Source organism: Frankia sp. Hr75.2, assembly GCF_949319125.1.
Lineage (GTDB): Bacteria > Actinomycetota > Actinomycetes > Frankiales > Frankiaceae > Parafrankia > Parafrankia soli.
In genome coordinates this window covers 1-85,026 of sequence record NZ_CASGGV010000221.1, presented here as the reverse complement: position 1 = coordinate 85,026, position 85,026 = coordinate 1, and the positions used below count along the sequence as shown (strand labels likewise).

At 70.4% G+C, this 85,026-nt stretch carries 67 protein-coding genes and 3 pseudogenes; 41 read left to right on the top strand and 29 right to left on the bottom strand.

The window, feature by feature from the left end; genetic code table 11:
- From AC559T_RS15740 to AC559T_RS15725, 4 genes are all read right to left on the bottom strand, one after another.
- The coding region (locus AC559T_RS15740; RefSeq protein ID WP_498869225.1) for a DUF6079 family protein at positions 1-594 on the bottom strand (594 nt) is incomplete at its 3' end.
- An 85-nt stretch (positions 595-679) separates the two neighbouring features.
- The gene (gene pglX / locus AC559T_RS15735) at positions 680-4,213 is read right to left on the bottom strand and encodes a BREX-2 system adenine-specific DNA-methyltransferase PglX (RefSeq protein ID WP_498869230.1); all 3,534 of its coding nucleotides are present in this window, start codon (positions 4,211-4,213) and stop codon (positions 680-682) included.
- 152 nt (positions 4,214-4,365) lie between these two features.
- A complete protein-coding gene (gene pglW / locus AC559T_RS15730) occupies positions 4,366-9,225 on the bottom strand; it encodes a BREX system serine/threonine kinase PglW (RefSeq protein WP_498869224.1) in 4,860 nt (1,619 codons plus the stop codon).
- A 347-nt stretch (positions 9,226-9,572) separates the two neighbouring features.
- A complete protein-coding gene (locus AC559T_RS15725; RefSeq protein WP_498869223.1) occupies positions 9,573-10,175 on the bottom strand; it encodes a TetR/AcrR family transcriptional regulator in 603 nt (200 codons plus the stop codon).
- A gap of 219 nt (positions 10,176-10,394) precedes the next feature.
- On the opposite strand from AC559T_RS15725, the gene AC559T_RS15720 reads away from it, so the two are divergent.
- Positions 10,395-10,610: a hypothetical protein gene (locus AC559T_RS15720; RefSeq protein ID WP_020462278.1), complete on the top strand. Its 216-nt coding sequence runs from the start codon at positions 10,395-10,397 to the stop codon at positions 10,608-10,610.
- Positions 10,611-10,630: 20 nt separating this feature from the next.
- On the opposite strand, the gene AC559T_RS15715 is transcribed toward AC559T_RS15720, so the two are convergent.
- Together AC559T_RS15715 and AC559T_RS15710 are read right to left on the bottom strand one after the other, a co-directional pair.
- Positions 10,631-10,756 carry a hypothetical protein gene (locus AC559T_RS15715; protein WP_255565777.1) on the bottom strand — a complete coding sequence of 42 codons (126 nt, stop codon included), beginning with the start codon at positions 10,754-10,756 and terminating at the stop codon, positions 10,631-10,633.
- A 377-nt stretch (positions 10,757-11,133) separates the two neighbouring features.
- Positions 11,134-11,397 (bottom strand): PASTA domain-containing protein, encoded by a 264-nt coding sequence (locus AC559T_RS15710; RefSeq protein ID WP_498869222.1) that lies wholly within the window; start codon positions 11,395-11,397, stop codon positions 11,134-11,136.
- 68 nt (positions 11,398-11,465) lie between these two features.
- Here AC559T_RS15710 and AC559T_RS15705 point away from each other — a divergent pair, with 68 nt between their 5' ends.
- Positions 11,466-11,837 (top strand): ClpX C4-type zinc finger protein, encoded by a 372-nt coding sequence (locus tag AC559T_RS15705; RefSeq protein ID WP_498869221.1) that lies wholly within the window; start codon positions 11,466-11,468, stop codon positions 11,835-11,837.
- A pseudogene (locus AC559T_RS15700) lies at positions 11,824-12,132 on the top strand (transposase); the annotation flags it as partial. The gene AC559T_RS15705 and the pseudogene AC559T_RS15700, both read left to right, overlap by 14 nt.
- A gap of 251 nt (positions 12,133-12,383) precedes the next feature.
- Here AC559T_RS15700 and AC559T_RS15695 read toward each other — a convergent pair.
- On the bottom strand, positions 12,384-13,040 hold the full coding sequence (locus AC559T_RS15695; protein ID WP_498869220.1) for an FMN-binding negative transcriptional regulator: 657 nt from the start codon (positions 13,038-13,040) through the stop codon (positions 12,384-12,386).
- Between the two features lie 335 nt (positions 13,041-13,375).
- Between AC559T_RS15695 and AC559T_RS15690 the strand changes: the two genes are divergently transcribed.
- Together AC559T_RS15690 and AC559T_RS15685 are read left to right on the top strand one after the other, a co-directional pair.
- Entirely contained in the window at positions 13,376-14,569 is a 1,194-nt protein-coding gene (locus AC559T_RS15690) for a cytochrome P450 (RefSeq protein ID WP_498869219.1), read from the top strand.
- 68 nt (positions 14,570-14,637) lie between these two features.
- Positions 14,638-15,453: a mycofactocin-coupled SDR family oxidoreductase gene (locus AC559T_RS15685; protein ID WP_498869218.1), complete on the top strand. Its 816-nt coding sequence runs from the start codon at positions 14,638-14,640 to the stop codon at positions 15,451-15,453.
- A 59-nt stretch (positions 15,454-15,512) separates the two neighbouring features.
- Here the strand turns inward: AC559T_RS15685 and AC559T_RS15680 are convergent, their stop codons facing one another.
- The 3 genes from AC559T_RS15680 to AC559T_RS15670 all read right to left on the bottom strand — a co-directional run bounded on the left by AC559T_RS15680 (position 15,513) and on the right by AC559T_RS15670 (position 18,830).
- Positions 15,513-16,610, bottom strand: a complete 1,098-nt coding sequence (locus AC559T_RS15680; RefSeq protein WP_498869217.1) for a phosphotransferase — start codon at positions 16,608-16,610, stop codon at positions 15,513-15,515.
- A gap of 43 nt (positions 16,611-16,653) precedes the next feature.
- Positions 16,654-17,871, bottom strand: a complete 1,218-nt coding sequence (locus AC559T_RS15675; protein ID WP_498869216.1) for a cytochrome P450 — start codon at positions 17,869-17,871, stop codon at positions 16,654-16,656.
- A 164-nt stretch (positions 17,872-18,035) separates the two neighbouring features.
- Positions 18,036-18,830 carry a PaaI family thioesterase gene (locus AC559T_RS15670; protein ID WP_498869215.1) on the bottom strand — a complete coding sequence of 265 codons (795 nt, stop codon included), beginning with the start codon at positions 18,828-18,830 and terminating at the stop codon, positions 18,036-18,038.
- A gap of 481 nt (positions 18,831-19,311) precedes the next feature.
- On the opposite strand from AC559T_RS15670, the gene AC559T_RS15665 reads away from it, so the two are divergent.
- On the top strand, positions 19,312-20,130 hold the full coding sequence (locus AC559T_RS15665; RefSeq protein ID WP_498869214.1) for an enoyl-CoA hydratase/isomerase family protein: 819 nt from the start codon (positions 19,312-19,314) through the stop codon (positions 20,128-20,130).
- A 39-nt stretch (positions 20,131-20,169) separates the two neighbouring features.
- On the opposite strand, the gene AC559T_RS15660 is transcribed toward AC559T_RS15665, so the two are convergent.
- Together AC559T_RS15660 and AC559T_RS15655 are read right to left on the bottom strand one after the other, a co-directional pair.
- Entirely contained in the window at positions 20,170-20,949 is a 780-nt protein-coding gene (locus AC559T_RS15660) for a FadR/GntR family transcriptional regulator (protein ID WP_071060734.1), read from the bottom strand.
- Positions 20,950-21,443: 494 nt separating this feature from the next.
- Positions 21,444-22,139 carry a carboxymuconolactone decarboxylase family protein gene (locus tag AC559T_RS15655; RefSeq protein ID WP_498869213.1) on the bottom strand — a complete coding sequence of 232 codons (696 nt, stop codon included), beginning with the start codon at positions 22,137-22,139 and terminating at the stop codon, positions 21,444-21,446.
- 489 nt (positions 22,140-22,628) lie between these two features.
- On the opposite strand from AC559T_RS15655, the gene AC559T_RS15650 reads away from it, so the two are divergent.
- The gene (locus AC559T_RS15650; protein WP_255565770.1) at positions 22,629-23,657 is read left to right on the top strand and encodes an LLM class flavin-dependent oxidoreductase; all 1,029 of its coding nucleotides are present in this window, start codon (positions 22,629-22,631) and stop codon (positions 23,655-23,657) included.
- Between the two features lie 13 nt (positions 23,658-23,670).
- On the opposite strand, the gene AC559T_RS15645 is transcribed toward AC559T_RS15650, so the two are convergent.
- The 4 genes from AC559T_RS15645 to AC559T_RS15630 all read right to left on the bottom strand — a co-directional run bounded on the left by AC559T_RS15645 (position 23,671) and on the right by AC559T_RS15630 (position 29,380).
- Positions 23,671-24,399, bottom strand: a complete 729-nt coding sequence (locus tag AC559T_RS15645; RefSeq protein WP_498869212.1) for a GntR family transcriptional regulator — start codon at positions 24,397-24,399, stop codon at positions 23,671-23,673.
- Between the two features lie 260 nt (positions 24,400-24,659).
- Complete coding sequence (locus AC559T_RS15640; RefSeq protein ID WP_498869211.1) at positions 24,660-26,333, bottom strand: diguanylate cyclase domain-containing protein; 1,674 nt, start codon at positions 26,331-26,333, stop codon at positions 24,660-24,662.
- An 83-nt stretch (positions 26,334-26,416) separates the two neighbouring features.
- Complete coding sequence (gene shc / locus AC559T_RS15635) at positions 26,417-28,450, bottom strand: squalene--hopene cyclase (RefSeq protein ID WP_498869210.1); 2,034 nt, start codon at positions 28,448-28,450, stop codon at positions 26,417-26,419.
- Between the two features lie 216 nt (positions 28,451-28,666).
- On the bottom strand, positions 28,667-29,380 hold the full coding sequence (locus tag AC559T_RS15630; RefSeq protein WP_498869209.1) for a TetR/AcrR family transcriptional regulator: 714 nt from the start codon (positions 29,378-29,380) through the stop codon (positions 28,667-28,669).
- Between the two features lie 272 nt (positions 29,381-29,652).
- Between AC559T_RS15630 and AC559T_RS15625 the strand changes: the two genes are divergently transcribed.
- Positions 29,653-30,534: an LLM class F420-dependent oxidoreductase gene (locus AC559T_RS15625; RefSeq protein WP_498869208.1), complete on the top strand. Its 882-nt coding sequence runs from the start codon at positions 29,653-29,655 to the stop codon at positions 30,532-30,534.
- 122 nt (positions 30,535-30,656) lie between these two features.
- Positions 30,657-33,518, top strand: a pseudogene (locus tag AC559T_RS15620) (Tn3 family transposase); the annotation flags it as partial.
- A gap of 195 nt (positions 33,519-33,713) precedes the next feature.
- Here AC559T_RS15620 and AC559T_RS15615 read toward each other — a convergent pair.
- Positions 33,714-34,391 carry an ArsR/SmtB family transcription factor gene (locus tag AC559T_RS15615; RefSeq protein ID WP_498869229.1) on the bottom strand — a complete coding sequence of 226 codons (678 nt, stop codon included), beginning with the start codon at positions 34,389-34,391 and terminating at the stop codon, positions 33,714-33,716.
- Between the two features lie 85 nt (positions 34,392-34,476).
- Between AC559T_RS15615 and AC559T_RS15610 the strand changes: the two genes are divergently transcribed.
- Both AC559T_RS15610 and AC559T_RS15605 read left to right on the top strand, forming a co-directional pair.
- The gene (locus AC559T_RS15610) at positions 34,477-35,841 is read left to right on the top strand and encodes an MBL fold metallo-hydrolase (protein ID WP_498869207.1); all 1,365 of its coding nucleotides are present in this window, start codon (positions 34,477-34,479) and stop codon (positions 35,839-35,841) included.
- Positions 35,838-37,112 (top strand): MFS transporter, encoded by a 1,275-nt coding sequence (locus AC559T_RS15605; RefSeq protein WP_498869206.1) that lies wholly within the window; start codon positions 35,838-35,840, stop codon positions 37,110-37,112. The genes AC559T_RS15610 and AC559T_RS15605 overlap by 4 nt, the downstream gene beginning before the upstream one ends.
- Before the next feature lie 144 nt (positions 37,113-37,256).
- Here the strand turns inward: AC559T_RS15605 and AC559T_RS15600 are convergent, their stop codons facing one another.
- Genes AC559T_RS15600 through AC559T_RS15590 form a run of 3 tightly spaced genes read right to left on the bottom strand, consistent with a single transcriptional unit; the run spans position 37,257 to position 38,331 of the window.
- Positions 37,257-37,673 (bottom strand): spore germination protein GerW family protein, encoded by a 417-nt coding sequence (locus AC559T_RS15600; protein ID WP_498869205.1) that lies wholly within the window; start codon positions 37,671-37,673, stop codon positions 37,257-37,259.
- Complete coding sequence (locus AC559T_RS15595; protein WP_498869204.1) at positions 37,670-38,149, bottom strand: class I SAM-dependent methyltransferase; 480 nt, start codon at positions 38,147-38,149, stop codon at positions 37,670-37,672. The genes AC559T_RS15600 and AC559T_RS15595 overlap by 4 nt, the downstream gene beginning before the upstream one ends.
- A 5-nt stretch (positions 38,150-38,154) precedes the next feature.
- On the bottom strand, positions 38,155-38,331 hold the full coding sequence (locus tag AC559T_RS15590; protein ID WP_498869203.1) for a hypothetical protein: 177 nt from the start codon (positions 38,329-38,331) through the stop codon (positions 38,155-38,157).
- 62 nt (positions 38,332-38,393) lie between these two features.
- Between AC559T_RS15590 and AC559T_RS15585 the strand changes: the two genes are divergently transcribed.
- Both AC559T_RS15585 and AC559T_RS15580 read left to right on the top strand, forming a co-directional pair.
- The gene (locus tag AC559T_RS15585; protein WP_498869202.1) at positions 38,394-38,879 is read left to right on the top strand and encodes a MarR family winged helix-turn-helix transcriptional regulator; all 486 of its coding nucleotides are present in this window, start codon (positions 38,394-38,396) and stop codon (positions 38,877-38,879) included.
- 148 nt (positions 38,880-39,027) lie between these two features.
- Entirely contained in the window at positions 39,028-40,068 is a 1,041-nt protein-coding gene (locus AC559T_RS15580) for a tyrosine-type recombinase/integrase (protein ID WP_498869201.1), read from the top strand.
- 95 nt (positions 40,069-40,163) lie between these two features.
- Here AC559T_RS15580 and AC559T_RS15575 read toward each other — a convergent pair whose 3' ends face one another.
- On the bottom strand, positions 40,164-41,885 hold the full coding sequence (locus tag AC559T_RS15575; RefSeq protein WP_498869200.1) for a class I adenylate-forming enzyme family protein: 1,722 nt from the start codon (positions 41,883-41,885) through the stop codon (positions 40,164-40,166).
- Between the two features lie 253 nt (positions 41,886-42,138).
- On the opposite strand from AC559T_RS15575, the gene AC559T_RS15570 reads away from it, so the two are divergent.
- The 12 genes from AC559T_RS15570 to AC559T_RS15515 all read left to right on the top strand — a co-directional run bounded on the left by AC559T_RS15570 (position 42,139) and on the right by AC559T_RS15515 (position 56,382).
- Complete coding sequence (locus AC559T_RS15570; protein WP_498869199.1) at positions 42,139-43,803, top strand: FAD-dependent oxidoreductase; 1,665 nt, start codon at positions 42,139-42,141, stop codon at positions 43,801-43,803.
- Positions 43,804-43,848: 45 nt separating this feature from the next.
- The gene (locus AC559T_RS15565) at positions 43,849-45,642 is read left to right on the top strand and encodes a flavin-containing monooxygenase (protein ID WP_498869198.1); all 1,794 of its coding nucleotides are present in this window, start codon (positions 43,849-43,851) and stop codon (positions 45,640-45,642) included.
- Positions 45,642-46,640 (top strand): alpha/beta hydrolase, encoded by a 999-nt coding sequence (locus AC559T_RS15560; protein ID WP_498869197.1) that lies wholly within the window; start codon positions 45,642-45,644, stop codon positions 46,638-46,640. The genes AC559T_RS15565 and AC559T_RS15560 overlap by 1 nt, the downstream gene beginning before the upstream one ends.
- Entirely contained in the window at positions 46,640-47,185 is a 546-nt protein-coding gene (locus AC559T_RS15555; RefSeq protein WP_498869196.1) for a nuclear transport factor 2 family protein, read from the top strand. Before AC559T_RS15560 ends, AC559T_RS15555 begins: the two co-directional genes overlap by 1 nt.
- A 50-nt stretch (positions 47,186-47,235) precedes the next feature.
- Positions 47,236-47,988 (top strand): IclR family transcriptional regulator, encoded by a 753-nt coding sequence (locus AC559T_RS15550; RefSeq protein ID WP_112105714.1) that lies wholly within the window; start codon positions 47,236-47,238, stop codon positions 47,986-47,988.
- An 828-nt stretch (positions 47,989-48,816) separates the two neighbouring features.
- Positions 48,817-49,680 (top strand): alpha/beta fold hydrolase, encoded by an 864-nt coding sequence (locus AC559T_RS15545; RefSeq protein ID WP_112105715.1) that lies wholly within the window; start codon positions 48,817-48,819, stop codon positions 49,678-49,680.
- A 2-nt stretch (positions 49,681-49,682) separates the two neighbouring features.
- Positions 49,683-51,413: a bifunctional 3-(3-hydroxy-phenyl)propionate/3-hydroxycinnamic acid hydroxylase gene (locus AC559T_RS15540; protein ID WP_112105716.1), complete on the top strand. Its 1,731-nt coding sequence runs from the start codon at positions 49,683-49,685 to the stop codon at positions 51,411-51,413.
- Positions 51,358-52,272: a 3-carboxyethylcatechol 2,3-dioxygenase gene (locus tag AC559T_RS15535; protein WP_498869195.1), complete on the top strand. Its 915-nt coding sequence runs from the start codon at positions 51,358-51,360 to the stop codon at positions 52,270-52,272. Before AC559T_RS15540 ends, AC559T_RS15535 begins: the two co-directional genes overlap by 56 nt.
- A gap of 50 nt (positions 52,273-52,322) precedes the next feature.
- Entirely contained in the window at positions 52,323-53,135 is an 813-nt protein-coding gene (locus AC559T_RS15530; protein WP_498869194.1) for a 2-keto-4-pentenoate hydratase, read from the top strand.
- Between the two features lie 4 nt (positions 53,136-53,139).
- Positions 53,140-54,066, top strand: a complete 927-nt coding sequence (locus AC559T_RS15525; RefSeq protein WP_248830792.1) for an acetaldehyde dehydrogenase (acetylating) — start codon at positions 53,140-53,142, stop codon at positions 54,064-54,066.
- The gene (gene dmpG / locus AC559T_RS15520; RefSeq protein ID WP_112105719.1) at positions 54,063-55,073 is read left to right on the top strand and encodes a 4-hydroxy-2-oxovalerate aldolase; all 1,011 of its coding nucleotides are present in this window, start codon (positions 54,063-54,065) and stop codon (positions 55,071-55,073) included. Before AC559T_RS15525 ends, dmpG begins: the two co-directional genes overlap by 4 nt.
- 118 nt (positions 55,074-55,191) lie before the next feature.
- Positions 55,192-56,382 (top strand): amidohydrolase family protein, encoded by a 1,191-nt coding sequence (locus tag AC559T_RS15515; protein ID WP_498869228.1) that lies wholly within the window; start codon positions 55,192-55,194, stop codon positions 56,380-56,382.
- A 146-nt stretch (positions 56,383-56,528) separates the two neighbouring features.
- Here AC559T_RS15515 and AC559T_RS15510 read toward each other — a convergent pair whose 3' ends face one another.
- Positions 56,529-57,980, bottom strand: coding sequence for a DEAD/DEAH box helicase (locus AC559T_RS15510; RefSeq protein ID WP_498869193.1), 1,452 nt, complete (start codon positions 57,978-57,980; stop codon positions 56,529-56,531).
- 10 nt (positions 57,981-57,990) lie between these two features.
- On the opposite strand from AC559T_RS15510, the gene AC559T_RS15505 reads away from it, so the two are divergent.
- Positions 57,991-58,161, top strand: a complete 171-nt coding sequence (locus AC559T_RS15505; protein WP_498869192.1) for a hypothetical protein — start codon at positions 57,991-57,993, stop codon at positions 58,159-58,161.
- A gap of 121 nt (positions 58,162-58,282) precedes the next feature.
- On the opposite strand, the gene AC559T_RS15500 is transcribed toward AC559T_RS15505, so the two are convergent.
- The 6 genes from AC559T_RS15500 to AC559T_RS15475 form a co-directional block, all read right to left on the bottom strand.
- Positions 58,283-59,140, bottom strand: coding sequence for an SDR family oxidoreductase (locus tag AC559T_RS15500; protein ID WP_498869191.1), 858 nt, complete (start codon positions 59,138-59,140; stop codon positions 58,283-58,285).
- A gap of 114 nt (positions 59,141-59,254) precedes the next feature.
- Positions 59,255-59,806 carry a VOC family protein gene (locus AC559T_RS15495; protein WP_112105722.1) on the bottom strand — a complete coding sequence of 184 codons (552 nt, stop codon included), beginning with the start codon at positions 59,804-59,806 and terminating at the stop codon, positions 59,255-59,257.
- A gap of 73 nt (positions 59,807-59,879) precedes the next feature.
- Positions 59,880-60,815, bottom strand: a complete 936-nt coding sequence (locus AC559T_RS15490) for a zinc-dependent alcohol dehydrogenase (RefSeq protein ID WP_131626043.1) — start codon at positions 60,813-60,815, stop codon at positions 59,880-59,882.
- A complete protein-coding gene (locus tag AC559T_RS15485) occupies positions 60,812-63,649 on the bottom strand; it encodes an ABC transporter permease subunit (RefSeq protein WP_498869190.1) in 2,838 nt (945 codons plus the stop codon). Before AC559T_RS15485 ends, AC559T_RS15490 begins: the two co-directional genes overlap by 4 nt.
- Before the next feature lie 34 nt (positions 63,650-63,683).
- Positions 63,684-64,484 (bottom strand): ABC transporter ATP-binding protein, encoded by an 801-nt coding sequence (locus tag AC559T_RS15480; RefSeq protein ID WP_498869189.1) that lies wholly within the window; start codon positions 64,482-64,484, stop codon positions 63,684-63,686.
- 137 nt (positions 64,485-64,621) lie between these two features.
- A complete protein-coding gene (locus AC559T_RS15475) occupies positions 64,622-65,950 on the bottom strand; it encodes an ABC transporter substrate-binding protein (RefSeq protein ID WP_498869188.1) in 1,329 nt (442 codons plus the stop codon).
- Between the two features lie 1,246 nt (positions 65,951-67,196).
- Here AC559T_RS15475 and AC559T_RS15470 point away from each other — a divergent pair.
- The 8 genes from AC559T_RS15470 (at position 67,197) to AC559T_RS15435 (ending at position 77,269) form a co-directional block, all read left to right on the top strand.
- On the top strand, positions 67,197-67,925 hold the full coding sequence (locus AC559T_RS15470; RefSeq protein WP_112105727.1) for a TetR/AcrR family transcriptional regulator: 729 nt from the start codon (positions 67,197-67,199) through the stop codon (positions 67,923-67,925).
- A 479-nt stretch (positions 67,926-68,404) separates the two neighbouring features.
- The gene (locus AC559T_RS15465; protein ID WP_498869227.1) at positions 68,405-69,847 is read left to right on the top strand and encodes an aldehyde dehydrogenase family protein; all 1,443 of its coding nucleotides are present in this window, start codon (positions 68,405-68,407) and stop codon (positions 69,845-69,847) included.
- Between the two features lie 238 nt (positions 69,848-70,085).
- Entirely contained in the window at positions 70,086-71,315 is a 1,230-nt protein-coding gene (locus AC559T_RS15460; protein ID WP_165938620.1) for a cytochrome P450, read from the top strand.
- Positions 71,316-71,377: 62 nt separating this feature from the next.
- Positions 71,378-72,679 carry an amidohydrolase family protein gene (locus AC559T_RS15455; RefSeq protein ID WP_498869187.1) on the top strand — a complete coding sequence of 434 codons (1,302 nt, stop codon included), beginning with the start codon at positions 71,378-71,380 and terminating at the stop codon, positions 72,677-72,679.
- Positions 72,676-73,890 carry a CaiB/BaiF CoA transferase family protein gene (locus AC559T_RS15450; RefSeq protein ID WP_498869186.1) on the top strand — a complete coding sequence of 405 codons (1,215 nt, stop codon included), beginning with the start codon at positions 72,676-72,678 and terminating at the stop codon, positions 73,888-73,890. The genes AC559T_RS15455 and AC559T_RS15450 overlap by 4 nt, the downstream gene beginning before the upstream one ends.
- Positions 73,891-73,948: 58 nt before the next feature.
- Positions 73,949-74,773: an SDR family oxidoreductase gene (locus tag AC559T_RS15445; RefSeq protein WP_498869185.1), complete on the top strand. Its 825-nt coding sequence runs from the start codon at positions 73,949-73,951 to the stop codon at positions 74,771-74,773.
- Between the two features lie 88 nt (positions 74,774-74,861).
- Complete coding sequence (locus AC559T_RS15440) at positions 74,862-76,001, top strand: acyl-CoA dehydrogenase family protein (RefSeq protein WP_498869184.1); 1,140 nt, start codon at positions 74,862-74,864, stop codon at positions 75,999-76,001.
- A complete protein-coding gene (locus AC559T_RS15435; protein ID WP_498869183.1) occupies positions 75,998-77,269 on the top strand; it encodes an acyl-CoA dehydrogenase family protein in 1,272 nt (423 codons plus the stop codon). The genes AC559T_RS15440 and AC559T_RS15435 overlap by 4 nt, the downstream gene beginning before the upstream one ends.
- Positions 77,270-77,491: 222 nt before the next feature.
- On the opposite strand, the gene AC559T_RS15430 is transcribed toward AC559T_RS15435, so the two are convergent.
- Positions 77,492-78,337 carry an SDR family NAD(P)-dependent oxidoreductase gene (locus AC559T_RS15430; protein WP_498869182.1) on the bottom strand — a complete coding sequence of 282 codons (846 nt, stop codon included), beginning with the start codon at positions 78,335-78,337 and terminating at the stop codon, positions 77,492-77,494.
- 930 nt (positions 78,338-79,267) lie between these two features.
- Here AC559T_RS15430 and AC559T_RS15425 point away from each other — a divergent pair.
- The 7 genes and pseudogenes from AC559T_RS15425 to AC559T_RS15395 all read left to right on the top strand — a co-directional run.
- A complete protein-coding gene (locus AC559T_RS15425; protein WP_112105826.1) occupies positions 79,268-80,167 on the top strand; it encodes a beta-keto acid cleavage family enzyme in 900 nt (299 codons plus the stop codon).
- 145 nt (positions 80,168-80,312) lie between these two features.
- Positions 80,313-81,143 (top strand): TauD/TfdA dioxygenase family protein, encoded by an 831-nt coding sequence (locus AC559T_RS15420; protein WP_112105821.1) that lies wholly within the window; start codon positions 80,313-80,315, stop codon positions 81,141-81,143.
- A 217-nt stretch (positions 81,144-81,360) separates the two neighbouring features.
- A complete protein-coding gene (locus AC559T_RS15415; RefSeq protein ID WP_498869181.1) occupies positions 81,361-82,101 on the top strand; it encodes an SDR family NAD(P)-dependent oxidoreductase in 741 nt (246 codons plus the stop codon).
- 403 nt (positions 82,102-82,504) lie between these two features.
- On the top strand, positions 82,505-83,503 hold the full coding sequence (locus AC559T_RS15410; protein ID WP_498869180.1) for a thiamine pyrophosphate-dependent dehydrogenase E1 component subunit alpha: 999 nt from the start codon (positions 82,505-82,507) through the stop codon (positions 83,501-83,503).
- A gap of 116 nt (positions 83,504-83,619) precedes the next feature.
- Positions 83,620-84,615, top strand: coding sequence for an alpha-ketoacid dehydrogenase subunit beta (locus AC559T_RS15405; protein ID WP_498869226.1), 996 nt, complete (start codon positions 83,620-83,622; stop codon positions 84,613-84,615).
- Positions 84,608-84,850 carry a lipoyl domain-containing protein gene (locus AC559T_RS15400; protein WP_498869179.1) on the top strand — a complete coding sequence of 81 codons (243 nt, stop codon included), beginning with the start codon at positions 84,608-84,610 and terminating at the stop codon, positions 84,848-84,850. Before AC559T_RS15405 ends, AC559T_RS15400 begins: the two co-directional genes overlap by 8 nt.
- Positions 84,851-84,888: 38 nt before the next feature.
- A pseudogene (locus AC559T_RS15395) lies at positions 84,889-85,026 on the top strand (aromatic ring-hydroxylating dioxygenase subunit alpha); the annotation flags it as partial.

Sequence of the window (85,026 nt, the reverse complement as noted above, 5' to 3'; positions counted from 1 at the left end):
GGGGGCGCGGGCGGGGGGGGGGGGGGCGGCGCCGGCCCGGTTCAGCTCGGCGAGGAAGGTCGCGTCGCCGACCTTGGCCCGCACGCTGCGGGCCTCGTCCAGCAGCGCCTCGGCCCGGTGCACCGCCGGGATGGGCGCGCCGGGGTGCAGCGCACGGAGATGGTCGGCGTAGCCGCCGAGTACGCGCTGCTCGATCGACTTCGCACCCAGCATGTGGAACGGGACGAGCAGGAACTTCTTGCCGGCCAGCTCCGCGTCGTGCTTGCCGATGACGTCCGTCAGCCGGTCGTCCAGCGTCCGGGCCGCCGGCTCGCCGCGCAGCAGCGCGTGCAGCACCGCCATGAAGTGCGACTTGCCGGAACCGAACGAGCCGTGCAGGTAGACACCCTTGGACGTCCCGGTGCTCGCCGCCTGCGCGATCAGGCCGAGCGCCTCGTCGAAGTTCCCGACGAGCCGGTCGGTCACCACGTAGCTGCGCAGGGTCGCGGCGTCGCTGATGCCCTCGGTGAGCTTGAGGACGAAGTCGCTGTCGGACGTCCGCACCGGGATGTCGATGACCTCGCGCAGCAGCGGCTGGGACGACGGGCTGGTCATGCGGCACCTCGGGTCAGGTCGTGCGTGTGCGGGGGCGCGGGTGGCCCGGCCGCCATCCGTGTCCGGATCGTAACTTTCGGGCCCGTCACTTTGTGGCCCGTCGTCCGCGGGTGACCGTTTGCGGGCGCCAGCCGGTCAGGGCGTCGGCGGTCAGGGCGTGCCGGCCCATCGCCTCGGCGAGGAAGGCGTCGTAGACCTCGGCGGGGGAGCCGTCGTAGAGCGGGTCCACCTCGTTGTGCCACTGGCGGACCCAGGGCATCACCTCGCGCAGACCGGCGAGCAGCGGGGTGAGCCGGTCGGCGCCCCACCCGTCGTTGTCCTGTCGCTCGACGATCAGCGTGGCCAGCGCCTGAGCCTGCTCGCGGTGATCCCAGCCCGCCCAGCCGATCAGCAGCGTCGGGTCGTTGTCCGGCCCGGCCGGCTGGTAAGAGATGAACCGCTCCTTGGGGACGTCGAGCTTCCCACGGGCCCGCCAGTAGGACGGCTTGCGGAAATCCGCCTGCGCGTACTTCGGCGGGACGGGGATCCTGTCGCGGATCCTCTTCGCGGCCTCCTCGTCGGGGGCGGCGTCCTCGGCGCGCTGCTGATCCCACACCGACTCCCAGTCGGCCCGCTTCACCAGGCCGGAGTCCTTGTAGCGCAGCGCGGCGAGGAACGGCACGTGCTCGTTCTCGACGAGGCCGGCGACGACCTTCGTCAGCTCCTCACCGGGGCGGTAGATCTCGGCGACGGCCACGAAGTCCGCGTCCGCTGCCAGTTCGTCGGCGAGGCGCCCGGTGGTCCACAGCCGCGGCTGGACCATGCCGTCGACGTCGGCGAACCACAGCTCACGCACCTCCATCCGATCAAGCAGCCAGTCACGCAGGGCCGCGTCCTGCAGCTTGTCCCAGCCCTCGGTCGCCCACCGCCGCTTGTACTCGGGCCGCTCGATCAGCCCGATGTTCCGATCCGCCTCGATGGCGGCGATCCGCTTCTCCACCAACGCCCGATACTCGGTCGGCCAGCGCGCGGGCAACTCTGTGATCGGGGTGGAGCCGTGCCGCGTGAACCACTCGGACGTCTCATCGCCGGCAGCGATCTTCCGCGCCAACACGATCTCAAACGCCCGCTCACCCAGCCTGATCTCGGGAACCTCAGCCGTCGGCAGGATCAGCTCGTCGGAGAGTAGCCCGTACTGCCGGTACACCTGCCAGTCCAGCTCCTCCTGCAACGCGATCATCCGTGCACGGGTGGACGCCCACTCGGCCTGCGCCGCCGCCAGCCGGGGCCGCGTCGGTATGCTCTCCGCGGCCACGGCAGTCGGGCTTACCGCCGTGAGCCGCTGCGCCAGCCCATCCAGCTTCCGTGCCAGCTCCAACGGATACCCCGCCGGCAACGGGAACTCCTGCAGCTTGGTCCCGGTGAACTCGTAACGATCCGACCATGCTTCAGCGCTGACCCGGGCCCCATCTTGGCCGATCGGATCCCCCCCTTTGGGGTAGCTGACCTGCCGGAGCCAGAAGCCCGCCGTTGAGCTGTTCAACACCCCCAACAGCCGCAGATGCTTCTCCTGTGACGCTTCCATCGGAAGCTTGATCACCGGTGCCGACCGGTTGAACACTTTCCCGCCGCGATCCAGGACGAAGTGGTTGTGTGTAGAAACGAAGGCGAAGGTGATCGAGGAGGGGGTGGTATAGGCGGACGCTGTGTGTTGCATGTATTCCCACCAGGTGAGGCCGGCGTCGGCCATGATCCCCTGAAACGTGCGACGTTCTTCTAGAAGATGACGCAGCGGCCACAGTAGCGTCGGCAGCGTCGCGGCAGCGTTCTTGGCGTAGGGGTAGAAGATAACTTCGTTCGGATTCGACGCCCAGTCACGGACGACCTCGCCGATCATGAGGGGCTTGAGGATCTCTGCGTCGTGCCGTGGCCAGCCAGTCAGTCTCGCTGGGCGGACGAACGCTTCGTCTGCGCCAGCACGGATCGCCCGTCCGACTGGTGGTGAGATCATCTCGGCGAGTTTTCTGGTGCCTTCTTCGAGTATCTCGACTAGGTCTGACGTACCGCCGCCGCCGAGCACCCACGGGTAGACCGCGAAGTCCTTGCGCGGGCGATCAACGGCACTTAGCCATTCACTCTGGGATCCTGGCGCGTCCAACTGAGCGACGATGGCTTGCCATACGCGTCCTTTTCTAGCTTCTTCGGGTACACCTGGTTCGCCGCGGATGCCGAGAATCGCTCGAACGGTATCAGTCCGCTTCCACTGGTTGCACCGGCCAGCAAGGATCACGGTCGGTGTGCCGTGGCCCGGAATATATGCGCCCGAAGTGTCGATGACATGAGTCAACTCGGTTTGGAACGGAAAGAATCTCTCGATGAGCTTCTTGCCGAACTCGCGCTTCACGAAGCCGTTGCCAACGATCTCGCCGACGCGACCGGCGCCTCGGCCGTCCGTGCCTGCGGTCCTTGCTAGCTCGAAGAAGCGCTGGGTAAAAGGGACCGTCAACTGGTATGTTCCCGTACAAGCGCTGTACAGATCCCGGTACAGCGCGTTAAGTTGTTTGTCCTTGACGGTGATGTAGGGCGGGTTGCCGACGACGGCGTGATAGCGGCCGTCTTCGAGAAGGCCGGGGTGGTCGGCGAGATCCTCGGTGGCATAGGTGAATTCGGCGAGCTCGTCGCAGTCCTGACCAAACAGGTCGAGCTGGCGGTGCTTGATCAAAGAGTCGCCTACGGCCACGTGCAGCGGGAACGTGTAGCCGGCCGCTGCATCGAGCGTGGTCAGCCCGGCTGCCCGTAGAGCCGCGATGACCAGCCGGAACTTGGCGATTGCTGCTGCGTACGGGTTGATGTCCACTCCGTGGACGGCGTCCAGCGCCAGCTTGACTCGCTCGAACACGTCCCGGTCGGGCGCATTCTTCTCCCACTCAGCCAGCAGGCGGTGGAACGCGCCCAGCAGGAAGTGGCCGGAGCCACAGGTTGGGTCGATCAGTTTGACGACGTCGTAGCCGAACTCGTCGATGGCGGGGGTCAACGTCAGGTCGAGGATGAACTCCTCGACGAACTCCGGGGTCTGGAGCAGGGCGTACTTCTTGCGGATGTCCTCCGACAGGTCCTGGTACAGGTCGCCGAGGAAGCGGGTGTCCCAGGCATCGCCCATGAAGTCGTGGACCAGCGTGCCGGCCTCGGTGCGGCGGCGCCAGAAGCTGATCAGATTCTTGGCTGCGTCGTGGGTGAGCGGGATCTGGAACAGGGCATTATGCCGCTGGTCGAACAGGCCGGCGCCGACGGGCACCTTCGCGATCTCGCCGAAGCCCGCCAGCAGCCAATCGCGGGCCGTCTTGGCGGGGTTCCGCCGGTAGAAGTCCTCGGTCCGCTCCTCGGCGAGGGTGAGGCGGGCGGTTGTCGGGCCGGCCAGGAACGGGTCGTTGATCAGTCCGTTGTCCTCGCAGAAGCGGACGAACACGGTTCCCAGCACCCAGGCGGCCGCCGCCTGGGTGACGCGCTCGCCGAGCCACGCCGACCAGGTCGCCGCCGTCCGGCCGACCTCGAAGGCCCGGTCGTACTCGGCCCGCAGCCGGGTTCCGACCTCGGGGAGCTCGTCGACCTGGGCGCGCAGGTCTTTCTCCAGCGCCTTCACCTGCCGCTGCGCGTCCTTGAGCAGCGCCACCCGATCGATCACAAACGTTCCCCCACCCACTCAGCGAAAATTCGGGCCCAGTCCGGCCCTCGGTCGACGGACATCCGGCAACGGCGAAGCCCCGCGCGCCCCGGGGCGCGTCCAGCCATCGGTCAGGACGCCTTTCCGGCGGTGCCGGTCTCCCCGTCGGCGGCGCGGTGCCGGTTGGTGACCCAGGCGTCCGGCAGGGCCACCCACTCGCTCTCGGTCACGAGCTGGACGAGGGCGCCGTCGAGCCGCGGCGGCCGGGTCGGCTCGGTCGTCGGGCACAGGACCCAGACCGGCCGGCCGCCGGCGCGGGCCCGTTCGGCGAGCGCGAACAGGACGTCGAGCCCACGGCCGTCGTAGCGGCCGAACACGCCGGCGTCGTGCAGCAGCAGTGGCGCCGGCCGGGCGCCGGGCTCGTCTGCGCGGCCAGCGGGTGCGGCGGTCCCGCCGGTACGTCCGGCGTGGGCGTCGACCAGGTCGGCGAGCCGTGGCGCGGCGCGGTCCCAGGCTGCCCGGACGTATTCGGCGAGGTTGGTGGCCGCGCGGCTGCCGGGTTCGGCGGCGTCGGCGCGCAGGATCGTCGCCCAGGTCGGCCTGGGTCGCGGGTCGACCTCGGCGTGCAGGGCGTCGAGGAACACGGCCGCGACGTCCACCGGCTCGGCGGCGAACCGGTGCGGCCTGGTCAGCTCCGCGCGGGCGGCCAGGTAGTGGTTGCGCCGGACGGTGAGCGCCCGGAAGCCACCGGCCTCGGCTGCGGCGTCGAGTCGCTGTTCGGCGAGTGCCGCGGCCGCCTGGTCGGGGCGGTCGAACACCGTGCGTGCCGACGGGCCGCTCAGGCCGGTGGGCCGGCGGACGACCGGTGTCGCCCGGGAGCCGAGTCCGGTGGAGGAGAGCAGGCCGTGCGGCGGCACATAGCCTTCGCGGGCCGCGTCCCATTCGAGGGGGAACCCGGCGGCGGTGAGGGCGCGGTCGAGCGCCGGGTGCGTCGGCAGCTCGGTGGCGAGGCCGGGGAAGCGGGTCTGCACCCGCTCGTGGATGGCCGGGATTTCCAGCAGCGGACGGTCGGGCCGCTCGTCGGTCCCGCCGAGCGGTCCGGGGACGGCGGTCGGCAGGGCGGGCAGCACGCCGGCCTGGGCCAGGCGCAGTGCCCGGACGAGGTCCAGGTCGCGCGGGTAGATCTCCAGGCGGGCGTTGGCGGCGGCGGTGCGCGACCCGGCGGCGGCCAGCCGGACGAGGCGCTGCTGGTCGAGCGCCGGCAGCCCGGCCAGCCCGTCGACGGTCGCGGCGGTGGCGGGCTCGGCGCCGGCGTCCGCCGGGCCCTCGGCGTCGGCGTCGGCGGCGGTGGCGGTGGGTGCGGAGCGGACGGCGGCCAGCTCCCGCAGCACGGTCGCCGGGGCGGGCAGCTCCTCGGCCCGCGCGAGCCGGTCGGCTGCCTTGCCCAGGGCGATGGCGTAGTCGAAGAGGGCGGGTGCGGCCGGGGTGAGCGGGCCGTCGTCCTCGACGGCCTCCAGCGCGACCAGCGTCCGCTCGTAGTACTTGCGGCGGGCCAGGCGCGGCTCGGAGTCGAGGTCGACGGTCTCCAGCGCGGCGCGGACCGCGGCGCCGGCGAACGCGCGGCGCTCGGCCGGGGACCGGCGGCCGTCGCTGCCGCGGCGGGCGAGCACCGCGGTGACCAGCTCGTCGAAGCCCAGCACCCGGCCGGCGTCGCCGAGGATCTCGACCAGCTCGTCGTGCACCGAGCGGACGGCGCCGTCGGCGTGCCAGGCCCTGCGCCGCGCGGTCAGCACCTGCGCGATCCGGCCCGCCGTCACCCCGACCCGTTCGGCGATCTGCTGCTGCGGCGCCCACAGGAGCACGTCCGGCAGCGCGCCCGCGGCGTCGGGCAGGCCGAGCAGCAGGCGGGTCGCCTCGCGTTCGGTCGCGTTGCGCTCGGTGGCACCCCGGTCGGTGGCACCCCGGTCGGCGGCGCCACGCTCGGCGGCACCGCGTTCGGCGGCGCGGCGCCCGCCGGACAGGGCGCGGGGGAGTAGCCGGCCCGCGATGACCTCGACCGGCATGCGGGCGTAATCCGCCGCCGCGCCGTCCGCCTGCTGCCCGGCCGGCGCCGGCTCGGCCGGCATGACGGCGGGTGCGGCGAGGGCGGCGGCCGGGGCCGCGGCGAGGGCGCGGCGCCACTGCCGGATCCGGGACTGCAGCTCCTGGCGGGTCTTCGCGCCGGTTCCCGGCAGGCCGATGATCTCCTTGGAACCGAGCGCCAGCAGCTCGCCGACGGTCGTCGCGTTCAGGCGGTGCGCGGCCGATACGGCCCGCGGTGACAGGCCCGCCGCCTCCAGCGGCGTGTCTGCGGTGGCCGCCGCCGCGGCCAGGTCGCGGGCCCGCTGGGCGGCCGCCTCGTCGACAGCGCCCGCGGGGCTGTCCGGACGCGGCCCCGCCGGGCCGGCCGTCACCGGCTGGCCACCGGTCGCCGGACGGCTGTCCGGCGTCGGATGGATGCTCGGGGCCGGCGGGGTGGAGTCGGCGGCGCGGAAGACGGCCTGCCAGGCGTCGCGCATGTCCTTCAGCGACGCGAACCGGCGCCCGGCGTCCCGGTCGAGCGCGCGCAGGAAGAAAGAGGTGAGCCCGGAGCGGATCGCCGGGTCGAACGCCTCGGTGGCCAGCTTCGGCGGTCCCTCGGTGAACCACTCGTCGGAACCCCCGTTGCCCCAGCGCGGCAGCTCGCCGGAGGCCATCTCGTGCAGGGTGACCGCCAGGGCGTAGCGCTCGGCGTGGTCGTCGTAGGCGGTGCGGGTGCCGGCGCCGAGGAACGGGTCCAGGTAGCGGGGCGTGCCGGCGCCGATGTCGCGCACGGAGATGTTGGCCAGCGAGAAGTCGATGAGGACCAGCTGGTAGGTGCGGTTCGGCCGGCGGCGGATGACGATGTTGTCCGGCTTGAGGTCACGGTGGACGACGCCCTCGCCGTCCAGGTAGTCGACCGCGCCGAACAGGTAGTCGCTGTAGGTCTCCAGCTCGTCGACGGAGAGCCGGCCCTCGCGCAGCTTGCGGGCGACGGTCTGCTCGCCGGCGTGGTCGAGGACGAGCACCGTGCGCCCGCCGACGACCAGCGTGTCCGGGCGCGCCAGGCGGATCACCCGGGAGTCGTTCAGCTGACCCAGTACCGACGCCTCGTGTCCCAGGCGGGCGGCCCGCTCGTCGGAGAGGGCGACCTTGAGGACCTCGTCGCGGTTGGTCTTCTCGTTGTGGGCCAGGAAGGCGCGGCTCGTCGAACCGGTGCCGAGCCGTTCCCGGATCCGCCACTCGCCGCCGACCAGGTCGCCGCGCTGGGCATCCAGCGGATCCGCCTCGGGCTCCCGTTCGGCCTGCTCCGTCGCGGACGGGCCCGTCGCGGACGGGTCCGCCGGTCCGCCCTCCCCGTCGCGGGCGCCGCTGTCGCCGGGGGTGGCCGCCGGGACGTCCTGCCGGGTGAGCTCCTTCTCGACCTCCAGCAGCCAGTCGAGCAGCTCGCGGACGCTTTCGAAGCGCTTCTCGGGCAGCGGGCGGGTCGCATCCGCCACCAGCTCGTTCGCCGCCTCGGACAGCGAGTCGACGACCTCCGCCGGGTACAGGCCGCCCGACTGTTCCAGCCGCGCCTTCAGCGCGTTCGGGCTGTCCGCGGGCGGCTGGCCGGTGAGGATCAGGTAGGCCAGCGCGCCGAGGCCGAAGACGTCGATGCCGACCGGGTCCGGGTAGGGGGCGCCGATCTCGGGCGCCAGATAGCCGGCCGTGGCCAGCTCCAGATGCGGCAGCAGCCGGGCCGCGGGCTCCACCGCCAGCGCGCGGGACGTCGTCGTCAGCCCGCTCGTCGGCGCGCCGCTACCGGAGCCGGCGTCGCGGGCCGCCGCCTGCCAGTCGCTGATCATCAGCCTGGGCGAGAGCCAGCCCCGGCCGGCGCGCGGCACCACCAGGACGCTGCGGGCGGCCAGCGCCCGGTGGTAGAGATGCCGGCCGTGGGCGTAGGCGACCGTCTCCGCCAGCTCGCGGATCATGGCCAGCCGGGTGCCGGCGTCGAGGCGGTCGCCGTACTGGTCGAGATAGTGGTCGAGGCGCATCTCGTCCGGGCGGTGCCGGAAGATCAGCGCCGGGCCGGCCTCGTGGTTCTCCAGCCCGTCGACCTGGACGATCCCGGGGTGGTTGATCCCGTGCAGGACGAGGAACTCGCGGCGGGCGACCGCCTCCCGGCTCGCCCGCTCGGCCTCGCCGGCGGCCCGCTCGACGAGGTAGATCCGCACCCGCCGCCGCTCGGAGGCGACCTGCGTGTGGGCGGCGTGGTGGTCCTGCCAGGTCGGGCCGGAGTCGAACGCGGGGAACTCCAGCTGCCAGGAGCCCACCTGCTGGTGACGCCGGCTGCGGTCGATCCCGACCGCCGGCAGCAGCTTGGCCAGTTCCTTCGACAGCGCGGGGGTGATCCGCTGCTTCTCGTCGCGCAGCGGCGCGTCCAGCAGACCGGACCAGATCGACGGCAGTGCCGTGCGGCCGGGCGTGTCCCGCTCGGGGCCGAAGACCCAGGGGAGCTGGTGGTCGGGGAGCTCGACCCGCAGCGTCGGGTTCGACAGGAAGACGGCCGGCTGAATGAACGGGATCTTCGTCCTGCTCGCGCTGCCGGCGTTCTGGAGCCGGGACCGCAGTTCCTTGGACTTCTGGTTCGCCAGGTACAGCGGGTTGTCGAAGATCCGGGTGGACCCGGAGGCGCGGTGCTGTGTCCAGTTGGACCCGGACGCGGTCAGCCGGCCGACCAGGCTCTTGATCTCGATGAGGTAGACGCCGCCGCGGGCGACGACCAGCAGGTCGACCTCGCGGATGTGCCCGGTGGCCGCGGTGAAGGTGAAGTTCGACCAGGCGCGGTACGGCTCGGCGTCCGGCAGCAGGAGCCGGACGTGCTCCAGCGCCTCCCGCTCGTGCGGGAACTGTGACGGCGTGACCGTCACCCACCGGCCCTGCTCCTCGCGCACGCCGCCGCCCCCGCCGTGTCCGCGGCCCCGCCCCCGACTGTCGAGCCCGCTAGGTCACCACTCGCGACAATAGCCATGCTCTCAGTAAAAAAGCAGCGAAAACTGACGATTTTTTCTTTGCTCCGTAGCTGGTTTGCTGTGCGGAGTGGCCGAGTTGGATCAGCAGTGACTCTGCCTGTCGCGGCGGTTGCTCCTGCGGCCACGGTCTGGCGCCGCGGCCGTGCGGAGCGTGGGGCGCGGGTGCGAGCCGCGGCACGCCATCGACTACGTGGTGGCGCACCAGGCCGGCGTGGGGGGCACCGTCACCCCGACGGGCTGGTCGCTGCGGACCAGACAGCCACCCGTTGCTACCGACCCGGGCGACGTGCCCGCTTCTCCTCGAGGCGGGTCACCAGGCGTGTCATGGCGACCGCGGCCTCCTCGTGCGCCGTGTCGTAGCCCGTCGACTTGTCCGCCACCACCGCGAACGCGAGGCCCTGGATCGTGGCGGCGACGAGCGCGGGTGGGTACTCGTCCGCGTCGAGGCCGTACTCGTCGAGAATCGTGGCCAGTTTCTCGATCTGCATCCGCCTGAGCTCGCGGGCCACCTTGCCGACTTCCGCCCGCAGCGCCGGACGGTGGTTCGCCGCCGCCACGAACTCCACGATCAGGGCTGTTCCGCGTGGATCCGAGACGAGCTCCCACCAGGCGCGCAACGGCTCCGCGGATGCCAGCGCCACGGCCATCTGCTCCACTGTGCGCTGCGCGCGCCGCCGCAGGACCGCCACGAACAGGTCGTCGATCGTCGGGAAGTAGTAGTGCACGAGAGGGGCGTTGATGGCGACGCGGGCGGCCACGCTCCGGGAGCTGACTGCCGCGTAGCCCTCCCGGAGGATGATCTCCTCGGTCGCGTCGAGAAGACGAGTGGCCTTCTCGACGGTCGCCGCTCGGCGCCGACGGGGCGCGGTCATGCACCTTCCTCCAGAGCGCGGAGTCCCAGCCTCGGATGGAAGCCGGCCTTCCATCTTCGCGGATGATCGCGACCGGATCGAGCCCGCGGCTCCGGACGCGCCTGGTCGTTCAGTGCCGCTGGCCACCTTTCCCGACGTCATCGTGGGCTTCCCACGTAGCGTTGTCATGACCCCCTCGGTACAGGGGGCGATCAGATTCGCGACGAAGGGCATGTGACGATGGCGGACGTATCGGTGCGGTTGCAGGCGGATGCCGGCACCGAGATCGTTCTGAATCTGTCTGTCCTTCAGGCGATCCGGCTGGTCGAGGCCATCGCGAGCGGGGCGGCGAACGTGATGCCCGAGCCCGGACGGGCACAGGCCGACTCACCTTGGCTGGTGCCGCACACCGGCCCGCAGACGTCAGCCGCGATGCCGCTCCGGCCGGGCCGGTGAGGCGGCAAGTCCTGCGATGGTCAGCGAGGGCCGTCCGTCGGCGGCGCGAACAGGCGTAGCAGGCGTGCTTGTTCCGGCTCGACCGTCAGCAGCTCGCTGTTCGCCCGTGGGAAGATCTCGGCTGCCTCCCAGTGCGCGGCGCGCACGCTCGCCGCGGTTCCCGTCCTGACGCCTCGGGCGCGGAGCTCGTCGAGCAGCCGCTGCGCGTCGAACAGGTAGACCGCTGCGATGGTCCACGGGCGGGTCCCACCGCGCGAGGACGCCGCTGCCGATGCGGGGCCGGTGAACAGTTCACGGTTCGTCCCCGCAGCGGGCCGGATGCGAAGCGGCCGTCGATGGCGGCGGCCACCGCCGACTGCTCGAGCTCCACGTGGAAGATGTGCGCCGCGATCCACTCACCGAGGTGCCCGGCCGTCATCGGCCGGTCGATGACGGCGGCGATCCGCTCGTCAAGGGCGTTGCGCTGCCGTAGCAGCCCGGCGATCCGCTCCAGGTCCACACTCACACGGACGATCTTTTCGTGTCACCACGACCATGACTGACCGTCGCTGGGTCTCGGTCGAGGAGCGGGCGCTCCGGACGAGACGGTGAGCGTAACCGTCGAGCCAACCGCTACGCGCTGGCCGGCGCCGGGCCTGCTTCTGATGACCTGGCCTGCGGGGACTCGCCGGCCATCGGGCGGATCCTGGGCAACCACCTGACCAGCGGCGACCACGTCGCTGGTCACTGCCTCGGCTCGCACCGGGCGCAGCCCGAGAGCCCGCAGCGCTTCCTCATGGACACGCACACCAGTTGTCAGGGTGCCCCTGACAACCCTAAGGTGTCAGGGACGCCCTGACATCTTAGGAGTGCGCTGTGGCAACGCCTGACACCCTGATCGAACTCGCTCAGTGTTCCTTCTGTAGCAAGCCGAACACCAAGGTCGACAAGCTGGTCGCTGGTCCTGGTGTGTACATCTGCAACGAGTGCGTGGCTCTCGCCACGTCGATCATCGACGGGAGCCTCGCCGGTCCCGCGGAACCGCGCGTGCCCTTCTGGGAGTCGATGACAGACGGGGAGATGCTGAGCCACATTCCGCGCGTCGCCGCGCACATCGACCAGGCCGAGGCCGACCTGCGCTCGTGGGTACGGGAACTGCGCCGACGCGGCGTCACCTGGATCAAGATCGGCGAAACTCTCGGGATCACGCGCCAGTCCGCATGGGAGCGGTTCTCTGGCGAGGAGTGACACGACCCGGGGCAACCCGCCCGTACTGGACGACTGGCTGCCCGAGGACCACCTGGCCCGGTTCGTCGCGGACCTGGTCGACGAGGTGCTGGACCTGAGGCCGGTCTTTGTGGACTACACCGAGAAGCGTGGCCACCCGCCCTACGCCCCGCGGCTGATGGTGCGCCTGCTGATCTACGGCTACACCACCGGCGTCCGATCCTCGCACAAGGACATGAGCTACGGGCGTCTGGTCGACAAGGAGGAACAGGTCGAGGCCGAGATCGCCGAACTGGAGACCAAGGCCGCCGCCCTGACCGGTTAACGAACCGGACCGCCCCGGCCAGACATCGCCCGCCGGCACCAACACCAGGCCGGCTGAACCCGAGCACCACCTCACTGCCACCAGCAGCGACGCCCGACCCGATCACACGGAATGTTGTGCAAGGGGTGCTCCCGCGACACGAGGGGCTCGACAACCTGGCCAGCGGGAACGCGGCCGCTTCCTGTACGGCGTCCGACATGCCGCCAACCCTGCTTGCGAGCAGGCCACGGACCAACCCGGGGTCAGGTCTGCCCAGGTGGCCGGGGTTGCATGAGGTCTGCGATGGCGGCAGACCCTGCGTCGGGTTCCCCGCGCAGCCCCGCGATGACCCCGGCATGGTCGGCGGGGGAGCGGTTCTGGCTGAGTTTCTCCTTCCCCGTCACCGACGCGACGGCGAGTTCGAAGCCGACTATCGCCCGCAGCAGACCGGCCACGAAGTCGGGCGGGGCGTCGTCCACAGCCCAGGGCTGTTCCCGGTGCTGTTCGTGCCGGTCGGTGAGTCGGGTGACGATGCCACGGAGCTGTTCGGGGTCGTGGTGGAACGTGACGGGTCCGCTGAAGTGGATCGCGGTGTAGTTCCAGGTCGGGACGACCCGTCCGTGTTCGGTCTTGGCGGCGTACCAGGACGGTGAGATGTACGCCTGCGGCCCGTGCACGATCGCCAGCGCTGCGCAGCCCGGGGACGCGGTCCGCCACTGCGGGTTCGCGTGGGCGAGATGCCCCAGCAGCCGTCCGTGCGGCGCATCAGGTCTGCTCGGGGTGCGATCCCAGATGATCGGGACGAGGGTGGCCACCGGCTGGGTGCCGCTGACGGTGACGAGGTCGGCTGCTCCCGCGGCCGCAACGCAGCCAGCGACCTGGTCGAGGTCGGTGAGGGCGAAGGCGCGGGGCACATACACAGAGCCCAGGCTACGAGCCGGATCCCGCCGATGGGCCTGGGCTGTTGGCGCCGCGACCCGGCGGTCCGCGTCCGGAGAAGTGAAACAGCAGCGCCCCGTCCTGCCAGACGCCGTCGTCGTCGGCGGCGAACCGGCGGTAGTCGCCCGGGTTCACCTACCCTGCCGGCGAGTAGTCGGGTGATCGCCATCCGTGTCGCGAGTTCGTGGGTTCTTCTCCCGGTGAGCTGGGCGTATTGACAGCGGCGTCCCATCAAGTTAGAACGACCGTTAAAATTTCGTTTTCGGGTCGTGGCTGACCGGCCGCGGCGCGGCGCCGATCGAAGGAGGCTCGCCAGATGAGTCGTAGCGGTCCGGTCTACTGGGATCCCTTCGACCGCGATATCGCCGGCGACCCCTACCCGGTCTACCAACGGCTGCGCGCGGAGGCGCCGCTCTACTACAATGACCGGCACGACTTCTACGCCCTCAGCCGCCACGAGGACATCGACCGCTGCCTGACCGACTGGAAGACGTTCTCGTCGGCCCGCGGGCCGATCCTGGAAATCATCAAGGCGAACGTCGAAATTCCGCCGGGCACGTTGCTGATGGAGGACCCGCCGGCTCACGACATCCACCGCGCTCTTCTCGCGCGCGTTTTCACCCCGCGGCGGGTCACCTCGCTCGAGCCGCAGGTCCGGGAGTTCTGCCGGCGCAGCCTCGACAGACTCGTCGACGTCGACAGCTTCGACCTCATGGCGGAGTTCGCCAACGAGGTGCCGATGCGCGTGATCGGGATGCTGCTCGGCATCCCGGAGTCGGACCAGCCGGCGATCCGCGAGCGCGCGGACGCGAAACTGCGCACCGAGCCGGGGCAGCAGATGAAGGTGCCCCAGCAGGCACTCATGGACTCGGACCTGTTCGCGGAGTACATCGACTGGCGGGCCGAGCATCCGTCGGACGACCTGATGACGGAGCTGCTGCGCGCCGAGTTCGAGGACGAGGCCGGCGAGACGCGGACGTTGACCCGTGAGGAGATCCTGACCTACGTCACCGTCCTGGCCGGCGCCGGCAACGAGACGACGGCCCGCCTGATCGGCTGGCTGACCGTGCTGCTGGCCCGGTACCCCGACCAGCGCGCGCAGCTGGTGGGCGATCCGCGGCTCATCCCGAACGCGATCGAGGAGACGCTGCGGTTCGAGCCGACCGGTCACGCGATCGCCCGCTACGTCACGACCGACGTCGAGTTACATGACCGCACGGTGCCTGCCGGCAGCGCGATGATGCTCCTCATCGCCTCGGCGAACCGGGACGAGAACAGCTGGTCGGACCCTGACCGGTTCGACGTCCACCGCAGAACCGGTCACCTCCGGACCTTCGGCCTCGGAACCCATTACTGCCTCGGAGCCGCGCTGGCCCGGCTTGAAGCCAGGGTGGCGCTCGAGGAGATCCTGAAACGCTTCCCGCGATGGAACGTCGACTGGGAGAACTCCGCGCTTTCGTCGACGTCGACGATGCGCGGCTGGGAGACGCTGCCGATCACCGTCGGTTAGCTCGAGTTACGCCGATCCGCACGGCATGGCTCGCCCACACCACCGCACCACGACTCAGGGAGAAACAGATGGGAAAGCTCGACGGCAAGGTCGCGTTCATCACCGGTGCTGCCCGAGGTCAGGGTCGCAGTCACGCGGTTCGGTTAGCGCAGGAGGGTGCTGACATCATCGCGGTGGACCTCTGCGCCCAGATGGAGTCGGTGCCTTACCCGATGGCGACTCCGGAGGACCTCGAGCTGACCGTGAAGGCGGTCGAGGAGACGGGACGGCGGATCGTCGCCCGGCAGGCTGACGTCCGCGACGTGGCGGCGCTGGGGAAGGCGTTCCAGGACGGCGTCGCCGAGCTGGGTCCGGTCGACATCGTGCTGGCGAACGCCGGTATCGGGCCGGGTGGAGCGGCGTCGGAGGACGAGCAGTGGGCGGACGTCGTCGGGGTCAACCTCACGGGGGTGTGGAACACCGGTCGGGTGTCGATTCCGTCGATGGTCGAGCGGGGGCAGGGTGGGGCGATCGTGCTGACCAGCTCCACGGGTGGCCTGGTCGGGGTGGGTATCCCGACGGCGGGTTTCCTGGGTTACACCGCGGCCAAGCACGGGGTCGTCGGGCTGATGCGGTCGTGGGCGAACTACCTGGCGCCGCACAGCATCCGGGTGAACAGTGTCGCGCCGACCACGGTGAAGACGCCGATGGCCGCGAACGGGGACCTGTCGGTCATCACGGCGGGGTCCCCGGAGCTCGCGCGGGTGCTGGCCAACGCGATGCCCGTCGACGCGGTGGACCCGCTGGACGTCTCGAACGCCATCGCCTGGCTGGTGTCGGATGACGCCCGGTACGTGACCGGCACCGTCGTCCCGGTCGACGCCGGCCAGCTGAACAAGCGGTAACACACGGAGTGCGCGAAGCGGGTGCGGCGGGTTCGCCGCACCCGCCCGGTCCGAGGGTGCTACGGCGTGAGCAGGTCCAGGGTGCCGAGGTCGCGGATGGCGGCGCACGCGTTTGTGATCATGGAGAGGAACATTCGGTCGGAGTTCTCGGTGGGTTCGTTGGTCGCGTAGGCGGAGCCGAGCACGGTGAGTAGTGGTGCCTGTGGGGTTCCGAGGCGGTAGTCGTGGAAGCAGTCGTCGAGTGGGTAGTCGTCGACGCCCATCTGGGTGAGTTGTTCGTGGTAGGCGCGGACCAGGTTCTTTTCCTGGGCGCGTCGGAGTGTGGGTGGTAGGGCGGTGGCGAGGAAGTAGGCGACGTCGCGGCCGGGGAAGCCGATCTCGAGGGACTGCCAGTCGATGGTTGTCACCTCGTGGGATTCGGTGAACAGGAGGTTGTCGAGGCGGTAGTCGCCGTGGATGAGGGTGTGGCGGCCGTGGATCTGTCGGCCCCACTGGGTGAAGTGGTCGGTGGTGCGGTGCAGTGTGTCTGTGTCGGTGGGGGAGAGGCGGTCCTGGAACCGGTCGAGGAACGGTTCGGTGGCCGCGGTGAGGATTTCGCCGAGGAAGCTGAGGCTGGCTTCGTCGGTGTGGCGTAGCCAGTCGGCGCCGTCGGTGAGGCCGGGTTTGTTCCAGAACGGGCCGTGTAGGCCGGCGAGGTTGCGTAGTGCGGCTTCGGCCTGGGGGGTGTCGCAGCCGTTGGCCTGGATGCCGGGCTGTGCTGGGTGTGCGTCCTGGAGTACCAGGGTGAAGCTGCGGCCGTCGGTGTTGATGGCGGCGCTCCAGCAGTGTGGTACCCGGATCTGGGCGTGGGGGGCGAACCGGGTGTAGTAGCCGACCTCGCTGCGGTAGCCGGGGGCGATCTGGGCGCGGCCTTCGGGGGTGCCGGCGGCCAGTTTGAGGACCACGGAGGAGGGTGCCGGGTCGGTGCTGTCGGGATGGGTGTCGAGGTGGAAGCGGTGGCTGGAGCTGAGTTGGCCGCCCCCGACGGGTTCGTGGTGTAGTCCGACGATCTCGGTGTCGGTGCCGCCTCGGCGTAGCGCGGCGGTCATCCACTCGGGGGTGACCGCGTTGGGGTCGTCGACGATCCACGCCGGTTGTCCACCCGCCGGTTCGGTCATCCTGGCCTCCGAAGGCGTTCGGGTCGGTGTCCGTGGCGGCGGGTTAGGTGATCGTGTAGCGGATGGGGAGGTGTTTGGGTCCGCCGACGAACAGGGTCTGCATGTATTCGGGTGTGCCGGCCAGCTCGATCTCGTGTAGCCGGGGGACCAGTTCGGCGTAGAGGGCGCGTCCCTCTAGTCGGGCGAGGTGGGTGCCCAGGCAGTAGTGGGCGCCGAAGCCGAAGCCGACGTGCTTGTTCGGGGTTCGACCGACGTCGAAGGCGTTGGGGTCGGTGAAGACGTCCTCGTCCCGGTTGGCTGATGGGTAGGACAGCAGCACCGACTCCCCGGCCGAGATCCGGACACCCCGGAGGGCGGTGTCCTCGGTGGCGGTGCGCATGAAGTGCTTGACGGGGGATACCCAGCGGATCATCTCGTCGACCGCGGTGGGCACCAGGCCCGGGTCCGCGGCGAGGCGCCGCCACTGGTCCGGGTGTTCGAGTAGGGCGTGCAGCCCGCCGGAGATCGCCGCGCTCGTCGTGTCGTGACCGGCGGTGGCGATCAGGACGTAGTACCCGACCGCCTCCAGTTCGCCGATCGGTTCGCCGCCGACCGCGGCGTTGGCGATCACTGAGCCGAGGTCGTCGGTCGGTGTCGCGCGGCGGTCCGCGATCACTGTCTGGAAGTACTGGAAGAAGTCCAGCAGGGTGTCCAGGGCGGCGGTGCCGCCCGGGTTGCGGGCGAGGTCGACGTCGTCGGAGCCGAACAGTTCCTGGGTGAGTGTGAGCATCCTCGGGAAGTCCTCCTCGGGCAGCCCGAGCAGGGAGAGGATGACGTAGAGGGGATAGTGCGCGGCGATGTCGGTGACGAAGTCGCATTCGCCGCCGAGCTCCGCCATGTGGTCGACGTAGCGCCTGGCGAGCTGGGTGATGCGGTCGGATAGTCGCCGGACCCCGGCTGGCTTGAACCAGTCGGCGCTGATGTGCCGGTAGACCGGGTGGTCCGGCGCGTCCATCTGTACCAGCGAACGTATCGGCGGCGCGGGTGCGGCCGGGTCCTGGCTGACGGCTGTCCGTGGCGCGTTGTGCCACAGCTGCGCGTCCCGGGAGATCGTCATGACGTCCTCGTGCCGGGTGACCGCCCAGAACGGCGCGAAGCCCGCCGTCTCGACCCGGTGCACCGGCGAGTGGCGGCGCAGCAGCGCGGTGGCGGTGTGCCACCGTTTCTCGTCCGCGTACGCCGTCGGGTCGGTGAAGACGCTGCCCGCTTCGTCAAGATCCATGACCAGTCCTTCCGGTGGCACGACCGGCAGAGTAGCAAAATATCTAGTTCTTTTGCGGGTTGTTGGATTTGTTCGCAGGTCAGGGGCCCGCCGCCGGTCAGCCGCGCCGGGTGTCGGTCAGGCCTGTCGTCGTTGGTCGGACCTGTTGTCGCCGGTCGGGACGGCTACCGCGGTTTGGCGTCGGCGAGCCGGGCCGTCGCGACGGCGCCCAGCTTCCCGCTCCCGGCGTCGGTGAGGTGCACCAGGCACACCTCGCCGTGCCGGTCGGCCACCGCGCGTGCCGGTCCGACCGAGAACGGCCGTAGGTAACGGATGCCGAGCGAGGTCAGCACCGTCGGCCCCTGGGCGGATGAGGTCGCTGCCTCCTCGGCGGCGAACGCGACGAGGCCGCCCTGGATGGCGCCGCCGGCGTTGAGGCCGTCGGCCCGCCGGGGCACCTCGACGGTGCCCGGAGCCACGACGACGCTGCCGACCCGCTCGGCGAGGGGAACCGGCAGCCGGAAGGGCCCCTCGGGCAGCCCGGCCAGGGCGCCGTGGGAGAAGACGTGATCGGGGTTCGGGGAGGTGACGAACGACGTGTGACAGACGGCGGTCAGGGTCCCGGAGGTCTCGTTGCGGAACTGTGTCTCGCAGACGACGACCGTCCGGCCGGCCTTGACGGTTCTTGCCTTGAGGGAGATCGTGTCGCCGATCTCGGCTGGTTCGACGACCTGCACGTCGAGGTCGAGGGTGAGGGCTGGCCGCGGTGCGGTCAGGTGCAGGGCGAGCACGCCTGCGACGACGTCGGCCCAGGTCGCCAGCACGGACGTCCGTAGGGCGGTCGCGCCGGGGACGCACAGCTCGGCGAACACGTCGGCGCGCCCGGTGGCGACGCCGTCGTCGACCGAGAAGCCCAGGCCGAGCTCCATGACGATGTGCCGCACATCGTCCACCTTGCCACCATTGCCGACGGTGCTCACGAGATCGCCCCTTCGCTGCCTTGGCCGCGCGGCCCCTTGGCCGCGCGGCCGGCGGACGTCGAGCGTCTCAGTCCTCGAGCCGGCCGCGCTGAGACGTCGCCGGTGTCAGGGCCGGCGGATCGTGCGGGAGCGTCCGCGCTCGCCCGGCTCGGTGTCACGCGCGTGCGGCCGTCGGCCGGCGGGTTCACCCCGGCCGCCTGTCGACTGATCGCGAAGTCCAGGTAATATATATAGACTTTTCTAGCCTCACATCGAGATGGTGGCCGGTAGGTGCTACCGGTGAGGGCCGGCGGCCGCGCCGGCGTGGCTTGCCGCGCGCGCCGGACGCGCACAGGAGAGGACGACCACGGCCGCTCGCTGACCACCGCGGCCCTGCGTGACGCGGCCGGCCGCGCGGCGGCGGGCCTGCGCGGGCACGGTTCCGGCCCGCGCGCGGGTTGTCCGGTTGACGTAGGCGTCCAATATCTCTAGATATATAACCATGACGCAAGAGGTTGTGCCGTCCTACCACCCGAACATCCGGGCGGCCCGCGACGGGTTCGTCGTGACCGTCACGATCGACCGGCCGGAGTCGAGGAACGCCTGCACGGGTGACATGTGGGTGGCGCTCGGGCGCATCTTCCGGGAGGTCGGGCACTCCGGTGCCCGCGCGGTGATCCTCACCGGCGCCGACGGGAACTTCTGCACGGGCGCCGACCTCGGTGGCACCCGCGGCGAGAGTTCCTCGAACGGGAGCGGGGCACCGTCACACAACCTCGACAACATGCGGGTGCTGGCCGACGTGGTGCTGGCGGTGCACGACTGTCCCGTGCCGGTCGTGGCCAAGGTCGACGGGCTCTGCGTCGGTGCCGGCCTGGGCCTCGCGCTGGCCGCCGACCTCACCTGGTGCGCGGACACGGCACGGTTCTCGCTGATCTTCGCCCGGCGCGGGCTCAGCCTCGACTTCGGCACGTCCTGGCTGCTTCGCCAGCGGATCGGCGTGCACCGGGCGAAGGAGCTCGCCTACACCGCGAGGATGCTCAGCGGGACGCAGGCGGCCGAGATCGGCTTCGTGAACGCGGTCGTGCCCGCGGCGGGGCTCGACGCCGCGGTTCACGAGATCGCCGGCACCATCGCGGCCGGGCCGCCGGTGGCCCTGTCCATGACCAAGCGTGAGCTGGCCGCCGCCGGGACGTCGTCACTGGCCCAGGCCCTCGAGGTCGAGGCGCTGGCACAGACGGTGAACGTCCACACCAGGGACATGCGGGAGGCACTTACGGCCTACGCCGAGCGCCGCCCGCCCGTCTTCGAGGGACACTGACCGCCCGGGGCTCCGGACAGCCTCAGCGCTGACGTCGTCTCAGTACTGATGCTGCATCAGATCGATGACTGTTTTGGCTCCCTGGGTGAGGATCACTTTTCCCACGACCGTCATGTGCTCTTTCCAGTGTTCCTCGGCGGCGGTGGCGTCGCCCGCCTCGACGAGTGTCGCCAGCCGGGCCTGGGAACGGAGCCCTCGCAGGCGTGTCTCGGTGGTTTCTTTCCCGCCCTCGGGCTGGCTGACCGCGGCGACGGCTCGGGCGACGATCTCATTGAGCATTTCGGCGACAATGCCCAGTGTCTGATTCCCCGCCAGTTCGACGAGCCGGGCGTGAAAGCGCGAGTTGGCGTTCCCGAACGCCTCGGGGTCGTCGATCACCTCGAGCTGCTCGGCGGTGAGCCGCCGCAGCTCGGCGGCCGCCGAGCGGTGATCCCCTGACGCGGCGACGAGCCGTACGGCGACCGGTTCGAGCAGGCTGCGGGCGGCGTGGACATCCGCGAGCGGCACATTGCGGGCCTGGAGCACGAGCGCCGCGGTGCGGGCCGTCATCCGCTGGTCCGGCCGGTGGACGACGACGCCGCCGAGAACGCCGCGCTTGACCGAGATCAGGCCCTCGGTCTCGAGTATGCGCAGGGCTTCGCGCAGGGACGGGCGGGAGACCCCGAACCGCTCGACCAGATCCGGCTCGTGGCCGAGTGACTCGCCCTCGGAAAGATCGCCCTCGACGATGAGCTGCCGAATCTCGTCGGCGATGCGCTGGGGCTTTTCGCGCAGTGTGGCCCGGTCGCGATTCCGTGCTTTCCCCGGCTCGGCCACCATGATCGACCTTCTCTGAGTGTTTGCGGTCTGTCCAGCCTACCGGGGCGCGACGATATGGCGCTGAAAGCTGCGCGCGGTCACTCGACTGTGGCCCATGATCAGTCTAGATATTTCGGAGTGCTCGGCTGGCCCGTCCTGCCGGCCGCGACGCGACGCGACGTGGCGACGACGCGACGCGACGACGGTGCCTGGTCGGTCCATCCATACTCAAGATAGTCAACGATGTTGACGAGCTGTGACGCCGTAATGATCATGACTCGCCGATGACCCGGTTCTGATGGAGAGACGCACCGGGAGGTTGACGAGCGCGGTCGAGGTCGATGACGGGCGACGCCCGCCAGGCACGCCGCCGTGTGAGGCTCGGACGGAACAGACCCCGGGGCGTTTCGAGGCACTCGCTGTCATGGGCCGCCCCGGATTCATGCCCGGGCTCGGACCGTCACACGAGTCGCTCGTTCGCGGCGCGTACGGGATGTCCTACGATTTCGCCGCTGTCAGGCGGACGGGTCACGCTCTGCGGGGAGCGCCGGTGCGTCGACCGGTTCGGTCGGCGGGTCCGGCTGCAGGCCGACGCTGTTGAGGACCGCCGCGAGACAGAGGTAGCCGCCGACGACGAAGGACAGCTCGAGCAGCTGCCCCGCATCGAAATGGGAGGCCAGCAGCTGCCAGGTGTCGTCGCCGACGCGCGACTGGTCGATCATCTGGTCGGTCGCAGCCAGCAGTGCACGCTCGACCGGCGTCCACACCTCGGCCTCGGCTCCGTGCGGGATGGCGTAGAGCTGCTCGGTGGTGAGACCGGCCTGCATCCCGATCCGGGTGTGCTGGGCCCACTCGTAGCCGGAGCGGGTGCGCCACGCTACCCGCAGGATGAGAAGCTCGCGGTGCCGAGGGTCGAGCGTGGCGTGCTCGCCGGCGAACAGATCGGTGAACGCGAGGAAGGTCTCGCTCAGCTGGACGTGGTGGGCGAACAGCCCGAGCGCCTTCGGCATCGGGGGGGCGTCCGGGGCGCCCGACAGGTAGAGCTCGGGCCGCCGCAGGTAGCGCAGGAGGATGGACCTGGTCTCGTCGTCCCACTTCTCGAACGGCAGTGGTGCCAGCCTGGGCGCCTGCGCCTGCGCCTGCGCCTGCGCCTGCGCTGCCGAGGACGAGTCGCGTGGTTCCGGGTGCTCGGCTCCTGGTCCGGTCGCCATCGGGGCTCCTCAGGGCTAGGCGTTTGCGAGGGGCAACGTCCGTTATCGCTTCCGCAGCTAACAGCGCGGGTTCGGGGACGTCCATAGCTCGGCATTACCAGAGACGCACTGTCTGCCTGCGACTACTATCGTTTCACCGGCCGATTAGCATATTGGATGGCTTGGAGTCAAGCGGAGCGGCGGTCGCGCCGCAATTCGGGCGGCCCGGCCTGGCGCCCGCGAACGAGCGTGACCAGGGGACTCGCCCGGGTGGTGACCATGTCCGTCCTGTGCCGCCAGCCAGTTGGCGGGACCTTGGTCGACTGATGAATTGCGAGTCCACGGAAACCGGGGGAGGGCCTGACCGACGGCACCTGCGCGCCCGGTCCGGAGGCGAGTTCGCGATGGCGGCCTTGACGCTCGAATGATTCAGTGAGAATGTCGAAACAGGGGTTTGCGTCGATGTTGATACCAGGGGGTCGGTTCCGATTGCGGTGCCGCCACGCTTGATTGCCTGGTAGAAACGGTTCCATGACCGACGCGAACGAGTTTGAGTTATCGTGCGGGCTCCCGCCGGGCCCGGACTTCGCCGACCTCGCCGTGCTCGCCGAAGAGCTCGGGTACGCGCGGGTGTGGATCTTCGATTCGGCGCCGTTGTGGGAGGACCCGTTCGCGCACCTGGCGCTCGCCGCCACCCGGACGACCCGGATCGGTCTCGCCACCGCCGTCCTGATCCCGACCCAGCGGTCCGTCATGACGATGGCGTCCGGCATCGCCACCATCGCCCGGCTGTCCGGCGGCCGCTTCCGGGCCTGCTTCGGTACCGGCTACACGGCGCGCATGACGATCGGGCAGCGTGCGATGCCGCTGGACGCGCTGTTCGACTATGCCGCGTCGGTCCGCAAGCTGCTCGCCGGTGAGACGATCGTGCTCGACGGCGAGGCGGCCCGGATGCTGCACTGGCCCGGCCTGACCGCCGCCCGGCCGGTCCAGGTGCCGCTGTGGCTCAGCGTCCTCGGCCCGCGCGGCAACAAACGCGCCCCCGAGGTGGCTGACGGCACGATCGGGCCGCCCCACCCGACGCTGCCGACCGCGACGATGGTCTCGGGCACCGTGCTGGACCCCGGCGAGGACCCGAGCTCCAGCCGCGTACGGGAGGCGATCGGCCCGTGGCAGGTCGTCGGCTGGCACACCACCTATGCCGTCCGTGGGGCGGCCGGGGTGGACGCCCTGCCCGGTGGCTCGCAGTGGCGGAAGGCCCTCGAGGGCCTGGCCTCCGAGGAGGAGCGCCACCTGCTCACCTTCGAGGGCCATGTCACCCACCTCTCCGAGCGTGACCGGCCCCTGCTGGAGCACATCGACGTCGACACCATGGCCGGCGATGTCTACGTCGGCACCCTGGTCGGTGATTCCGTCAGCGTCGGACGGAAGCTCGGCCGGCTCGCCGAGGCGGGGTTCCGCGAGGTCATGTACACGCCCGCCGGCCCGGACGTCGCCCGAGAGCTGCGCGCCTTCGCCGCCGCCCGCCCTTCGGGATAGCCGTACGGCAAGGTCAGGGGCTGGCGGCGGGCGAAGCTGGCGGTGCTGGTGGCAGGTAGCCGCGGGACCGCAGGTGCTCTATGGTCACGGCGGCGCAGGAGCGCACGTGCTCCTCACTGGTCCGCGTCGCCGTCACGACATCATCCGCCTGGATCGCGTCGAGCAGCCGTTCCCGGTACTTCGCCTCGTTGTCCACCCACGCGGGCGCGTCGTAGTAGAAGCTGCCCTGGAGCACGCCGCCGAGGAACTCCAGGATCGCGTCGAGCCGCGGTGACTTTCCGGCGGTGGCGATGATCTGGAAGAACCGGCGGTCGAGGCTCCTGCGGCGGGCCTCGTCCTCGGTCGTGGCGATCTCACGGTGCAGCCGGGCCAGTTCCTCGGTCTCCAGCGGCGTGAGCTTGCGGACCGCACGCCGGGTCGTCATCCCGGACACCAGCGCGACGACCTCGTAGTGGTCCTCGATGTCCTCGACGGTCACCTCGGCGACGAACGCGCCGCGCCGGGGCACGGCGTCCACGAAGCCCTTCTGCGCGAGTTCGATGAGGGCCTCGCGGACCGGGGCACGGCTGATCCCGAGCGCGTCGGCGACCTCGTCCTGATCGATCTTGCTGCGTGGCGGCAGCGCACGAGAGACGATCGCCTCCCGGATGAAGCTGGCCGCCTCGTCCTTGAGGTTGCCGTAGCGCCGCCGACCCGAGGCGAGCAGACGGATCGCGCTCGGGTCGGCGTCCCGTGTGGTCACTGAACCGCCGGACAGTCGCTCGATTCGGCGGTCTCGGCCGCCTCCCGCATGTACCTGACCACGTAGCCTCCGAAGTCCTCAAAGACGGCCGGATCGAGCAGACCTCCGACGGATCAATCCCCATCTTCTCCGAGCCGTGGCCGCCACCCTGCACGACTCCGGGCGTCGAAAGTCGACTCGGGCCGGCGGATGACGGAACTCGCGTTCGTGGTCCAGGGAAGCGGGTCGTTCCACACGTCGAAGGGGACGCCGCCGCCCGGTCAGCCGGGCGGCGGCGTGGCGATCGGAGGGCTCATGTCCGGCCGGTAGACCTTCAGCCTGCCGGTCCGTTCGCGTTTGGCCGCGTACATCGCAAGATCGGCCTGGTGGAGCAGGACGTCGGGGTCGGCCGGGCGGGCGGGCGAGTCGAGGGTGACCAGTCCGAGGCTGGCTCGCGGGGTGTAAGGCCGTCCCGCCAGCAGACACGGTGCCTGTATCGCTGCCGCGAGCCGTTCCCCGACGCGGCGGGGATTGCGGAGTCCGTCGCCGTCGAGGATGACGGCGAACTCGTCGCCGCCGAGCCGGGCGACGGTGTCCACGGTCCGCGTTCCCGCCCGCAGCCGCTCCGCGCTGATCCGGAGGAGCTCGTCCCCGGCGGCATGCCCGAAGGTGTCGTTGACGTGCTTGAACTCGTCAAGGTCCAGAAACAGCACGGACAGCGACGTGCCGCCACCGGCGTCTCCGGCGTGGCTGGCGTCGTCGGTGTCGCGCGTGAGTGCCCGCTGTAGTCGGCGGGTGAACAGGGCCCGGTTCGCCAGGCCGGTCAGCGGGTCGTGGAAGGCCTGGTGGTGCAGCTCCCGTTCCTGGTCCCGGATTCCGGCGAGTAGCCGGGCGTTCTCGACCAGCGTGACCATCTGGCGGACCAGCGCGACCAGCAGCAGCCCGGCGATGCCGTACGTCTCGAACCGGTCGACCTGCGTACCGATCGACAGCTTGCCGACCACCAGCAGGCCCGCCGCACCGAGCACCGCGTAGGGCAGCACCACGTACGCCCACGTCGCCTGCGGGCCGGCCGGCGTCGGGCCGTCCGGCGCCGGGCCGTCCGGCGGTGCGCGAGCCGGGAACGGCAGCAGCGCGGCAAGGAAGACCAGCAGGAAGGCGAGGCCGAATGTGACCACGCTCAACGGCGGCATGTCGAGCTGGTGCTGCGCGACGCGGTAGACGAAGACGTTGCTGGTGAGACCGTAGGCGAGCAGGCCCGTGCCGAGCAGCGCCAACGTCGCCGGGGAGCGCGGCCGGCGGAAGCTCGCGATCAGCACCACCGCCGTGACCAGGATCAGTACGGAGACCGCGTGGACCAGGGAGAGCAGGAACTCTCTGAGGTCGGGCGCACCTGTCCGGACGACCGCGGCGAGCATCGTCCCCCATTCCAGCAGGACGATCGAACCGACGATCAGTACACAGTCCAGCATGGTGATCACGTACCAGCGGGACGAGCCGCGGCCCTGCCTCCCCGCCCGGCCGTCCACCGGGTCGGTGGGCAGCGACAGCAGCCCGGCCAGGGCCACACCGTGGAAAACGAACAGGACGGCGTACCACCCCGAGGACACCCGGGGAGATTCACCACCCAGCACGGCTGCCGCCGTCGCGACGCTGGCGAGCGCCGAGCTGCCCGCCATGACGCCGATGAGCCGCCGCCAGCGCCGGTCACCGGGGCGGGTGCGCCGAGCGGTCCAGAAGCAGGCCGCCGCGGCGGCCACCTGGGCGGCGGCGTTGAGCGACATCGTGGCGACGACGCCCGGCCGCGGGCCCAACAGCACCGCGAGGGCGACCTCCAGCGCGAAAAGCACCACGGCGGCGACGGCCGCGCACCACAACAACTGCGGCGTACGGCCCGAAACGGTCGAACGCCGCAAATCGTGTGTGGCGTCCGTGACGCCACGGAGTTCGGACATCGTCCACATCCCTCGGGGGAAGCGTATCGAGGTCGAACCGATTCGGATAGTTACGATGTTGGCGCCTGGCTGGGTCGGCTGCCCTACCCGCGGAGGTAGCGGCCGAGGGCCATGATCGGCCACAGCAGCCGGTAGCCGTGGTAGTTGATGTAGAAGTCGCCGGGGAACCCGGTACCGGTGAACTGGTCCTCGTCCCAGGAGCCGTCCGGCCGCTGGTGATCGGCCAGCCACCGGGCACCCCTCGCGAGGGCCCCGCTCACCTCGGGCTGGTCGCCCACCGTCAGCAGGGCCAGCATCGCCCACGCCGTCTGGGACGCGGTGGACTCACCACGGCCCGACCACTCGGGATCGGTGTAGGAGCGCAGGTCCTCCCCCCAGCCGCCGTCGGCGTTCTGGTGGGTGAGCAGCCAGTCCGCTCCCGCCCGCATGGCCGGATGGGACGGCTCCACCCCCGCGGCGCGCAGCGCGGGCATCACGCTGCCGGTGCCGTAGACGTAGTTGACGCCCCACCTGCCGAACCACGACCCGTCGGCCTCCTGGTGGTCCAGCAGCCAGTCCACCCCGCGCCGCGTGCGGTCGTCGCCGCCGAGGCCGGCCTCGGCGAGCAGCTCGACGACATGCGCGGTGACGTCCGCGGAGGGCGGATCGGTGAGGGCTCCGAAGTCGGCGAACGGGATCTGGTACGGGATGGTGCTGGTGTTGTCCGCGTCGTACGCGCCCCATCCGCCGTCGCTGGACTGCAGCCCGAACAGCCAGGCCACCGCCCGGCGCTCGGCGGCGTCCAGCTCGTCGCGCGCCGGGTGGCGCACCCGGCGCAGCGCGAGCAGAACCTCCGCCGTGTCGTCGGTGTCGGGGTAGGTGTCGTTCTCGAACTCGAACGCCCAGCCGCTCGCCGGGACGTCGGGATGGTTGACCGCCCAGTCGCCACGCCGGTGCCGGACCTCCTGGCCGAGCAGCCAGTCGGCGGCGCGGACCAGCGCCGGGTGGTCGGGCGCGATCGCGGCCGTGGCACCCGCGTCCGCGAGGGCGTTCACCGCCAGCGCGGTGTCCCAGACCGGCGACTGCGACGCCTCGACCATGCGGGAGCCGTCGGCGAGGGTGACGCTGTAGTCGTCGAGGGCCCGCAGCGCGGCCTTCAGTACCGGATGGTCGAGCTCGTACCCGAGCAGCCGCAGCGCGATTATCGAATAGACCGCGGGTGGCTGAATCCCGCCGAAGCATCCGTCCGCCTCCTGGCGGGCGATTATCCACCGCTCCGCGGCCCGCAGCGCATGGTTGCGCATGGATCGAACGGGGCGCCGGTGATAGACGTGCAGCAGTCGGTCGATACCCAGGAAGATTTCTTTCGCGGTGAACCGCGTGCTGATTCTCTCGAGCACGCCGGAGGCTCCGGCGCCGGACCCGCCTCCGCCGGGCCCGGCGGAGGACCCGGCGGAGGCGGGTCCGTCCGGGTACAGCTCGTCGAGGTCGAACGGCGCCGGCCGCACCGGGCGGAGGGCGGAGACGACCGTCAGCGACACCAGGGTCTGGCGCGCCCAGGACCCGAAGGAGTAGATGTTCAGCGGTGCGCGGCGGGGGAGGAGCATGATCTCCGGGGGCAGCACCGGCAGGTCCTCCCAGCGCCACCAACCGAACAGCGCCAGCCAGATCCGGGTGAACACCCTGGTCGCGGGAACTCCGCCGTGGTCGCGGACCCAGGTCGCGGCGCTGAGCATGTGCGATGCGGAGGCGTCGTCGCCGGCGAGGCGCAGGGCGATGTACGACTCGACGGTGGTGGACAGCTCGCCCGGGCCGCCGAAGTACTGCGGCCACGATCCGTCGTCGCTCTGCCGGGAGCGGATGAACCGGGCCGAGGCCGCCGTCACCTCGGCCGTGCGGATACCGAGGTACTCGCGCAGCAGGAGGTCCTCGGCGTCCATGCTCGTGTTCGTCTCGAGATCGAACTTCCACCAGCCCGTGCCGTCCTGCAGCGCGAGCAGGTGGTCGGTGGCGAGGCGTAGCGCGTGGGCGAGCTCGCTGCCGGCAGCCGCGGTGCGGTCGCGTGCGGTGGCGTCGCCGGCGCTGGTCTGCGTGGGAATGCTTTCCCGGGTGACACTGACGGTATCGGAAACGTTCATATCCGGTCCTCGCATATCGTTCATCACCAACGTGACAGGAGGTCGGTCGGATCCCTGGAACATGGCCGACCTGGGCGCCGAACGGGCGCGCCGGAGGGGCTCTCCGAACCGCGCCGCCCGAGTAGGGGCGCTCATTCACGCTGGCGCGCTCACATTGTTCAGGGTGCCGCGACAGACCTTGCTTTCCGGTTGTGCTGTTCCTGCGGTGCGGGTGGGTCAGCCGGTGGGGGGCTGGACGCCCAGTCGACCGAGGCAGAGGTCGACCGTCATGAGGAGATCGCCGAGGTCTGTGCTGCCCGAGCTGCACCACGCGCGGGTCGCCACCTGGATGGCCCCGAGAAACGTGACGGCGGTCAGCTGGGCGCCCAGACCGGGGTCGGGCGGGCCGTTCCCGGCAGTGGTGCCTTCAGGGGTGGTGCCTTCAGCGATGGCGTGTTCAGGGGTGGCGTGTTCAGCGGTGGCGTGTTCGACCGGGCTGGGATCGGTCTCCTCCGCGAGCTCCACGGCGAGTCGGTCGCCGATGGCGACGAGACGGCTCAGGACCGCTCCCGCCAGGGGTGAGGAGCCGTCGAGGAGAAGCAGATGATCGGCGTAGTGACGGAGCGAGTCGCCGTCCGGCGACATCAGCGTCCACGCGTCGAAGGCCGCGTTGCGCAGCGCCGTCAGAGGCGGCTCGTCGGCGGGCCGGCGGCGCAGTGCGGCCACGGTGAGATCGCCCATCTCGTCCAGCGGTGCGAGGGCGATCGCCTCCTTGCTCGTGAAGTAGCGGAACACGGTGCGCACGGACACCTCGGCCTGGTCGGCGATCTCCTCCACGGTGGCCGCCTCGTAGCCCTTCAGGTGGAACAGCTCGTGCGCGGCGTCGATGATCGACTGGCGGGTGCGACGCTTCTTCCGCTCACGCAGGCCCTCCGTGCGCTGGTCAGCCACGCCCGGTTACCTCCTGTCGCGTAGCGCTTCCGTGACCCTGGTGTCTTCGGCAAGCATACGCGCAACACCGGCAAATGGCAGACTCTGACAGATTTTTGACCCGCATGGTTCGTATGCCCTGTTTGTGGGGAGTGCTGGGGCAGGTTGCCCCCGATCTGCGGGGTCGACGGCGCTGTGTGCGTTATTTGAACTGATGGTTGTAGAAAAAGAACTGCTGCTGATAGTCTGACCGACGTCCTCAGCGTGACGGGGAGAGAGACGGGCGGGGTGCGATGAGGCTCGGGGTCGTCTATCCGCAGATCGAGCTCGAGGGCGATCCGTCGGCGCTCGCCCGGTTCGCCCGGGCGGCCGAGGGGCTCGGCTACGACCATCTGGTCCTGTACGACCACGTCATCGGCGCCTCGCACGAGCGGCGTGACCCGCCGATCCGGGGTCGGTACGGGGAACGGAGCCCGTTCCACGATCCCCTCACGGCCTTCGCCTACCTGGCCGGCCTGACCGAGCGCATCGAGTTCGTGAGCGGCGTCCTCATCCTTCCGCTGCGCCAGACCGTCCTCGTCGCCCGGCAGACGGCCGACATCGACCTCATGTCCGGGGGGCGGCTGCGGCTCGGGGTGGGGGCCGGGTACAACCGGGTCGAGTTCCACGCGATGGGCGTGGACTTCGCCAGCCGGGGCCGGCGACTGACCGAGCAGATCTCCTACCTCCGCCGGCTGTGGAGCGAGGAGCTGATCAGCTTCGAGGGCGAGTTCGACCAGATCGACCGCGCCAACATCGTCCCGAGGCCGACCCGCCGGATTCCGATCTGGTGCGGCGGGTTCGCCGAGGCGGCGTTCCGCCGGGCCGTGGCCCTGGCCGACGGTTTCGTCTTCGGCTACGGCCTCGATCAGCCGGCGATGGACGGCTGGGCCCGCCTGCGGGAACTGCTGGCGATCGCGGGCCGGCCGCTCGACGGCTTCGGCGCGCAGTTCGTCCTGCACGCACCCGGCCAGCCCTACACCGATCAGGAGATCACGGACGGGCTGCTGCGGCTGCGGGCGGCAGGCGCCACACACGCCTCGCTGTTCACGATGGGGCGCGGGCTCACCGGCGTCGACCGCCACATCGACTACATCGCGGAGATCATGAAGAAGGCCGAGGTCGCGCTGCGCTGAGCGGCCCTGGCCCGCTCCCGCGGGAAGCCGGGTGCCATTAACGAACGTGTCACCAGCCCCAAACGGGGCGGATCATGGAGTGGCCGTTCCTGACCAGGGGTGCTCCAGCATGATGTGCGGCCATGAGGCGGCAGCCGGTGGGCATGGATGAGCTGGTCCAGCACTGGACGGTGCTCGATGACGAACTGGAGCTCGTGGCGGGTAAGCGGGGTGGGACGCGGCTGGGGTTCGGGCTGCTGCTGAAGTACTTCACGCGGCATGGCCGGTTCCCCCGTGGCGGGGCGGAGTTCCCGGACGAGGTGGTGGAGTTCGTCGCCCGGCAGTTGGAGGTGCCGGCGGCGGAGTTCGAGTCCTACCAGTGGATCGGTAGCACGATCGAGTACCACCGCGCCCAGATACGCGAGCATCTGGGGTTTCGGGTGTGCTCGGTGCAGGACGCGGAGAAGCTGACGGCTTGGCTGGCCACCGATGTCGCGCACGCCGAGCGGAATGCGGACCGGGTGCGGGAGGAGCTGCTAAAGCACTGCCGCGAGGAGTGCATCGAGCCCCCGGCGCCGGACCGGATCACGCGGATTGTCCGCTCCGCGCTGCACGCTGCGGAGGAGACCTGGTTCGCCACCGTCGCGGCTCGGCTGGCTCCGGAGGTACGGGCGCGGATCCTTGCTCTGGTTGCTGCTGCCGGTGACGCGGACGGTGCCGAGGATGACGGGGACGCCGACGGCGGCGAGTCGGTGCTGGCGCTGGTCAAGGCGATGCCGGGGAACGTGAGCCTGGAGTCGATGCTGCGGGAGATCCGTAAGCTGACCGCGATCCGGGCGATCGGGCTCCCGGCGTCACTGTTCGCCGATGTGGCGCCGAAGGTGTTGGCTTCCTGGCGGGCGCGGGCCGCGGTGGAGTCGCCGTCCCATCTGCGCCGGCGGTCGCAGGAGGCGGCGGTGACGTTGTTGTCCGCGCTGCTGGTGGAGCGGGAGCGGGAGGTGACCGACTCGCTGGTGGATCTGCTCATCGCCACGGTGCATCGGATCGGTGCCCGGGCCGAGCAGAAGGTGACCAACGAGATGATCAACGCCTTCAAGCGGGTGTCGGGGAAGGAGAACATCCTGTTCCGGATCGCTGAGGCGTCGCTGGCCGAGCCGGACGGTGAGGTCCGCGGGGTCGTCTTCCCGGCTGTGGGCGGGGGCGAGCAGACGCTGAAGGAGCTGGTGCACGAGTACCGGACGAAGGGGTCGGTGTACCGGCGCACGGTGCAGACCACGTTGAAGGCGTCCTACACCAACCACTACCGCAAGGGTCTGATCGAGCTGCTGGAGGTTCTGGAGTTCCGTTCCAACAACTCCGCGTACCGGCCGGTCATCGACGCGCTCGCTCTGGTCCAGCGGTACGCGAAGGCCGGGAACACCACCTACTACCCGCTCGGCGAGAGCGCGCCGGAGCACCGTGTCACCACCGGGCAGTGGGCGGACCTCGTCTACCGCGCAGACAAGCGCGGCCGGCCTCGGATCGTGCGCATGGTCTACGAGGTGGCCACCTTCCAGGCCCTGCGCGAGCAGCTGCGCTGCAAGGAGGTCTGGGTGGTCGGCGCGGGCCGTTGGCGCAACCCAGACGAGGACCTACCGGGGGACTTCGAGGCCCGCCGCGTCGAGCACTACGGCGAACTGCGCAAGCCGCTGGACCCGGCGGTGTTCATCACGTCCCTGCGTGAGGAGATGACCGAGGCCCTGGCCGACCTTGACGAGGCCCTGCCGGAACTGGACTGGGTGGAGATCAAGGAACGTAAGGCCGGGGCGATCAGGTTCACCGCGCCGGAGGCGTCCGAAGAGCCCCGCAACCTGCGCAGGGTCAAGAACGAGGTGGGCCGCCGATGGAACGCGGTGCCGCTGATCGACATGCTCAAGGAGGCCGTGCTGCGGACCGGCTGCCTGACGGCGGTCACCTCCGTTGCGGGCAGCGGGCACTTGGCGCCCGAGGTGCTGGCTGAACGGCTGATGCTCGCGATCTACGCCTACGGCACCAACGCCGGTATCCGGTCGGTGGCCGGCGGCACGCACGGCCACACCGAAGAGGAGATCCGCTACGTCCGGCGCCGCTACCTGACCTCGCAGGCGGCCCGGCAGATTGCCATTGAGATCGCCAACGCCACCTTCGCTGCCCGCGATGTCGGGTTGTGGGGTGCGGGGTCGACGGCGGTGGCCTCGGACTCCACGCACTTCCGTTCCTGGGACCAGAACCTGTTCACCGAGTGGCACTCGCGCTACGGCGGCCGGGGGATCCTGGTGTACTGGCACGTCGAGCGGGGCTCGGTGGTGGTGCACTCCCAGACCCTGCGGGCCTCGGCCTCGGAGGTCGCGGCGATGGTCGAAGGGGCGATTCGCCATGGCACCACGATGAGCGTTGAAGGTAATTATGTGGACAGTCATGGCCAGTCGGAGATCGGGTTCGGCGTCACCCGGTTACTGAACGTTGATTTGCTGCCGCGGATCAAGCAGATCAACCGGGTACGGCTGTACCGGCCGAACGCCGGCGAACCCGGCGCCTACCCGAACCTGCACGCCGCCTTGACCCGGCCGATCCGCTGGGACGTGATCGACGCCAACTACGACCAGGTCATCAAGTACGCCACCGCGATCCGCACCGGCACGGCCTCCACCGAGGCGATCCTGTCCCGCTTCACCCGGGCCGCCTCGCACCCGGCCTACCAGGCGATGCTGGAGATCGGCCGCGCCCAGCGCACCGTTTTCCTCGCCCGCTACCTGCGGGATCGTGACCTGCAACGGGAGATCGAGGAGGGGTTGAACGTCGTCGAGTCGTGGAACGCGGCCAACGCGGTGATCTACTACGGCAAGGGCGGGGAGATCTCCACGAACCGCCGCGAGGAAGCGGAGATGGCGGCGCTGTGCCTGCGGATCCTCCAGGCCTCGTTGGTGTACGTCAACACGCTCATGCTCCAGGACGTCCTCGCTGAACCCGCATGGTCCGGGCTGCTCGCCCCTGCCGACCGGCGCGGGCTGACCCGCTGTTCTGGGGTCATGTGCGCCCGTATGGCGAGGTCAAACTGGACTTGGCCTCACGGCTGCGGATCGCCGCCGCCCTCAGCTGAGATCGCTACCGGTCGCGGTGCCAGAGCATGCCGGGCCGAGTGTCGGCTGGATCGGCAGCGCAGGGAACAGGGTGGGCGCGGGTCAGGTGGTGCCGGTGGCGATGGGGCGGTGGTCGAGGCGCCATTCGAGCATGCCGTCGATCAGGCGTGCGGCGCGGTGGCCGTGGGCGGTGAGGAGGCGGACGGCGTCGTGGGCGAGGACGCAGTTGGTGCCGCGGCAGTAGGCGACGATGTTGGCGTTCTCGGGGAGTTCGGCCAGGCGGGCTGCGAGCTGGTCGAGGGGGAGGCTGAGGGCGCCGGGGATGTGGCCGGCGGTGTATTCCTCGGTGGGGCGGACGTCGATGACGGTGGCGGTTCCGGCGTGGACGCGGTCGAGGAGTTCGTCGCGGGTGATCTCGTCGGTGTTGTCAGGTCCGAGGTAGGCGGTGCGGGCGTGGTCGGCGGCGGGCTGGTGGGTGTGTGCGACGTTCAGGAGCAACCCGTAGAGCGCGGCGACGTCGTCGCCGGCGAGGCGGTAGTGGATCCGCACGCCGTCGCGGCGGGTGCTGACCAGCCCGGCCTGTTTGAGGGTCTGCAGGTGTGCCGAGGCGGTGGTCAGGCCGAGGCCGGCGGCCTGGGCGAGGGCGTCGACGCTGCGTTCGCCCTGGGCGAGCAGGTCGAGCAGCTCCAGGCGTTTGCCGTTGGCGAGGGCTTTGCCGGTGCGGGCGAGGGCGTCGTAGAGCGCGCTCTTGCGCTCGGCCTTGCGCTGCGGGTCTCCCATGAAGCATCCTCCAAATATCCATGGAATATTGTAGTAGCGGGTCGGGGGGTCCGTGACCTCACCCTGCTGGTGTCTGGAGGACGCTGTGGGTTTCACCGACGATCACCTGATACCGCTGGTCGACGCGGGGCTGGGTAACAGCGCCTACCTGGTCGATCTGGGCGAGGGCCGCGCGCTGGCGGTGGACGCCTCCCGCGACCTGCGCACCCTGCGTGCCGCGGCCGCGCGGCGCGGCCTGACCGTGGCGTACGCGGCCGACACGCACCTGCACGCGGACTTCCTGTCCGGCGCACTGCAGCTGTCCGCCGACGACGGCGCGACCGTGCTCGCCTCTGCCGCCGGGCGTCGGGCGTTCGCGCACACCGGCCTCGGCGACGGTGACGAGGTGGACCTGGGCGGGCTGACCCTGCGTGCGCTTGCCACCCCGGGACACACCGACGAACACCTGTCCTTCCTGCTGCTCGACGGGACACGCGAGCTCGGGGTGTTCTCCGGCGGATCGCTCATCGTCGGCTCGGCCGCCCGCACCGATCTGCTGGGCGCGGACCGTGCGGAGGAACTGGCCCGCGCGCAGTACCGGTCGGTGCGCCGGATAGCGCAGCTGCCACAGGAGACGGCACTGTGGCCCACCCACGGGGCCGGGTCGTTCTGCTCGGCACCTCCCGGCGCGGAACGGACCAGCACCGTCGGTGCGCAGAAGCGGACGAACAACCTGCTCGCGGCCGCCGGCGAGGACGCTTTCGTCGCCGCGCTGCTCGGTTCGCTCGGCTCGTACCCGGCGTACTTCGACCGCCTCGCCGAGATCAACCGCCGTGGCCCCACACTCCTGGACGCCACCCTGTCCGTGCCTGCGCTGAGCCCCCTCGACGTGCGGCGGCTCGTCGAGGCAGGCGCGCAGGTCGTGGACGTACGGCCGGCAGCGGCCTTCGCGTCAGGCCACATCCCCGGCGCGCTGTCGAACCCGCTGCGCGAGCAGTTCGCGACCTGGCTGGGCTGGCTGGTCCCCGACGACGCGCCGCTGGTGTTCGTCGCCGATCCGGGCCAGGATCTGGCCGACGTCGCCTGGCAGGCCGCGAAGATCGGATACGAGCGGATCGCTGGGCACCTGGCAGGCGCCATGGACGCCTGGCGCGCCGACGGCGGCCCGCAGACCACCCTCGGGTTCCTCACCCCCGCGGCCATCGGCGACCGGCCGGTGCTGGATGTGCGGCAGGACGCGGAGTTCACCGCCGGGCACCTGCCCGGCGCGCTGCACACCGAACTCGGCTCCCTGCAAGGGATGGCGGATACCGCGCCGGACGGGGCGGTGGTGATGTGCGGCCACGGCGAACGGGCGATGACCGCCGCCAGCGTGCTGGCCCGCGCCGGACGCACCGGGCTCGCGGTGCTCGCCGGCGGGCCGGACGACTGGACCCGCGTCACCGGCCGGGCGCTGAAGGAAGGCGCATGAGCACCCCCACCACCATCGGGGCGCCCGCAGAGCCCACCGTGCGGCTCGGGCTGCGCGAGAACCTCCCGCAGTTCGCGCTGCTCGTCACCGTCAACGCGCTCGTCGGCGGCATGCTCGGCCAAGAACGCACCGTGCTCCCGCTGCTCGCCCGCGACGAGTTCGGCCTCGCCGGCAACACATTCATGCTCACCTACATCCTCGCGTTCGGGGCGACCAAGGCCGTCACGAACTTCTTCGCCGGGACCTGGTCCGACCGCTACGGCCGCAAACCCGTCCTGATCGCCGGATGGCTGATCGCCCTGCCTGTCCCCGCGCTGCTCGCGTGGGGCCCGTCGTGGGGCGCGATCGTGTTCGCCAACGTGCTGCTCGGGGTCAACCAGGGCCTGACCTGGTCCACCACCGTCATCATGAAGATCGACCTGGTCGGCCCGTCCCGGCGCGGCCTGGCCATGGGCTTCAACGAAGCGGCCGGATACGTCGCGGTCGCCGCGACCGCGATGGCCACCGGCGCGATCGCCGCCCACGCCGGCCTGCGACCCGAACCGTTCCTCCTCGGCGCCGCGTACGCCGCCCTCGGTCTGGGGCTCTCGGTCCTGGTCGTGCGTGAGACCCGCGGCCACGCGCGTGCCGAAGCAGCACGCCACCCCGCCCCCGCCAACCCCGAGCACCACGGCGATCTGACCACCGGGCAGATCGCCCAGCGCACCAGCCTGACCGACAAGGCGCTGTCGTCGGCGAGCTGGGCGGGCATGGTCAACAACCTCAACGACGCCCTGGCCTGGGGTGTCTTCCCGCTGCTGTTCGCCGCCCACGGCCTCACAGTCACCGAGATCGCCGTGCTTGCGGCGGTGTACCCGGCAGTCTGGGGCGCCGGCCAGATGCTGACAGGATGGTGGTCCGACCACATCGGCCGCAAACACCTCATCACCGCAGGCATGCTCCTGCAGGCCGCCGCTATCGCCCTGGTCGCCGCCGGAACATCGGTCAGCGTGTGGGCCGTCGCCCAAGTCCTGCTCGGCGCGGGCACCGCGCTGGTCTACCCAACACTGCTCGCGGTGATCGGCGACGTCGCCCACCCCGCCTGGCGCGCCCGCGCGGTCGGCGTCTACCGACTGTGGCGCGACGGCGGGTTCGCCGTCGGCGCGCTGCTCGCCGGAGCCGTCGCCGACCTGTTCAGCGTCCAAGCCGCGATCTGGACCGTCGCCGCGCTCACCGCCGGCGCCGGCCTCGTCGTCGCGGTCCGCATGTACGAGACGCACCCGTACACATGACTCCGGTGGACTCAGCCGCCCCCCGTTGCGGTGGCCTACCCCTGCCGCCGGTCAGTGACGAAGTACTTGACGAAGTAGAAGTACACCCGCGGCACGTCCACGCCCTGCGGGCCGACCCGGTAGATCCACGGTCGGATCCGGGGCTTAGCGGGGGTGCCGCCTGGACCAGGCGCGGGCGATGCCGGGCGCGGCGAGCACCGCGAGGCCGGCCAGGGGCAGGACGACGTCGGTCCACGGGTCACGGACCGGTTTGAACACCGCGCCAGCAGCGGTGATCTCGATGAAGCCCTGCGGGCGGGTGTCCGCCCCATCACCCCCACCGCCGCCCTGCCCGGCATGACTCGCGTGCAGGCCGCGTCCGGCCCCGCCACCGAAACCGAACGCCATCCGCGCCACCGGAACCACGGTGACCTTCTCGCGCACGACCGGCTCCCCGAACACCGCCGTCACCGACGCGCGCGCACCGATCCGGTCCACCACCCGCTCCAGCAGCGCCGCCGCCGCGTCGGCCGAATCCCGCACGGGGCCCGGCCGTTCGCCTTGTCTGTCGGAGACGGTCATCGCACCTCCCCGTCTTCCGCGTGCGGGCGCACGGCGGTACCGAGAATGTGAGCCGCCGCAGGCAACGGGACGCGCGTGGCCGGGAACGCGAAGCGGTCCAGCGCGGTCACGTCGAACCCCGCGCCGCGGATCGCGGCCTCGGTGACGCGGCCGGTGTGGCAACCCCCGCACAGCAGCGGCCACACCGTCGCGTCCACGGCCTTCTGCACCCGGCGCATCCGCGCGCTGTCTGCCCGCACATGCTCGAAGAACCGCACCTGCCCGCCCGGGCGCAGTACCCGGAACGCCTCCCCCAGCGCCGCGTCAGGATCGCGGACCGAGCACAGCGTCATGCAGAACACCACCGCGTCGAACGCCCCGTCCTCGAAGGGGAGGCGCCCAGCCAAACCGTCGACCACCTCGACCGGGACCGCCGCCGTGACGGCCGCCTCGACCGCCAGCATCCGCAGCCTCGGCTCCGGCTCGACCGCCACCACCCGCGCTACATCCGACGGGTAGTACCGAAAGTCGCACCGACCTCCAGCACCTGCCCCGTCAACCCCTCCAGCAGGCGCCTGCGGTGCTCGCCCGCCCCCGCCCGGTCCAGCCCAGGGCCGGCCACCCGCGCATAGAACCGCGCGAACACCGGCCTGCGCACCGCTCTCTCAGTCCTCGGCATCGCCGCCACCACGCTTCCCCGCGGCCGTTCGACCGCTATCCTCATCAAGGAGGTAATATATAGTGAAGTCACTTCACGATATCGAGGCGGAGCCGACGAACGCCAGCGCGTCCCTGAACCGGCTGTTCGAACTGGCCGAAGTCCTCGGAACGCTGATGGAGCACGGCATCGAAGCCCACGGCCTCACTCTCGCCCGCGCCAGGCTGCTATGGGTGCTGCTGCACGACGGACCCATGACCCAGCGCGCCCTCGCCGACGCGCTCGATGTCACCCCCCGCAACGTCACCGGCCTGCTCGACGCCCTCCAAGTCGACGGCTACATCCACCGCGCCCCGCACCCCACCGACCGCCGCGCCACCCTGGTCCACCTCACCGACCACGGCCGCACCGCCGTCACCAGGCTGCGGGCAGGACGCGACGACATGGCCGCCGCGCTGTTCGCCGGCATCCCTACCGCACACCTGAACGGCTTCACCGCCACCGTCGCCACCGTCACCGCGCGTCTGCGCACCGCCCGTGTACCGGGATGCGACGAGCAGACCCGCTGACACCGGCCGGTCGCACGCGACGCAACAGCCGCAGTAAATCCCGGATTTACTGCGGCAGAGCCCCTAGCGTGTCCCCCGCGACCTGCGGACCCTCCCCATACGTGGCGGGTGAGGTGTGCGCATTTACTGCGGCAGATGGGAGTTCGGGATGGACCGTCACCTCGGCGCGGTTCCGCCCCCACGCGGCCGGGTGGTCCCGCTCGCCCCGGTGCCCGCGACGTACGCCGTAGCGGTCGACCGCTACCTCACCAGCGCGGGCATCGCGGCGAGTTCGGCGCGCGTGTACCGGGTCTCCCTCACCACCTGGTGCTGGCCGCTCGCCGGACAACACCCGCCCCCCGGGCGGGCCCGGCGCGGCGCGCGGCCGCCGGCACTCGACCTGGCCGACCTCGACGATCCCGCCCTGCCCGAGCGCTTGGCGGCCGCGTACGCGGCGCGGGTGTCCGAGGTCGACGCGGACACCGTCAACCGCGAACTCGCCGTCGTACGCGCCGCGGTGGCATGGTGGCGCGGACAAGGCTGGATCGACAGCGATCCGACATTAGGCCTGGAGCGCAGACCCGCGCCGTACGACCGCACCCGCGCCCTGCCCCGCGAGCAGGTCGAGCGGCTGTTCCGGCTGGAGGCGCCGCTGCGCGAAAAGACGCTGTGGCGGCTGCTGTACGAATCCGCCGCACGCGCCGAAGAGGTCCTGTGCCTGAACATCGAGGACCTCGACCTCCCGAACAAACGCGCCCGCACTATCGCCAAAGGCGGCGCGATCGAATGGATCCACTGGCAGTCCGGCACCGCCCAACTACTCCCGCGCCTCATCGCCGGTCGCACCCGCGGGCCGCTGTTCCTGACTGACCGCAAGGCCCCGTCGCGCACCCCGATGCTCGACACCTGCCCAACCACCGGCCGCGCCCGACTGTCGTACCGACGAGCCGCCGAACTGTTCGAGTACCAAACCCGCGCCATCACCAGCCCCAACGGCCAGGCACGCGGGTTCACGCTCCACCAACTCCGGCACGCCGCGCTGACCCACGACGCCGAATCCGGAACCTCGACCCCCATGCTGCTCGCCCGCTCCCGACACGCCACCGCCCGATCCCTGGAGCGCTACGCCCGCCCCGGCGTGGACGCCGTTGCCTCCCACGTCGCCCACCTCGACCCCGCCACACGGCGAAGAGCACCAGGACCGTCCTGATTTGGGGCTGGTGACACCGCGGTTAATAGCACCCCGAAGCGGGCCAGGGCCGCCCCCGCTCCCGCGTCGGTGCGGGAGCGGGCCAGGGCCGCTCGTCAGCCGGGTTCCGCCCGCGGCGCGGCCGGGGCCACCTGTCCCGCGGGGGCCTGCTCACGCAGCACCGCCCGCTGGATCTTGCCGGTGGCGGTCTTCGGCAGCTCCGGAAGAATCGAGATCCGGCGCGGGTACTTGTACGCGGCGAGCCGCTCCCGGGCGAAGGCGGTCAGCTCCTCGGGAGTGGTGGCCGCGCCGTCGCGCAGCGACACGTAGGCCGCCACGGTCTCGCCGCGGTAGGCGTCCGGCAGGCCGACCACGGCGGCCTCGAAGACGTCGGGGTGCTCGTACAGGACGTCCTCGACCTCGCGCGGCCAGACCTTGAAGCCCGACGTGTTGATCTGGTCCTTGACCCGGTCGACGAGATAGACCCAGCCGGCGGCGTCGAGGACGGCGACATCCCCGGTGCGCAGCCGCCCGCCCGCCAGCGCGTGCGCCGACGCCTCGGGGTTGCGCCAGTAGCCGGGGATGACCTGCGGCGCGGAGATGACCAGCTCGCCCTCGACGCCCGGCGGTCGTGGCGCGCCGCTCCCGTCGGTGATCCACACGTCGACGTTCTGCATCGGCACGCCGATCGACAGGGTGCCGCTCGGGCCGTGCACGGGTGCCGCCGCGCCGGGGGGCACGGCGATGCCCCCGCCGGTCGTCTCGGTCATGCCCCAGATGTTGTGCAGGTAGGGCCCGAACCTCGACCGGAAGGCCTCCACCGTCGACGGCGGGATGGGCGCGCCGCCGGAATAGAGCCGCTTCACCGTGGCGAAATGCTCGGGGCCCGCGCCGTCCACCCGGAAAAAGGCGTTGAACGCCGTGATCGAACCGATGGTGGTCGTCACACCGTGGTCACGGAAGGCCTCGAGCGCGACCGAGGGCTCGAAGCGGCCGCTCATGCTCAGTGTCGTGTCGTTCAGCAGGGCGATGCCCGCGTTCAGGGAAAGCCCGGTGATGTGGAAGAGGGGGGCGATCGCGAACACCACGTCGCCGGGCTCGAGAAGGAGCCAGCGGCCGTAGTTCAGCACCGAGTTCAGGAAGTTCCGGTGTGTGTTCAGCGCGCCCTTGGGTGGGCCCGTGGTGCCGGAGGTGTAGGTGAGGAAGGCGGTGTCGTCCAGGGTGGTCTCGACCGGCTCGGGGTGCTGCCCCCGCCGTCGCGTCAGGATCGCAGCCAGATCGCCGTCAGGTGACGGCGCGGGATCGCCGCCGGTGCCGAACACCCGCGGGTCGTCCGCCGTCTGGAAGTCGCGAGCGGAGGCGGATAACAGCCAGCGGACGGTGCTGCCCGCGAGCGTCTCGCGGGTCTGGGCGTCGGTCCCGCGGGCCAGGATGATCCCCGTGGTGCCGGAGTCGTCGATCAGGCGCCGCAGTTCGCGTCCGCGGTACATCGGGTTGAGCGGCACCGCGATGCCGCCGGCCTTCCAGATCGCCAGCAGGCTGATCGGGTAGTACGGCACGTTCTGCAGGTAGACGCCCACGCGGTCGCCCGGCCGGACGTCCCGTTCCTGCAGCTCGGCGGCGAGGGCGTCGGTGTGGGCGTCGAGTTCGGCCGCGCTGAGGGAGCCGTCGAAGTACCGCACCGCCGTCCGGCCGGGGTTACCGGCCACCCGGTCCCGCCACGCGTCGACGATCGAGGAGTGGGCGAGGCGCGGCGACGGGTCGATCCGCGGTGGGTACGCGGCGAGCCATGGCCGGGCGGTCGAGAGGACGTCCTCGCTCGCGGAATCGGTCGGCATTGATCAGCCCCTCGGGTCTGCGCAGGGTTCGGTCGGGCTTGACACCCCTCCGGGAGCTTATTAGCTTGAGCACCTATTGAACACTATGTCGCACATAATGCACGGTGGCGGGCGCTCTACGGCGACAGGTGATCCACAGTCGAGCGGCAGAGCGGCCCAGGCGGGCGCCGCGGCCCGCGGGCGCCGTGCCGACGCGGTCCCGGTGCCGGCCAGCCGGGCGGTTCCGAACCTCTCCCAGTGACGGGGGCATGCGATGCACGAGCATGAGACGTACGACGTGGTGGTTCTCGGGTCGGGCGCGGCGGGGCTGACCGCGGCGCTCGCCGCGGCCGTGGAGGGCGCCCGCGTCGCCGTGTTCGAGAAGGCGGAGCTGCTCGGCGGCACGACCGCGCTGTCCGGCGGGACGATCTGGGTCCCCGCCAACCAGCCGGCCCGGGCGGCCGGCATCAAGGATTCCCGCGCGGACGGCCTGGCCTACCTGGCGAGTCTGTCGAACGGGATGATTCTCCCGGAGCTGGCCGAGGCGCTCGTCGACGGCGGTCCGGAGCTGGTCGACTTCGTCGAGCGGCAGACGGATCTCCGTTTCCACCTGGTCGAGGGCTATCCCGACTATCACCCGGAACGTCCCGGCGGCCTGCCCCGCGGGGGACGGTCGATCGAGGTCGGCCTTTTCTCCTTCCTCGGGTTCGAGGAATGGGAGGACCGCATCGCGGGCGACACCAGCCGGCTGCTCATCCGCGAGATGCCGCTGGGCGGGGGCACCGGCGCGCTGGAGCCGGACCTGCTCGCCGAGCGGGAGAAGAACCGCGCGGAGGGCCTCGGCCGGGCGCTGGTCGGCGGTCTGCTCCAGGCCTGCCTGCGGCGTGGGGTGCACGTCGCCACCCGGACGCGCGGCCTGCGGTTGGTCACCGGGGACGGCGCCGTCACCGGGATCGAGATCGCGACCCCCGACGGCACCCGGTCGGTGCGCACGGGCGCGGTCGTGCTCGCCACCGGCGGTTTCGAGTACGACGCCGATCTCGTCCGCGACTTCCTGCGCGGGCCGCTGACCCGGGCCATCGGCGCGCCGTCCAACACCGGCGACGGGCTGCGGATGGCGATGCGGGTCGGCGCCCAGCTCGGCAACATGCGGGAGGCCTGGTGGGCCCCGGTCGTCAGCCTTCCCGGGCATCGCCGTGACGGAGCCCGCAACGGGCTGCTGACCGCCCGGGAGCGCGCGCTGCCCGGTTCGATCATGGTCAACGGCCACGGCCGCCGTTTCGCCAACGAGGCGGCGAACTACAACGCCTTCGGCGGCGCCTACCACCAGCTCGACGCGTCGAAGTTCGAGTACCCGAACCTGCCGAGCTACATGATCTTCGACCAGTCGACCGTCGACCGGTTCGGTGTCTTCGGCGGGGCGCCCGGCGGCGCGGTGCCGGACTGGCTGGAGCGCGCGGACACCCTGGACGCGCTGGCGGGCCGGCTCGGCCTGCCCGCGGCCGAGGTCGCGGCGACCGTGCGGCGGTTCAACGAGCATGCCCGTGCCGGCACCGACCCCGACTTCGGCCGCGGCGACAACGCCTACGACCGGTTCCCCGGCGGCCGGGTGCTCGATCCCGAATCGGTCCTCTCCACGCTGGGCCCGGTCGAGACCGCGCCGTTCTACGGCGTCGAGGTCGGGTCGTCGGCGCTCGGCACCAAGGGCGGCCCCCGGACCGACCGGGAGGGCCGGGTCCTGGACGTCGACGGCGACGTGATCCGCGGGCTCTACGCCGCGGGGAACGTGATGGCGAGTCCGTCCGGCATGGTGTACGGCGGTGCCGGGGCGACACTGGCCGTCGCCGGGGTGTGGGGTCTCTACGCCGGGCGTGCGGCGGCGAGCGACCCGGCGTCCGGCGCCCGGTCGCCGGTCCTGAGCGAACGATCCGGAAGCTGACCCGAAGCCAGTAGATCACCGGGAATTGGGGCGAAGAGCGAGACAATGACTGAGACCTTAGAGAATCCGGCCGAGGCGATCACCGTGCGGGACGCCGAGGACATCTTCGCCGGATGGCTCGCCGACTTCGCGGCGGCCCTGCGGAGCGGATCCACGTCCGACCTCGCCGCGCTCTTCCTCCCGGAGGCGACCTGGCGGGACTTCATGGCCTTCCCCTGGGACTTCCACCACACGGTCGGGCGGGAGGAGACCGTCACCCGGCTCACCGAGCTGGCGAAGGCCTGGAACGCCGCCGACTTCCGGCCCAGCAGGGAGCAGCCGCCGGTCGTCACCGACGGCGCCATCAACGCGTTCTTCGACTTCACCACCACGGACCGGATCGACCGTGGCTATGTGCTGCTCGTACCGAGCGCGGGGCACTTCGTGGTGTCGATCCTGCAGACCCAGGTGATAGGACTGCAGGCCCATCCGGAACGGGTGCGTCACCATCGCCGGGACGGCAAGGTCTACGGGATCGTGCCCGACCGCACCCGGTGGTCGAGCGACCGCGAGAAGGAGATCGCCTTCGAGGACAGCGAGCCCGCGGTGCTCGTGCTCGGCGCGGGGCACAACGGGCTGGCCATCGCGGCCCGGCTCGGCGCGCTCGACGTGCCGACGCTCGTCATCGACCGCGAGGCCCGGGTCGGGGACACCTGGCGCAAGCGCTACGCGTCGCTGGCCCTGCACAGCACCGTCTTCGGGGACCATCTGCCCTACCTGTCGCTGCCGCCGTCCTGGCCGGCGCACACCCCGAAGGACAAGTTCGCCGACTGGCTGGAGTCGTACGCGAACCTGCTCGACCTCAACGTGTGGACGTCCACCACGTTCCTCGACGGGCACTTCGACGAGGACGCCCAGCGGTGGACGATCCGGGTCCGGCGCGGCGACGGCTCGGTCCGGGAACTGCACCCGCGGCACTTCGTCGTGGCGGGCGGCCTGTTCGGATCCCCGAAGATCCCCGCGATCAAGGGGATCGAGACCTTCCCCGGCATGACGGCGCACTCGGACGAGTTCCAGTACGGCGCCGACTTCGCGGGGAAGAAGGCGCTGGTGATCGGGGCCGGCGTGAGCGGCCACGAGATCGCGCACGACCTGTACGAGCACGGCGCGGACGTCACGATGCTGCAGCGCAGCGCGACCTACGTGGTGAGCTACGAGTCCTACCACCGGTACTGGTCGACGCTGTTCACCGAGGACATGCCCTACACCCCGGACTTCGCGGACCAGATGACCTACTCGTTGCCCAACGAGCGGGTCGACGAGCTCAACAAGAAGCTGGTGAAGCTCGCCGCGGCGGCCGACCAGGATCTGCTCGACGGTCTCACCGCGCGGGGCTTCAAGCTCGAGTGGGGCCCGGACGGCACCGGCATCATCGGCGCCCACATGTCCGGCAAGGACGCCTACCAGATCAACATCGGCGCGTCCGAACTGATCGCGGACGGCCTGGTGCACCTCAAACAGGGCGTCGAGGTGGCCGAGGTCAGGGACCGGACGGTGGTCTTCACCGACGGCTCGACCCTCGACGTCGACCTGATCGTCTTCGCCACCGGCTACCACCAGTTCTGGGGCCACATCAAGCCCACGCTGGGCTCGGCGGCGGACCGGATCGACAAGGCGTACGGCCGGGCCGCGGACGGCGAGTACGCGAACACGTGGCGTCGTTCCGCCCAGCCCGGGCTGTGGTTCGGCACCGGGTTCATCCGGATGGCCCGCTTCTACACCCGGTTCACGGCACTGCTGATCAAGGCGATCGAGGTCGGTGTCGAGCCGATGAACCCGGACCGGGCCGACGGCGACTGATGGCCGCCATCGACGTGCACAAACGGGTCGAACCCGGGACCGTGGCGCTGCTCGACCGGCTGGCGCGCTGGGACCTGACGAGCATCGCGACGATCCGGCGCTCGTACGCGGCGGTCGGCCCGCCGCCCGCCCCCGAGGATCCGCGGGTCCGGCGTCGCGACCAGGTCATCCCGGGCATGGACGGCCGTCCCGACGTGCGGGTGCGCTGGTACCGCCCCGCCGACGCCCCCGCCGGGGCGGCGCTGCCCTTCCTCCTCTGGCTGCACGGCGGCGCCTACATCATGGGGAACCTGGACGAGAACGACGACCGCCTCGACCGGATGGTCATCGAGCTCGGCTGCACCGTCGCCTCGGTCGACTGGCGGCTGGCCCCGGAGCACCCCTACCCGGCGGGCCTGGAGGACGCGGAGACCGTCTGGCGCCGGGTCAGCGCGAACCCGGCCGACTTCGGGGTCGACCCGGCCCGACTGGTCCTGGGCGGGGCGAGCGCGGGTGCCGGCCTGGCCGCCGGACTGTGCCTGCGGCTGCGGGACCTCGGCGTCCCCCAGCCGGCGCTGCAGCTGCTGATCTACCCGATGCTCGACGACCGTGAGCTGACCCCCTCGATCCGCGCGATCGAGGACCCGGGCCACTGGGGCCTGTGGCATCTGCGGGCCAACCGGTTGTGCTGGGCGGCCTATCTCGGGTCGCTCGAGGGCGGCGAGGTCCCGCCCGGCGCGGCGCCGGCGCGGGCGGAAGACCTCGCCGGGCTCGCGCCGGCCTTCCTCGGGATCGGCGACGTCGACGGGTTCGTGGACGAGAACGTCGCCTACGCGGCACGCCTGTCGGCCGCGGGCGTGCCGACCGAGCTGCACGTGTACCCCGGGGTCATCCACGGCGGGTTCGGCGCGCCGCCGCGCACCCCGCGCACCGCGCAGTTCCTGCGGGACGTCTACGCGGCGCTGGCCGCCGCGTTCGTGCCGGCGGACGGATCCCAGGAAGCCGGCGAGCGGCCCTGATGGCCGGGGAGAACCTGGCGGACGTGGCGAACCTGGCGGACGTGGCTGGCCTGGCGGAGGTGGAGAGCAGGCTCCGGCGGCTGGAGGCACGGCTGCGGGCGGCCGAGGACCAGCTGGAGATCCTCCGCCTGCTCAACAGCTACGGCCCTCTGGTCGACAGCGGGTCGGCGGAAGAGGCGGCCGACCTGTGGATCAGCGGCGGCGGCTACGAGTTCGGCGTCCCAGCCGGGAGCGCTGTCCGGGTCGAGGCGCCGCAGGGCCTGGCGGATCTCTACCGGACCGAGCCGCACACCGGGCTGGTCGCCGCCGGCGTCGCGCACCTCACCGCCCCGCCTCGCGTCACCGTCAGCGGTGACACGGCGGAGGCCGTCGGCTATTCCTTCGTGGTCCTCAGGGAGGATGACCGGTGGTTTCTGTGGCGGGCCGCGGTCAACCACTGGACGCTGCTGCGCACACCTGCCGGCTGGCGGATCCGGGACCGCCGCAACCGCGTCCTTGACGGCTCACCCGAGTCGCAGGCGATCATGCGCCTGGTGCGGGGGTGAGAGCCCGCGCCGCGCAGCCGGGCGCTGACGGGGCCGGATACCATCAGCCCATGGCCCGAGCCGACCAGACGGAGATCGTCAAAGCGCAGCCTGGGAGCCAGACGCTCGCGCGCGGTCTGCGGGCCCTCATCGCCGTCACGGAATCCGGGACGGGCCTGACCACCCAGGAAGTCGCGGAACGGCTTTCCATCCATCGGTCGATCGCCTACCGGCTGCTTCAGACATTCGTGGATTTCCGGTTTCTCACCCGTGCCGACAACGGCGTCTACCGGCCGGGCGCGAGGCTCGTGTCGCTGTCGGACGCTTACCTGCCGGGCCTGCGCGAGCTCGCCCTGCCCTCGATGCGGCGGCTGGCCGAGCGACTCGGCTCCACGATCGCGCTCTTCGTCGCCGAGGGTGAGGAAGCGGTCGCGGTCTCGCTGGTCGAACCCACCAACACAACTCATCACCTGTCGTTCCGCGCCGGCATGCGGACCCCGCTGGACCGGGGGTCAGCGGGCTACGCGCTCGCCTCGGCGCTTCCGCCGCAGCCCGGCGAGCCGGCCGGGGTGAAGCTCGCGCGCGAGCTCGGCTTCGCGGTCAGCAGCGGTGAGATAGAGGCCGGGGCGCACGGCGTCGCGGCGCTCATCCCGACCCGGCCCTCCAGCCCGCTCATGTGCCTCCACCTGGTCACCTTCCGCTCCGAGGTGGCGGCCGGCGCGGGCCCGGTGATGGTGCAGGCCGCCGGCGAGATCGGCCAGCTCTTCGACGGCGGTGACCGGTTGTCGGGCGCCCGGGTGCCCGGGCTCGGCCAGGCCGGCTAGCCGATGTCCGGTCGATCTTGCCGTGACGATGTCGTCGTCCGGCTTTCGTCGTCGTCCGGATACCGATTGTGACCTGACGGAGTGCTCGCGGACGGACGTCGTGCGTGGCGCTCGAACACGGCACGAGGCCGGGCGGGCGGGCGCGGCACGAGGCCGGGCGACGGCCGGCGGGTGCGGGGCGGGCACGGAACCACGGCGCCAAGGCTGTGGGAACAAGATCTATGCAGCCTGAATCCCGCCGCCCAGCGATGTGTGGCGGCTCAGTGAGTCCGGGCTCTCACTCAATCGCCACGGTTGCTCGACACCGCGCATAAGGCCCAGCCGACGTGAATGCCGATCGGTCCCGGCCTGCGCCCCGGACCCCAGCACGCCTGCACGCCTGCACGCCTGCCACCCGCTCGACACCACGGCCACCACGGGCCACGGGCCACGGGCCCAAGTCCAGGCCAGGCCAGGCCCAGGCGTCAGCGCCCGGCGGTCGTGTTCTCCCGCGCACCGCGTTCTCCGCCTGCCCGCGTTTCCCGTGATTCCTATGTTTGGCGCGCCCACTGCCTCGTGGCGGTGGGCGCGGCTGCGCCGCTGCGCCGTGCCCGCCAGCCGCGGGCCGGACGGGCGTGCACGCGGGCCGCCGCTTCGGTCTTGACACCTCAGAACACCGATCCTACTGTGCATATGTCGAACACTCACGTTCTATAGTTCGCACACGAGTCAGGGTGTAGCGCGAGTCGGGGCGCAAAGCGAGTCAGTGCGCAGCGTGAGGTCAGTGCGCATCCGTGGGCCAGGTCGGCGTGAGTGGGATGCGGCGTGAGAGAGGGATGGGCCAGGCGCGTGTCGGAGTACGAAAGCATCTGGAGTGATCTTCAGGGCGTCCCGTTCTCGCAGGGGTACCTGGACGTCGCGGGCGTGCGGACGAGATACCTGCACGCCGGTGATGAGAGTGGACCGGTGCTCGTCCTGTTACACGGCTCGGGCGGGCACGCCGAGGCCTACGTCCGCAACCTGGAGGCCCACGCCCAGCATTTCTCGACGTGGGCGATCGACATGCTCGGGCACGGGTACACCGGCCGGCCCGGGCACCCGTTGGAGATCGCGCACTACGTGGAGCACCTGCTGGCGGTGCTCGACACCATCGGCGCGGACCGCGCCCACATCAGCGGCGAGTCGCTCGGGGGCTGGGTGGCGGCCCGCGCGGCCGTCGACCATCCGGACCGGGTCGACCGGCTGGTGCTGAACACCGCCGGCGGGTCGCAGGCGGATCCGGTCGTCATGGCGCGCATCCGCACGCTGTCGATGGCGGCGGTGGAGGACCCGACGTGGCCGACCGTCCAGGCCCGGATCAAGTGGCTGATGGCGGACAAGACCCGGGGCTACGACGATCTCGTCGCGAGCCGACAGCGCGTCTACCGGCAGCCCGGCTTCACCGCGGCGATGAGCGACATCATGGCGCTGCAGGATCCGGCGATCAGGGCGCGTAACCTGCTCGGCCCGGCCGAGTACGGCGCCATCACCGCACCCACGCTGGTGCTGTGGACGAGCGACGACCCGACCGCAGACGTCGAGGAGGGCGGCCGGATCGCCTCGATGATCCCGGGCGCCCGCTTCGAGGTGATGCCCGGCTGCGGTCACTGGCCCCAGTACGAGGACGCGAAGACCTTCAACCGTCTGCACCTCGACTTCCTGCTGGGGCGCTGACCATGGCCGCGGACCTCCCCGGTACCGGACCAGCCGCCGGGCCCGGAGCCGTCGCCGCCGCGCCGGCCGTCGTGCTGATCGGGGCCGGCCCGGTGGGGCTGACGCTCGCGAACCTGCTCGGCGGCTACGGCGTGCGCACCCTGGTGGTCGAGGAGCGGGAGACGCTGATCGACTACCCGCGCGGGGTCGGCCTGGACGACGAGTCGCTGCGCACCTTCCAGAGCACGGGCCTGGTCGACCGGATCCTGCCGCACACGAACCCCAACCAGGTGATGCGGTTCGTCGACGCGAAGCAGCGCGTGCTCGCCGAGATCGCGCCGACCAGCCAGCCGTTCGGCTGGCCGAAGCGCAACGGCTTCGTCCAGCCACTGGCGGACGCCGAGCTGCTGGCGGGCCTGCGGCGGTACGAGCACGTCGAGGTCCGCTGGGGCCACCGGATGGAGTCGCTGGAGCAGACCGCCGACGGGGTGACGGTGGGGCTGTCCGGGCCCGCCGGCCCCTCGACCGTCACGGCCGGCCACGTCGTCGGCTGCGACGGCGGGCGCAGCGCCACCCGGCAGCTCATGGGGGTGTCGTTCGAGGGCACGACGTCGCCGACGCGCTGGCTCGTGGTCGACATCCGCCCCGACCCGCTCGGCCGGCCCAACGTGGACGTCGGCGCGGACCCGGCGCGCCCCTACGTGTCGGTGTCCATCGCGCACGGCATCCGCCGGTTCGAGTTCATGCTGCACGCGGACGAGGCCGACGAGGCGGCGGAGGACCCGGAGTTCATCGCCACGATGCTCGCCCGGTTCGTCCCGCGCCCGGACCGCGTCAACATCATCCGGCGCCGGGTGTACACGCACCACTCGCGGATCGCCGGTTCCTTCCGCGCCGGGCGGGTCCTGATCGCCGGCGACGCCGCCCACCTGATGCCGGTCTGGCAGGGCCAGGGCTACAACAGCGGCATCCGGGACGCGGCCAACCTCGGCTGGAAGCTCGCCGCGGTGGCGAACGGCCTCGCCGGCGACGCCCTGCTCGACACCTACGACGTCGAGCGCCGCCGGCACGCCCAGGCGATGATCGACCTGTCGACGACCGTCGGGCGCATCATCTCCCCGACCAACCGGCGGGTCGCCACCGTGCGGGACTGGATCGCCCGGACGGCCTCCGCCGTGCCCGCGCTCAAGCAGTACGTCGTGGAGATGCGGTTCAAACCGATGCCGCGGTACGTCGAGGGCGCGGTCGTGCACACGGAGCCGATCCGGGCGAACTCGCCGGTCGGGACCCTGTTCATCCAGCCGCGGGTCGACACCCGCGAGCGCGAGAACGTCCGGCTCGACGACGTGCTCGGGCCCTGGTTCGCCGTGCTGTGCTGGAACAACGACCCGTACGAGCTGCTCGGCCCCGAGACGTTCGCGAGGTGGAAGGCGCTCGGCGCGACCTTCGTCGCGTTGCGGCCGGTCACCCAGCTGCACTGGGCGGACCAGGACCACCCGGACGTCGTGGTGGTCGGGGACCGGACCGGCGCGCTCAAGTCCTGGTTCGACGCGCACGAGGAGTCCGTGCTCTTCCTGCGGCCCGACCGGTGTGTGTCCGGCGCCTGCGTCGCTCAGCTGACATCCGAACTGGCCGCGTCGCTCACCGGCGCGCTGTCCCTCACCCCGGGAGCCGAGGATGGCGCTCGCCCTCTGCTGCATGTCACACAGCCCGCTGCTCGGCCTGCCCGGCCCGCCGCCGTCTCTCCTGGCTGACGTCGGCACGGCGCTCGCCGCCGCCCGGGACGTGGTGCGCGAGTACGACCCGGACCTGGTCGTCCTGTTCGCCCCGGACCACTACAACGGCTTCTTCTACCGGCTCATGCCGCCGTTCTGCGTCGGCACCGCGGCGCGCGGTGTCGGCGACTACGGGACGCAGAGCGGCGAGCTCGACGTCCCCGCCGAGCTCGCCTACGGCCTCGCGGAGGCGGCCTGGGCGGCCGACGTCGACGTGGCCGTCTCGACCGGCATGGACGTCGACCACGGCACGGTGCAGCCGCTGGCGGCACTCTTCGGCGACATCGCGGCCCGTCCGGTGGTCCCGGTCTTCGTCAACTCCGTGGCGGTCCCGCTGGCGCCGCTGCGGCGGGCCCGGCTGCTGGGGGCCGCGATCGGCCGCTACCTGGCCGGCCTCGACCGGCGGGTGCTCGTGCTGGGGTCGGGCGGACTCTCGCACGACCCGCCCGTCCCGAACCTGGCCAGCCCGCCGGAGGTGCTCGAACGCATCGTGCACGGCCGGCCGCCGACCGCCGGGGAGCGGCAGGCCCGGCAGAGCGCGGTGATCGAGGCGGCGGCGAGCTTCGCCCGCGGTACGGCCGACCTGCGACCGCTCAACCCCGAGTGGGACCGGCGCGTGCTCGACGTCCTCGACCAGGGCCGGCTGGCCGAGCTGGACGGGTGGACCAACGACGGGATCACCCGGGAGGGCGGCAACTCCGCGCACGAGATCCGCACCTGGGTCGCCGCGTTCGCCGCGCTCGCCGCGGCGGGGCCGTACCGGGTGCGGACCAGCTACTACCGGCCCGCGCCCGAGCTGATCGCCGGCTTCGCCGTGCGGACGGCCTTCCCGCGATGAGGCCCGTCCACCCGCGGGCGGTGCTCGCCCCGACGATTCCGAGGTGCCGTGTGACTGGCAGCGTTGTGACTGGCGGCGTGGGCCGTGAGGCGATCGAGGCCGCCGTCGCGCGGCTCGACCGGGCGGCCGTCGAGCACGTTCCGTGCGCGCCGGTCGCCGACCTGATCGGCCCGAGCGACATCGACGCCGCCTACGCGGTGCAGTCGGCGCTCACCGCGCTGCGGGTGGCCCGCGGCGCGCGGGTCGTCGGCCGCAAGATCGGTCTCACCTCGCCGGCCGTCCAACGCCAGGTCGGCGTGGACCGGCCCGACTTCGGCGTGCTCTTCGACGACATGAGCTACGCCTCGGGCGCCACGGTGCCGTTCGGTCGGCTGCTGCAGCCCCGGGCCGAGGCCGAGATCGCCTTCATCCTCGCCGCGGACATCGTCGACCCGCAGCCCGCCGCCGTCCGGGCGGCGGTCGGCAGCGCGGTCGCGGCGATCGAGGTCGTCGACAGCCGGGTCGCGGACTGGCGGATCCGCATCACCGACACGGTGGCGGACAACGCCTCCAGCGGCGTCTTCGTGCTGGGCGACCGGCATCTCACCCTGGACGAGTTCACTCCGGCCGACGTGTCGATGCGGATGCTGCGCAACGGCGTGACGGCCAGCACCGGGACGGGGCGGGCGTGCCTCGGCGACCCGCTCAGCGCGCTGGCGTGGCTCGCGCGCACGGCACTGGACTTCGGGGATCCGCTCCGGGGCGGCGACATCGTCCTTTCCGGGGCGCTCGGTCCGCTGGCCCCCATCGAGCCCGGCGACGTGATCCAAGCCGAGGTCGGCCCCCTGGGCCCGGTGACGGCGACGTTCGAGAAGGAAGGCTGAAACCGTGCAGCAGGTGGCGATCATCGGGTCGGGGAACATCGGTACCGACCTCCTGATCAAGATCAAGCGAAGGTCCGAGTCGCTGAGCGTGGCGGCCATGGTGGGGATCGACCCGGAGTCCGACGGCCTCGCCCGCGCCAGGCGGCTGGGCGTCGCCACGACGTCCGACGGTGTGGCCGGTCTCCTGGCGATGCCCGAGTTCGAACAGGCCGGCATCGTGCTCGACGCGACGAGCGCCAACGCCCACCGCGCGAACGCGGCGGCGCTGGCCCCCTACGGCCGGCGGCTGATCGACCTCACCCCGGCGGCCCTCGGGCCGTTCGTCGTGCCGGCGGTCAACCTCGACGAGCACCTGAGCGCCCCCAACGTCAACATGACGACCTGCGGCGGGCAGGCCACCGTCCCGATCGTCGCGGCGATCTCACGCGTCACCCCGGTGGCCTACGCGGAGATCGTCGCCACGGTGGCGTCGAAATCGGCCGGGCCCGGCACCCGCGCCAACATCGACGAGTTCACCGAGACGACGGCGCACGCGCTGGAGTCGGTGGGCGGCGCGCGGCGCGGCAAGGCCATCATCATCCTGAATCCGGCCGAGCCGCCGCTCATCATGCGGGACACCGTGCTCTGCCTGGTCGGCGACGTCGACCGGGACGCGGTCACCGAATCGATCCACCGGATGATCGCGGACGTCGCCGCCTATGTGCCCGGCTACCGCCTGAAGCAGGACGTGCAGTTCACTCCCGTGGACCCGGCCGAGATGCGCATTCTCCTGCCGGACGACACGGTCGACGTCCGCTGGAAGGTGAGCGTGTTCCTCGAGGTGGAGGGCGCCGCCCACTACCTGCCGGCCTACGCCGGCAACCTGGACATCATGACGTCGGCGGCCGTACGGGTCGCCGAGCGCATCGCCGGATCCGAGGTGACGGCATGAGCGGGCCGAACATCTATCTGCAGGACGTCACCCTGCGGGACGGCATGCACGCCATCCGGCACCGGGTCGACCCGGAGCGGGTCGGCGCCATCGTGGCCGCTCTCGACAAGGCGGGCGTCCGGGCGATCGAGGTCACCCACGGTGACGGGCTGGCCGGCTCCAGTCTGACGTACGGCCCCGGCAGCCACACGAACTGGGAGTGGATCGAGGCGGCGGTCACCAACGCCTCGCAGGCGACCATCACCACGCTGCTGCTGCCGGGCGTGGGCACGATCGCCGAGCTGCGCCGCGCGCACGCGATGGGGGTCGGCTCGGTCCGCGTCGCGACGCACTGCACCGAGGCGGACGTCGCCGCCCAGCACATCGCCGCGGCGCGCGAGCTCGGCATGGACGTCTCCGGCTTCCTGATGATGAGCCACATGGCCGAGCCGGCCGAGCTGGCCGCCCAGGCCAAGCTGATGGAGTCGTACGGGGCGCACTGTGTCTACGTCACCGACTCGGGCGGCCGGCTGACCACCGACCGCGTGCGCGAGCGGGTCCGTGCCTACCGCGACGTCCTCAGCCCGGACACCCAGATCGGCATCCACGCGCACGAGAACCTCTCGCTGTCGGTCGCCAACTCGTTCGCCGCGGTCGAGGAGGGCGCCTACCGCGTCGACGCGTCGCTCGCCGGCCAGGGAGCCGGCGCCGGCAACTGCCCGATCGAGCCGTTCGTCGCGGTCGCGCTGCTGCTGGGCTGGGATCTCGACTGCGACCTGCTCGCGCTGGAGGACGCGGCCGAGGACCTGGTCCGGCCGTTGCAGGACCGTCCGGTCCGGGTCGACCGCGAGACGCTCACGCTCGGCTTCGCGGGCGTGTACTCCAGTTTCCTCCGGCACGCCGAAATAGCCGCCGAGACCTACGGCGTGGACGCCCGCAGCATCCTGATCGAGGCGGGCCGGCGAAAGCTGGTCGGCGGCCAGGAGGACATGCTCGTCGACATCGCCCTGGCGATACAGCCCAAGTAGGCCCGCGACAACGGGCGGATGCCCGCAGGGCGGGTTCGTCGCCGCGCCGCCTCCGCTCTTCCTTATCCCCTGTGTCGTGCCCCCACATGCTGCTTTTCGTGTGCCCGAGGAGGCCATGATGCCCACCAACGACATCCCGGTGTTCGACGCCGACAACCACCTGTACGAGACCAAGGACGCGCTGACGAAGTTTCTCCCGGCCCGCTACAAGGGCGCCGTCGACTACGTCGACGTCCACGGCCGGACGAAGATCGTGGTCCGGGGGCAGATCAGCGACTACATCCCGAACCCGACCTTCGACGTGGTCGCCCGCCCGGGCGCGCAGGAGGACTACTACCGGCACGGCAACCCCGAGGGCAAGTCCTACCGGGAGATCTTCGGCGCGCCGGTGCGCTGCATCGACGCCTGGCGGGAGCCGGCCGCCCGGCTGAAACTCATGGACGAGCAGGGCCTGGACCGCACCCTGATGTTCCCGACGCTGGCCAGCCTCATCGAGGAGCGGATGCGGGACGACCCGGACCTGGTCCATGCCGTCATCCACTCGCTCAACGAGTGGCTGTACGAGACCTGGCAGTTCAACTACGAGGGCCTCGACCGCATCTTCACCACCCCGGTGATCTCCCTGCCGATCGTGGAGAAGGCGATCGAGGAACTGGAGTGGGTGCTGGAGCGGGGTGCCCGGGTGATCCTCATCCGTCCGGCACCGGTGCCCGGCCTGCGCGGCGCGCGCTCGTTCGGGCTGCCGGAGTTCGACCCGTTCTGGGAGCGGGTGCAGGAGGCCGACATCCTGGTCGCGCTGCACTCGTCGGACAGCGGTTACGACCGCTACTACAGCGACTGGACGGGCACCAGCTCCGAGATGCTGCCGTTCAAGCCCAGCGCGTTCCGGATGCTGCAGGCCTGGCGCCCGGTGGAGGACGCGGTGGCGGCGCTGGTCTGCCACGGCGCGCTGTCCCGGTTCCCCCGGCTGAAGATCGCCGTGGTCGAGAACGGCAGCAGCTGGGTCGCACCGCTGCTGCTGTCCATCAGGGACCTCTACAAGAAGCTGCCGCAGGACTTCGCGGAGGACCCGATCGAGGTCATCAAGCGGAACATCAACATCAGCCCGTTCTGGGAGGAGGACCTGGGCGCGCTCGCCGAGCTCATCGGGGAGGACCGGGTGCTGTTCGGCTCCGACTACCCGCATCCCGAGGGGCTTGCGAGCCCGCTGACCTACCTCGACGAGCTCAGGCACCTGCCCGAGGCGACCACCCGCAAGATCATGGGCGGCAACCTCGCCCGGCTGATGAACATCTCGGTCCCGGCCTAGCCGGACCGGCTCCCCGGGGACGGATCACGGACCCGTCCCCGGGACACCTCGCAGGGCGGCGCGCCCACCGGGGTGGGAGCGCCGCCCTGCGAGGACGCCGCCCGAGCGGACCCGGGCTCAGGGTGTGTGGGTGTGACCGGGTCCGGTCAGCGGGCGCGGCGTGCGCTGAACGCCGCGGCGCTGTGGGTCGGTCGCGAGCTGGACCGCTTCGCGGGTGACGGGCCGGCCTCGTGCTCGGGTGAGCTGGTACGAGCCGTGACCGCGGGCGATCGGGACGCCGTGGACCGCCCGGCGCGGCGGCCGTGGTCGGCGGCGCGGCCGCCGTGGTTGCCGGCGGGGCGGCGTCCACGCCGTCTGCCCGTTCGAGGCGTCGGCTCGGTGCCGCGGTCTTCACCGACCGGCCGGCGCTGGGCTGGAGTGCTCCTGGTCTCCGCCTGTGCCGCGACCACGGGGCTGCTGAGCGACCGGGCGCCGGGGGCGAGCGTGGCGAGTATCGGGTGAGCGGCGGAGGCGACCCGGGTGGTCGTCGGCCTGATGCCGGCGGCGCGGGCCAGTTGCGTGACCTCACGGATCTGCTCCGTGGTCGCCAGGGTGATGACGGTGCCCCTGTTGCCGGCACGCGCGGTGCGCCCGGAACGGTGCAGGTATGCCTTGTGGTCGGCCGGTGGATCGGCGTGGATCACGAGTGCCACGTTGTCGACATGGATGCCGCGGGCGGCGATGTCCGTGGCGACCAGCGCCGAGGCCCGGCCGGTGTGGAAGTCGTCGAGGTTGCGGGTACGGGCGTTCTGGCTGAGGTTGCCGTGCAGCTCGACCGCGCGCACGCCGGCGCGGTTGAGCTGGCGGGCCAGAGCCTTGGCGCCGTGCTTCGTGCGGGTGAACACGACCGCGCGGCCCGGGGCGCTGGACAGGTCGACGAGCACGGGAAGCCGGCTGTCCCGCTCGACGTGCAGCAGATGGTGCGCCATCGTGCCCACCGGGGACTGGGCGGAGTCGGCCTCGTGTACCGCGGGCCTGCTGAGGTACTGGCGCACCAGGGTGTCGATGGCCTTGTCCAGGGTCGCCGAGAACAGCATGCGCTGCCCACCGGCCGCGGTCTGGCCGATCAGCCGGCGCACCGCGGGCAGGAACCCCAGATCGGCCATGTGGTCGGCCTCGTCCAACACGACGATCTTCACCTGGGCCAGCGAGCAGCGCCCCTGCGCGAGGAGATCCTCCAGCCGGCCGGGGCAGGCCACGACGATGTCGACACCCCGCCGGATCGCGGCCACCTGCGGTTCCTGACCGACGCCGCCGAACACGGTGCACGAGGTGAGGCCGGCCGCGGCGGCCAGCGGTCGCAGCGCCGTGTCGATCTGCGCGGCGAGCTCGCGGGTGGGCGCCAGAACCAGCGCGCGCGGAGCCCCGGCCCGGGCCCGGGGCCCGCCGGACAGCCGCGCGACCACGGGCAGGAGGAACGCGAGCGTCTTGCCGGACCCCGTGCGGCCGCGGCCGAGGACGTCACGTCCGGCGAGCGCGTCCGGCAGCGTCGCCCGCTGGATGGGGGTGGGGGTCTCGATGGTGAGACGGGTGAGAACATCGGTCAGGCGCGCAGGCACGCCAAGATCGGTGAACGAAGACAAGAAGAATCTCTATCTGTGCGGGTGTCCCGCCGACAACCGGGGATCCGAGGATCTCGGCCGGTTACGCGCGGAGCGGAGGCCCGATGCTGAGAAGCGGGTGCTACGACGCGCGGACAACTCGCGGCAGGAGCTCGACGAGCTGATGGAGCCAGCATAGCCGGTCCGTGCGCCGCATCGGTGCCCACCAGTGCGGTGAGGTCGTCGGCGGGCAACGGGCCGTCGCTGGTGGCCGCGCCAGCGGTGGGCCCCACCCAGGGTGCGTCGCACCCAACAAAGCCCTACTGGGTGGCGGCGGCCGTCGACCCGCTCAGCGCGGCGCAGATGCCGCCGTCCACGAGGATGTCGACGCCGGTCACGAAGCGGGCGCTGTCGGACAGCAGGAAGGCGACGACGTCGGCGACGTCCTGCGCCTGCCCGATGCGGCCGAGCGGAGTCTGGTCCACCAGGGTCTGCATGACCGTGTGGGTCTCGGCCTCCTGCCGGCCCTGCGGAGTGTCGATGATCCCCGGGGAGAGGGAGCAGACGCGCCCGCCGAGCGGACCGACCCGCACCGCCTCCTGGCGGGCGAAGCGCTGCACCCCGCGCTTGGCCCACGAGTAGGCCATGCCGGGGTCCTCGACGACGGGCCCGAGGGCCTCGTGCAGGCGGTCGAGGAAGTTCTCGTCGAGCGGGTCGTCCAGCACGGCGTCGGCGGCCGGGTCGGCCTCGCTGATCTGCAGGTACGGCGCCATGGAGGCGAAGCACACCAGCGCCGTCCCGGCGGTGGTGAGCGGGCGCAGGGCCGCCGCGAGCAGCGCCGTCCCGACGAGGTCGACGGCGAAGATGCGGCGCCAGTCGGCCATGGTCGGTGAGATGCCCGCGGCGTGCGCGACGGCGCGCAGCGTGCCGAGCTCGCCGGCCCGTGCCGCGAGCCGGTCCAGTCCCTCCCGGTCGGTGACGTCGAGGACGAACGCCTCGACGGTGGTCGTGCTCGCCGGCCACCGCTTCGCCAGCGCCGTCACCGACTCGTCCCGGTCGACGAGCAGCAACGCGTCGACCGTGCCGTCGAGGCGCTGCGCGCAGGCCAGGCCCATGCCGCGACCGGCACCGGTCACGATGCCCACCGTCCCGGCGGCCCGGGTGCCATTCCTGGTCAAGGCTTCTCCACTCCCTTGTGCGAGGTGACCGCTCGAAGCGTGGTGCGAGGACCGCCGACGGCGGGGCGCCGGCCGGGTGCTCCCGGACCGGGCCCGCGCACGTCGGCGGGCGGCCTACACGCTGAGCGTGCGGATCGGATCGCTGCCGTCCCAGTCCTGCGCGGCCTGGCGGACCAGCGTGGCGATGCCGTCCGTGGCGGCCGTGACCTCCATGATCTCGACGATGGTCGCGGGCCCGGCCGGCGGCTCGACGTAGGCGTAGCGAGCCGCGCCATCGCCGTCACCGGACCACACGACGGGCCACCCGGCGGCCGCCACGGACCGCATGGTGGCGTCGAAGTCGTCGGTCCACCAGGCCAGCTGGTGGAACCCCTCGTGCCCCGCGTGCAGGAACTCGGTGTAGATGCTCGGGGTGTCGTCCTCCTGGCAGATCAGTTCGACCTGCAGGTCACCGGTGTTGCTGAAGGCGATGGACAGCGGGGCCGAGCAGGACCGGCCCCGGTAGAGGCCGGTCTGCGTCTGTCCGCGCAGGACGTACCAGGGGCCTACTCCCAGCTCCAGCCAGCTGCGCACGGCCTGATCGATGTCGCGGACGATGTAGCCGATCTGGCGGGCGGCGCCGGGCAGGACGGCCGGCCGGGCGGCCACCTCCGAGGTCGGGGTCATCGGTGCTCCTCTGCGTAGACGGACGTGCGGGACGGGCCGTTCCCGGCGCGCCGGGGGGACCGGGCGTGCCGTCTCATGGCTCCAGCACGACCCGGATGGCGCCCGACTTCCGGTCGCTCGCCACCCGGAACGCCTCCTCGGCCTCCTCGAGCGGGAAGCGGTGGGTGATGAGGGTGCGCGCGATCTCGGGGTCCTCGGCGAGCATGGCCGCGGCGTCATCCATCTCGCGGCCGCCGCCGTGGCGGCAGTAGCCGAGGGAGGACAACAGGCGGCCCTCGCGGAGGAAGACACTGAGCCAGTCGACCTCGATGGTGCCCATGTAGACCCCGATGGCGACGACGGTGCCGCCGGGCGCCAGCAGCTCCACCGCGCGGGCGAGGCTGGCCGGGCTTCCCGCCGCCTCGATGATGACGTCGTACTCGCCCTTGGGCGGGCCGCTGGCGCCGAGGCGCTCGGCGGCCTCGATCTGGTGCGGATAGCGCGCCTCGATGGCGATGTCGGTGATGCCCTGCCGGCGGGCGGCGGCGACGGCGAGCAGGCCCAGCGCGCCCGCGCCGACGACGGCGACCCGGGCTCCGGGGGCGGCGCCGGAGATCCGGACGCCGTGCCAGGACACCGACGCCGGCTCGACGATGGAGGCGTCGCGCACGTCGAGGCCGGCCGGCAGCGGGACTAATCGGGCCGTGGGCACGCGGAACTGCTCGGCCATGCCGCCGTCGGCACTGAAGCCGAGCGCCCGCTCGCCGTGGGTGGGACAGCGGTTGTAGTTGCCGTTCAGGCACTGCTCGCATTCCATACAGCCGAAGAGCGCCTCGACGATGTAGGCGCTGCCGTCCGCGCGCACGCCCGCCAGCTCGTGGCCGAGGATGTGGCGGCTGCCCTGGCTGATGTAGATCAGGTCGGAGCTGCAGATGCTCGCCGAGCGGACCTGCAGGACCTCGCCGGTGCCGGGCGGCTCGTCGAGGTCGACGAGCTGCACGCCGCCTTCGGCTGCACGTACGGCTTTCATGAACGCTCCTTCGCGGGTTGCGGGACGGCGGGGCCGGTCGTGCTGGGGCCGGTCGTGCTGCCGGCCAGGGCTGCCGGTGACCCGGAGTGCCCGGCCGGCGTGTCACTGATCCCGAGGTAGGACTGCACCAGCAGGTCCGCGTCGACATCGGCGGTCCGCTGCGCCCAGGCCACCCGGCCGACGGCCATGAAGGCGATGGTGTCGGCGAGCGCGACCACGTCGTGGGCCTTCTCCTCGACCAGCAGGATCGCGGTCCCGGTGGCCCGCAGTTCCTCCAGGGCGGCGTAGACCTCGGCGACGACGAGGGGGGCCAGGCCGAGCGAGGGCTCGTCCACGATCAGGACGGCGGGGGGCTTCACCAGCGCCGGCGCCAGGGCCAGCATCTGCTGCTCGCCGCCGGACAGGGATCCGGCGAGCTGGCCGCGGCGTCGGCCGAGCACCGCGAAACGGCGGTAGGCGGCGTCCCGGTCATCGGCCGACGGGAGCCACAGGGAGAGGTTCTCGTCCACGGTCAGGGCCGGGAAGATGCCGCGGCCCTCGGGGATGAGGAAGGCGCCGTGCCGGACTCTGCGGTGCGGTGGCAGCCCGGTGACGTCCTGGCCGCCGAGCCGCACGGTGCCCTGCGTCACCGGGACGCCGCCGGTGACCACCCCGCAGATCGTCGACTTGCCGGCCCCGTTGGCCCCGATGAGGGCGAGCACCTCGCCGGCCCGCAGCGTCAGGCTGACCCCGTGCAGCACCTCCACGGCGCCGTAGGCGGCGTGCACGTCACGCAGCTCGAGCACGGTCGAGGCACCGTCCGAGGCCTCGGTGTCCGGCGCGCTGACCGGGGTCACGCTGTTCGGGGTGGTGCTGTTCGGGGTGGTGCTGACCGGGGTCGCCGCCGTGGCGGCGGCCTCCCGGCGCAGCGCCCGCTGCTCCCGCCTGCGGCGACGCTCGAACCGCTGCTGCGCGGTGAGCGCGAGGATGCCGTCGGAGTTCTGCGCCAGGTTGATCGCGGCCAGGCCGGAGAGCACCTGCGGCAGGTAGGACGTCTCCGCGACGTGGCTGAGGATCTCGGGGCTGACGGCGGCGCTCAGCCCGGCGATCACGGCCGCGGCCGGGCGGCGCACCCCGAACAGCACGACCGTGGCGAGCCAGAACAGGCCCGTCTCGACCGGATAGTCGAGGTGGGTGATGCGCCCGGACGAACTCGCGAGCAGCACCCCGCCGAAGCCGGCGATGGCCGCGGACAGGGCGAACACCGCGGTCTTCGTGCGGCCCGCCGAGATGCCGATGGTCACCGCGCCCGGCTCCGTGGAGCGCAGCGCGGCCATCGCCCGGCCGGAGCTCGACCGGATCAGGTTGCTGACCAGGAGAAGAGCGAGGCCCAGCACGACCGCCAGGAAAATGATCATTGAGCGGGGGTCGGCGAGGTCCACCGGTCCGAGGGCGGGCGGGCGGAGCACCCAGCCGCCGAAGTCGTTCCGGCTCACGCCGCTGAGCTGGAAGAACAGGTTCTGGCAGAGGTACGCCAGGGCCAGGGTCGCCAGCGCCAGGGGCAGTCCGCCGAGCCGCCGGGCGGGCAGCGACACCAGCACGCCCATCGCGGTGGCGACCGCCGTGCCCAGGATCAGCGCGACCGCGAACGGCCAGTGGTGGCTGACCGCCCAGCCGGCGGTGATGCCGGCGGCGGTCACGAACGCGGCCTGCGCGAGGCTGACCATCCCGCCGACTCCGGTCACGACCGTGAAGGAGAGCAGCACCAGCGACAGCGCCAGCCCGCGGATGATGAGTGACTGCCAGTACTCGTCCGCCACGAACAGCGCGAAGACGAGGACGACGACGCTCCACACCGTCCACGCGATGACCTTGCGCCGCTTCGACTCCGTCCCGTAGGACGGCTGCGGCGGGTCGTCGTCGGCGTGCGCGCCGGCCCGCCGGCTGCGGTCCACGGCGAACACGAACAGCAGGCCGAGCAGCAGGATGAACGGCACCGACGTGCTGAACCCGGAGATGTTCTGGGCGAAGTCGGCGTAGCCGACGACGAGGTTCTGTATGACGCCGATCAGCAGGCCGCCGGCGAGCGCGAGGGGCATCGAGCGGAACCGGGCGAACACGACGGCGGGCGTCGAGATGAGCACGACCGTGGTGAACACCGGGGTGTTGAGCGTGAAGATCGGGGCGACCAGTACGCCGGCGAGCCCGGCGAGGAAGCTGCCCAGCATCCACGACACGGCGGAGGTCCGGTCGGGATCGATGCCGCGCAGGGCGGCCAGGCTCCGCCGGTCCACCACGGCCCGCATCTGGAGCCCGAGCCGGGTGCGCTGCAGCAGGACCCACAGACCGACGGCGGTGAGCACCGCGGCACCGAAGACGGCGATCTGGTTGCTGTCCAGCAGCACCCCGCCGAGCGTCCACGTCTTCTTCGGGGTCGGCCCCAGACCGGGGATCAGGAACAGATCCTCGATGCCGGCGATGTCCAGGTGGAACCACAGGTTCAGCCGGCTGGAGATGAACAGGCAGAGCCCGGGCACCGCGATCAGCAGCCCGATCGGCACCACGATCTTCACGGCCACCGGGGCGTGCGCGAGCCGCCGGTAGACCAGCCTGTCCAGTAACAGGCCCAACAGCGGCGCGAAGACAAGAATGGAAATGATCGCCGCGGGGACGACCGGCACGCCGGCGGTGACATTGAGTTGTACGAACAGATAGGCGGTGGCGAAGGCGACTGCACCGTGCGCGAAGTTGAAGATGCCCGACGTCTGATAGGTCAGGACCACGCCGGCCGCCAGGATGGCGTAGAGACCGCCGGCGACGGCGCCGCCGACGATGAGATTGAGGAACTCCTCCATTGTGTGGCCCTTCGATGGAGATCCGGTCTGGCGGTCAGCCCAGGTAGGCGGCTCGGACGGCGGGGTGTGCCTGAATCTCGTCCGGTGTGCCCTCGGCCAGGACGGAGCCGAGGTTCAGAACCACGACCCGGTCCGACTGGCCCATGACGAAACCGACGTCGTGCTCGACGAGGACGACCGCCACGCCGGCCGTCCGCAGACGCTGGATCTGCTCGCCGAAGAGCTCCGTCTCGTGCGCGGACAGCCCCGACGTCGGCTCGTCGAGCAGCAGCAGCCGGGGCCGGTCGGCGATCGCCCGCGCCAGCTCCACCAGCCGGGCCTGGCCGATCGGCAGCGCACCGGCGGGCTTGTGTCGCAGGTCGGCCAGCCCGCAGGCGGCGAGCACCGACAGCGCGTGCTCCCGCCGCTCGGCCTCGCGCCGCCGCCGCCCGGGCGCGGCGAACAGGTCGGCGAGCAGCCCGCCCCCGCCGCCGCGCCATTCCATGGCGGTCAGGACGTTGTCCTCCACCGAGAGGCGGCTGTACAGCTGCGCGCGTTGGAAGGTACGACGCACGCCGGAACGCGCGCGGCGTTCCGGGAGCTGCCGGGTGACGTCCACTCCATCGAGGCGCACGGCGCCCGACGTGGGCGGCGTCAGGCCCGAGATGATGTCGAACAGGGTGGTCTTGCCGGCGCCGTTCGGGCCGATGAAGCCACAGACCTCGCCGGGGTCCACCCGCAGGGACACATCACTGATGGCGGTCAGCCCGCCGTAGCGCTTGGTGACGTGGCGGACCTCCAGTGCCGGTTCCGTGGTCACCCCGGCGACGCTGCTGTCGGTGCTGGTCGCAACCACACCCACTCCTTTCCGCCCCTGCGGGCCCGTAACGGTCCAGGAAGCGGGGGACAGACCGGCCCCCGTGCGGACTGGGACTCCCTCCGCGGGCGGAGGGATGTGGTTCCGCCCTCCGCCCGCTTCGCACGGGTGCCGGTCTAGTTGGTGTAGGGGTTGTTGCAGACGAGCGGGACGGCGAGCGAGTAGTGGCCGTCCTTCAACTGAGTGGAGGCACTGCAGGGCGCGCCGTAGAAATGATTCTCCGGCCACGTCGTCTGACCACTGAAGATGCCGTCACCGTAGTGATAGTCCGGGCTGTTCATTGTGCTCAGGAACTTGTCGACGGTGAGATCCTTGCCGGTCGCCTTGAGACCGGAGATCAGCATGTCGGCGGAGAGCCACCCCATCGCCGAGGTCAGCGACAGCTTGGCGCCCTTGCCGTACTTGTTGATGTCGTCGGTCATCTGGCGCACCGTCGGGTTGCCGGTCTCCTCGAACGGCAGCCACTGGACGGCCGTGTAGGTCTTGTCCAGAGCCTCCAGGCCGGTCAGCCGCGGGTCGTAGCCCACCGAGCTGGTCTGGATGCCCTGGTAGCCGGCGGCGGTCAGCGTCTGGGCCAGCGCGGTCACGTTCACGAAGTCGGTGACGTGGTAGACGAGCGCCGGCGGCTTGCCGTGGTTGGCGGTCATGATCTGCCGGACCAGCGAGGACGGGTCCGAGGGCGGCTGCCCGTACTGCAGGGTGGTGTTCGTCATGACGACGTCCAGCCCGGCCCGTTCCAGGGCGTCCTTGGTGTCGGCGACGCCCTGCTTGGCCGAGGCGTTGTCGACACCGAGCATGACGACGCTCTTGTCCGAGCTCTTGGACAGCAGCTCGACGTACGGGCCGACCTGGATCGAGTTGTACTTGTCCGGCAGCAGGCAGCCGGTGAAGCCGAAGGTGTTCGCCCGGCCGCAGAACCCGCTGTTGATCGACCAGCCGAACGCCGGCACCACGTTCTCGCACAGCGCGTCGACGTAGCCCGCCATCGTGGTCATCACCGGCGCCGCGGCGAAGACCTTCTCGTTCTCGGCCAGCTTCTTCCCGGCGTCGGCGTTCTGCTGGGCGTTCTGCGCGTCGTCGAGCATGCCGCTGTAGTCGATCGTGCGGCCGAACACGCCGCCCGCGGCGTTCTCCCGGGCGAACCGGGCCTGTGCGCCGAGGTCCGTCTCCTGGTAGGTGGAGGTCCCGCCGCCGCTGAGGGTGCCGATCCCGCCGACCTTGATACTGGTGGGGGTGATACCCCGGGTCGGGTCGGGCGAGGGGCCGGAGCAGGGCAGGCTGCCCGATACCGGGAGGGTCTTCCAGGTGGCGGGCTGCGTCGCGGAGGAGCGCGAGAGTGTCGCCGTCGTCCCGGCGTCCGTGCCCGGTGCCGCCGCGCTGGTGTCGCCGCCGTCCCCGCCGCTCCCGCAGGCGGCCACCAGGGCGAGCGCCGCCGCCAGCACCACAGGTAAGAGGCCTTTCCTCGGATTCATTTCTTGGACGACCTTCCTCTGGGTAGTCGCTGCGCGGGCGGCCCGGCCGTCGCGGCGCTTTCCGCGACGACGGCCTCTTCGGCGCAGCCGAAATCCGCGGCGCGCCGGACCGCGCCTGCGGAAGTGAAGTTGAACGAGCGGCTGATACTGCCCGCCGGTCGGTTGGAATCCCGGTGACGCCAAATAGAACGCACTGCGGCGAAGCGTCCCGTGGCGGCGATTGTGAATACGGCCGCCGACGGTCTGTGGTGGCTGAAGTGGCCGCGACAGGTCGGCTGCGGTCCAGTACGCGGCAGTTCCACCTGTCGGCGTCAGCCGGCAGGTGAACAATTACTGGACCGCGCCGGCGCGACTGCCTGTCGGTTCGGCCGGAACGTGTGGGAAGGCTTACATTTTCCGATCCGGAAGTCAAGGGGCCGGTGGTTGTGACTCTGGGCGGCCGATCAGTCGCCTTGCGCAGATGTGTGCGTGGCCGGTCTCCGCCTGTCGCCCGCCTTGCCGGCTTCTCCCGGAAATGCCGCTTTCGGTTGGTTATTCCGCGCATTCCCGTCCCCAGGAGAGGAGGGGGTACCGGAGGGCTCGCTGTGCGGGACCTGGCGCAGGCCGGTGCGGACGAGTCGGCTGCCCGCCTGTCGCGGGTCCGCGTCCGGGGCCGCGGTCCCCGTCCGGGGCAGCCGTCCTCGTCCGGGGAGGGCGGGTCCGGGTGGCCTGTGTCCGCGTGCTGCGGTGTGCGACCGCGTGCCGGTGCGGGGTTGATCGATCGGCGGCCCCGTGGCCCGGTCCGTCCGTCCCGCCCGCGGCCCGTCCGTCGGCAAGGCTTGCTGTTCCACGCCTGGTAGGCGGGCTGGTTGCCATCGGTCGACCGCCTGCGACCGTTCGGAAGGTGCTTGCTGTCCGCCCGGAGAGCGTCTACATTATCGTCAACTTTCCAGACATGATCGTCGATTTTTTTTCAGGATCATGTCAGTTTTGGTGCAACGGGCTCGTCGGCAGGCCGGCGAGGGGCACCGGCCCGACGACCGCGCGCAGCGGCGGCAGACCGGGACCCCGTGAACAGGTGAGTGGTGATGGAGATGCCGAAGGTGAGCGGGTGCCGGCGGGCGCCGACCGAAGCCCGCCCGCACACCCTGGCCCGAGGCGGATGCGGGCGTGGGGTTCGACTACGTCGCCGGACCTGGCACTCGCAGTGCACCAACCCGATGGCCCTGGAGGAGTACCGATGACAGCAGTTCCCCAGCCGAAGCCGGCGGCGGAACCGGTCTGGAGCTCCGGCGCCGACAGTCAGCTCAGGACACAGCGCTGGGACGACGACCTGCCGCGCTCACGCCGCGGGGCCGAGACAAGGGCCCGACTGGTGGAGGCCGCGAAGACCGTCTTTGAGGAGAAGGGCTTCCACGACGCGCGGGTCTCCGACATCGGCGAGCGTGCCGGCCTGACCCACAGCGCCTTCTACCACTACTTCGACTCGAAGGAGGACATCCTCCGGGAGGTGGTCACCGCCATAGATCATGCTCTCAATTCGGGGATGGACGTCATCCTTGATCCTTCTTCCACCGCCACACCGCGGGAGCGCCTCACGAAGGCGATCCGGATCCGTTTCGAGGCACACCGCAAAGAAGCGCGGATCATGAACGTCATCGAGCAGGTGGCGCGGTACAACGAGCCGATCAGCGCCCTCTGGACCGAGCTCTACCAGCGGCACTGCGAGGAGATGGCCGCCTCGATCACGCAGCTCCAGCGGCGCGGCCTGGCGGACGCGACCCTGGACCCGGTCATCGCGACCGACGCACTCGCCACGATGACACTGCGGTTCGCCGAACAGTCACTCATGCAGGACGGCTCCAGATACGACTTCGATGTCGCCGTCGACCAGATCACCAAGATCTTCATCAATGCGCTGCAACTTCGTGACCCCAAGAAGCGCCGCCGGCGCGACGACAGCGGCTAGTACGCCCTGTCCCGGCGCGACCGGCGTCCCGGCTGATCAGCGGACTCCAACCAACGACACCAGCGGGGGACCGTTCCCGCGATCCGATGTCGACACCGCACGCGACTCGGTGTCGAGACCAGATCACCCGCTCTCCCGCACCACCAGACGGCACCCGCCTCGCGTCCCCGGGCGGATACGGACCACAACCCACCCGCGACGTCACGCCCGCACAGGTATCTCCTCGGGCGGCGTCGCCGAGAACCTGACGTGGCGGTCTGACCAGGCGTGAGCGCTGCTCCCGGTGGCGGACAGAACGTCGTCCAGCTCCTGTTGTGAAGAGTGTGGGAGAGGCGGGGCGCGGGATGCGGACTCCACCGTCACGCCTACCACCCACCACCACTTACCGGCGTACTTCCGCTACACCAGGGCGTACTTCTGCCTGCGGGCGAGAGGAGATCACCGTGACCGCGGTGACCGATGTCAGGTCCGAGTCCAGGATGCTTGTGGACGGCGAGCTCGTCGAAGCCGACTCGGGCAAGCGATTCGACAACATCAACCCCGCGACCGAACAGTTATTAGGGCAGGTGGCGGACGCCTCCACGGCGGAGATGCGGCGGGCGATCGCGGCCGCCCGCCGCGCGTTCGACACCACCGACTGGTCGACGAACCATGCCTTCCGCAAGCGTTGCCTCGAACAGCTGCAGGACGCGCTGGAAAGCGAGCGGGAGGAGCTGCGCGAGGAGCTCATCCTCGAAGTCGGCTGCCCACGGATGGTGACCGGCGGTCCACAGCTTGATGATCCTTTGGAGAGCGCGCTTCGTTACCCGGCGAAGCTGATCGACGAGTTCCCCTGGGAGTCGGATCTCCCGGACGGCATGGCGATGGGCGTGCTCAACCGGCGGCGGGTCCGGAAGGAGCCGGCCGGTGTGGTCGGCGCCATCGTGCCGTGGAACTTCCCCTTCGAGGTGGCGCTCAACAAGCTCGGCCAGATCCTCGCCACCGGGAACACGGTGGTGCTCAAGCCCGCTCCGGACACCCCTTGGAACGCCACCCGCATCGGTCGGCTGGTGGCCGAGCGTACGGACATCCCGCCCGGCGTGGTCAATGTCGTCACCTCCTCGGACCACCTGGTGGGGGAGGAGCTGACGCTCTCTCCGCAGGTCGACCTCATCTCCTTCACCGGATCGACCACCGTCGGGCAGCGCATCATGGCGAAGGGCGCCGCGACGATGAAGCGGGTGTTCCTCGAGCTCGGCGGCAAGTCCGCGACGATCGTCCTCGACGACGCGGATCTCCCGAGCGCGCTCATGGCCGGCCTGGGGGTGTGTTACCACGCCGGTCAGGGCTGCGCCGTCCAGACCCGGATGCTGTTGCCGCGGTCGCGCTACGCCGAGGGCGTCGAGGTGCTGAAGGCCGCCTTCGCGGCAGTGCCCTACGGCGATCCGCAGCGCCCGGACGTGATGATGGGCCCGCTGATCTCGGCCAAGCAGCGGGCTCGCGTGCTCGGCTACATCGAGAAGGGGGTGGCGGAGGGCGCCACGCTCGCGCTCGGTGGCGGTCGGCCCGAGCACCTGCCCACCGGCTGGTACGTCGAGCCCACCTTGTTCACCGATGTGGACAACTCGATGACGATCGCCCGGGAAGAGATCTTCGGGCCGGTTCTCGTGGTGATCCCGTTCGACGATGACGACGATGCCGTCCGGATCGCCAACGAGAGTGTGTACGGACTCAGCGGCGGTGTCTTCTCCGGATCCCTGGAACGGTCACTCGCTGTGGCCCGCCGGGTGCGCACCGGGGGAATGTGCGTCAACGGCGGCACGCCCTACGGCGCCGACCTGCCCTTCGGGGGCTACAAGCACAGCGGGATCGGCCGGCAGAACGGCACGCTGGGATTCGAGCAGTACCTGGAGACCAAGTCCCTCGCCTGGCCGAAGGCCTAGTCGCGGCCCGCGGATCCCGCAGGTGCCGGTGCTGCTGGTGGAGTCATGACGCCGGCACCACCGGCACCCACCGGCGGCGACGGTAACCGCCGCACTCTCCTTTCCCGCTTCGGTACGCGACCTGCGGCCCACCGGCACGCTCGGCAGGGCCGGAACCGCACGGTCCGCCGCCGGCGGCGTGCCCGGACGGACACCGTGACGACGACCCCCGCGGATGACGTCGAGGCGCGAGGCATTCATGAAAGCCGTACGTCCCAGTGAAGGGGTAACCGTGTCACTCGCCAGCCATTTAGGTGACGTCTACTATGACCCTTACGACTTCCAGATCGACGCCGACCCCTACCCGGTGTGGCGGCGGATGCGCGACGAGGCGCCGCTCTACTACAACGAGAAGCACGACTTCTACGCGCTGAGCCGCTTCGAGGACGTCGAGCGCGCCCTGAGTGAATGGGGTACCTTCCTGTCCGGGCGGGGCACCCTCCTGGAGATCATCAAGGCGAACGTCCCCATACCACCCGGGAACATCCTCTTCGAGGATCCTCCCGTGCACCACGCCCACCGCGGTGTCATGGCCCGTGTGTTCACGCCGAAGAAGATGAACGCCCTCGAGTCGAAGGTCCGTGAATTCTGCGGGCGTTCCCTCGACCCGTTTGTCGGCACCGCTGGCTTCGATTTCATCGGAGACCTCGGTACGCACATGGCGATGCGCACGATCGGCTATCTCCTGGGTATTCCGGAGGAGGACCAGGAGGCGATCAGAAGCCTCTTCGACGACAATCTTCGTATCGAGGACCCGGATAACCCGAGGCCACCGGACATCGGCATCGACGGCGCGTTCGTCGACTACATCGAATGGCGGGCGGAACATCCTTCGGACGATCTCATGACGGAACTCATGAATGCGGAGTTCGAGGACGAGACCGGGACCGTCCGCACGCTGACCCGCGATGAGGTGATCGCCTACATCAACCTGCTGGCCGGTGCCGGGAACGAGACGACGGCACGGCTCGTCGGTTGGGTCGGGAAGCTCCTCGGTGAACACGCGGACCAGCGCCGCGAACTCGCCGCGGATCGATCGCTGATTCCCAACGCGGTGGAGGAGGTGCTGCGGTACGAAGCGCCCTCCCCGGTACAGGCACGGTACATCGAGCGCGAGGTGGAACTGCACGGCCGGACGATACCCGCGGGCAGTGTCGTTCTTCTTCTGAACGGCTCCGCCAACCGGGACGAGCGCCGTTTCCCCGATCCTGACCGTTTCGACATTCACCGCTCCGTGGGTCGCCATCTCGGCTTCGGCTACGGCATCCACCACTGCCTCGGTGCCGCACTGGCCCGCCTCGAGGGCCGGGTGGCGCTGGACGAGGTGCTCCAGCGCTTTCCCGACTGGGAGGTCGACTGGGACAACGCGGTCCAGGCTCGCACCTCGACCGTGCGGGGCTGGGAGAAGATGCCCGTCCGCATCGGCTGACCGACCGTTTCGGCGTCAGAGTCCTCGTACCGTTTCGCCGCCGCAGCAGGGGAGAGGGAAAAATGCAGCAGTCGGACATGATCCTGATCAGCATTGACGATCATTCGATCGAGCCCCCGGACATGTACAAGCGGCATGTTCCGGCGAAGTGGCTGGACCAGGCGCCGAAGGTCGTGCGCGGTTCGGAAGGCGCGGATCTCTGGGTGTTCCAGGGCCAGGCGACCGCGACGCCGTTCGGCATGGCGGCGACCGTCGGCTGGCCCCGGGAGGAGTGGGGATTCCATCCCGGCTCGATGTCCGAGATGCGGCCGGGCTGCTTCGACGTCCACGAGCGCGTCCGTGACATGAACGTGAACGGCGTGCTGGCCTCGATGTGCTTCCCGACGATGGCCGGCTTCAACGCCCGGACCTTCAGTGAGGCCGCCGACAAGCAGATTTCCTACATCATGCTCCAGGCGTACAACGACTGGCACATCGACGAGTGGTGCGCCACCTACCCCGGCCGGTTCATCCCGCTGGGAATCGTCCCCATGTGGGACGTCGACCTGGCGGTCGCGGAGGTCCGGAGAATCGCTCGGAAGGGGTGCCGCGCGATCAGTTTCCTGGAGGCGCCGCACGGGCAGGGCTGGCCGAGCTTCCTGTCGGGCTACTGGGATCCGATGCTGAAGGCGATCGTCGACGAGGACATGGTGCTCTGCCTGCACATCGGCGGCGCCTGGGACATCGTGCAGCTGGCTCCCGAGGCGCCCGTGGACCATTCGATCGTGATACCGTCGCAGCTGACGATGCTCACCGCGCAGGACCTGCTGTTCGGTCCCACGCTGCGCCGCTTCCCGAAGCTGCGGGTCGCTCTCTCCGAGGGTGGCATCGGCTGGATCCCGTTCTATCTCGACCGTATCGACCGGCATTTCCAGAACCAGACGTGGATCGACGGTGACTTCGGCGGGAAGCTTCCCTCCGAGGTCTTCCGCGAGCATTTCCTGGCCTGTTTCATCACCGACCCCGCCGGCCTCAAGATGCGGCACGACATCGGCGTCGACGTGATCGCCTGGGAGTGCGACTACCCGCACACCGACACGACCTGGCCGGAGTCGCCGGAGTTCGTGTGGAACGAGCTGCAGGCCGCCGGCGTCCCGGATGCCGAGATCCATCAGATCACCTGGGAGAACAGCGCCCGCTTCTTCAACTGGGACCCGTTCAGCCACGTCCCGAAGGAGCAGGCGACGGTGGGGGCGCTGCGCGCGCAGGCGGCCGACGTGGACGTGACGCGGATGTCGCGGGCGGAATGGCGCCGGCGCAACGAGGCCGCCGGAGTGGGCCGGGTGGAGGCCGACGGGCTCCAGGACGTGAGCGCGGTTCGATGACCGGTGTCATGGAGGGCGTCCGCGTCCTCGAGGTCGCCGAGCACACCTTCGTGCCGGCGGCCTCGGCCCTGCTGGCCGACTGGGGCGCGGAGGTCATCAAGATCGAGCACGTCGAGCGCGGCGACGCCATGCGCGGGCTCGCCTCGGCCGGGGTGGCCGCAGTGCCGGCGGACGTCCACGTGCTGCTGGAGCACTCCAACCGCGGGAAGCGCAGCCTGGGCCTCGACCTCACGTCCGACGAGGGCCGCGACCTGCTCTACCGGCTGGCCGCGACGTCCGACGTGTTCCTCACCAACAAGCTGCCGAAGGTGCGGGCGAAGCTGAGGATCGACGTCGAGTCGATCCGCGAGCACAACCCGCGCATCATCTACGTGCGCGGCACCGGCCAGGGCGAGCGGGGCCCCGACGCCGACCGGGGGTCCTACGACTCGCTCGCGTTCTGGGCTCGCGCCGGGATCGCGTCGGGTCTGACCCGTCCGGAGTACGGCCATGTGCCGAGCCCGCCGGCCCCGGGCTTCGGGGACTCGATCGGCGCGATGACGATCGCCGGCGGCATCATGGGCGCTCTGTTCCACCGGGAGCGGACCGGTGTCGCCAGCATCGTGGACGTGTCCCTGCTCGGCACCGGCCTGTGGGCCATGGGCCAGGCGCTCGGGCTCTCGCTGGTGCTGAACATGCCGTGGGAGCCGCTGCCACTGAACGCGATGGCCAACCCGCTCGTCGGCAACTACCTCACCAAGGACGGGCGCTGGCTGGCGTTCTCCTGCCTGCAGGCGGGCCGGTACTGGCCGCCGATGTGCGAGGTGATCGGGCGCCCGGAGCTGGCGGTCGACCCCCGGTTCGCCGACCACACGGCGCTGCGGGACAACAGCACCGAGGCGATCGCCCTGCTGCGCGGGGCCTTCGCGGAGCGCACGCTCGAGGAGTGGCGGTCGCGGCTGGCCGACTTCGTCGGCCAGTGGGCGGTCGTGCAGGACACGCAGGAGGTCGCGGTCGACCCCCAGTCCATCGCGAACGGCTACATCCAGGACCTCGAGACGGCGGCCGGCGTGCAGTTCCAGCTGGCCGCCGCGCCGGTGCAGTTCGACGAGCGGCCGCCGGCCACCCGCCGGGCGCCGCAGTTCAACGAGCACGGTGACGAGATCCTCGCGGAGCTCGGGCTCGACTGGGACACGGTCGTGGACCTCAAGGTCCGCGGCGTCGTCGCGTAGCGACCACCCGGGCCGTCCGCACACCAACCATCCGACTCGACAGGTAGGAGAAAGTGACATGACCTTGTTCGATGCCTTCCGGTACGACGGGAAACGGGTCCTCGTCGTCGGCGGGGCGACCGGCATGGGTGCGGCCGCCGCCGAGTTGGCGCAGAGCGCCGGCGCCGAGGTCGTGGTCATGGACTACGCCGAGGTCACGCTGCCCGGCGCCAAGGCCATCCACGTCAATCTCGCGGACGCGGCGTCGATCGACGCGGCCGTCGAGCAGTGCGGCGGGCCGGTGCACGCGCTGTTCTCCGCCGCCGGTGTCGCCGACGGCACGCCCGGCATCGAGCGGATCAACTTCATCGGCCACCGGTATCTGATCGACCGACTGCTGGCCGGGGGCCTGCTGCCCCATGGTTCGGCCATCGGCTTCATCTCGTCGGCGGCCGGCCTCGGTTGGGAGGGCAACCTCCCGCTGCTCAAGGAGTTCCTCGACATCACCGACTTCGACGCGGCGACGCTGTGGGTCCAGGAGCACGGCAAGGCCGACTACACGTGGAGCAAGCAGGCGATCTGCGCCTACGTGGCTCGCGAGTCGTTCACGCTGCAGAAGCAGGGCATCCGCGTCAACGCCATCTGCCCCGGCCCCACCGACACGCCCCTGGCCCAGGCCAACAAGGAGATGTGGCTCGGCTTCGGCGCCGACTACCGGGCCGAGCTCGGCATCGAGGCGGCGACGCCGCTCGAGCAGGCCTACCCGCTGCTGTTCCTCTGCAGCGACGCCGCCGCGGCCGTCAGCGGCATCACCGTCATCACCGACGCGGGCTACTGCAGCTCCGGCATCACCGGAAGCTACCCGGCCGCGACGGCGAACGTGAACTACTTCTTCGGCCGGTAGACCCGGTCCGGCCGGCCGGTCCCACCGGTCCGGCATCCGGCCGATCCGGCCCCGCCGGTGCCGTCAGCGACCTGGAGGAAAACCCGACATGCTGTTGGAACTGAGCTCCGACCAGGAGATCTTTCGGGATACCACCGCGAGATTCCTGACCAGTCGGGTGCCGATCAGCGAGGTCCGGAATCTCCGGAACCACCCCGCCGGCTTCGATCCCGACTACTGGCGCGAGGGCGCCGAGCTCGGGTGGACGTCGCTGCTGGTCAGCGAGGAACACGGCGGAGGCTCGGTCAGCGGCGGGGGGCTGGTGGACCTCACCACGATCGCCCATGAGTTCGGCGTGCACGCCGCGCCGGGACCGCTGGTCCCGACCAACGTGGTCGCCGGGACGCTGAGCACCTTCGGTGGCGAGGCGCACCGTCCCGTCCTCGAGTCGCTGCTGGCCGGCACATCGGTCGCGGCGTGGTGCTTCGGCCCGGCCGTCGACACCGACGGCCGCGGCCCCGCGGGCCCGCGCTGCCGGATCGCCGACGGCGAGGTCGTCCTCGACGGCGTCCAGCGTCCCGTCGAGGCGGCGGGCCAGGCGCACCACATCCTGGTCACGGCCCGGGCCGAGGGTGGGCTCACGCAGATCCTCGTCCCGACCGACACCGCCGGGGTGTCGATCGAGCCGATGCGCACCGCGGACCTGACCCGCCGTTTCGCGGCGGTGACGTTCGACGGCGTCCGGCTCCCGGTCGAGGCCCTCGTGGGAGAGCCGGGCGACGCCGACGAGCTCCTCGAGTACCAGCTCCAGCTCGCCGTGGTGATAGGCAACGCCGAGGCGGTGGGCGCCCTGCAGACCGCCTTCGACATGACCCTGCAGTGGGCGTTCGACCGCTACTCGTTCGGGCGCCCGCTGGCCTCCTACCAGGAGCTCAAGCACCGCTTCGCCGACCAGAAGACGTGGCTGGAAGCCTGCCACGCCGTCAACGACGCCGCCGCGGCGGCGGTCGACGACCGGTCGGCCGACGCGAAGGAGCTGGTCAGCGCCGCCAAGGCGTTCATCGGTGACTACGGCTCCGAGCTGGTCCAGGACTGCGTGCAGATCCACGGTGGGATCGGCGTGACCTTCGAGCACGACCTGCACCTCTACCTGCGCCGCGTCACCGTGAACCGGGCCCTGTACGGCACGCCGGCCGACCATCGCCAACGCATCAGCACCGTGCTCGAGAACCGGAAGGAGCGGGTATGACCGACGCCATCGAGGACGTCGACAGTTTCCGGCTGCGTGCCCGCACCTGGATCCGCGCGAACCTCCGCCCACTGGAGCCGCACGAGACACTCGCGCCCACCCTCGCGCTACCGGTCCAGACCGAGCAGGAGGAACACGCCGCGCTCGCCCGGGAGCGTGAGCTCCAGCGCATGATCTTCGACGCCGGCCTCGCCGGGATCGGCTTCCCCCGGGAGTACGGCGGGCAGGGCCTGACGACGGACCACCAGCGCGCGTTCAACGCCGAGATCGTGGGTTACGAATACCCGGCGCGGCTGCAGGCGCCGACGTTCTCACCCTGCGGTGCCGTGCTGCTGGACTTCGGCACCGAGGAGCAGAAGCGCCGGCACATCCCCGCCATCCTCAAAGGCGAGGAGATCTGGATGCAGCTGCTGTCCGAGCCCAGCGGCGGGTCGGACGTCGCGGCCGCCCTCACCAGCGCCGTCCGCGACGGCGACGACTGGATCCTGAACGGCTCGAAGGTCTGGACGACCGGCGCCTCGACCGCCGACTGGGGTCTGTGTCTGGCCCGGACGAACTGGGACGTCCCGAAGCACCGCGGCCTGACCGTGTTCATCCTGCCGATCCACCAGCCGGGCATCGAGGTGCACCGCATCGAGATGCTGAACGGCTCGACCGAGTTCTGCCAGGAGTTCCTGACCGACGTCCGGGTCCCCGACAGCGACCGCATCGGTGACGTCGACGGCGGCTGGACGGTGGGCACCCGCTGGATGTTCCACGAGCGGATGCTCTTCAACTCGCCGTTCGTCAGCATCCCGGTGGGAACCTCGCCCGGCGAGGTCGGTGCCGCCTCCATCGTCAACGTCGCCCGGGACACCGGACGATTCGACGATCGCTGCGTCCGGGACCTCCTCGGCGAGGCCCACATGCTCGAGCTCGTCGGCCAGACACTCCGGCGCCGGATCGGCCGCGGTGTCGCCGCGGGCCGGATATCCGAACAGTCCGCCGCGATCACCCGCCTGTTCGCGGGTGTCTCCTCCGCGCGGAAGGCCACCATCGCGTTCGAGATCGCGGGCCCCGCGGGGGCGGCCTGGACGGCGGACGACGGCGCGGCCGCGAACTGCGGCGATGACTTCCTGATGCGGCAGACGTCCTGCATCGGCGGCGGCACCACGGAGATGGCCCGTAACGTGATCAGTGAGCGGGTGCTCGGCATGCCCCGCGAGCGCACACCCGACCGTGACCGACCCTTCCGAGACGTACCACGTAGCGCATCGAACCGCGCCTGACCGGAATCCCGGCCGGAGCGGTTCGCCAAGCGCTCCACGCCTATGGGACTCCAAATTCGGGTTCGGCACCTCGGCTGACGGAACCGCCACGCCGCCTACAAGTAATTCCGCACGGGCCCAGTAGGTTCGACGCCTCTGCCGCGACGCGCCCGGAAGCACGCGCCACGTGCATGGATTCTACTGGGGTGCGATTCCCCCAGGTCACCCGACCAGGTCTGGCGGTCACGTCGCCGAAAAGAACGCGAAGTCCTCCAGGAGATGCTGGTGGCGGGCACGCACCATGCCCTCCATCTCCGGATGTGTGATGATGTATGTACGGTTACCACGGATGCCCCGCACGACAATCGGCCCCACGGCCTCGTCCGACATCATGCTCAGCAGCAGGTCCGACGGCAGCTCACGACCCGCCATCGGATCGGGCGCCGGTCCACCGAACCGCTCCGGGCGGTTCCGGGCAGACGTCGAGACCAAGTTGGTTGCCACCGCTCCGGGACAGAGCACCGACACCCCGATATCTTCGGACGCGAGCTCGTATCGCAGCATCTCGCCGTACCCGAGAACAGCGTGCTTCAACGTGGTGTACACGCCGGTGTCCGTGCCGCCCGTCTGCTCCGCGGGTAACGCCAGCAGGCCGGCCATTGACGATGTAAGCACGATGTGCGATTCGTCGTCGTGTCCACGTAGAAGCGGTAGAAACGCCTGGACTACGCGCACGGCTGCCATGAGGTGGAACTCGACGAACCACGCCCACAGTTGCTCGCTGGCCGTGGTGAGTGGAGCGTTGGTGTGGACGCCGACCGTGTTCACGAGCACATGCACGCCGCCCAGATCGCGTGCTGCGCCGGCCGCGAGTTCCGCTAACGAGTCGCGATCGGTCGCGTCCACGCGTGAAGCGTACGCGTCGCCACCGCGCCGCACGATCTCGTCGCGTACTGCTCCCGCGCTGCCGGAGTCGATGTCAGCAACGACGACTCGCATTCCCTCACCGGCGAGACCTAAAGCAATCCCGCGACCGATTCCGCTCCCACCGCCGACAACCACTGCGCCGCGCCCATCTAGCTTGTCCATAGCTGCCCGCCTCTTGTGTCACGCCGGCCCGGGAGGCCACACATTCATGCGGCGCCCCGGCGGCATTTTATCCAGTGTTCTGGGTAGGCCCCTCTTCTGCAGGCCCGCAGCCCCAGTCTTGCGTTCGTGCCTTTCATGGGTGTTGCGCCCGTAAGGCCGACGAAAACGTACATCCGTCCCGGCTGGATCGTGCGCGAAGTGCCTTCCTCGACTATCACAAGCCCTTGGCGAGTGAGAGGAATTTATGCGCACTGGCGGCAAGGTCGAGCGTCGACCGTTACGGCAGGCGAACAGGCATGCCTCGTCTCGCCGAACCCCCGCCTTGGTCATTGCTGCCCCGCCGCGGGGATGATCTCTCGAGGACCGCTGGCGCGATGATGTAGCCCCACCTCCACCCTGTTGTCGATCTTGGCTCTGGCGTGGCCAGCCAGACGGACATGCCCGGCTCCGCGGACGGTCCGGTGACCAAACCCACCTCTTGCGGATCTCGGACAGTTTGTATACAACCATGCCTGAGAGGTGTATACAACAGTTGGCAAGGGGGCGGGTGGGGTCGCAGGCACGCAGGTCCGTTCATCCGAAGGTCGGTCGCCCAGGAGGTACATCGGGATGATGACCCAAGCTCAAGGTGAGGCGGTCTATGAGCAGCCGCCGTGAGCTCGGCATCAACCGGTCGGTACCGCGCCGGACGCACCGGTGCGGCGGTCTCGCCAGGGCCGAGCGCCCGCACGGCCGGCGTCCGCGTCACCCGTCGGGGCCGAGATCCACGGATCAGCCGGTCGTGGATCGAGGGTCCCGTATCGGCAACTCCCAAGGGGTCGAGTGATCCCACCTGTGGGCGGCTTGCCCCGGTCCCGGGGCTCCCTCTACGGCCTCGACTACGAGGCCGACTGACTCGACGTAAGCCGGCGTGGCGAACGTGAGGTGTGTATGACGAAGCAGAAGCTCATCATCGAGGTCCGGATCAACGAGGGAACGACTAGGGACATCAGTCCACACGTTCCCTACAGCCCTGAGGAGATCGCTAGCCAGGCAGTCGAGTGCTGGCAGCAGGGCGCGTCACTCGTGCACTACCACGCCCGGGATCCCGAGACGGGTGCGCAGTCTGCTGATGTGGATCTGTACGCGGACGTGGTGCGGCGGATCAAGCAGGAGAGTGATCTCATCACGTTTCCGACGCTGGGCGCGAGCATGTTGCCGACCGCTGAGGAACGTGTGGGGCACATCGTCGAGATGGCGAAGGATCCGGCGACCAGGCCCGACTGCGTCCCAGTCGACATGCTGACCACCAACCTGGACCGGTACGACTCGCAGCGCAGAGCGTTCATCAGCAACGATCGAGTCTATTTGAACACGACGAAGATGCTCACGCATGTCTGCGAGACCGTGAGCGCTGTCGGGGTGCAGCCGGTATCCATGATATGGAACATCGCTGGGGTTCGGCTCACCGAGGCGTTCCTCGAGATGGGACTGTACAAGGAGCCGCTGTTCTGTGAGCTGACGCTGTTCGCGGACCCGTTCGTCAGTTATGGACATCCGGCAACGATCAGGGGGCTGCACGCGCTCCTCGACTTCTTTCCGGCTCAGGCGAACTGGCCCTGGTTCCTAAGTGTGATCGGCGGCAATGCGTTTCCGGCGCTCGCAGGCGCGATCGAATCCGGCGGCCACGTCGCCATCGGCGTCGCCGACCATTCATACCAGGAACTCGGCATGCCCACGAACGCCGAGCTCGTCACGCGTGTCGTCGAGATGGCTCGAAGCATGGGCCGGGAGGTCGCCACACCGGCCGAGGCCCGTGAGATGCTCGGACTGCCCGGATACGAGAGTTAGTCCTCGGCATTGTCGTCAAGTTTCGTGCACGGCGCGGCCGGGTACCGCGCGAGCCGTATCCGCTCCGAGCCCCGGCGTCAGCAGAGTCCGCTTGGCGAACGGGTGTGCGTGTTCTGACATCGTCAGTTAAAGGAGGTCGGTATCCATGGGTGTAGAAACTACGCCGGCGCAGAGACTCTCGACAGTCGGCAGTATCAGATTCGAGAAGGTGACGGGGAACATCGGTGCGATCGTCCACGGTGTCGACGTCCACGTTGCCCACGGCGACGAGGTGGCGTCGGTGCTGCTGCGATCGTTGCATGAACACGGCGTGCTGTTCTTCCATTCGGACACGGCGATCAGCAGCGAGCAGTTCTCGGGGTTTTCCTCGGTCTTTGGTGAGCCATATGTCTATCCCTATGGGAAAGGGCCTGGCCAATTCGTAACCGAGGAGGGCGCCGACGCGGTGCGACTCCGGACGAGCTACTGGCACACGGACGGGAGTCCCCAGGAGAAGCCCCCCCAAGCCGCACTCTTATGCTCGGTGGAGGTCCCGGCCTTCGGTGGTGACACCATGTGGGCAAGCATGACCGCGGCATTCGATGCCTTATCGTCCCGATACCAGCGGCTGTTCGACGGCATGGAGGCTGTGCACAGCACCGCTGCGGTGGCGCGGTACCACGACGCCTTCGGTCAGGGGGAAAGTCACGTGCATCCTGTCGTGATCACCGATCCGGTGACTCGGCGGAAGGCTCTCTACGTCAACTCGGTTTATACGGAGCGGCTCGTCGGGATGAGTGAGCGGGAGAACGAGACGCTCCTGCGGATGCTGTACGAACACGTCAATACGCCGGAGTTCCACGTCCGTCTGCGTTGGCAGCCGAACATGATCGCAGTGTGGGAAGAGCGGGTTACGCAACATCGTGCGGTCGCCGACTACGCGGAACGTCGGGTCCTGCGCCGTATCACCATCACTGGCGACCGTCCGAAGGCCTGACTGCGTTCAGAGCGCTTAGCCAGCGTCTGCGACGCCGACCCGTTTCGCGTGCCAGCCAGCCAGCGGTGCTGCCTGTGAGCCCGCCGAGGTATGGGAATTAGGTTTTGTTCATGATGGGTCAGGAAGAACGACGGGCCGTTCATGGCCGCGTACTTGAGTCGTTGTGTGCTGGTGACGAGGTTGCCGGTCCCGATGCACCGGTCTACGGAGGTGAGTAATGGGCATGCTTGACGGGAAGGTGGCGGTGATAACCGGCGCTGGATCGGGGATAGCGAAGGCTTCTACAAAGCTCTTCGTTCAGGAGGGTGCCAAGGTGGTGGCCGTCGATATAAGTGGTGCGGAGAAGGACACTGCGGCCGAAGTCGGCGAAAATGTCCTTCCCTTCCACTGCGACGTCTCCGACGAGACGGGCGTTGCTGCGATGTTCGAGGCCACTATCAAGGAGTTCGGACGCGTCGATGCCGTGCTGAACGTGGCCGGTACCCACGGTACCCGGCCACCTGAGGTCGTCGCCGTCGCCGAGTTCGAGAAGATGACCAAGGTGAATCTGCGTGGCGTGCTCATTATGACCGAACATGCGATTCCAGCGATGCTCCGCTCAGGCGGCGGCAGCATCGTCAACTTCTCCTCGATCTCGGCGGTCAACGTCCAGAGCCGGACGTCAATCATGTATGCTGCCGCGAAAGCCGGCACCCATGCCCTCACCAAGGCGGTGGCCGTCGAGTACGGTCCCATGGGCATCCGGGCAAACGTCATCGCACCTGGATTTACGCTCACCGATATCATGAAAGGGCCGCCTGAGTTGCTGCGCGAGATGAGTTCGAAGGCTGCACTCAAACGGGGCGGTCAACCGCGGGAGCTGGCCGAGGTAGCGGCTTTTCTGGCCTCGGACCGCGCCTCCTTCGTGACCGGAGTCGTCATTCCAGTCGATGGCGGCTGGTCGGCGCGACTGGCCTAGCGAACCGAGAGGAGGACTCCGTCTTCCTCTCGGTTCGAGGGTTCGGGTTTCCGGACGCTTCGGCGGAACGACCTGCTGTCAGCCGGTGGATGACAGACAAGAAGGCATGAAGGAGGTCGTACCTGAATCCGGCACGGCCTCCTGCCGCGTCTTCCGCGTCTTCGGTGTCGCCCGACAGCGCTTCGCCGGAAGGACTTGTATACGCCGGCGGGTCGATGATTGTATACGTGAATGATCGAGGGTGGAGCACCCGATGGTGGGGCGATCGCCACACGGATGCTGCGGTGCGGTCATGCCCGATGTCGCGGCTCGTCACCCCGACAGGCATGCACGAGGCTCCCGCCTCTCAGCCGCTTCGCGTGTCGCCGTCTGGCGGTGGTGCACCGGTCGCAGGAGGAGGAACATGACGACGGATCGAACGGCGGGCATCTCGGGACAGGTGCGGCGCCGGTTATACGAGCTGATGACGCTCATGAAGGCGGCCGACGACCGGCTGAGCAAGGGGATCGCGTCGGGCGAGCTGCAGTGCGTGTACTGGCCTCCTCGTGGGCAGGAGGCGATTGCCGCGGCGATGGGGGTGTGTCTTCGGCCGGACGATCAGTTGGTCACGACCTATCGGGGGTTGCATGACCTGATCGGCAAGGGTGTGCCGTTGGTGGAGATCTACGGAGAGATGCTGGGCCGGCAGGTGGGATCGGGCCGGGGTAAGGGCGGGACGATGCACATCGCCCGCCCCGACTCAGGCGTCATGTTGTCGACGGGGATTGTGGGATCCGGGCCGCCGGTCGCGGTGGGGATGGCCATGGCGGCGCGGCGCAAGGGCCTGGATCGGGTGACGGCCGTGAGTTTCGGTGACGGGGCGACGAACACCGGCTCGTTTCACGAGGCGGCGAACATGGCGGCGCTGTGGGATCTGCCGTTGGTGCTGGTGTGCCAGAACAACCAGTACGGCGAGATGACGCCAACTGAGCACACGATGAAGATCGCCCAGGTCGCGGACCGGGCGGGCGGGTACGGGATGCCGGGTGTCCGCGTCGACGGCAACGACCCTCTCGCCGTCCTTGCCGTGTTGACGCAGGCCGTGGAGCGGGCGAGGAGCGGAGGGGGCCCGACGCTGGTGGAGTGCGTGACGTTCCGGTTCCGTGGTCACTACTTCGGGGATCCCATGGCGTACATCCCAGCTGAACGGATGGCCGCCGCTGTCGAGGCTGATCCGATCCCGCGGTTCCGGTCGCGCCTGCTGGAGACGGGGGTCTGCGATGAGAACGAGCTCGACGAGATCGAGGCGGCCGCCGTCGCGGCGGTCGAGGAGGCGTTGACCGCGGTCCTGGCGGCGCCGGTCGCGGCACTCGACGAGCTGGATCGTGACGTGTACGCCGACCCGCGGAACTGCCCCGCCTAGACCCATATCCCGCTGGCGTCACGGTAAGAGCGGCTCCGGGCAATGCCGGCCTCGTGATGACTGTTCGCCTTCTCGATCATTGGACCTGCATAGAGGTGGACGTGGACGAGCAACGGATGACGATGCGCGAGGCGTTGAACCTCGCTTTGGACCAGGCGTTGGCGCGTGATGAGCGTGTCTTCCTGCTGGGGGAGGATATTGCCGATCCCGGCTCCAGCGGGCCGACCAAGGGGCTGTCGACCAAATACGGCGCGGATCGGGTGCTGGACACGCCGATTTCCGAAGCGGCGATCGTGGGTGCCGCGATCGGTGCCGCGATGGAGGGGTTCCGCCCGGTCGCCGAAATCATGATCATGGATTTTATTGGTATCGCCGCCGATCAGATCGTCAATCATGCGGCGAAGCTGCGGTTCATGACCGGGGGGCGGACGACCGCGCCGATCACGGTCCGGACACAGGTCTATGGCGGGTTGGGGACCGGGGCGACGCACTCGCAGTCGTTGGAGGCGTGGTTCATGCATGTTCCGGGGTTGAAGGTGATCGTGCCTTCGACGCCGCGGGACGCCAAGGGTCTTCTCGCGTCGGCGATTTTTGATGATGACCCGTGCGTCTTCCTGGAGACGATTCGTCTGCAGGGCCAGCGCGGGTTGGTGCCGGTGGATCCGGGATTCTCGATTCCGCTGGGTCAGGCGGACGTGAAGCGGCCGGGTACTGATGTCACGTTGATCGGCTATGGCCGGGGGGTGGTCGAGTCGCTCGGCGCGGCAGCCGTGCTCGAGGCGGAGGGGGTCAGCGCCGAGGTGCTTGATCTGCGCACCCTGGTTCCGCTCGATGTGCCGGCGATGGTTGATTCGGTGCGTCGAACGAGGCGTGCTGTGGTGGTGCATGACGCGGTGCGGTTCGCCGGGCCCGGGGCGGAGATCGCCGCGATTCTGCAGCGCGAGCTCTTCGGTGTTCTTGAGGCGCCGGTGGAGCGGGTGGGTGCCCGGTTCGTGCCGAATCCGGCCCCGCCGGCACTGGAATCGCAGATATACCCGAACACCGAACGTATTGTCGCGGCGGTCCAGCAGACGCTGCGGTCGGAAACGATCAGGGACGGTGCCTGTGGCTGACTTCGCGATCCGTATTCCGCGTGTATCGGTCGCGATCTCGGAGGCGGAGCTGCTCGAGCTTCTCGTGGATGAGGGAGCGAGCGTCTCTGAGGGCGACCCGTTGTTCATCATCGCGACGGACAAGGCCGAAACCGAGGTCGAAGCCGGCGCGTCCGGCACGGTGCACTGGACCGGCGCCATCGAGACGGTCTATGAGATCGGTGCCGAGATCGGGACGATCCAGGCGTCGGGCTGACATCGTATGGAAGCCCGTGTGGCAGGAGGTTGATGTTGATGGCTCTCACCGACGACCGCCGCCCGGTCGCCACTCGCGATGTTCCGTTCGCGATGCGTGACCGTTTACATGTGCCTCGTGAGCGTTATTACGACCGGGGGTTCTACGAGCTGGAGAAGGAGTATCTGTGGCCGAGG

Excerpts from the sequence above, each read along its gene's own strand:
- AC559T_RS15725 (WP_498869223.1), bottom strand. The coding sequence starts at position 10,175 with ATGACCGCGCCCCGTCGGCGCCGAGCGGCGACCGTCGAGAAGGCCACT.
- AC559T_RS15720 (WP_020462278.1), top strand. The coding sequence starts at position 10,395 with ATGGCGGACGTATCGGTGCGGTTGCAGGCGGATGCCGGCACCGAGATC.
- AC559T_RS15690 (WP_498869219.1), top strand. The coding sequence starts at position 13,376 with ATGAGTCGTAGCGGTCCGGTCTACTGGGATCCCTTCGACCGCGATATC.
- AC559T_RS15685 (WP_498869218.1), top strand. The coding sequence starts at position 14,638 with ATGGGAAAGCTCGACGGCAAGGTCGCGTTCATCACCGGTGCTGCCCGA.
- AC559T_RS15680 (WP_498869217.1), bottom strand. The coding sequence starts at position 16,610 with ATGACCGAACCGGCGGGTGGACAACCGGCGTGGATCGTCGACGACCCC.
- AC559T_RS15675 (WP_498869216.1), bottom strand. The coding sequence starts at position 17,871 with ATGGATCTTGACGAAGCGGGCAGCGTCTTCACCGACCCGACGGCGTAC.
- AC559T_RS15665 (WP_498869214.1), top strand. The coding sequence starts at position 19,312 with ATGACGCAAGAGGTTGTGCCGTCCTACCACCCGAACATCCGGGCGGCC.
- AC559T_RS15660 (WP_071060734.1), bottom strand. The coding sequence starts at position 20,949 with ATGGTGGCCGAGCCGGGGAAAGCACGGAATCGCGACCGGGCCACACTG.
- AC559T_RS15655 (WP_498869213.1), bottom strand. The coding sequence starts at position 22,139 with ATGGCGACCGGACCAGGAGCCGAGCACCCGGAACCACGCGACTCGTCC.
- AC559T_RS15640 (WP_498869211.1), bottom strand. The coding sequence starts at position 26,333 with ATGTCCGAACTCCGTGGCGTCACGGACGCCACACACGATTTGCGGCGT.
- shc (WP_498869210.1), bottom strand. The coding sequence starts at position 28,450 with ATGAACGTTTCCGATACCGTCAGTGTCACCCGGGAAAGCATTCCCACG.
- AC559T_RS15625 (WP_498869208.1), top strand. The coding sequence starts at position 29,653 with ATGAGGCTCGGGGTCGTCTATCCGCAGATCGAGCTCGAGGGCGATCCG.
- AC559T_RS15615 (WP_498869229.1), bottom strand. The coding sequence starts at position 34,391 with ATGGGAGACCCGCAGCGCAAGGCCGAGCGCAAGAGCGCGCTCTACGAC.
- AC559T_RS15605 (WP_498869206.1), top strand. The coding sequence starts at position 35,838 with ATGAGCACCCCCACCACCATCGGGGCGCCCGCAGAGCCCACCGTGCGG.
- AC559T_RS15600 (WP_498869205.1), bottom strand. The coding sequence starts at position 37,673 with ATGACCGTCTCCGACAGACAAGGCGAACGGCCGGGCCCCGTGCGGGAT.
- AC559T_RS15590 (WP_498869203.1), bottom strand. The coding sequence starts at position 38,331 with ATGCCGAGGACTGAGAGAGCGGTGCGCAGGCCGGTGTTCGCGCGGTTC.
- AC559T_RS15580 (WP_498869201.1), top strand. The coding sequence starts at position 39,028 with ATGGACCGTCACCTCGGCGCGGTTCCGCCCCCACGCGGCCGGGTGGTC.
- AC559T_RS15575 (WP_498869200.1), bottom strand. The coding sequence starts at position 41,885 with ATGCCGACCGATTCCGCGAGCGAGGACGTCCTCTCGACCGCCCGGCCA.
- AC559T_RS15570 (WP_498869199.1), top strand. The coding sequence starts at position 42,139 with ATGCACGAGCATGAGACGTACGACGTGGTGGTTCTCGGGTCGGGCGCG.
- AC559T_RS15565 (WP_498869198.1), top strand. The coding sequence starts at position 43,849 with ATGACTGAGACCTTAGAGAATCCGGCCGAGGCGATCACCGTGCGGGAC.
- AC559T_RS15560 (WP_498869197.1), top strand. The coding sequence starts at position 45,642 with ATGGCCGCCATCGACGTGCACAAACGGGTCGAACCCGGGACCGTGGCG.
- AC559T_RS15555 (WP_498869196.1), top strand. The coding sequence starts at position 46,640 with ATGGCCGGGGAGAACCTGGCGGACGTGGCGAACCTGGCGGACGTGGCT.
- AC559T_RS15550 (WP_112105714.1), top strand. The coding sequence starts at position 47,236 with ATGGCCCGAGCCGACCAGACGGAGATCGTCAAAGCGCAGCCTGGGAGC.
- AC559T_RS15540 (WP_112105716.1), top strand. The coding sequence starts at position 49,683 with ATGGCCGCGGACCTCCCCGGTACCGGACCAGCCGCCGGGCCCGGAGCC.
- AC559T_RS15535 (WP_498869195.1), top strand. The coding sequence starts at position 51,358 with ATGTCACACAGCCCGCTGCTCGGCCTGCCCGGCCCGCCGCCGTCTCTC.
- dmpG (WP_112105719.1), top strand. The coding sequence starts at position 54,063 with ATGAGCGGGCCGAACATCTATCTGCAGGACGTCACCCTGCGGGACGGC.
- AC559T_RS15515 (WP_498869228.1), top strand. The coding sequence starts at position 55,192 with ATGCCCACCAACGACATCCCGGTGTTCGACGCCGACAACCACCTGTAC.
- AC559T_RS15495 (WP_112105722.1), bottom strand. The coding sequence starts at position 59,806 with ATGACCCCGACCTCGGAGGTGGCCGCCCGGCCGGCCGTCCTGCCCGGC.
- AC559T_RS15490 (WP_131626043.1), bottom strand. The coding sequence starts at position 60,815 with ATGAAAGCCGTACGTGCAGCCGAAGGCGGCGTGCAGCTCGTCGACCTC.
- AC559T_RS15485 (WP_498869190.1), bottom strand. The coding sequence starts at position 63,649 with ATGGAGGAGTTCCTCAATCTCATCGTCGGCGGCGCCGTCGCCGGCGGT.
- AC559T_RS15470 (WP_112105727.1), top strand. The coding sequence starts at position 67,197 with ATGACAGCAGTTCCCCAGCCGAAGCCGGCGGCGGAACCGGTCTGGAGC.
- AC559T_RS15465 (WP_498869227.1), top strand. The coding sequence starts at position 68,405 with ATGCTTGTGGACGGCGAGCTCGTCGAAGCCGACTCGGGCAAGCGATTC.
- AC559T_RS15460 (WP_165938620.1), top strand. The coding sequence starts at position 70,086 with ATGAAAGCCGTACGTCCCAGTGAAGGGGTAACCGTGTCACTCGCCAGC.
- AC559T_RS15455 (WP_498869187.1), top strand. The coding sequence starts at position 71,378 with ATGCAGCAGTCGGACATGATCCTGATCAGCATTGACGATCATTCGATC.
- AC559T_RS15450 (WP_498869186.1), top strand. The coding sequence starts at position 72,676 with ATGACCGGTGTCATGGAGGGCGTCCGCGTCCTCGAGGTCGCCGAGCAC.
- AC559T_RS15445 (WP_498869185.1), top strand. The coding sequence starts at position 73,949 with ATGACCTTGTTCGATGCCTTCCGGTACGACGGGAAACGGGTCCTCGTC.
- AC559T_RS15440 (WP_498869184.1), top strand. The coding sequence starts at position 74,862 with ATGCTGTTGGAACTGAGCTCCGACCAGGAGATCTTTCGGGATACCACC.
- AC559T_RS15435 (WP_498869183.1), top strand. The coding sequence starts at position 75,998 with ATGACCGACGCCATCGAGGACGTCGACAGTTTCCGGCTGCGTGCCCGC.
- AC559T_RS15430 (WP_498869182.1), bottom strand. The coding sequence starts at position 78,337 with ATGGACAAGCTAGATGGGCGCGGCGCAGTGGTTGTCGGCGGTGGGAGC.
- AC559T_RS15425 (WP_112105826.1), top strand. The coding sequence starts at position 79,268 with ATGACGAAGCAGAAGCTCATCATCGAGGTCCGGATCAACGAGGGAACG.
- AC559T_RS15420 (WP_112105821.1), top strand. The coding sequence starts at position 80,313 with ATGGGTGTAGAAACTACGCCGGCGCAGAGACTCTCGACAGTCGGCAGT.
- AC559T_RS15415 (WP_498869181.1), top strand. The coding sequence starts at position 81,361 with ATGGGCATGCTTGACGGGAAGGTGGCGGTGATAACCGGCGCTGGATCG.
- AC559T_RS15410 (WP_498869180.1), top strand. The coding sequence starts at position 82,505 with ATGACGACGGATCGAACGGCGGGCATCTCGGGACAGGTGCGGCGCCGG.
- AC559T_RS15405 (WP_498869226.1), top strand. The coding sequence starts at position 83,620 with ATGACGATGCGCGAGGCGTTGAACCTCGCTTTGGACCAGGCGTTGGCG.